At 55.4% G+C, this 105,706-nt stretch carries 95 protein-coding genes, 5 tRNA genes and 3 pseudogenes; 73 read left to right on the top strand and 30 right to left on the bottom strand.

Going from position 1 to position 105,706, the window contains the following annotated elements:
* Positions 1 to 103 precede the first annotated feature (103 nt).
* Positions 104 to 179, top strand: a tRNA-Trp gene (locus ABLV11_RS08095).
* A gap of 82 nt (positions 180 to 261) precedes the next feature.
* Here the strand turns inward: ABLV11_RS08095 and hdfR are convergent.
* A complete protein-coding gene (gene hdfR / locus ABLV11_RS08090; RefSeq protein WP_004107593.1) occupies positions 262 to 1,083 on the bottom strand; it encodes an HTH-type transcriptional regulator HdfR in 822 nt (273 codons plus the stop codon).
* Between the two features lie 118 nt (positions 1,084 to 1,201).
* On the opposite strand from hdfR, the gene ABLV11_RS08085 reads away from it, so the two are divergent.
* Positions 1,202 to 1,540: a DUF413 domain-containing protein gene (locus tag ABLV11_RS08085; protein WP_004097464.1), complete on the top strand. Its 339-nt coding sequence runs from the start codon at positions 1,202 to 1,204 to the stop codon at positions 1,538 to 1,540.
* A 23-nt stretch (positions 1,541 to 1,563) separates the two neighbouring features.
* Here the strand turns inward: ABLV11_RS08085 and ABLV11_RS08080 are convergent, their stop codons facing one another.
* A complete protein-coding gene (locus ABLV11_RS08080) occupies positions 1,564 to 3,084 on the bottom strand; it encodes a YifB family Mg chelatase-like AAA ATPase (protein ID WP_126489636.1) in 1,521 nt (506 codons plus the stop codon).
* A 350-nt stretch (positions 3,085 to 3,434) separates the two neighbouring features.
* Here ABLV11_RS08080 and ilvL point away from each other — a divergent pair, with 350 nt between their 5' ends.
* The 6 genes from ilvL (at position 3,435) to ilvA (ending at position 9,978) form a co-directional block, all read left to right on the top strand.
* Positions 3,435 to 3,533, top strand: coding sequence for an ilv operon leader peptide (ilvL, locus tag ABLV11_RS08075; protein WP_001311244.1), 99 nt, complete (start codon positions 3,435 to 3,437; stop codon positions 3,531 to 3,533).
* Positions 3,534 to 3,672: 139 nt separating this feature from the next.
* The gene (gene ilvG / locus ABLV11_RS08070) at positions 3,673 to 5,319 is read left to right on the top strand and encodes an acetolactate synthase 2 catalytic subunit (RefSeq protein WP_126489635.1); all 1,647 of its coding nucleotides are present in this window, start codon (positions 3,673 to 3,675) and stop codon (positions 5,317 to 5,319) included.
* A complete protein-coding gene (ilvM, locus tag ABLV11_RS08065; protein WP_004107599.1) occupies positions 5,316 to 5,573 on the top strand; it encodes an acetolactate synthase 2 small subunit in 258 nt (85 codons plus the stop codon). Before ilvG ends, ilvM begins: the two co-directional genes overlap by 4 nt.
* Before the next feature lie 16 nt (positions 5,574 to 5,589).
* Complete coding sequence (ilvE, locus tag ABLV11_RS08060) at positions 5,590 to 6,519, top strand: branched-chain-amino-acid transaminase (protein WP_004107600.1); 930 nt, start codon at positions 5,590 to 5,592, stop codon at positions 6,517 to 6,519.
* Between the two features lie 61 nt (positions 6,520 to 6,580).
* Complete coding sequence (ilvD, locus tag ABLV11_RS08055; protein ID WP_016808198.1) at positions 6,581 to 8,431, top strand: dihydroxy-acid dehydratase; 1,851 nt, start codon at positions 6,581 to 6,583, stop codon at positions 8,429 to 8,431.
* Between the two features lie 2 nt (positions 8,432 to 8,433).
* On the top strand, positions 8,434 to 9,978 hold the full coding sequence (gene ilvA, locus ABLV11_RS08050) for a threonine ammonia-lyase, biosynthetic (protein ID WP_024274874.1): 1,545 nt from the start codon (positions 8,434 to 8,436) through the stop codon (positions 9,976 to 9,978).
* A 69-nt stretch (positions 9,979 to 10,047) separates the two neighbouring features.
* Here the strand turns inward: ilvA and ABLV11_RS08045 are convergent, their stop codons facing one another.
* A complete protein-coding gene (locus tag ABLV11_RS08045; RefSeq protein ID WP_004116942.1) occupies positions 10,048 to 10,437 on the bottom strand; it encodes a hypothetical protein in 390 nt (129 codons plus the stop codon).
* Positions 10,438 to 10,446: 9 nt separating this feature from the next.
* Complete coding sequence (gene ilvY, locus ABLV11_RS08040; protein WP_004107613.1) at positions 10,447 to 11,337, bottom strand: HTH-type transcriptional activator IlvY; 891 nt, start codon at positions 11,335 to 11,337, stop codon at positions 10,447 to 10,449.
* A 153-nt stretch (positions 11,338 to 11,490) separates the two neighbouring features.
* Between ilvY and ilvC the strand changes: the two genes are divergently transcribed.
* Complete coding sequence (gene ilvC, locus ABLV11_RS08035) at positions 11,491 to 12,966, top strand: ketol-acid reductoisomerase (RefSeq protein ID WP_003018001.1); 1,476 nt, start codon at positions 11,491 to 11,493, stop codon at positions 12,964 to 12,966.
* A gap of 168 nt (positions 12,967 to 13,134) precedes the next feature.
* Here ilvC and ppiC (ABLV11_RS08030) read toward each other — a convergent pair whose 3' ends face one another.
* Both ppiC (ABLV11_RS08030) and ppiC (ABLV11_RS08025) read right to left on the bottom strand, forming a co-directional pair.
* Positions 13,135 to 13,416 (bottom strand): peptidylprolyl isomerase PpiC, encoded by a 282-nt coding sequence (gene ppiC / locus ABLV11_RS08030; protein WP_004107616.1) that lies wholly within the window; start codon positions 13,414 to 13,416, stop codon positions 13,135 to 13,137.
* A 52-nt stretch (positions 13,417 to 13,468) separates the two neighbouring features.
* Positions 13,469 to 13,750, bottom strand: coding sequence for a peptidylprolyl isomerase PpiC (gene ppiC, locus ABLV11_RS08025; RefSeq protein ID WP_016808199.1), 282 nt, complete (start codon positions 13,748 to 13,750; stop codon positions 13,469 to 13,471).
* A 193-nt stretch (positions 13,751 to 13,943) separates the two neighbouring features.
* On the opposite strand from ppiC (ABLV11_RS08025), the gene ABLV11_RS08020 reads away from it, so the two are divergent.
* From ABLV11_RS08020 to rep, 4 genes are all read left to right on the top strand, one after another.
* Complete coding sequence (locus tag ABLV11_RS08020) at positions 13,944 to 14,648, top strand: Crp/Fnr family transcriptional regulator (RefSeq protein ID WP_126489747.1); 705 nt, start codon at positions 13,944 to 13,946, stop codon at positions 14,646 to 14,648.
* Positions 14,649 to 14,673: 25 nt separating this feature from the next.
* Positions 14,674 to 15,423, top strand: coding sequence for a nucleoside phosphorylase (locus ABLV11_RS08015; protein WP_172598526.1), 750 nt, complete (start codon positions 14,674 to 14,676; stop codon positions 15,421 to 15,423).
* Complete coding sequence (pnuC, locus tag ABLV11_RS08010; protein WP_017145186.1) at positions 15,423 to 16,151, top strand: nicotinamide riboside transporter PnuC; 729 nt, start codon at positions 15,423 to 15,425, stop codon at positions 16,149 to 16,151. Before ABLV11_RS08015 ends, pnuC begins: the two co-directional genes overlap by 1 nt.
* A 102-nt stretch (positions 16,152 to 16,253) precedes the next feature.
* Positions 16,254 to 18,272, top strand: coding sequence for a DNA helicase Rep (rep, locus tag ABLV11_RS08005; RefSeq protein WP_126489633.1), 2,019 nt, complete (start codon positions 16,254 to 16,256; stop codon positions 18,270 to 18,272).
* A gap of 3 nt (positions 18,273 to 18,275) precedes the next feature.
* On the opposite strand, the gene ABLV11_RS08000 is transcribed toward rep, so the two are convergent.
* From ABLV11_RS08000 to ABLV11_RS07990, 3 genes are read right to left on the bottom strand one after another with little or no spacing between them, the layout of a single operon-like run.
* Positions 18,276 to 19,238: a PfkB family carbohydrate kinase gene (locus ABLV11_RS08000; protein ID WP_023329096.1), complete on the bottom strand. Its 963-nt coding sequence runs from the start codon at positions 19,236 to 19,238 to the stop codon at positions 18,276 to 18,278.
* Positions 19,222 to 20,637 (bottom strand): cytosine permease, encoded by a 1,416-nt coding sequence (locus tag ABLV11_RS07995; RefSeq protein ID WP_016808202.1) that lies wholly within the window; start codon positions 20,635 to 20,637, stop codon positions 19,222 to 19,224. The genes ABLV11_RS08000 and ABLV11_RS07995 overlap by 17 nt, the downstream gene beginning before the upstream one ends.
* Before the next feature lie 18 nt (positions 20,638 to 20,655).
* Positions 20,656 to 21,672, bottom strand: coding sequence for an ADP-ribosylglycohydrolase family protein (locus ABLV11_RS07990; RefSeq protein WP_126489632.1), 1,017 nt, complete (start codon positions 21,670 to 21,672; stop codon positions 20,656 to 20,658).
* Positions 21,673 to 21,892: 220 nt separating this feature from the next.
* Between ABLV11_RS07990 and ABLV11_RS07985 the strand changes: the two genes are divergently transcribed.
* Entirely contained in the window at positions 21,893 to 22,678 is a 786-nt protein-coding gene (locus ABLV11_RS07985) for a GntR family transcriptional regulator (protein ID WP_004107628.1), read from the top strand.
* Between the two features lie 34 nt (positions 22,679 to 22,712).
* Here ABLV11_RS07985 and ABLV11_RS07980 read toward each other — a convergent pair whose 3' ends face one another.
* From ABLV11_RS07980 to rhlB, 5 genes and pseudogenes are all read right to left on the bottom strand, one after another.
* Positions 22,713 to 23,435: a DUF554 domain-containing protein gene (locus tag ABLV11_RS07980; protein ID WP_126489631.1), complete on the bottom strand. Its 723-nt coding sequence runs from the start codon at positions 23,433 to 23,435 to the stop codon at positions 22,713 to 22,715.
* 61 nt (positions 23,436 to 23,496) lie between these two features.
* Positions 23,497 to 24,495 carry an amidohydrolase family protein gene (locus ABLV11_RS07975; RefSeq protein WP_004116967.1) on the bottom strand — a complete coding sequence of 333 codons (999 nt, stop codon included), beginning with the start codon at positions 24,493 to 24,495 and terminating at the stop codon, positions 23,497 to 23,499.
* Between the two features lie 136 nt (positions 24,496 to 24,631).
* Positions 24,632 to 25,551: pseudogene (locus tag ABLV11_RS07970) on the bottom strand (LysR family transcriptional regulator).
* Between the two features lie 18 nt (positions 25,552 to 25,569).
* Positions 25,570 to 27,078 carry a guanosine-5'-triphosphate,3'-diphosphate diphosphatase gene (gene gppA, locus ABLV11_RS07965; RefSeq protein WP_163470876.1) on the bottom strand — a complete coding sequence of 503 codons (1,509 nt, stop codon included), beginning with the start codon at positions 27,076 to 27,078 and terminating at the stop codon, positions 25,570 to 25,572.
* A 126-nt stretch (positions 27,079 to 27,204) separates the two neighbouring features.
* A complete protein-coding gene (gene rhlB, locus ABLV11_RS07960) occupies positions 27,205 to 28,470 on the bottom strand; it encodes an ATP-dependent RNA helicase RhlB (RefSeq protein ID WP_126489630.1) in 1,266 nt (421 codons plus the stop codon).
* A 343-nt stretch (positions 28,471 to 28,813) separates the two neighbouring features.
* On the opposite strand from rhlB, the gene trxA reads away from it, so the two are divergent.
* The 19 genes from trxA (at position 28,814) to ABLV11_RS07865 (ending at position 45,914) form a co-directional block, all read left to right on the top strand.
* On the top strand, positions 28,814 to 29,143 hold the full coding sequence (trxA, locus tag ABLV11_RS07955) for a thioredoxin TrxA (protein WP_004097507.1): 330 nt from the start codon (positions 28,814 to 28,816) through the stop codon (positions 29,141 to 29,143).
* 329 nt (positions 29,144 to 29,472) lie between these two features.
* A complete protein-coding gene (gene rho / locus ABLV11_RS07950; RefSeq protein WP_002883293.1) occupies positions 29,473 to 30,732 on the top strand; it encodes a transcription termination factor Rho in 1,260 nt (419 codons plus the stop codon).
* Between the two features lie 242 nt (positions 30,733 to 30,974).
* A complete protein-coding gene (wecA, locus tag ABLV11_RS07945; RefSeq protein WP_004107647.1) occupies positions 30,975 to 32,069 on the top strand; it encodes a UDP-N-acetylglucosamine--undecaprenyl-phosphate N-acetylglucosaminephosphotransferase in 1,095 nt (364 codons plus the stop codon).
* Positions 32,070 to 32,090: 21 nt separating this feature from the next.
* Positions 32,091 to 33,137, top strand: coding sequence for an ECA polysaccharide chain length modulation protein (gene wzzE / locus ABLV11_RS07940; protein WP_024274881.1), 1,047 nt, complete (start codon positions 32,091 to 32,093; stop codon positions 33,135 to 33,137).
* Positions 33,138 to 33,193: 56 nt separating this feature from the next.
* Positions 33,194 to 34,324: a UDP-N-acetylglucosamine 2-epimerase (non-hydrolyzing) gene (wecB, locus tag ABLV11_RS07935; RefSeq protein ID WP_004107651.1), complete on the top strand. Its 1,131-nt coding sequence runs from the start codon at positions 33,194 to 33,196 to the stop codon at positions 34,322 to 34,324.
* On the top strand, positions 34,321 to 35,583 hold the full coding sequence (gene wecC / locus ABLV11_RS07930; RefSeq protein WP_126489629.1) for a UDP-N-acetyl-D-mannosamine dehydrogenase: 1,263 nt from the start codon (positions 34,321 to 34,323) through the stop codon (positions 35,581 to 35,583). Before wecB ends, wecC begins: the two co-directional genes overlap by 4 nt.
* On the top strand, positions 35,580 to 36,647 hold the full coding sequence (rffG, locus tag ABLV11_RS07925) for a dTDP-glucose 4,6-dehydratase (protein ID WP_004116976.1): 1,068 nt from the start codon (positions 35,580 to 35,582) through the stop codon (positions 36,645 to 36,647). The genes wecC and rffG overlap by 4 nt, the downstream gene beginning before the upstream one ends.
* Positions 36,648 to 36,664: 17 nt before the next feature.
* The gene (rfbA, locus tag ABLV11_RS07920; protein ID WP_016808208.1) at positions 36,665 to 37,546 is read left to right on the top strand and encodes a glucose-1-phosphate thymidylyltransferase RfbA; all 882 of its coding nucleotides are present in this window, start codon (positions 36,665 to 36,667) and stop codon (positions 37,544 to 37,546) included.
* Positions 37,524 to 38,198 (top strand): dTDP-4-amino-4,6-dideoxy-D-galactose acyltransferase, encoded by a 675-nt coding sequence (rffC, locus tag ABLV11_RS07915; RefSeq protein WP_004116978.1) that lies wholly within the window; start codon positions 37,524 to 37,526, stop codon positions 38,196 to 38,198. The genes rfbA and rffC overlap by 23 nt, the downstream gene beginning before the upstream one ends.
* Before the next feature lie 4 nt (positions 38,199 to 38,202).
* Positions 38,203 to 39,333 carry a dTDP-4-amino-4,6-dideoxygalactose transaminase gene (gene rffA, locus ABLV11_RS07910; RefSeq protein WP_004116980.1) on the top strand — a complete coding sequence of 377 codons (1,131 nt, stop codon included), beginning with the start codon at positions 38,203 to 38,205 and terminating at the stop codon, positions 39,331 to 39,333.
* Position 39,334: 1 nt separating this feature from the next.
* A complete protein-coding gene (gene wzxE, locus ABLV11_RS07905) occupies positions 39,335 to 40,585 on the top strand; it encodes a lipid III flippase WzxE (RefSeq protein WP_126489628.1) in 1,251 nt (416 codons plus the stop codon).
* Positions 40,582 to 41,661 carry a TDP-N-acetylfucosamine:lipid II N-acetylfucosaminyltransferase gene (locus ABLV11_RS07900; RefSeq protein WP_126489627.1) on the top strand — a complete coding sequence of 360 codons (1,080 nt, stop codon included), beginning with the start codon at positions 40,582 to 40,584 and terminating at the stop codon, positions 41,659 to 41,661. Before wzxE ends, ABLV11_RS07900 begins: the two co-directional genes overlap by 4 nt.
* Positions 41,658 to 43,004, top strand: a complete 1,347-nt coding sequence (wzyE, locus tag ABLV11_RS07895; protein ID WP_004116984.1) for an ECA oligosaccharide polymerase — start codon at positions 41,658 to 41,660, stop codon at positions 43,002 to 43,004. The genes ABLV11_RS07900 and wzyE overlap by 4 nt, the downstream gene beginning before the upstream one ends.
* An 11-nt stretch (positions 43,005 to 43,015) precedes the next feature.
* Positions 43,016 to 43,756, top strand: a complete 741-nt coding sequence (wecG, locus tag ABLV11_RS07890) for a lipopolysaccharide N-acetylmannosaminouronosyltransferase (RefSeq protein WP_004107669.1) — start codon at positions 43,016 to 43,018, stop codon at positions 43,754 to 43,756.
* 231 nt (positions 43,757 to 43,987) lie between these two features.
* Positions 43,988 to 45,370 carry an amino acid permease gene (locus ABLV11_RS07885; RefSeq protein WP_126489626.1) on the top strand — a complete coding sequence of 461 codons (1,383 nt, stop codon included), beginning with the start codon at positions 43,988 to 43,990 and terminating at the stop codon, positions 45,368 to 45,370.
* A 105-nt stretch (positions 45,371 to 45,475) separates the two neighbouring features.
* Positions 45,476 to 45,552 (top strand) — tRNA-Arg (locus ABLV11_RS07880).
* A gap of 55 nt (positions 45,553 to 45,607) precedes the next feature.
* Positions 45,608 to 45,683: transfer RNA gene (locus ABLV11_RS07875), tRNA-His, on the top strand.
* 22 nt (positions 45,684 to 45,705) lie between these two features.
* A tRNA-Leu gene (locus tag ABLV11_RS07870) sits at positions 45,706 to 45,792 on the top strand.
* Between the two features lie 45 nt (positions 45,793 to 45,837).
* Positions 45,838 to 45,914 (top strand) — tRNA-Pro (locus tag ABLV11_RS07865).
* Positions 45,915 to 46,496: 582 nt separating this feature from the next.
* Here the strand turns inward: ABLV11_RS07865 and hemY are convergent.
* From hemY to hemC, 4 genes are read right to left on the bottom strand one after another with little or no spacing between them, the layout of a single operon-like run.
* The gene (hemY, locus tag ABLV11_RS07860; protein ID WP_004107671.1) at positions 46,497 to 47,693 is read right to left on the bottom strand and encodes a protoheme IX biogenesis protein HemY; all 1,197 of its coding nucleotides are present in this window, start codon (positions 47,691 to 47,693) and stop codon (positions 46,497 to 46,499) included.
* A gap of 3 nt (positions 47,694 to 47,696) precedes the next feature.
* Complete coding sequence (hemX, locus tag ABLV11_RS07855) at positions 47,697 to 48,887, bottom strand: uroporphyrinogen-III C-methyltransferase (RefSeq protein ID WP_004107672.1); 1,191 nt, start codon at positions 48,885 to 48,887, stop codon at positions 47,697 to 47,699.
* 21 nt (positions 48,888 to 48,908) lie between these two features.
* A complete protein-coding gene (hemD, locus tag ABLV11_RS07850; RefSeq protein WP_004107673.1) occupies positions 48,909 to 49,649 on the bottom strand; it encodes a uroporphyrinogen-III synthase in 741 nt (246 codons plus the stop codon).
* Entirely contained in the window at positions 49,646 to 50,587 is a 942-nt protein-coding gene (gene hemC / locus ABLV11_RS07845) for a hydroxymethylbilane synthase (protein ID WP_016808212.1), read from the bottom strand. The genes hemD and hemC overlap by 4 nt, the downstream gene beginning before the upstream one ends.
* Positions 50,588 to 50,933: 346 nt before the next feature.
* Between hemC and cyaA the strand changes: the two genes are divergently transcribed.
* Entirely contained in the window at positions 50,934 to 53,480 is a 2,547-nt protein-coding gene (gene cyaA / locus ABLV11_RS07840; protein ID WP_126489625.1) for a class I adenylate cyclase, read from the top strand.
* Positions 53,481 to 53,636: 156 nt separating this feature from the next.
* Here cyaA and cyaY read toward each other — a convergent pair whose 3' ends face one another.
* The gene (gene cyaY, locus ABLV11_RS07835) at positions 53,637 to 53,957 is read right to left on the bottom strand and encodes an iron donor protein CyaY (protein WP_004107678.1); all 321 of its coding nucleotides are present in this window, start codon (positions 53,955 to 53,957) and stop codon (positions 53,637 to 53,639) included.
* Between the two features lie 138 nt (positions 53,958 to 54,095).
* Between cyaY and ABLV11_RS07830 the strand changes: the two genes are divergently transcribed.
* The 7 genes from ABLV11_RS07830 (at position 54,096) to corA (ending at position 61,013) form a co-directional block, all read left to right on the top strand.
* A complete protein-coding gene (locus ABLV11_RS07830) occupies positions 54,096 to 54,299 on the top strand; it encodes a lipoprotein (RefSeq protein WP_016808214.1) in 204 nt (67 codons plus the stop codon).
* A 25-nt stretch (positions 54,300 to 54,324) separates the two neighbouring features.
* The gene (gene dapF, locus ABLV11_RS07825) at positions 54,325 to 55,149 is read left to right on the top strand and encodes a diaminopimelate epimerase (protein WP_004107680.1); all 825 of its coding nucleotides are present in this window, start codon (positions 54,325 to 54,327) and stop codon (positions 55,147 to 55,149) included.
* The gene (locus tag ABLV11_RS07820; RefSeq protein ID WP_004107681.1) at positions 55,146 to 55,853 is read left to right on the top strand and encodes a DUF484 domain-containing protein; all 708 of its coding nucleotides are present in this window, start codon (positions 55,146 to 55,148) and stop codon (positions 55,851 to 55,853) included. Before dapF ends, ABLV11_RS07820 begins: the two co-directional genes overlap by 4 nt.
* Positions 55,850 to 56,752, top strand: a complete 903-nt coding sequence (gene xerC, locus ABLV11_RS07815) for a tyrosine recombinase XerC (protein WP_004107682.1) — start codon at positions 55,850 to 55,852, stop codon at positions 56,750 to 56,752. The genes ABLV11_RS07820 and xerC overlap by 4 nt, the downstream gene beginning before the upstream one ends.
* Positions 56,752 to 57,468, top strand: a complete 717-nt coding sequence (gene yigB, locus ABLV11_RS07810; RefSeq protein ID WP_016808215.1) for a 5-amino-6-(5-phospho-D-ribitylamino)uracil phosphatase YigB — start codon at positions 56,752 to 56,754, stop codon at positions 57,466 to 57,468. Before xerC ends, yigB begins: the two co-directional genes overlap by 1 nt.
* Positions 57,469 to 57,545: 77 nt before the next feature.
* Positions 57,546 to 59,708: a DNA helicase II gene (gene uvrD / locus ABLV11_RS07805; RefSeq protein WP_049127671.1), complete on the top strand. Its 2,163-nt coding sequence runs from the start codon at positions 57,546 to 57,548 to the stop codon at positions 59,706 to 59,708.
* Positions 59,709 to 60,062: 354 nt separating this feature from the next.
* On the top strand, positions 60,063 to 61,013 hold the full coding sequence (corA, locus tag ABLV11_RS07800) for a magnesium/cobalt transporter CorA (protein ID WP_004107687.1): 951 nt from the start codon (positions 60,063 to 60,065) through the stop codon (positions 61,011 to 61,013).
* Positions 61,014 to 61,205: 192 nt separating this feature from the next.
* Here the strand turns inward: corA and ABLV11_RS07795 are convergent.
* Positions 61,206 to 61,301, bottom strand: a pseudogene (locus ABLV11_RS07795) (EamA family transporter); the annotation flags it as partial.
* A 435-nt stretch (positions 61,302 to 61,736) separates the two neighbouring features.
* Between ABLV11_RS07795 and ABLV11_RS07790 the strand changes: the two are divergent.
* The 5 genes from ABLV11_RS07790 (at position 61,737) to ABLV11_RS07770 (ending at position 66,865) form a co-directional block, all read left to right on the top strand.
* On the top strand, positions 61,737 to 62,471 hold the full coding sequence (locus ABLV11_RS07790; protein WP_126489624.1) for a DUF1120 domain-containing protein: 735 nt from the start codon (positions 61,737 to 61,739) through the stop codon (positions 62,469 to 62,471).
* Positions 62,472 to 62,562: 91 nt separating this feature from the next.
* Positions 62,563 to 63,243: a fimbria/pilus chaperone family protein gene (locus ABLV11_RS07785; protein ID WP_224250556.1), complete on the top strand. Its 681-nt coding sequence runs from the start codon at positions 62,563 to 62,565 to the stop codon at positions 63,241 to 63,243.
* A gap of 24 nt (positions 63,244 to 63,267) precedes the next feature.
* The gene (locus tag ABLV11_RS07780) at positions 63,268 to 65,646 is read left to right on the top strand and encodes a fimbrial biogenesis usher protein (protein WP_348855270.1); all 2,379 of its coding nucleotides are present in this window, start codon (positions 63,268 to 63,270) and stop codon (positions 65,644 to 65,646) included.
* Entirely contained in the window at positions 65,643 to 66,170 is a 528-nt protein-coding gene (locus ABLV11_RS07775; RefSeq protein WP_126489621.1) for a hypothetical protein, read from the top strand. Before ABLV11_RS07780 ends, ABLV11_RS07775 begins: the two co-directional genes overlap by 4 nt.
* Positions 66,167 to 66,865 carry a DUF1120 domain-containing protein gene (locus tag ABLV11_RS07770; RefSeq protein ID WP_126489620.1) on the top strand — a complete coding sequence of 233 codons (699 nt, stop codon included), beginning with the start codon at positions 66,167 to 66,169 and terminating at the stop codon, positions 66,863 to 66,865. Before ABLV11_RS07775 ends, ABLV11_RS07770 begins: the two co-directional genes overlap by 4 nt.
* A gap of 51 nt (positions 66,866 to 66,916) precedes the next feature.
* On the opposite strand, the gene rarD is transcribed toward ABLV11_RS07770, so the two are convergent.
* Together rarD and yigI are read right to left on the bottom strand one after the other, a co-directional pair.
* The gene (gene rarD / locus ABLV11_RS07765) at positions 66,917 to 67,810 is read right to left on the bottom strand and encodes an EamA family transporter RarD (protein WP_126489619.1); all 894 of its coding nucleotides are present in this window, start codon (positions 67,808 to 67,810) and stop codon (positions 66,917 to 66,919) included.
* A 49-nt stretch (positions 67,811 to 67,859) separates the two neighbouring features.
* The gene (yigI, locus tag ABLV11_RS07760; RefSeq protein ID WP_004097567.1) at positions 67,860 to 68,324 is read right to left on the bottom strand and encodes an acyl-CoA thioesterase YigI; all 465 of its coding nucleotides are present in this window, start codon (positions 68,322 to 68,324) and stop codon (positions 67,860 to 67,862) included.
* Positions 68,325 to 68,479: 155 nt separating this feature from the next.
* On the opposite strand from yigI, the gene pldA reads away from it, so the two are divergent.
* The 3 genes from pldA to rhtC all read left to right on the top strand — a co-directional run bounded on the left by pldA (position 68,480) and on the right by rhtC (position 71,931).
* Positions 68,480 to 69,352: a phospholipase A gene (gene pldA / locus ABLV11_RS07755; protein WP_023321873.1), complete on the top strand. Its 873-nt coding sequence runs from the start codon at positions 68,480 to 68,482 to the stop codon at positions 69,350 to 69,352.
* 67 nt (positions 69,353 to 69,419) lie between these two features.
* Positions 69,420 to 71,246 (top strand): ATP-dependent DNA helicase RecQ, encoded by a 1,827-nt coding sequence (gene recQ, locus ABLV11_RS07750; RefSeq protein WP_004107693.1) that lies wholly within the window; start codon positions 69,420 to 69,422, stop codon positions 71,244 to 71,246.
* 61 nt (positions 71,247 to 71,307) lie between these two features.
* On the top strand, positions 71,308 to 71,931 hold the full coding sequence (rhtC, locus tag ABLV11_RS07745) for a threonine export protein RhtC (protein WP_126489618.1): 624 nt from the start codon (positions 71,308 to 71,310) through the stop codon (positions 71,929 to 71,931).
* A gap of 42 nt (positions 71,932 to 71,973) precedes the next feature.
* Here rhtC and ABLV11_RS07740 read toward each other — a convergent pair.
* Both ABLV11_RS07740 and rhtB read right to left on the bottom strand, forming a co-directional pair.
* Positions 71,974 to 72,279 (bottom strand): annotated as a pseudogene (locus ABLV11_RS07740) (Rpn family recombination-promoting nuclease/putative transposase); the annotation flags it as partial.
* Positions 72,280 to 72,282: 3 nt separating this feature from the next.
* Complete coding sequence (rhtB, locus tag ABLV11_RS07735; RefSeq protein WP_348855269.1) at positions 72,283 to 72,903, bottom strand: homoserine/homoserine lactone efflux protein; 621 nt, start codon at positions 72,901 to 72,903, stop codon at positions 72,283 to 72,285.
* Between the two features lie 109 nt (positions 72,904 to 73,012).
* Here rhtB and pldB point away from each other — a divergent pair, with 109 nt between their 5' ends.
* The 3 genes from pldB to ABLV11_RS07720 all read left to right on the top strand — a co-directional run bounded on the left by pldB (position 73,013) and on the right by ABLV11_RS07720 (position 75,837).
* Positions 73,013 to 74,005 carry a lysophospholipase L2 gene (pldB, locus tag ABLV11_RS07730; protein WP_004107700.1) on the top strand — a complete coding sequence of 331 codons (993 nt, stop codon included), beginning with the start codon at positions 73,013 to 73,015 and terminating at the stop codon, positions 74,003 to 74,005.
* A 43-nt stretch (positions 74,006 to 74,048) separates the two neighbouring features.
* Positions 74,049 to 74,849 carry a sugar/pyridoxal phosphate phosphatase YigL gene (yigL, locus tag ABLV11_RS07725; protein WP_126489617.1) on the top strand — a complete coding sequence of 267 codons (801 nt, stop codon included), beginning with the start codon at positions 74,049 to 74,051 and terminating at the stop codon, positions 74,847 to 74,849.
* An 88-nt stretch (positions 74,850 to 74,937) separates the two neighbouring features.
* Positions 74,938 to 75,837 (top strand): carboxylate/amino acid/amine transporter, encoded by a 900-nt coding sequence (locus ABLV11_RS07720; RefSeq protein WP_004107702.1) that lies wholly within the window; start codon positions 74,938 to 74,940, stop codon positions 75,835 to 75,837.
* Here the strand turns inward: ABLV11_RS07720 and metR are convergent.
* Positions 75,725 to 76,678 (bottom strand): HTH-type transcriptional regulator MetR, encoded by a 954-nt coding sequence (gene metR, locus ABLV11_RS07715; protein WP_004107703.1) that lies wholly within the window; start codon positions 76,676 to 76,678, stop codon positions 75,725 to 75,727. The genes ABLV11_RS07720 and metR overlap by 113 nt on opposite strands.
* A 231-nt stretch (positions 76,679 to 76,909) precedes the next feature.
* Here metR and metE point away from each other — a divergent pair, with 231 nt between their 5' ends.
* The 6 genes from metE (at position 76,910) to ABLV11_RS07685 (ending at position 85,539) form a co-directional block, all read left to right on the top strand.
* Positions 76,910 to 79,171 carry a 5-methyltetrahydropteroyltriglutamate--homocysteine S-methyltransferase gene (metE, locus tag ABLV11_RS07710; protein ID WP_105889467.1) on the top strand — a complete coding sequence of 754 codons (2,262 nt, stop codon included), beginning with the start codon at positions 76,910 to 76,912 and terminating at the stop codon, positions 79,169 to 79,171.
* 300 nt (positions 79,172 to 79,471) lie between these two features.
* On the top strand, positions 79,472 to 80,887 hold the full coding sequence (locus ABLV11_RS07705; RefSeq protein ID WP_126489616.1) for a PTS transporter subunit EIIC: 1,416 nt from the start codon (positions 79,472 to 79,474) through the stop codon (positions 80,885 to 80,887).
* Between the two features lie 22 nt (positions 80,888 to 80,909).
* Positions 80,910 to 82,655 (top strand): sulfatase, encoded by a 1,746-nt coding sequence (locus ABLV11_RS07700; RefSeq protein ID WP_004107708.1) that lies wholly within the window; start codon positions 80,910 to 80,912, stop codon positions 82,653 to 82,655.
* Positions 82,656 to 82,698: 43 nt separating this feature from the next.
* Complete coding sequence (locus tag ABLV11_RS07695) at positions 82,699 to 83,421, top strand: GntR family transcriptional regulator (protein ID WP_004107711.1); 723 nt, start codon at positions 82,699 to 82,701, stop codon at positions 83,419 to 83,421.
* 40 nt (positions 83,422 to 83,461) lie between these two features.
* Positions 83,462 to 84,754 carry an anaerobic sulfatase maturase gene (locus ABLV11_RS07690; protein WP_126489615.1) on the top strand — a complete coding sequence of 431 codons (1,293 nt, stop codon included), beginning with the start codon at positions 83,462 to 83,464 and terminating at the stop codon, positions 84,752 to 84,754.
* A gap of 95 nt (positions 84,755 to 84,849) precedes the next feature.
* Positions 84,850 to 85,539: a transporter substrate-binding domain-containing protein gene (locus ABLV11_RS07685; protein ID WP_023321881.1), complete on the top strand. Its 690-nt coding sequence runs from the start codon at positions 84,850 to 84,852 to the stop codon at positions 85,537 to 85,539.
* Between the two features lie 3 nt (positions 85,540 to 85,542).
* Here ABLV11_RS07685 and ABLV11_RS07680 read toward each other — a convergent pair whose 3' ends face one another.
* The gene (locus ABLV11_RS07680) at positions 85,543 to 86,355 is read right to left on the bottom strand and encodes a dienelactone hydrolase family protein (protein WP_004117059.1); all 813 of its coding nucleotides are present in this window, start codon (positions 86,353 to 86,355) and stop codon (positions 85,543 to 85,545) included.
* 266 nt (positions 86,356 to 86,621) lie between these two features.
* Here ABLV11_RS07680 and udp point away from each other — a divergent pair, with 266 nt between their 5' ends.
* The 9 genes from udp (at position 86,622) to tatD (ending at position 94,525) form a co-directional block, all read left to right on the top strand.
* Positions 86,622 to 87,383: a uridine phosphorylase gene (gene udp / locus ABLV11_RS07675; RefSeq protein ID WP_126489614.1), complete on the top strand. Its 762-nt coding sequence runs from the start codon at positions 86,622 to 86,624 to the stop codon at positions 87,381 to 87,383.
* Between the two features lie 138 nt (positions 87,384 to 87,521).
* Complete coding sequence (rmuC, locus tag ABLV11_RS07670; protein WP_023329105.1) at positions 87,522 to 88,970, top strand: DNA recombination protein RmuC; 1,449 nt, start codon at positions 87,522 to 87,524, stop codon at positions 88,968 to 88,970.
* A gap of 70 nt (positions 88,971 to 89,040) precedes the next feature.
* Complete coding sequence (ubiE, locus tag ABLV11_RS07665) at positions 89,041 to 89,796, top strand: bifunctional demethylmenaquinone methyltransferase/2-methoxy-6-polyprenyl-1,4-benzoquinol methylase UbiE (RefSeq protein ID WP_004107776.1); 756 nt, start codon at positions 89,041 to 89,043, stop codon at positions 89,794 to 89,796.
* A gap of 13 nt (positions 89,797 to 89,809) precedes the next feature.
* Positions 89,810 to 90,415 carry an SCP2 domain-containing protein gene (locus ABLV11_RS07660; RefSeq protein ID WP_016808229.1) on the top strand — a complete coding sequence of 202 codons (606 nt, stop codon included), beginning with the start codon at positions 89,810 to 89,812 and terminating at the stop codon, positions 90,413 to 90,415.
* The gene (ubiB, locus tag ABLV11_RS07655) at positions 90,412 to 92,052 is read left to right on the top strand and encodes a ubiquinone biosynthesis regulatory protein kinase UbiB (RefSeq protein ID WP_004107780.1); all 1,641 of its coding nucleotides are present in this window, start codon (positions 90,412 to 90,414) and stop codon (positions 92,050 to 92,052) included. Before ABLV11_RS07660 ends, ubiB begins: the two co-directional genes overlap by 4 nt.
* 77 nt (positions 92,053 to 92,129) lie before the next feature.
* Positions 92,130 to 92,381, top strand: a complete 252-nt coding sequence (gene tatA, locus ABLV11_RS07650; protein WP_004107782.1) for a Sec-independent protein translocase subunit TatA — start codon at positions 92,130 to 92,132, stop codon at positions 92,379 to 92,381.
* A 3-nt stretch (positions 92,382 to 92,384) separates the two neighbouring features.
* A complete protein-coding gene (gene tatB, locus ABLV11_RS07645) occupies positions 92,385 to 92,924 on the top strand; it encodes a Sec-independent protein translocase protein TatB (protein WP_004107785.1) in 540 nt (179 codons plus the stop codon).
* A gap of 2 nt (positions 92,925 to 92,926) precedes the next feature.
* On the top strand, positions 92,927 to 93,700 hold the full coding sequence (tatC, locus tag ABLV11_RS07640; RefSeq protein WP_004107787.1) for a Sec-independent protein translocase subunit TatC: 774 nt from the start codon (positions 92,927 to 92,929) through the stop codon (positions 93,698 to 93,700).
* Between the two features lie 30 nt (positions 93,701 to 93,730).
* The gene (tatD, locus tag ABLV11_RS07635) at positions 93,731 to 94,525 is read left to right on the top strand and encodes a 3'-5' ssDNA/RNA exonuclease TatD (RefSeq protein ID WP_162556106.1); all 795 of its coding nucleotides are present in this window, start codon (positions 93,731 to 93,733) and stop codon (positions 94,523 to 94,525) included.
* Positions 94,526 to 94,531: 6 nt separating this feature from the next.
* On the opposite strand, the gene rfaH is transcribed toward tatD, so the two are convergent.
* Complete coding sequence (rfaH, locus tag ABLV11_RS07630; protein ID WP_004097595.1) at positions 94,532 to 95,020, bottom strand: transcription/translation regulatory transformer protein RfaH; 489 nt, start codon at positions 95,018 to 95,020, stop codon at positions 94,532 to 94,534.
* Positions 95,021 to 95,196: 176 nt separating this feature from the next.
* Between rfaH and ubiD the strand changes: the two genes are divergently transcribed.
* Positions 95,197 to 96,666, top strand: coding sequence for a 4-hydroxy-3-polyprenylbenzoate decarboxylase (gene ubiD, locus ABLV11_RS07625; protein ID WP_004107790.1), 1,470 nt, complete (start codon positions 95,197 to 95,199; stop codon positions 96,664 to 96,666).
* 54 nt (positions 96,667 to 96,720) lie between these two features.
* Positions 96,721 to 97,422 (top strand): NAD(P)H-flavin reductase, encoded by a 702-nt coding sequence (gene fre / locus ABLV11_RS07620; protein ID WP_004107791.1) that lies wholly within the window; start codon positions 96,721 to 96,723, stop codon positions 97,420 to 97,422.
* A gap of 42 nt (positions 97,423 to 97,464) precedes the next feature.
* On the opposite strand, the gene ABLV11_RS07615 is transcribed toward fre, so the two are convergent.
* The 3 genes from ABLV11_RS07615 to fadB all read right to left on the bottom strand — a co-directional run bounded on the left by ABLV11_RS07615 (position 97,465) and on the right by fadB (position 101,381).
* Positions 97,465 to 97,776, bottom strand: a complete 312-nt coding sequence (locus tag ABLV11_RS07615) for a hypothetical protein (RefSeq protein WP_017145174.1) — start codon at positions 97,774 to 97,776, stop codon at positions 97,465 to 97,467.
* Between the two features lie 242 nt (positions 97,777 to 98,018).
* Positions 98,019 to 99,182 (bottom strand): acetyl-CoA C-acyltransferase FadA, encoded by a 1,164-nt coding sequence (gene fadA, locus ABLV11_RS07610; protein WP_017145173.1) that lies wholly within the window; start codon positions 99,180 to 99,182, stop codon positions 98,019 to 98,021.
* 9 nt (positions 99,183 to 99,191) lie between these two features.
* On the bottom strand, positions 99,192 to 101,381 hold the full coding sequence (gene fadB / locus ABLV11_RS07605) for a fatty acid oxidation complex subunit alpha FadB (protein WP_126489613.1): 2,190 nt from the start codon (positions 101,379 to 101,381) through the stop codon (positions 99,192 to 99,194).
* A 191-nt stretch (positions 101,382 to 101,572) separates the two neighbouring features.
* Here fadB and pepQ point away from each other — a divergent pair, with 191 nt between their 5' ends.
* The 4 genes from pepQ to hemG are packed head-to-tail and all read left to right on the top strand — an operon-like array spanning position 101,573 to position 105,556.
* Positions 101,573 to 102,904, top strand: a complete 1,332-nt coding sequence (gene pepQ, locus ABLV11_RS07600; RefSeq protein ID WP_049095275.1) for a Xaa-Pro dipeptidase — start codon at positions 101,573 to 101,575, stop codon at positions 102,902 to 102,904.
* On the top strand, positions 102,904 to 103,518 hold the full coding sequence (locus tag ABLV11_RS07595; protein ID WP_004107800.1) for an IMPACT family protein: 615 nt from the start codon (positions 102,904 to 102,906) through the stop codon (positions 103,516 to 103,518). Before pepQ ends, ABLV11_RS07595 begins: the two co-directional genes overlap by 1 nt.
* 41 nt (positions 103,519 to 103,559) lie before the next feature.
* The gene (trkH, locus tag ABLV11_RS07590) at positions 103,560 to 105,011 is read left to right on the top strand and encodes a Trk system potassium transporter TrkH (RefSeq protein ID WP_004107802.1); all 1,452 of its coding nucleotides are present in this window, start codon (positions 103,560 to 103,562) and stop codon (positions 105,009 to 105,011) included.
* An 11-nt stretch (positions 105,012 to 105,022) separates the two neighbouring features.
* On the top strand, positions 105,023 to 105,556 hold the full coding sequence (gene hemG, locus ABLV11_RS07585) for a menaquinone-dependent protoporphyrinogen IX dehydrogenase (protein WP_023329109.1): 534 nt from the start codon (positions 105,023 to 105,025) through the stop codon (positions 105,554 to 105,556).
* Positions 105,557 to 105,706: the final 150 nt, after the last annotated feature.

Genomic DNA, 105,706 nt, shown 5'->3' with positions numbered 1-105,706 from the left:
CCTGCCTGTCACGCAGGGGGTCGCGGGTTCGAGTCCCGTCCGTTCCGCCACTTATTAAAAAAATTAAGCCTGCTGATTAGCAGGCTTAATGATAAGAAACTTTAGGGGCGTAGCTCAGTTGGTAGAGCACCGGTCTCCAAAACCGGGTGTCGCGAGTTCGAGTCTCTCCGCCCCTGCCATATAATAATCCTTTGCTCAGGCAAAGGATTTTTTTTGCTTTAAATTTCCCTTCGTTCATCCTCCGTCCCTGGAGGAGTCATCCTATCCTAATATGCTGTGCTTCAGGATCTCACGGATTTGCGCTTGCTTATCGCTGTTCTGTAGCCAAATCGCATAAAGAGGCCTTGAAAGCGTCACGCTGTCAGTGACAGTATGCAGGTTATTTTTTTCCTGCGCCCAGAGTACAGGCAACCACGTGCAGCCGTTAAGCGCGCTGAGCTGCTGATACGCTAATTCGGCAGAACTGGTGGTCAGGAGAGGAATATCATCATTTCCGATCAATCCCGCTTCATTTTGTTGAAAGTCAGGACCCCATTCCAGGCGCAAATAATTCAATTCATTTGTATTTTTAGCCGGCGAGGCGCAATAAAGCGCTAAGGTAAAATTACCCAGCAACTGGCTGCTTAGTTCATCCATCTTCGGCGATTCGGTCGTGATCAGTAAATCAAGCTGACGTTCGTGCAGCTGTTTGACCAACGATTGCCTCTGCGCGATTCGCGCCTCAAATTGTAGGTTATAGGGCTCTGTATAGAGCTTTCCTAACCACTCGTTAAGCAGGCATTCCCATAGCGAAGCGCTGGCTCCGATCGAAAATTCGTTATGCCGGGAGGCATTTGCGACCTCCTTGCGCGCAGCTTGCCAGGTGTTCATCAGGGTTTCGGCATAGGGCAGCAGTTTCTCTCCGGCTGACGTCAGGCGGATATTATTGCGATGGCGGGTAAAAAGATTCACCCCCAGCTGGTTCTCCAGCTGACGAATACGAAAGCTAACTGCTGACTGCGTCAGATAAAGCGCCTCTGCGGCTCGGCCAAAGTGGCGAGTTCTGCTCACCTCGAGGAAAGTCTTGAGCAATTCCGTATCCACACTCTTCTCCGCAAAATTATTTGTCGTGATGATTTAAATGTTTTGTTTGACGCTCTGTCAAGCGTAACTAATACTCCGCGCCATAAATAGCTCGGCCAAAGAATCAGGAGCGTGTAGGATGGCGGAAAGCTTTACGACAACTAATCGTTTTTTCGACAATAAAAATTATCCGCGCGGGTTTTCCCGTCATGGAGATTTCACCATCAAAGAGGCGCAACTGCTGGAACGTCATGGTTATGCCTTTAATGAACTCGAACTAGGTAAACGCGAGCCTGTCACCGACGATGAAAAACAGTTTGTTTCGGTCTGCCGTGGTGAACGTGAGCCCGCAACGGAAGCAGAACGCGTCTGGATCAAGTACATGGCGCGCATTAAGCGTCCGAAGCGTTTCCATACTCTTTCCGGCGGCAAGCCGCAGGTGGAAGGTACGGAAGATTACACGGAAAGCGATGATTAAGAAAAAGGGCGTAAGCCCTTTTTTTACGTCATCATTTTTTGCAGATGGCTCAACATTCTGTCTATTGCCCGATAGCCAAGAGCCTCCTGCAAATGACGGCGTTCAATACGATCGACCTTCTCAATATCGGCAATCGTGCGTGAAACTTTAAGCAGGCGCTGCCAGGCCCGGATTGAGAGCCCCAGTTGCGTAAGCGTCTGCTCCAGCCAGATTGCGTCATCTTGATGAAGCTGGCACCAGATTTTCATCTCATTATTCCCCAGATTTGCATTGAGTTTTTTCTGTCGTGACAGTTGCCTTTCGTGCGCAGCCAAAACGCGTTGGCGAACGCAGGCGCTGCTCTCTTCTTCGTTTGTTCCCCGGCTAAGCACCCCCGGCGGCGGCAGAGGAATTTCCAGTGAGAGATCGAAACGGTCAAGAAATGGGCCAGATAAACGGGCCAGGTAGCGTAGCGTCTGTTCTGGAGATGCACGATTATGCTGACCCTGATAATGGCCCGTGGGGCTGGGATTCATTGCTGCAATAAGCTGAAAACGGGCGGGATAATCGATTTTCGCGCGCGTGCGGGAGATATGGATTACCCCGGATTCAATCGGTTCTCTTAATGCATCCAGAACCCTGCGTTCAAATTCGGGCAGCTCATCAAGGAACAGCACGCCATTATGAGCGAGAGAGATCTCTCCCGGTGTTGGAATAGAGCCGCCACCCACCATCGCAGCCAGGGAAGCGCTATGATGCGGAGCTCGAAATGGCCTGCGGCGCCAGTTTTTCATCGCATAACTGGAATTGACCAGGCTAAGTATTGCCGCGCTTTCCAGCGCTTCCTGGTTACTCAGCGGCGGTAGTAGCCCAGGCAGCCGACTCGCGAGCATCGTTTTCCCTGTGCCGGGTGGGCCTATCATCAGCAGGTTATGTCCGCCTGCAGCGATAATTTCCAGCGCTCGCTTTCCTTGCTGCTGACCAATAACCTCGCGCAGGTCTAATGAAGACTCATCTGAGGACTCCGCTTCCGGAATGGGATGATTTAGCGGGTTTTTCCCGTCCAGAAAGGCGCAGACCTCCTGAAGATGGGCGGCGATAAGACAGTCACTGCCGCCGATTAAACCCACCTCAGGAGAATTCTCATGAGAGACAATAATCTTTCTGCCCGCTCTTATCGCCTCCATCGCGCTGGATATAGCCCCAGGAACACCACGTAGAGCGCCTGTAAGCGCCAGCTCGCCGACAAACTCGTATTGATTTAGCCTGGGAGCATTTAGCTGCTCAGAGGCCACCAGAAGCGCGAGAGCGATAGGTAAATCATATCTTCCCCCTTCTTTTGGCAAATCGGCTGGCGCCAGATTGATGGTGATTTTTTTCGCCGGCCAGGCGTAGCCGCTGTTGATAATCGCACTACGTACCCGGTCACGCGCTTCTCTGACCGTTGTTTCAGGCAACCCTACCATCGTCAGGCCAGGGAGTCCGTTGCTGATATGAACTTCAACTGTGATAAGGGGGGCGCCGATCCCAAGAGCGGCGCGGGTGTAAACAATGGCGAGTGACATAAAACCTCCTGAGAGCTGGCATTATGTCGGGGATTTTTTGTCGGGTAATTCAGCAATTTTAAATTCCAGGCGTTCGCTTCCAGCCAATTTTCCGTGAATTGCCGCTTTGCACTCGTTGCGGATACTGACTCGCAAAACATTGTTATCAGCCAGCGATGCGAGAAAAAGCTGTGGCGCTCGCCACAAATTGAAATATTTTCATTTCCTGTTTTTCCTATTAAAAACAATTGTTTTTTCGTAAATGGTTAGCAAGGTAAGAAATAGGGTCATAAAAAAATCTTGTATTTAACGCGATGTCTGTGGTACCTCTTTAGGTATTCCTTCGAACATGAAGCCAGAAAGAACATAAAATGACAGCCCTTCTACGAGTGATTAGCCTGGTCGTGATTAGCGTGGTGGTGATTATTATCCCACCGTGCGGGGCTGCACTTGGACGAGGAAAGGCTTAAAAAACAAGCCTTAACGAACTAAGACCCCCGCACCGAAAGGTCCGGGGGTTTTTTTATAACTTAAAAACAGAAAAGAGGAGCAGATGATGGTTGGCAGCATAAAATTCTGTTTCTCTCGATCTACGACGGGGAAGTAACTATGAATGGGGCGCGGTGGGTGGTACATGCTTTGCGAGCACAGGGTGTCGATACTGTTTTTGGCTATCCGGGTGGCGCAATTATGCCGGTTTACGATGCATTGTATGACGGCGGCGTGGAACACTTACTGTGCCGGCATGAACAAGGCGCAGCTATGGCGGCTATCGGCTATGCCCGGGCTACTGGCAAAACCGGCGTATGTATTGCGACGTCAGGACCGGGCGCAACTAACCTGATCACCGGCCTCGCCGACGCGCTGTTGGACTCCGTTCCCGTCGTTGCCATCACCGGCCAGGTTGCCGCTCCGTTCATTGGTACTGATGCATTCCAGGAAGTGGATGTTCTCGGATTATCGCTGGCATGCACTAAGCATAGTTTTCTGGTGCAGTCGCTGGAAGAGCTGCCGCGCGTCATTGCCGAAGCATTCCATGTGGCAAACTCAGGGCGCCCCGGCCCGGTACTGGTCGATATCCCCAAAGACATTCAGCTGGCTCAGGGCGATCTCGATCCGCATTTCTCCATGGTAGCCGATGACGTTGACTTACCATATGCGGATATCGAATACGCTTTGCAGATGTTGACTCAGGCGCAGAAGCCGATGCTCTACGTTGGCGGTGGCGTAGGTATGGCGCAGGCGGTACCGGCGCTGCGTGAATTTCTTGCCGTCACGCAGATGCCGGCAACGTCTACCCTGAAAGGGCTGGGCGTGGTGGCAGCTGATTATCCATACTATCTGGGCATGCTGGGGATGCATGGAACTAAAGCGGCCAATCTGGCGGTGCAGGAGTGCGATCTGTTGATTGCCGTAGGCGCTCGCTTTGACGATCGCGTTACCGGCAAGCTGAATACGTTCGCCCCGCACGCCAAAGTTATCCATATGGATATCGATCCGGCAGAACTGAACAAGCTCCGTCAGGCGCATATTGGCCTGACTGGCGACTTGAACGTGATGCTGCCGGCGTTGCAACAGCCGCTGTCCATCGATGCCTGGCGTCAACGTAATGCTCAGCTGCGCGCCGAGCACGCATGGCGCTACGATCATCCGGGCGAGGCCATCTATGCTCCATTGCTGCTGAAGCAGCTTTCCGAGCGCAAACCAGCAGATTGCGTCGTGACCACCGATGTGGGCCAGCATCAGATGTGGTCAGCGCAGCATATGACCTATACGCGTCCGGAGAATTTCATCACTTCCAGTGGATTAGGGACCATGGGCTTTGGCCTGCCGGCAGCAGTGGGCGCGCAGGTGGCCCGTCCTGATGATACGGTAATCTGTATCTCCGGTGACGGCTCCTTCATGATGAACGTGCAGGAGCTGGGCACCGTAAAACGCAAGCAGTTGCCGCTGAAGATAGTGTTACTGGATAACCAGCGTTTAGGAATGGTTCGACAATGGCAGCAGCTGTTTTTCCAGGAACGTTATAGCGAAACCACCCTTACCGATAATCCCGATTTTCTTACTCTGGCCAGCGCCTTCGGCATTCCTGGTCAACACATCACCCGTAAAGACCAGGTTGAAGCGGCACTCGACACCATGCTTTCGAGCCAGGGGCCTTACCTGCTTCATGTCTCAATCGACGAACTTGAGAACGTCTGGCCGTTGGTGCCGCCCGGTGCCAGTAATGCAGAAATGCTGGAGAAATTATCATGATGCAACATCAGGTCGCCTTGCAGGCTCGCTTTAATCCAGAAACCTTAGAACGCGTGCTGCGCGTCGTGCGTCATCGCGGGTTCCAGATTTGCGCGATGAATATGGAAACCGCCGCCGATGCCCGGAATATTAATATCGAACTGACCGTTGCCAGCCAGCGGCCCGTCGAATTACTGTTTAGTCAATTAAGCAAACTGGTGGACGTCGCCTGCGTCGAGATCCAGCAACCTACATCACAACAAATTCGCGCCTGAGCGCAAAGGAAGAATAATGACGACGAAAAAAGCTGATTACATTTGGTTCAATGGCGAGATGGTTCCGTGGGGAGAGGCGAAAGTTCACGTGATGTCCCATGCGCTGCACTACGGGACTTCCGTATTTGAAGGCATCCGTTGCTACGACTCTCACAAGGGGCCGGTTGTGTTCCGTCACCGTGAACATATGCAGCGTCTGCATGACTCAGCCAAAATTTATCGTTTCCCGGTTTCGCAAAGCGTTGATGAGCTGATGGAAGCCTGCCGTGAAGTCATTCGTAAAAACAATCTGACCAGCGCCTATATTCGCCCGTTAGTTTTTGTCGGCGACGTGGGCATGGGCGTCAACCCGCCTCCGGGCTATAACACTGACGTGATCATCGCGGCGTTCCCGTGGGGCGCCTACCTGGGTGCCGAAGCTCTGGATCAGGGGATCGATGCGATGGTTTCTTCCTGGAATCGCGCAGCGCCGAACACCATTCCGACCGCGGCCAAAGCCGGCGGTAACTATCTCTCTTCGCTGCTGGTCGGCAGCGAAGCGCGTCGTCATGGCTATCAGGAAGGTATCGCGCTGGACGTGAACGGCTATATCTCTGAAGGCGCCGGTGAAAACCTGTTTGAAGTGAAGGATGGCGTGCTGTTTACCCCGCCGTTCACCTCCTCCGCGCTGCCGGGCATCACCCGCGACGCGATCATCAAACTGGCGAAAGAGCTGGGTCTGGAAGTGCGCGAACAGGTATTGTCTCGTGAGTCGCTGTATCTGGCCGACGAAGTATTTATGTCCGGCACGGCTGCAGAGATTACGCCGGTGCGCAGCGTTGATGGTATTCAGGTGGGCGAAGGTCGCTGCGGCCCGGTCACCAAACGCATTCAGCAAGCATTCTTTGGCCTCTTCACCGGTGAAACCGAGGATAAATGGGGCTGGTTGGATCAGGTTAATAACTAAGTATAAAAAGATGGGGCGGCACGCAACGCCCCATTTAACAGACACTGGGAGTAACTAAAGCATGCCTAAGTACCGTTCCGCCACAACCACTCACGGCCGTAATATGGCGGGTGCCCGCGCGCTGTGGCGCGCCACTGGAATGACCGACGATGATTTCGGTAAGCCGATTATCGCCGTGGTGAACTCTTTCACCCAGTTCGTGCCGGGGCACGTTCACCTGCGCGATCTCGGCAAGCTGGTTGCTGAGCAAATTGAAGCCGCTGGCGGCGTCGCTAAAGAATTCAACACCATTGCGGTGGATGACGGGATCGCGATGGGGCACGGGGGTATGCTTTATTCACTGCCATCCCGCGAACTGATCGCTGACTCGGTGGAGTACATGGTTAACGCCCACTGTGCTGATGCGATGGTCTGTATCTCCAACTGCGATAAAATCACTCCCGGGATGTTAATGGCGTCTCTGCGCCTGAATATTCCGGTAATTTTTGTTTCCGGCGGCCCTATGGAAGCCGGGAAAACCAAACTGTCCGATCAAATCATTAAACTTGACCTGGTCGATGCGATGATTCAGGGCGCTGACCCGAAAGTCTCTGACGATCAGAGTAATCAGGTTGAACGTTCCGCTTGCCCGACCTGCGGTTCCTGTTCCGGGATGTTCACCGCCAACTCCATGAACTGTCTGACCGAAGCGCTGGGCCTGTCGCAGCCGGGTAACGGCTCGCTGCTGGCGACTCACGCCGATCGTAAACAGCTGTTCCTCAATGCGGGTTCGCGTATCGTCGAGCTGACTAAGCGTTACTACGAGCAGGACGACGCTTCTGCGCTGCCGCGTAATATCGCCAGCAAAGCGGCGTTTGAAAACGCCATGACGCTGGATATCGCCATGGGCGGTTCCACCAATACCGTCCTGCATCTGCTGGCGGCAGCGCAGGAGGCGGAAATCGACTTCACCATGAGCGATATCGATAAGCTTTCACGCAAAGTACCGCAGCTGTGTAAGGTGGCGCCAAGTACGCAGAAATATCATATGGAAGACGTGCACCGCGCGGGCGGCGTATTGGGGATTTTAGGCGAGCTGGATCGTGCCGGACTGCTGAACCGCAACGTGAAGAACGTGCTCGGTTTGACCCTGCCGCAGACGCTGGAGCAGTACGATATCACCGTCACGCAGGATGAAGCGGTTAAAAAGATGTTCCGCGCCGGGCCTGCGGGTATCCGCACGACGCAGGCGTTCTCTCAGGATTGCCGCTGGGACAGCCTGGATGACGATCGCGCAGAAGGCTGTATCCGCTCGCTGGAACACGCTTATAGCAAGGACGGCGGTCTGGCCGTTCTGTACGGCAACTTTGCCGAAAATGGCTGCATCGTGAAAACTGCCGGCGTAGACGATAGTATCCTGAAATTCACCGGCCCGGCTAAGGTTTACGAAAGCCAGGACGCGGCCGTGGATGCCATCCTCGGCGGTAAAGTGGTTGCGGGTGATGTGGTAGTTATTCGCTATGAAGGTCCGAAAGGCGGACCGGGGATGCAGGAAATGCTCTATCCGACCACCTTCCTGAAATCCATGGGGCTGGGTAAAGCCTGCGCGCTGATTACCGACGGTCGTTTCTCCGGCGGCACTTCAGGCCTCTCCATCGGTCACGTTTCTCCGGAAGCCGCCAGCGGCGGCAATATCGCGATCATTGAAGATGGCGATATGATCGCCATTGATATCCCAAATCGCGGTATTCAGCTGCAGCTGAGCGATGCTGAGATCGCGGCGCGCCGTGAAGCTCAGGAAGCACGCGGTGATAAAGCCTGGACGCCGAAAGATCGCGAGCGTCAGGTTTCCTTTGCCCTTCGCGCCTACGCCAGCCTGGCAACCAGCGCCGACAAAGGCGCGGTACGCGATAAATCGAAACTTGGGGGTTAATGATGGCCGAGTCGCAACCCCTGTCCGCCGCCCCTGAGGGGGCGGAATACCTCAGAGCCGTACTGCGCGCGCCGGTATACGAAGCCGCGCAGATTACGCCGCTGCAAAAAATGGAAAAGCTCTCGTCGCGCCTCGATAACGTTGTGCTGGTGAAGCGTGAAGATCGTCAGCCGGTGCACAGCTTTAAGCTGCGCGGGGCGTACGCGATGATGGCCGGGCTGACGGAAGAGCAAAAATCGCACGGCGTGATCACCGCTTCGGCGGGTAATCATGCGCAGGGCGTGGCTTTCTCCGCCTCTCGCCTGGGCGTGAAGGCGCTGATCGTCATGCCAACCGCCACCGCGGATATCAAGGTCGATGCGGTTCGCGGCTTCGGTGGTGAAGTGCTGCTGCACGGCGCGAACTTCGATGAAGCCAAAGCCAAAGCTATTGAGCTGGCGCAGCAGCAGGGATTCACCTGGGTACCGCCTTTCGACCATCCGATGGTGATTGCCGGGCAGGGGACGCTGGCGCTGGAGCTGCTGCAGCAGGATGCCCATATCGACCGCGTATTCGTACCGGTTGGCGGCGGAGGTCTCGCGGCGGGCGTGGCGGTGCTGATCAAACAGCTCATGCCGCAGATTAAGGTCATTGCGGTTGAAGCTGAGGATTCTGCCTGTCTGAAAGCCGCCCTGGATGCGGGCCATCCGGTTGATTTACCCCGCGTGGGGCTGTTTGCCGAAGGCGTGGCGGTTAAACGTATCGGTGATGAGACTTTCCGTCTCTGTCAGGAGTATCTCGACGACATTGTCACCGTTGATAGCGATGCCATCTGCGCGGCGATGAAAGACCTGTTTGAAGACGTGCGTGCGGTAGCAGAACCTTCCGGCGCGCTGGCGCTGGCGGGAATGAAAAAATATATCGCTCAGCATAATATTCGCGGCGAACGCCTGGCGCACGTGCTTTCCGGTGCGAACGTCAACTTCCACGGTCTGCGCTACGTTTCCGAACGCTGCGAACTGGGAGAACAGCGTGAAGCGCTGCTGGCGGTCACCATTCCTGAAGAGAAGGGCAGCTTCCTCAAGTTCTGCCAGCTGCTGGGTGGCCGGTCGGTGACCGAGTTTAACTACCGCTTCGCCGATGCAAAGAATGCCTGCATTTTTGTCGGTGTGCGCCTGAGTCGCGGTCTGGAAGAGCGGAAAGAGATCCTCAATCTGCTGCATGAAGGGGGCTACAGCGTGGTGGATCTCTCCGACGACGAAATGGCCAAGCTACACGTACGCTACATGGTCGGCGGGCGACCTTCGCAGCCGTTGCAGGAACGTTTGTTCAGCTTCGAGTTCCCGGAATCGCCCGGCGCCCTGCTGAAGTTCCTGCATACGTTGGGTACCCACTGGAACATTTCACTGTTCCACTACCGCAGTCACGGTACCGATTATGGCCGCGTGCTGGCGGCATTCGAACTGGGCGATCACGAGCCTGATTTTGAAACCCGCCTGCATGAGCTGGGCTACGACTGCCACGATGAAACCCATAACCCGGCGTTCCGGTTCTTCCTGGCGGGGTAGTTATTATGATGACCGGAAGAAACCGCCTCTTCCGGTCATCTGTCAGAATGATATAAATGGCAGCATGGGTTACTTCATCACCGTCCCACGTACATACTTATCCAGCTTGTCCGATTCATAAAAGTTCATGCATTGCGCCAGCACGTTATTGGCAGTCTGAGCATGGTCAGGGTGTAATGACATCGTTAGCCGATCAAAATCTTTCGTCTCTTTGGCGACGAACGTCTGAAATGCCTTCCACACGCCGGCATTATCCAGGGCGTATCTCTCAATCATAAATGACGCATCCTGCGACGGGGCCGATCGCGCGCCTTCAGGCGTTCGGGCTTTGTAATTCGCCACCAGGCATTGCTGAAGCGCCAGATGTTTGATATCCAGCACGGTAATGCCCTTCGGTTTTGCCTGGACGGTACAACATAACAGCATGGCAATGGTTAATAGCAACGTCCCTGAACGCATGTTATCTCCTTATTTTGTTTGAACGATTTCCCAGAACGCATTAATCAGCGGTTCATGCAGTCGCTTTTTGGGCGCGCAGACGCCCAGCTCAAAAGGGGTTTTTTCGTCGCTACGCTCCAGAATCATTACGCGATTGCGCACCGGCTCCGGGCTATTTTCCAGCACCACTTCCGGCAGCAGCGCGACGCCGCAGCCGAGCGCCACCATGGATACCATGGCTTCATGTCCGCCCACCGTCGCGTAAATTGATGGATTACTGATTTTATGGCGACGAAACCACAGCTCAATGCGGCGGCGCACGGGGCCCTGGTCGGCCATGATAAAGGGTACCGTTGCCCAGTCAGGCTTCTCCACCGAGACCTGGTTGCGGACCGGACAAGGCAGCGCCGGGGCGATTAGCACCACCGCCAGATTTTCCAGCATTGCGAAGGCCACCGCGCCGGGAAGCGTTTCTGGCTTACCGGCTATTGCCAGATCGGCTTCACCCGTCACCACTTTCTCCATCGCATCGGCGGCATCGCCGGTGGTGAGCTTAATTTCCACCGAAGGGTGCTCGGCGCGAAAGCGATCGAGTATGGGAGGCAGGTGGCTGTAGGCGGCGGTTACCGAGCAGAAGATATGTAGCTCGCCCGACAGCGACGGCCCTTGCTGATCGATAGTGTGGCGCAGCTGCTGATACTGCAGCAGCGTCTGCTGGGCAAACGTTCGTAGCTCTTCTCCCGCTTCGGTAAGCGTCACCGTGCGGTTATCGCGGACAAACAGCGGCTGCCCGAGGTCTTCTTCCAGGCGCTGAATTTGCCGGGACAGTGTGGAAGGGCTGACGTGCATTGCCCGCGCGCTGCGGCCAAAATGGCGGCTTTCCGCCAGATGCAGGAAGGTTTTTAGATCGCGTAAATCCACCGGCGGCACTCCACGATTTTACATTGCAGAAATTGCAACGTGACGTTGTGAATATATCAATTTCCGCAATAAATTTCCTGTTGTAATGTGGGTACATTCTCGCTGAACCGCGAACCGAACAAAATAAGACACACAACATCACGAGGTATCACCATGGCTAACTACTTTAATACACTGAACCTGCGCCAGCAGCTGGCGCAGCTGGGCAAATGTCGCTTTATGGGTCGCGACGAATTCGCCGATGGCGCAAGCTACCTTCAGGGTAAAAAAGTGGTCATCGTCGGCTGTGGCGCTCAGGGTCTGAACCAGGGCCTGAACATGCGCGACTCCGGTCTCGATATCTCCTACGCGCTGCGTAAAGAAGCGATCGCCGAGAAGCGCGCATCGTGGCGTAAAGCGACCGAAAACGGCTTCAAAGTGGGTACCTACGAAGAGCTGATCCCGCAGGCTGACCTGGTGGTTAACCTGACGCCGGATAAGCAGCACTCTGACGTTGTGCGTTCCGTTCAGCCGCTGATGAAAGACGGCGCGGCGCTGGGCTACTCTCACGGTTTCAACATCGTGGAAGTGGGTGAGCAGATCCGTAAGGATATCACCGTTGTGATGGTAGCGCCGAAGTGTCCGGGTACCGAAGTGCGCGAAGAGTACAAACGTGGTTTTGGCGTACCGACTCTGATCGCGGTTCACCCGGAAAACGATCCGAAAGGCGAAGGCATGGCCATCGCTAAAGCCTGGGCTGCGGCCACCGGCGGTCACCGTGCGGGCGTTCTGGAGTCTTCCTTCGTGGCGGAAGTGAAATCCGACCTGATGGGCGAGCAGACCATTCTGTGCGGTATGCTGCAGGCTGGCTCTCTGCTGTGCTTCGACAAGCTGGTGGAAGAAGGTACCGACCCGGCATACGCTGAGAAACTGATTCAGTTCGGCTGGGAAACCATCACCGAAGCGCTGAAGCAGGGCGGTATCACCCTGATGATGGATCGCCTGTCTAACCCGGCTAAGCTGCGTGCTTATGCGCTGTCCGAACAGCTGAAAGAGATTATGGCGCCGCTGTTCCAGAAACATATGGATGACATCATCTCCGGTGAATTCTCCTCCGGTATGATGGCTGACTGGGCCAACGACGATAAAAAACTGCTGACCTGGCGTGAAGAGACCGGTAAAACCGCGTTCGAAACCGCGCCGCAGTTTGAAGGTAAAATCGGCGAGCAGGAGTACTTCGATAAAGGCGTTCTGATGATCGCGATGGTGAAAGCAGGCGTTGAGCTGGCGTTCGAAACCATGGTCGATTCCGGCATCATCGAAGAGTCCGCTTACTATGAATCGCTGCACGAGCTGCCGCTGATCGCCAACACCATCGCCCGTAAGCGCCTGTACGAAATGAACGTGGTTATCTCCGATACCGCAGAATACGGTAACTACCTGTTCTCTTACGCTTGCGTACCGCTGCTGAAAGAGTTCATGACTACCCTGCAGACCGGCGACCTGGGCAAAGCGATTGCCGAAGGCGCGGTAGATAACGCTCAGCTGCGCGACGTGAATGAAGCTATTCGCAGCCACGCTATCGAGCAGGTTGGTAAGAAACTGCGCGGCTATATGACCGATATGAAACGTATTGCGGTAGCGGGCTAATTCCCCGTCGCCTTTCAACTTGCAGATGCGTTGGCTGCGTTCGTACACCCCAGTCACATAGTTATCTATGCTCCTGGGGCTGTACTCACTTGCCGCCTTCCTGCAAGCTGAAATCCTTAGGGGAAAGCTGTGAGATAAAAAACCGGTGCAAATAAGACACCGGTTTTTTTATTTGCGGTACAGCACCTTGATGATGTGATAACCAAACTGAGTGTGCAGCGGGCCGGTTGGCTCCAGCTCCGGGCAGGAGAAGACGACTTTATCAAACGCCGGCACCATCTGACCCTGGCGGAATTCACCTAAATCGCCGCCGCGTTTGCCTGACGGGCAGATCGAGTGCTTCTTCGCCAGTTTGCCGAAATCGGCGCCGTTTTTAATTTGCTCCAGAAGATCCAGTGCCAGCTTCTCTTCTTTAACCAGGATATGCAGTGCTGCTGCCGTTTTTGCCATGATCGTACCTTGAGTGAATGGGGGATAAATCAGGGCGCAATAGTAGCATGGGCTAGCGGCGATAGAGCACCTTAATGATGTGGTAGCCGAACTTGGTTTTGACCGGTCCATATGGCTTGAGCAGCGGGCAGCTGAAGACCGCTTTATCAAACGGCCCGACCATAACGCCTTGATTAAACTCCCCAAGATCGCCGCCGTTGCGTCCTGATGGACATTTCGAATAGCGCTTTGCCAGGTGATCGAAGCTGACGCCACGTTCCAGTTTGGCGAGGATCTCGTGCGCCAGTTTCTCTTCTTTAACCAGGATGTGCAGGGCTGCTGCGCTTTTTGCCATTATGGTGTTCTCAGTCGCAAAGATATCCCGTTACTTTACCACCCGCTTTGGCCGTGGACCTATACTCTTCGCCATCGCGGGACAGATGTCTCGCCTGATAAACGGAAGCGGGAGATGAGCAACACTTTTATCCGGCGTATTCCCTCTGGTCGGGGACAGCCGTCCTGTCCTTATAGTCCTGGAGCGAGATAACATGGATACAATGAAAAAAACTGAATTTTCAGTTGGCTGGCTTTCGGGGCTGAGTGAGATCGTGAGCGATCCACAGCTCTATGAATTACTAAAATATTGTCCCCTCGAGATCATGCAGCGCTGGCGCTTCGAAGAGATCCCGCGCGGCGATTTTATCTGTCGACAGGGGGAGGTGTGTCAGCGCTTTTCGCTGATTATCGCCGGTGAGGTGGATGTTTTCTACGAGGCTGAAGATGGGCGCCGCTATCGCCAGGCCCGCTACCGAAAAGGCGATATGGTGGGCGAGCTCGAGATATTTGAGTCGCGTCAGTATATCTGCTCGGTGGCGGCGGTGGGGCATGTGCAGCTTCTCAGCCTGTCACAGGAATATTTCTGCCGCTGGCTGGCGTTAGATAACCATTTTAACCAGCGGATGCTGCGCTTCTTTAGCCAGCAATATTACCAGCTGTCGAAAAAGGCCAGCAGCGACAATCTTTATTCGTTGCATCAGCGGGTGTGCCAGGCCCTATGGCTGCGTTATCAGCAGGATGGCGCCAATGAAATCTTGCTGGATAAGCAGAATCTCAGCCAGGAATTTGCGGCGACGACCCGCAGTATTAACCGTATTTTGCATGACCTGAAAGCGCTACAAATTATTGATACCGATGGTGAACGCATTGTGTTGTTAGCCCCTGAAAAACTTAAACAGGAGGCTGATATCGGATAACCGCAAGAGTGAAGGAGGCGGGAGTATGTCGCTGCAACCCCATATCCAGTTAAGCAAAGAGATGACCGGCGCGCGGTACGCGCTGCTGCCGGGCGACCCCCAGAGGGTCGACCGTATCGTCAGTTTTCTTGATAATCCCGAGCCGCTCGGTCAGAACCGGGAGTTTCGCGCCGCACGCGGCTGGTACCAGGGCGTGGAAATTTTGGTGCTCTCTACCGGAATTGGCGGCCCCTCCACTGCGATCGCCATTGAAGAGCTGCGCCAGATCGGCGTTACGACCCTGATTCGTATCGGCAGCTGCGGCGCCCTGCAGGATAATCTTGCGCTCGGCGACGTAATTATCGCCCACGGCGCGGTTATGGATGACGGCACCAGCCGAACCTATGCGCCGGCAGGCTATCCGGCCTGCGCCGACCCGCAGCTGACCTGGGAGCTGATGGCGCAGGCGCGGCAAATGAATATCCCCGCCGCGTGCGGACTGGTGCGCAGCCATGACAGTTTTTATACCGATCGCGAGGCGGAGCTGGATGCACAGTGGTCGGCGCTTGGTATTCTGGGTGCAGATATGGAAAGCGCCGCCCTGATGACCATCGGCGCGCTGCGCGGGTTACGTACAGCCTCATTGCTCAACGTAGTAGTTGCCCACAACGGTTGCCTGGATAGCAGCATCAATGATTATGTCCAGCAGGAGGCTCTGTGCCAGCAGGGCGAAGAACGGCAAATTACCCTGGCGCTGCGCGCCATTTATTCCGCTAGCCAGCAAGGAGGTTTATGATGGACTTTTTTAGCATTAACAATGTGATGGTCAATATTCCTCTCGGCGAAGGCGGCTATGCGCTATCGTGGATTGAAGCCATCGGTACCGTATTCGGTCTGCTGTGCATCTGGTGCGCCAGCCGGGAAAAAATCATCAATTATCTGTTTGGCCTGATTAACGTCACGCTGTTTGCGGCCATTTTCTTCCAGATTCAGCTCTATGCCAGCCTGCTGCTGCAGGTATTTTTCTTCGCCGCCAACATTTACGGCTGGTACGCATGGAGCCGGCAAAACGAGGCGCAGGAAGCTACGCTCAAGGTTCGCTGGCTTTCCCGTCAGCAAACGCTGGCGCTGGGCGCCGTTTGCGCGGTGGCGATCGTGCTGATGACGCTGTTTATCGATCCGGTGTTTGCGATGCTGACCCGCATCATGATTGCCCTGCTGCAAACGTTCGGCATGCAGGTGGCGATGCCCGACCTCCAGCCCGACGCCTTCCCGTTCTGGGATTCCACCATGCTGGTGTTGTCAATTGCCGCCATGGTACTGATGACGCGTAAGTTTGTCGAAAACTGGCTGCTGTGGGTCGTTATCGACGTGATTAGCGTGGTTATCTACGCGGTACAGGGCGTTTACGCAATGTCGCTTGAGTATGTTCTGCTGACGGCTATCGCGGTCATGGGCTCATACAGCTGGATCAAGAGCGCGCAGCGTAATGGCTATGCGCCGCTTGCCGCCGCCGGATCCTGATTTAGCGATTTACAGGCTGCCTGAAAGGGCAGCCTGTTGCTCTCTGTGCCCCTCTTTCTGCTACAATCCCCACCCCGTTCGAAGATTGAGCAAAAGACTCCCATGCGTTTAAACCCTGGCCAACAACAAGCCGTCGAATTCGTTACCGGACCGTGCCTGGTGCTGGCGGGTGCCGGTTCCGGTAAGACCCGCGTTATTACCAATAAAATCGCCCACCTGATCCGCGGCTGCGGCTATCAGGCGCGCCATATTGCGGCTGTCACCTTTACCAATAAGGCGGCGCGCGAAATGAAAGAGCGCGTCGGGCAAACGCTGGGACGCAAAGAGGCGCGCGGGCTGATGATTTCCACCTTCCATACGCTGGGGCTGGACATTATCAAGCGCGAATACGCCGCGTTAGGGATGAAATCAAACTTCTCGCTGTTCGACGATACTGACCAGGTCGCGCTGTTAAAAGAGCTCACCGAGGGGCTGATCGAAGACGATAAAGTGGTGCTTCAGCAGCTGATCTCCACGATCTCCAACTGGAAAAACGATCTGAAAACACCTTCTCAGGCCGCCGCCGGCGCGAAAGGGGAGCGGGATCGGATCTTCGCTCACTGCTACGGCCTGTACGATGCGCATATGAAAGCCTGCAACGTACTCGATTTCGACGATCTGATCCTCCTGCCAACGCTGCTGCTGCAGCGTAACGAAGAGGTGCGGGAACGCTGGCAGAATAAGATCCGTTATCTGCTGGTGGATGAATACCAGGACACCAATACCAGCCAGTACGAGCTGGTAAAACTGCTGGTGGGACAGCGGGCGCGCTTTACCGTGGTCGGCGATGACGATCAGTCGATCTACTCCTGGCGCGGCGCGCGGCCGCAGAATCTGGTACTGCTAAGCCAGGATTTCCCGGCGCTGCAGGTGATCAAGCTGGAGCAAAACTATCGCTCATCAGGGCGCATCCTGAAGGCGGCGAACATCCTGATCGCCAATAATCCGCACGTTTTCGAGAAGCGCCTGTTTTCCGAACTGGGCTATGGCATAGAGCTGAAGGTGCTCTCCGCCAATAACGAAGACCATGAGGCGGAGCGCGTTGCCGGTGAACTCATCGCTCATCACTTTATTAATAAAACCGCCTATAAGGACTACGCGATCCTGTATCGCGGCAACCATCAGTCGCGGGTTTTTGAAAAGATGCTGATGCAGAACCGCATCCCGTACAAAATTTCCGGCGGCACGTCGTTCTTTTCCCGCCCGGAAATTAAAGACCTGCTGGCCTATCTGCGCGTGCTGACTAACCCTGATGATGACAGCGCCTTCATGCGCATCGTCAATACGCCAAAGCGCGAGATCGGTTCGGCGACCCTGAAAAAGTTGGGCGAATGGGCGATGGGACGCAATAAAAGCATGTTTACCGCCAGCTTCGATATGGGGTTGACCCAGACGCTGAGCGGACGCGGCTACGAGTCTTTGACCCGCTTCACCCACTGGCTGCGTGAGATTCAACAGCTTTCCGAGCGCGAGCCGATTGCGGCTGTCCGCGATCTGATCCGCGGCGTGGATTATGAATCCTGGCTTTATGAGACCTCGCCCAGCCCGAAAGCCGCCGAGATGCGGATGAAAAACGTCAATACGCTGTTCACGTGGATGACCGAAATGCTCGAAGGCAGCGAGATCGATGAACCGATGACGCTTACCCAGGTCGTTACCCGCTTTACCCTCCGCGACATGATGGAGCGCGGCGAGTCGGATGAGGAGACGGATCAGGTGCAGCTAATGACGCTTCACGCATCAAAGGGGCTGGAGTTTCCCTACGTCTATCTGGTTGGTATGGAAGAGGGGCTGCTGCCGCACCAGAGCAGCATTGATGAAGACAACGTCGATGAAGAGCGTCGCCTTGCCTACGTTGGTATCACCCGCGCGCAGAAAGAGCTGACTTTTACCCTGTGCAAAGAGCGCCGTCAGTACGGCGAACTGGTGCGGCCAGAGCCGAGCCGTTTTCTGCTGGAACTGCCGCAGGATGATCTGATTTGGGAGCAGGAGCGCAAAGTTATTTCGCCGGAAGAGCGCATGCATAAAGGGCAAGCGAACGTCGCCAACATCCGGGCGATGCTGGCGAAAGCGCGTAAATAGCGGCTAGCGGCCGTTGCCCTCTCGACGCTGGAACTGGCGTAGCTCTTCGCGATTCGGAGCGCCGTCTGAACCAGGTTTGCTGACAACAATGGCCGCCACTTGATTGCCCAGCCGCGTTGCCTGCTGCAGATCCATCCCGCAGGCCAGCCCGGCGATAGTACCGGCACAGTGGCTGTCTCCTGCGGCAATCGTGTCGTGAACCTGTACACGGTAGGCCGGAATATGCTGCGGTTGCGCGTCAGGTTCAACCACCCACGCGCCATCCTTATCAAACCGACAAATTGCTCGTAGCTGCCAGTCGCTGGCGAGCCGAGTGGCGTCGTCAAGCGTGGCGCCATCCCGATCGTATAAACGCGCGCATAGCACCCTAAGTTCATCGCGATTAAGGGTGAGAACGGGGCGTTTGCGCAGCAGCGCCTGAATAAAGCGAATATCCAGATCGCCCAGGCGTGGGCCAAAATCGACAAACAGCGTTTTATCTTCTGCCTGGGCAAGGAGCCACTGGCGCAGCGCTTCGCTGGCCAGTTCGTAGCCCGAGACGTAAATAATCGCGTCATTCGGCAGCGGTATTTGCGCTAATAGTTCATCAGTCCAGTGCTGTTCGCAGCCCTCAATGGTGATAAACGTCCGCTCTTTGTCGGCTTCAACAAGAGCCAGACACCAGCCGTTATCGTGGGTGGGATGACGTAAGAGGACGGGCAAGTTTTCCAGCGCCATTTTTTGCGCAACGGCCTGCCCCCAGTCGCCATTGCCTACCGGTATGGCGTTAACGGGAAACAGCTCGAGGCGCGAGAGCGCACGGGCGACGTTAAACGCGCAGCCGCCAATCTGCCGTCCGCCGTCGCGGGCGGGGACATCGCTACCGCTTTGCGGCAGCGCATCGAGATGGAGAATTATGTCGCCAAAAGCGGCGCCGATCACCACGATCGGCCGCCGCGGCGATAGCTGGTCAGCGCTGATTGTCACGGCTGTCCCCCTTTTTCGGTCCGAAGACAAGATAGAGCACCAGGCTCAGAATAAAAGAGACGAATAACCCGAGGCTGGAGTCCGCGAAAATGCCGACCGCGAAAGGTCCGTCGATAAACCCGGTTTTAGAGACCATCAACCCCGCCAGCGCGCCGACAATCCAGCAGCCCAGCGCGGTACGGTTGGCACCGCTTTCTCTGAACAAATCAGCTTCAGAATAGCCGACACGGCGGCGCATCCGATAAAAATCGACCATAAAGATGGCGGCCCAGGCGGCAAGAAATACGCCGCAGAAAATCAGAAACGCGATGAACGGCCCGAGAAAATCTTTCGAGACAAACAGCACGTAGAGGGCGATCCCCAGAACCAGCACGGCATCAATGGCTACGGCGGAACGCTGCTGCAGTTTAATTCCCATGCTTAACAGGTTAAGGCTGGCGGAATAGAGACTCAGCACGGCGATAGTCACAACCCCGGCGGTAGCTGCAGCCAGATAGGGGATTGCCATCCATGAAGGCAGCAGTTTACCGATCGCTGAAATGGGGTTTTCGCTGGAGGCCAGATCGGGGATTTGGGCGGTGAGCAGTATTCCGGTCAGCATTAGCAGCAGCAGGGGAAGGGCTGCGCCGCTTACAACGGCGAGGAAAATCCCCTTTTCGCCGGAGTCAGGGCGCTGATCGCGGCTATAGTCGGCGCCGGCGATCGCCCAGCTGATGCCGGTTCCCGCGGCAATAATAGAGACCGCCGGCAAAAAGCCCGTCAGCCAGCTACCTGACGGCAGCGCGAGGATGGCCTGCCAGTCCGCGGTGAAGAGCAGATAAATGACGACCAGCAGCGTCATGGCGCCAAAGATACGGGTGATCCACTTTTGCATCATCAGCACGGCATTTTGGCCGAGCACGCTAACCAGCACGGTCAGGCCGCCAAACAGAAAAAGCGACAGCGCGGTGGTAGTCAGGCTCTCTTCAAAACCCATGGCGGCAAACAGCGCAACGAGGGTGAGCGTACCGGTAATGATATTGACCGACTCCCAGCCCATCAGGTTTACCCAGCAGAAGCTGGTAGGTGCGATGTTGCCGCGCTTGCCAAAAATGACGCGTGAAAGCGTCAGCGTCGTGGTGCGGCCGATTTTTCCGGCGATACTGGTGACGCCGACCAGCGCAAAGGAGGCGACGCCCGCCACGGCGGCAAGAATCGACTGCCAGAAGGAGAGGCCGAACGATACAATGACTGCGCCGTAAACGACGCCAAGAATGCCGATGTTTGCGGCGCACCAGACGAAAAATAGCTGGATCGGTTTTTGTGTCTGGTGGACCGGGGGGACCAGATCAATCCCCAACTCCGCCATTCCGGGATCTGCTGTCTGGATATTTCCATCGTATGAAGCTTTGCTGTCCATATTGATGCCCTCTGTCAATTAAGCGAAGCGGTATCCTGCAAGCCGCTGTGCGTAAGGCGCGAAGTCTATGCTATTGGCCCGATTAATCTGTTGGATATGTTCCTCAGGAAACGCCTCTATGCCATGAAGCGCGCCGCAGATGGCGGTTGCCATCGCGCCTATCGTGTCGGTGTCGCCGCCTAAATTGGCCGCCAGCATAGCGCATTTCATAGGCTGCGTTTTTGCCAGCTCGACCAGCGCAATCGCCGCGGGGACAGACTCGATAATATCCATTCCGGCGCCGATATCCTCATAAATACGTTCAATTCCTGTCAGATGGTCGGTTTCGCTGGCGATCGTGGTCAGCGCGAGATTAATTCGGTTACCGAGAAGTGGACTAAAAGTGGACTCATACTGGCGCTGGGTTTCATTGGCGAGCGATGCCAGCTCCGTTTTAATTAACAGCCATCCGGCTCCTTCAATGGCGCGACTGATCGCCCAGGCGATAACTACCGCGCCGGCGATGGCGATATCTGATTTGTGCGTCGGCAGGCAGGAGAGGCGAACTTGCTCAATGAAAAATGGCTTATTCCGGGTCGGCAGCAGACAGCCCATAGGCGCCACGCGCATTGCCGCACCGTTGGTCACGCCGTTGGCCGCGATCTTATCGAGCGCTTGCCCCTGTTCAAGCGCCAGCAGGGAGGCCTTCGAGGTTGGGCCGAGAATATTTTTTTCAAAAGCCTGGCAGCGTCTGGCCCATAGCAGAATATGCCTGGCAATAGCCAGTGGATCGGTCACGCCGTTGGTTTCATTCAGGGCATCCATTAGTGCGATGCACTGATGGGTGTCATCGGTAAACTCTGCGGCGCGAAATTCGCAGGCCGCAATATTCTCTTTCGGTCCAGGAAGGAAGCGTTCAATCCAACCAAAGTGGTTGATAATGCGGCGTTTAGGCCACAGTTCGGAAGGCATGCCCATCGCATCACCGATGGCTTGCCCGTAAAGACAGCCAAGGATGCGGCTTTCGGCGGTATTAGTAGGGCGAATATCAGACATCGTCGACTCCCGGAAACAAGTGAATAAAAGTTATCCTAAAAATAGATCCAGATTAAGTCCAGTTAAAGTCCTTTATGGTCATGCTGTGATCGCAGGCGCATTCTGCAAGAAAAATGCGGCGCTCAAAAGGGTGGGGAGACGTTATGATGGGGCTACTAATTCCAGTATGGATCCACTAGGATAAATCCACTGCTACTAAATTCCGGAAGGCCACGAAACGATGTCGCAACCGTTGCTTGAGTATATAAAAGGGCGTCTGAATGCAGAGGCCCCCGCGCCGCTTTATATTCAACTTAAACAAGCCATTGAAGCGGCAATGACGGAGCGGCTGCTGACGCACGGCAGTATTTTGCCCTCCGAACGTAAAATGTCGCAGACGCTTGAGCTCTCGCGCGTGACGGTGGTGAAGGCGCTGGATGCCCTGCTGGAAGCCGGGCTGGTGATTAAGCGTCACGGAAAGGGTACCGAGGTCAATTTGCCGGTAAGCTATAACCTTGCCAGCGGGGGATTTTCTGCCCAGCTGCAAAATTCGGGGACGGTATCTAACCGATGGCTGGTGAGGGAAAAACTGGCGGCGGATGATTTTTTGGCTCGTGAACTGGAGATCGCCGTCGGCGATCGGGTGGCGAAAATAAAACGCGTGCGTTTAGTCGATGCGCTTCCGGTCTCCATCGAAACCATGTTTATTCCCGAGCGTTTTTTACCCCGTCCGGATCTGCTTGAAGGGTCGCTGTACGCGCACTGGGCGGAAAATAATATTTTTCCCGATCTCCAGGACTACTCACTCACGGTACATATCCCTTCCGGCGAAGAACTGAATTTGCTCGACCTGCCGCAAGGCGTGCCATTGATGAAAATTACGCTGAAAAGTCGTAATGCTCAGGGAGAGGTGCTTGAGTACGGTACTGCATTTTGCCTGAGCAATTACTTTAACTTTGATTTCCGGGTGAAACTCCAGTCTGCGTCTGGCGGTAAACCGGGCAGCGCTCACAAAAAAGACGCGTAACACCAGCATCCGGGCGATGCTGGTAGCATAGCGTTCAGGCGATCAACTGTTGCCAGGCGGCGGAGAAGGGCATCACCAGCAGTAGCGATGGCAGCATGTTCGCCGTCGGAAAAGCGCGAATCCCGCAGAGTCGAAAGCCCGTTGCCAGCATGATGATGCCGCCGCAGGCAGTAAAATCCGCGATCATTGAAGGGGTGATTAACGCCATAATAACGCTGGCGGCGAAGAAAAGGATCGCGAATACAATAAGCTGGGGCACAAAGATAACGGCGATGATGTACCCCAGCGCGGAGGCAAAAATAGCGGCGGTGAAAAAGTCGAGAATGGATTTGGTGAGCAGTATGGTCGCATCTCCTGTCATACCTTCGGTTAATGTGCCAAAAATACCGGTTCCGCTGGCGCAAAACAGGATCAGTACGGCGATAAACTGATTAGTGAAATCCTGGGGATCAATATCGGCACTGCCTTTGCCGGGAAATACTTTCTCAACGGGGCCCCGAAGCTTTATTCCGGCATTTTCGATAACTTTTTCGATATGCAGCAGGCTACCGATAATGGTGCCGACGATGACAGCCAGGGCAATGGGCGGCAGATTCATCAGCTTATTGAGAAAAAACACGCCCATGCTAATAGAAATTAACCCGGCGATTAAAGGTAAGGTCTTTTTTAAATGTTCGGGAATAAATCGATTGAGCGATGCGCCAAAAATTGCGCCGACAAGTAGCGAGCCACTGCAAACAAAGATTCCTACCGGCATGATATATTCTCCATAAATGAAAGGGCCTGATATCAGGCCCTTTCATTAATACTGGATGGAATTATTTAATATTAAATACGCGGCTGGCATTACCCCAGGCGATTTTATTCTTCAGTTCACTATCCATTTCCAGAGGATCGAACCAATCACAGGCCTGATGAATATCTTCATACGGATAATCGACGGAGAACATCACGCGATCCGGACCCATAATAGCTAGCGCATTTTGCAGAGAGTAGGTATTAAAATGGCCGCTGGTGGTGACGATAAAGTTATTCTGCAAATAGTGCATTAACGGTTTTTCTGCTTTGCCCAGGCCGCAGCCGAAACGCTGACGATAGAGACGGTGTTGGGTGCGTGGCAGCATATGAACCAGGCCTTCGCCTAAGTGACCCAACACCAGATTCAGGTTGGGATAGCGATCGAACAACCCGCTCATCATCAGGCGAATCGCATGAACCGCGGTTTCCTGGGCAAAGCCCCAGGCGGATCCGATCAGGCTTTCATAACCGGTGTAGATGCCGCGCGCCGGGCCTTCTAAGGGCTCACGCGGATGCAGATAAACGGGAACGTTCAGTTCGTTGACTTTATCCCAGAATACCAGCATTGATTCATCATCCAGGTACAGACCGTGCTCGTTATCCTTGACGTTGGTGTAACCGTTAATCAGCGCGCCTTTCATGCCCAATTTTTTTACCGCACGCTCCAGTTCTTCGGCCGCAGCTTCGGGGTTTTGTAATGCCAGAGTAGCGAATGCGCTAAATTTATCCGGATTAGGTTTAACATAATTCTCGATGATGTAGTCGTTGGTTTCGCGCGCAAAAGATACGGCTGTGGCTTTATCCAAAATAGATTGAGCGCCAGGGGAAGTTAGAGAAAGAATAACATGGTCGATATTTCTCTGGGCCATTTCATCCAGTTGATAGCTACGATCTAATAAGCGGCGCTCAACGTCCATCATATATTCAGAACCGTTTCTTGAGGCTTCACCCGTAGAGTCCCAAAGGCTGTTGTTTTTAGGTGTTGAAACGTGTTCTTCTAACGCGATTTTTCCACGCATATTCTATTCCTCTATTTGGTTTTAATATGACCTGATGCGAGGAGAATAGGATTTTTTACGTACTGGCAGCAATAAACAGAATGCAATACAGGGTATCAGAAAAGCTAATACAGCATGACCTCCGGGAGCCGGAAAATTAATAGGGAATTTTGCTACTGCCGGTTGTGGGTAAGTTTACGATCAGCGACCGCAACCAGATGTGCCCGGGATCGCGGTGCAGACGCTGATGCCAGACCTGGCGAATAGCAATTTCCGGCAGCGAAAATGGCAGCGGCCAGCTGCAGCAGGGATAGCGAGTAATAATATGATTTGCCAGCTGCTCGGGGACGACGGCAATCAATTCACTGCCCGCAACCAGCTCGCCTGCGCCTAAAAAGCTGGGAAGAGTGAGGGCGATGCGTCGCGGCATACCGTACTCGTTAAGTAATCTATCGATATCGCCATGCCCGGTCCCGTTGACGTGAACGGCCAGATGCTTTTCCTGGCGCCAGTTCTCGGCGGTAAACGCGGCTCGGATCCGCGGATGGTTTTCTGCTGTCAGGCATACGTAGGATTGATCAAACAGGCGCTGCTGGTAAATGTTATCCGGTAGCTGCCTAAGATAGCCTATAGCTAAATCGCACTTCCCAGACTCAAGCGCACCCAGCGTTTGATCATCGATATTCAGCACCGAAATAGTAATGCCTTCGGCGTTAAGCTGCTGTAGCTGTGCTTGCAACGGCGGCAACAACGTCATCTGGCTGATATCAGTCATGCCGATAGTGAAATTACGTGTGCTGGTTTGGGGGTTAAATTCAGGGTTGCCAGGGAGCTGGTTATCGACCAGTTGAAGAATAGTAAAAACGGTCTGAGCAATATCATCTGCGCGCGGCGTGGGCACCATACGCTGTCCGATTCGCACAAACAGGGGATCGTCGAAATGCTCGCGAAGTTTTTTCAACAATAAGCTGCCGGTCGGCTGGCTGATATTAAGCGCTTCGGCGGCGGGAGAGACATTGCCCAGACGGAAGAGGGCGGAAAAAAACGCAGCGATTTGAAGTCCAGTTCTTCTCGCATGGTATCCCCCTGATTGGGCTATATTGCTGCGCTATCCTCGATAATCTGCAGCGGCCAGTGAACGTAGCTCTGCCACTGGCACTCCTGCTCGACCATTTCCCGACCCAGAGGATGGTTTTCCAGCCATCCCTGCGGCAGGGTCAGCGTCAGGCACTCATCTTCAGCGGCCAGCGTCATCATCGGCAGCAGATCGTCGCGTCGGCGGTTGGCAAATAAAATAGCCAGGCGCAGCAGACGGCACATATGCTCAGCGACTCTCGGCGGCACCGCGTTCTGTTGATGAATGGAAGATAGATCGACGGCGTTGGTTTGGTTTAACAGCAACGTTGCCAGCAGCTTCTTTTGCGCGGGGGTAAAGCCGGGCAGGTCCAGGTTGCGCACCAGCCAGGCGGCGTGCAGCGGCGCCTGTTTGTACTCCACGCTCAAACCGATTTCATGCAACTGGCAGGCGCTTTGCAGCAAATCAAAGCATAACGGCTCAATTTCCCAGCTCTTTTCTACCTGATGAGCGAAATGGGCGGCTAACTGAGCAACGCGCTGTGCCTGCTCGGTATCTACCAAAAACCGGCGCTGAATATTGCGTAACGTACGGCTGCGAATATCCTGATCGACCGACAGATGCAGCATGCCGTAAACGAGGCCTTCGCGCAGCGCCCCGCCCGCGAGAGTCATGCACTGAATATTGAGCTCGCTGAAAATGGCAATCAGAATCGCCAGGCCGCTAGGAAAGACGAGCGCGCGTTCAAGCGTCAGGCCTTCAATTTCGAGCTCTTCCAGACGTCCGCACTGAATCGCGCGCTGTTTGAGCTGCTGTAGCTTGGCTAAGGTGATGCGTTCATCCATCCCCTGCGCCATCATGATTTCCTGTAACGCCTGCACGGTGCCGGATGCGCCGACGCACACTTTCCAACCGTGGTAGCGCAGAACATCGGCGACGGGGCGCAGCACTTCACGCGCAGCGGTTTCGGCCTGGCTAAAGTTCTCTTTGGTCAGGCTGCGATCGGCAAAGTAGCGTTCCAGCCAGGTCACACAGCCCATCGACAGGCTGAAAAGCGAGGTCGTTTGCGCACCGGTGCCGGTAACCAGTTCGGTACTGGCGCCGCCAATATCCACAACCAGACGCTGATCTGCACCGCCGGTTGTATGGGCCACGCCCTGATAAATCAGGCGTGCTTCCTCTTCACCGCTGATAACCTGCACCGGGCAGCCGAGAATGTCCCGCGCTTTCTCCAGAAACTCGCCGGCGTTCACCGCCAGCCGCAGCGTCGCGGTAGCCACCACGCGGGTTTGCGCCGGAGGAATATCCTGCAAACGCTCGGCAAACAGGCGTAAACATTGCCAGCCGCGTTCCATAGCTTCCGCAGAGAGCGTGTTGTCGCTGTTCAGGCCTGCGGCCAGACGTACTTTGCGTTTGATGCGACTCAGGGTCTGGATGCTTCCGGCCACCTCGCGTACAACCAGCATATGAAAGCTATTAGATCCCAGATCGATAGCGGCATAGAGCGAGGTGGAACTCATACACTTCATCTTTCAAACTGCCTCTGTGTTGGCTGCGTTCTCTGTACCCGAATCGCTGACCAGCGTCAGCTTGTTGCGATTCGCTTTCTTGCGGCCTTGATGCTGCTTGAACGATTTTGTGTATGGCATATTTCTTTAACCTGAACGACGACGATTACGTGGCGGACCGTTGCGGCGCGGGCCGTTGCCCGGACGCGGGCGCGTGAGGCGCAGCGGCTTAGGCAGGTCAGTCATGAGCGCGTCCGAATTGTATTTGCTCACCGGAATCGAATGACCAATATAGGTTTCAATCGCCGGAAGGTTCAGCGCGTACTCTTCACAGGCCAGGCTGATGGAGTGACCGCTGGCGCCAGCGCGGCCGGTACGGCCAATACGGTGAACGTAGTCTTCGCAATCGTCCGGCAGATCGTAGTTAAAGACGTGCGTCACGGCTGGAATATGCAGACCGCGAGCAGCTACGTCGGTTGCGACCAGAATATCGATATCGCCGCGGGTAAATTCGTCAAGAATACGCAGACGTTTTTTCTGCGCGACGTCGCCGGTTAACAGGCCAACGCGATGGCCGTCCGCTGCCAGGTGACCCCAGATATCTTCACAGCGATGCTTGGTATTGGCGAAAATAATCGCGCGATCGGGCCACTCTTCTTCCAGCAGCGTCTGCAGCAGGCGCATTTTTTCTTCATTGGAAGGGTAGAACAGTTCTTCTTTAATACGGTGGCCGGTTTTCTGCTCTGGCTCAACTTCAACGTACTCGGCGTTGTTCATTTGTTCGAACGCCAGTTCACGTACGCGATAAGAAAGGGTGGCGGAGAAAAGCATGTTCAGGCGCTGATTCGCGGGCGGCATACGGCGGAACAGCCAACGAATATCTTTAATAAAGCCGAGATCGTACATGCGATCGGCTTCGTCGAGCACGACAACCTGAATAGCGCCGAGGTTAATATGGTTCTGTTTAGCGTAATCGATAAGGCGACCGGTGGTACCGATCAGAATATCCACGCCGCTTTCCAGCACTTTCAGCTGCTTATCGTAGCCGTCGCCGCCGTACGCGAGTCCCAGCTTCAGACCGGTCGCCTGCGCCAGTGGTTCAGCGTCGGCATGGATCTGTACCGCCAGTTCACGCGTCGGCGCCATGATTAGCGCCCGCGGCTGATTGACCTGACGGTCAACGATAGCCGGGTGTGTGAGAAGATAATGAAACGTTGACGTCAGAAACGCCATCGTTTTACCGGTACCGGTTTGCGCCTGCCCGGCGACATCGCGACCTTCCAGCGTTAGCGGGAGGGCGAGGGCCTGAATGGGTGTGCAATTATGAAACCCTTTCTTTTCAAGGGCTTCAATCACTGCCGGGTGCAGGGCGAAGTCGGAAAACTTCTGTTCTGTTAAATGTGTTTTGCTCATAGTGTGGTAGAATATCAGCTAACTATTGCATTAAGAAAGCGTATCCGGTGAAATAACGTCAACCTTTCGTTGGCTATGTATGAAATTATTCAAGGTGCGTCTGCGGCAACTGAACGAATCTTCGAAAGCTTAGACTACTAAGCAAGGCGAGGGTGACAAATCTGCGATAAGCCGGTTTGAACGCTGGTTGCTTTAACTTCTGTGGGACAAAGTTCATGATGGACATTGTGACGCAGAGCGTTATAAAAGAGGCATTCTGAAGAACAGCGTGCATAACGTAGCATTGACACGTCGTTGATGACTGCGACACCAACACACCAGGCTTATTCCTGTGGAGTTAAATATGAGCGATAAAATTATTCACCTGACTGACGACAGTTTTGACACGGACGTACTCAAGGCTGACGGGCTAACCCTCGTCGATTTCTGGGCAGAGTGGTGTGGTCCGTGCAAAATGATCGCCCCGATTCTGGATGAGATCGCTGAAGAGTATCAGGGCAAACTGACCATTGCGAAGCTGAACATCGATCAGAACCCGGGTACTGCGCCGAAATACGGCATTCGCGGCATCCCGACCCTGCTGCTGTTCAAAAATGGTGAAGTTGCAGCGACTAAAGTCGGCGCGCTGTCTAAAGGCCAGCTGAAAGAGTTCCTTGACGCCAACCTGGCGTAAGCGGCTTGCTGTTCCGGCGTCCAGGCTCCTATTTTTTGCGGATCTCTGGACGCCCGGCGAGAGTCGTGCTAAGTTAATCTCAGACTTCGTTTTAAACATACCTTTGTTTGAATCTTGTTTTACCCAAAGCGTCCCGCAAAAATGCGCGTGAGGCTTATAATCCGGGCTTATCACTCATTCCGTTTAGTCGTTTCAGTTCTGCGTTCTTTCCTGTGACCAGGCAACGTACAGACACGAGATGAAGGCCGTTAACAGGCATGGATGTTCCTGCCATACCATTCACAACATTAAGTTCGAGAATTACCCCGAGTTTAAGAACCCACACCATTATGAATCTTACCGAATTAAAGAATACGCCGGTTTCTGAGCTGATTACTCTCGGCGAAAATATGGGGCTGGAAAACCTGGCCCGTATGCGTAAGCAGGATATTATTTTTGCCATCCTCAAGCAGCATTCGAAGAGTGGCGAAGATATCTTTGGCGATGGCGTACTGGAGATACTGCAGGATGGATTTGGTTTCCTCCGTTCAGCAGACAGCTCCTACCTCGCCGGTCCCGACGACATCTACGTATCTCCCAGCCAAATCCGCCGCTTCAACCTCCGCACTGGTGACACCATTTCCGGTAAGATTCGTCCTCCTAAAGAGGGTGAGCGTTACTTTGCGTTGTTGAAAGTTAACGAAGTTAACTACGATAAGCCGGAAAACGCCCGTAACAAGATTCTGTTTGAGAACTTAACCCCGCTGCACGCAAATTCACGTCTGCGTATGGAACGCGGTAATGGCTCAACGGAAGACTTAACCGCTCGCGTGCTGGATCTGGCATCGCCGATCGGCCGCGGTCAGCGTGGTCTGATTGTTGCGCCGCCGAAGGCGGGTAAAACCATGCTGCTGCAGAATATTGCGCAGAGCATTGCGTACAACCATCCTGATTGCGTGCTGATGGTACTGCTGATCGACGAACGTCCGGAAGAAGTGACCGAGATGCAGCGTCTGGTTAAAGGCGAAGTGGTTGCTTCTACCTTTGACGAACCGGCCTCTCGCCACGTTCAGGTTGCCGAAATGGTTATCGAGAAGGCGAAGCGTCTGGTTGAACACAAGAAAGACGTTATCATCCTCCTCGACTCGATTACCCGTCTGGCGCGCGCCTACAACACCGTAGTTCCGGCTTCCGGTAAAGTGTTGACCGGTGGTGTGGACGCCAACGCCCTGCATCGTCCGAAGCGTTTCTTCGGCGCCGCGCGTAACGTGGAAGAGGGCGGTAGCCTGACCATCATCGCAACAGCGCTGATCGATACCGGTTCTAAAATGGACGAAGTTATCTACGAAGAGTTTAAAGGCACCGGTAACATGGAGCTTCACCTCTCACGTAAGATCGCTGAGAAACGCGTCTTCCCGGCTATCGACTACAACCGTTCCGGTACCCGTAAAGAAGAGCTGCTTACCACTCAGGAAGAGCTGCAGAAGATGTGGATCCTGCGTAAAATCATTCACCCGATGGGTGAAATCGACGCGATGGAATTCCTCATCAATAAACTGGCGATGACCAAAACTAACGACGACTTCTTCGATATGATGAAGCGCTCGTAAGTTAAAAAAGCCAGAGAACGCCACGCTATTGCGTGGCGTTTTGTTTTCCGGGTTTGTATGATCCAGGAAGGGAAAACAAAATGGGCGTTAACGTATGATGTGCGCAGCAGGATGGCAGGCAGAGACAGCTTTAACAGTCTAAAATTTCTACAATAAATTTGTAATGTTCTGCTTTGCCCCTTCTGGAGTTGAGGCATCGTCGTTATACTTCCCGGATTAACTATGCTGAGAGCACATGCGTTGTGAATTTACTCACTGCTATTACTGAATTAATCAGTATTTTCTTATTCACCACCCTGTTTATATTTGTCGCCCGCAAGGCGGCAAAAAGAGTTGGGCTCGTGGATAAACCTAACTATCGTAAACGGCATCAGGGTTTGATTCCGTTAGTCGGTGGTATTTCAGTTTTCGCAGGTATTTGTTTTACGTTTGCCATCGCCGATTATTACATTCCCCACGCAAAGTTATACCTGGGGTGTGCCGGGGTGCTTGTGCTGGTCGGCGCGTTAGACGACCGCTTTGATATCAGCGTAAAAATTCGCGCGGTAATTCAGGCCGCCATCGCCGTCATTATGATGATGGTGGGAAATCTTCATCTAAGTAGCCTCGGCTTTATATTTGGCTCATGGGAGCTGGTGCTCGGCCCCTTTGGCTTCTTCCTCACGCTTTTCGCCGTTTGGGCCGCGATCAACGCCTTCAATATGGTTGATGGCATCGATGGCCTGCTGGGCGGCCTCTCCTCCGTCTCTTTTGCGGCAACCGGTATCATTCTGTGGTTTGATGGCCAGTACAGCCTGGCAATGTGGTGTTTTGCGATGATTGCCGCCATTTTGCCCTATATTTTACTTAACCTCGGGGCGCTTGGCCGTCGCTATAAAGTCTTTATGGGTGACGCCGGCAGCACCATGATTGGCTTCACTATCATCTGGATCCTGCTGGAGACCACGCAGGGAAAGACGCATCCCATTAGCCCTGTCACTGCGCTATGGATTATTGCGATCCCGTTGATGGATATGGTGGCGATTATGTACCGCCGCCTGCGTAAAGGAATGAGTCCGTTCTCCCCGGACCGTCAGCATATTCATCACTTGATCATGCGCGCCGGGTTTACTTCCCGCCAGGCATTCGTGCTGATCACCCTGGCCGCCGCGCTGCTGGCGCTGGTTGGGGTGGCAGCGGAATACACCCGTATTGTTCCTGAATGGGTGATGTTAATACTCTTTTTGGTGGCCTTCTTTCTTTATGGCTACTGTATTAAACGCGCCTGGAAAGTGGCGCGCATGGTTAAGCGCATTAGACGCAGAATACGGCGACACAGCGGCAATAATCCAAATTAACCAAGTCAATCTGGGGACGTGATGACTCAACCATTACCGGGAGCACAAACAGTGAACGTTGAGAATGAGCTGGATATTCGCGGGCTGTTTCGCGCCCTGTGGGCAGGAAAAAGCTGGATAGCAGGTTTCGCGGTGCTCTTTGCACTGATTGTTCTGGTCTATACCTTCTTTGCTCGCCAGGAGTGGAGCGCGACGGCAATTACCGACCGGCCGACGGTGAACATGCTGGGCGGGTACTATTCGCAACAGCAGTTTTTACGCAATCTCGATATCAAGGCCAATCTCGTCTCGGTCGATCAACCTTCGGTAATGGATGAAGCGTATAAAGAGTTCATTATGCAGCAGGCGTCATGGGATACCCGCCGCGATTTCTGGCTGCAAACGGACTACTACAAGCAGCGCCAGTCGGGTAACGCCCGCGCCGATGCCGCTTTGCTGGACGATCTGATTAACGACATTCAGTTTATGCCTGGCGATGCGCTCAAAAGCGTTAACGACAGCGTGAAGCTGACGGCGGAAACCGCCCCGGATGCCAATAATCTGCTGCGTCAGTATGTCGCCTTCGCCAGCCAGCGCGCGGCGGGTCACCTGAATGACGAGCTTAAGGGCGCCTGGGCCGCGCGAACCGTGCAGATGAAAGCGCAGGTTAAGCGCCAGGAAGAGGTGGCGCGCGAAATTTTCAATCGCCGCATGCATAGCGTGGAGCAGGCGCTGAAAGTCGCCCAGCAACACAATATTTCCCGCAGCGAAACCGACATTCCACCAGACCAGCTGCCGGATTCCGAACTGTTTTTACTGGGCCGGCCGATGCTGCAGGCCCGTCTGGAAAATCTGCAGGCGGTCGGGCCGCAGTACGATCTTGATTATGACCAAAGCCGCGCCATGTTAACGACGTTAAACGTGGGACCGACCCTGGACCCGCGTTTTCAGACTTACAGGTATTTGCGAACGCCTGAAGAACCGGTAAAACGCGATAGCCCGCGCCGCGCGTTTCTGATGGTGATGTGGGGGATTGTGGGCGCGCTCATCGGCGCAGGCGTTGCGTTAACGCGTCGCCGTGTCCAGTGAATGCGACCTGTGGTGAAGGACATCCAGCCTTCATCGCCTAATCGAAGAGAATCGATGTGAAAGTACTAACGGTATTTGGCACGAGACCAGAAGCCATCAAAATGGCGCCTCTGGTTCATGCGCTGGCAAGGGATCCTCATTTTGAGGCGAAAGTTTGCGTGACCGCGCAGCATCGGGAGATGCTCGATCAGGTGTTGAAACTTTTTTCTATTGTTCCGGACTACGACCTTAACATCATGCAGCCGGGTCAGGGGTTGACGGAGATTACCTGCCGCATCCTTGAGGGCTTAAAGCCGGTGCTGGAGTCGTTTAAGCCAGATGTGGTGCTGGTGCATGGCGATACCACCACGACGATGGCGGCAAGCCTTGCCGCTTTCTATCAGCGCATTCCGGTGGGGCACGTGGAAGCCGGACTGCGCACGGGCGATCTGAGCTCGCCGTGGCCGGAAGAGGGGAACCGCACGTTGACCGGGCATCTGGCAACGTACCATTTTGCGCCGACGGAAACCTCGCGGCAGAACCTGCTGCGGGAAAATATTGCCGATAATCGGATCACGATAACCGGCAATACGGTTATTGATGCGCTGTTTTGGGTGCGCGATCGGGTACTGAGCGATGAAGCGCTGCGTAACGAGCTGACTCAGCGTTATCCTTTTCTCGCCAACGGTAAGAAGATGATTCTGGTCACCGGGCATCGTCGGGAAAGCTTTGGCCGCGGTTTTGAGCAAATCTGCCACGCGCTGGCAGAGATCGCTGCCAATAACCCGGACGTACAGATTGTTTATCCGGTGCATCTGAACCCGAACGTCAGCGAACCGGTTAACCGTATTCTCGGCCACGTTGAGAACGTCATGCTTATTGAGCCGCAGGATTATCTGCCGTTCGTCTGGCTGATGAATCGCGCGTGGTTGATTCTGACCGATTCCGGCGGTATCCAGGAAGAGGCGCCATCGCTCGGCAAACCGGTGCTGGTAATGCGCGAAATGACCGAGCGTCCGGAAGCGGTCAGCGCGGGAACCGTATGCCTGGTGGGTACCGACAGCCAGCGCATCGTCAATGAAGTCACGCGCTTGCTGCATGATGAGTCCGCCTGGCAGGCCATGAGCCGGGCGCATAACCCGTACGGCGATGGACAAGCGTGTCATCGTATTTTGTCTGCACTTAAAAATAATCAGGTAACGCTATGAATTTTTCTACCATTTCAGTGATTGGCCTTGGATATATTGGCCTGCCAACCGCTGCCGCGTTCGCCTCCCGGCAAAAGCGGGTGGTCGGCGTTGATGTCAATCAACACGCCGTGGAGACCATTAACCGTGGTGAAATTCATATCGTGGAGCCGGATCTGGCGAGCGTCGTTAAAACGGCGGTCGAGCAGGGCTATCTGAGCGCCACCACCGCGCCAGTAGAAGCTGACGCCTATCTGATTGCGGTGCCGACGCCGTTTAAAGACCTGCACGAACCGGATATGGTTTTCGTCGAGTCGGCGGCTAAATCTATCGCGCCGACGCTGAAGAAAGGTTCGCTGGTTATCCTCGAGTCCACTTCGCCGGTAGGTTCAACCGAACAGATGGCGGAATGGCTGGCGGAAATGCGCCCCGATTTGAGCTTCCCACAGCAGGCTGGCGAAGCGGCGGACGTGAATATCGCCTACTGCCCGGAGCGCGTTTTGCCGGGTCAGGTCATGGTTGAGCTGATCAAAAACGATCGCGTGATCGGGGGGATGTCGCCGGTTTGCTCAGCCCGCGCCAGCGAGCTGTATAAAATTTTCCTCGAAGGCGAATGTGTGGTGACTAACTCTCGCACCGCCGAAATGTGCAAGCTGACAGAAAACAGCTTCCGCGACGTTAATATCGCTTTTGCCAATGAACTTTCGCTGATTTGCGCCGATCAGGGGATTAACGTCTGGGAACTGATTCGCCTGGCGAATCGCCATCCGCGCGTGAACATTCTCCAGCCCGGTCCGGGCGTTGGCGGTCACTGCATCGCGGTCGACCCGTGGTTTATCGTGGCGCAAAACCCGCAGCAGGCGCGGCTTATCCGTACCGCGCGTGAAGTTAACGACCATAAACCAGAGTGGGTGATCGATGAAGTTAAAGCGCGGGTCGCCGACTGTCTTGCCGCCAGCAACAAACGCGCCAGCGAGATAAAAATCGCCTGCTTTGGCCTGGCGTTTAAGCCGAATATTGATGATCTGCGCGAAAGCCCGGCCATGGCCATTGCCGCACAAATCGCCCGCTGGCACGGCGGCGAAACCCTGGTTGTTGAGCCGAATATCCACCAGTTGCCGAAGAAGCTTGATGGCTTGTGCGCACTGGCATCGCTCGACGAAGCGCTGGCGAGCGCCGATGTGCTGGTGATGCTGGTCGATCATAAAGAATTTAAAGCGATTAGCGGGGATAGCGTCAGCCAGCAGTTTATCGTCGATACCAAAGGGGTCTGGCGGTGAGAACGATTCTGGTCACCGGCGGCGCCGGTTTTATCGGTTCTGCGGTGGTGCGTGAAATCATCACTGCAACCAGCGATAACGTGGTGGTGGTTGATAAGCTGACCTACGCGGGGAATCTGATGTCGCTGGCGCCTGTCGCCGGGGATCCGCGTTTTGCTTTTGAACAGGTGGATATCTGCGATCGCGCTGAACTGGACCGGGTATTTCGCCACTATCAGCCCGATACGGTGATGCATCTGGCCGCTGAAAGCCACGTTGACCGCTCAATTGACGGCCCGGCGGCGTTTATCGAAACCAACATTGTCGGTACCTGGACGCTGCTGGAAGCGGCCAGGGCCTGGTGGAATACGCTGGCGAACGATAAAAAATCCGCCTTTCGTTTCCACCACATCTCAACGGATGAGGTCTATGGCGATCTGCACGATAGCGGCGCGTTTTTTACCGAAACCACGCCCTATGCGCCCAGCAGCCCCTATTCGGCGTCGAAAGCCAGCAGCGATCATCTGGTGCGCGCCTGGAAGAGAACCTATGGCCTGCCGACGCTGGTCACCAACTGCTCGAATAACTACGGACCGTATCATTTTCCGGAAAAACTGATCCCGCTGACTATCCTGAACGCGCTGGCGGGTAAACCGCTGCCGGTTTATGGCAACGGGCAGCAGATCCGCGACTGGCTGTACGTTGAAGATCACGCCAGGGCGCTCTATCGGGTGGCAACGAGCGGTGAGCCGGGCGAAACTTACAATATCGGCGGCCATAACGAGCGGAAAAATATTGAGGTAGTGGAAACCATTTGCGATCTGCTGGAAGAGCTGGCGCCGCGCAAACCGGAAGGCCTTGCGCGCTATCGCGATCTCATCACCTTTGTTGCCGATCGTCCCGGCCACGACCTGCGCTACGCTATTGATGCGGCGAAAATAGCGCGTGAACTGGGCTGGACGCCGGCCGAAACGTTCACCAGCGGGATGCGCAAAACCGTTGCGTGGTACCTGGCTAATGAAGCCTGGTGGCAGCAGGTGCTGGACGGCAGCTATCAGGGTGAACGCCTGGGGCTGCAAGCCTGAGCGCTTGAGGGGGTAAAATGAAAGGTATTATTCTGGCAGGCGGATCGGGTACCCGCCTGCATCCGATCACGCGCGGCGTTTCAAAACAGCTGCTACCCATCTACGATAAGCCGATGATCTACTATCCGCTCTCGGTGCTGATGCTGGCCGGGATTCGCGAAGTGCTGATCATTACCACCCCGGACGACCAGCGCGATTTCCAGCGCCTGCTTGGCGATGGTTCGGAGTTCGGCGTTCAGCTCAGCTACGCCGCGCAGCCAAGCCCGGACGGGCTGGCGCAGGCCTTTATCATCGGCGAGGCGTTCCTCAAGGGTGAGCCCTCATGCCTGGTGCTCGGCGATAATATCTTTTTCGGCCAGGGCTTTAGCCCGAAGCTCCGTAGCGTCGCGTCCCGCACTTCCGGGGCGACGGTGTTTGGTTATCAAGTGATGGACCCGGAACGCTTTGGCGTGGTGGAATTTGATGACGATTTCCGCGCGATTTCGCTGGAGGAGAAGCCAAAGCAGCCCAAATCCAACTGGGCGGTAACCGGCCTCTATTTCTACGACGGTAAAGTCGCGGAATACGCAAAACGGGTTAAACCCTCGGCGCGCGGCGAACTGGAGATCACCTCCATCAATCAAATGTATCTCGACGATGGCGCGCTAACGGTTGAGCTGCTGGGCCGCGGTTTTGCCTGGCTCGATACCGGCACGCACGATAGCCTGATCGAAGCCAGCATGTTTGTGCAAACGGTGGAAAAGCGTCAGGGTTTCAAGATTGCCTGCCTGGAAGAGATCGCCTGGCGAAACGGCTGGCTGGACGACGACGGCGTGAAGCGCGCGGCGAAACGGCTGGAAAAAACCGGCTACGGTCAATACTTACTGGATTTACTCCGTGCCCGCCCGCGCCAGTATTGAGTCCCTGGAGTGGGAGAACCGCTTCTTCGGCGTCAATAGCGCTATCCTGCGCTTTGGCGATGATGCGCCGCCGCTGACGGTGGACGCGCTGGCGAACTGGTCGCGGGTACAGGCGAAAGTTGCGGCGGATGATACCGCACGCCTGGATGCGCTGCAGGCATTTGGCTTCCGACTGGTGGAGGGCGAGGTCGATCTCGCGCTTTCGCCAGCCGCTTATGGTGATAGTGGCGCCGAGCCGGCGACCGAGGCGGATATTCCCCGGCTGCGTGAACTGGCAGCGCTGGCCTTTGCGCAGAGCCGTTTTCGCGCGCCCTGGTACGCAGCCGATGCCAGCGGCCGTTTCTATGCCCAGTGGATTGAAAATGCGGTGCGCGGCACCTTCGATCATCAGTGTCTGGTGTTTCGCGCCCCTGGCGGCGATATCCGCGCGTTTGTCTCCCTGCGCCAGCTCAGCGCGCACGAGGCAAGGATTGGCCTGCTGGCCGGACGCGGAGCCGGAGCGGAATTAATGCAGGCAGCTCAGGGCTGGACCGCGCTGCGCGGGCTGAAGACACTGCGGGTGGCGACCCAGATGGGCAACACCGCCGCGCTTAAACGTTACATTCTTAGCGGTGCGAATGTCGAAAGCACCGCGTACTGGTTATACAGGTGACATGATGATTCCATTTAACGCGCCGCCGGTGGTGGGAACCGAGCTTGATTATATGCAGTCCGCGATGGGAAGCGGCAAGCTGTGCGGCGATGGCGGTTTTACCCGCCGCTGCCAGCAGTGGATGGAGCAGCGCTTCGGTACTGCCAAAGCCCTGCTGACGCCTTCCTGCACCGCTTCGCTGGAAATGGCGGCGCTGCTGCTGGATATCCAGCCGGGCGATGAAGTGATTATGCCGAGCTATACCTTCGTCTCCACCGCCAACGCCTTTGTGCTGCGTGGCGCAAAAATCGTCTTCGTTGATATTCGTCGCGATACCATGAATATTGATGAAACGCTGATTGAAGCGGCGATCACCGACAAAACCCGCGCGATTGTGCCGGTCCACTACGCCGGCGTGGCCTGCGAAATGGACACCATTATGGCTATCGCCAGCAAACATAATCTGTTTGTCGTGGAAGATGCCGCTCAGGGCGTGATGTCGACCTATAAAGGCCGGGCGCTCGGTACTATCGGCCATATTGGCTGCTTCAGCTTCCATGAAACCAAAAACTACACCGCGGGCGGTGAAGGCGGCGCGACGCTGATTAACGATCGCAAGCTGGTAGAGCGCGCGGAGATCATTCGAGAAAAAGGCACCAACCGCAGCCAGTTTTTCCGTGGTCTGGTGGATAAATACACCTGGCGCGATATCGGCTCCAGCTACCTGATGTCCGATTTACAGGCGGCCTACCTGTGGGCGCAGCTGGAAGCGGCGGAGCGAATTAACCAGCAGCGCCTGGCGCTGTGGCAGAACTACTACGAGGCCCTGCTGCCGCTGGCGCGCGCCGGGCGTATCGATCTGCCGATCGTGCCTGCCGACTGCGGGCACAATGCGCATATGTTCTACATCAAGCTGCGCGATATTGACGATCGCAGTAAGCTGATTGCCTGGCTGAAAGAGGCGGAGATTCTGGCCGTGTTCCACTATATTCCGCTGCATAGCTGCCCGGCCGGGGAGAACTTCGGCGTGTTCCACGGGACGGATCGCTTCACGACTCAGGAGAGCGAACGCCTGCTGCGTTTGCCGTTATTCTACAACCTGTCGAGCGTAAACCAGCGCACGGTGATTAACTCGCTGCTGAGCTATTTCTCCTGATATGTCGCTGGCTAAAGCTTCTCTGTGGACCGCAGCGTCCACGCTGGTCAAAATCGGCGCCGGTCTGCTGGTAGTTAAACTGCTGGCGGTGTCGTTCGGCCCGGCAGGCGTGGGGCAAGCGGGCAACTTCCGCCAGCTGGTGACCGTGCTTGGCGTGCTGGCGGGGGCCGGAATCTTTAACGGCGTCACGAAGCTGGTAGCCCAGCATCATGACGATCGCCGGCAGTTGCACAACGTCGTCGGCACCGCTTCAGCGATGGTGCTGGGGTTCTCCACCCTGCTGGCGCTGATATTCCTGCTGACGGCGGCGCCGATAAGCCAGGGTCTGTTCGGTCATCAGCATTATCAGAATCTGGTACGGCTGGTAGCGCTGGTACAGACGGGCATTGCCTGGGCGAACTTCCTGTTAGCGCTGATGAAGGGGTTTCGCGATGCGGCGGGCAATGCGCTGTCGCTTATCGCCGGGAGCCTGATTGGCGTGGCGGCGTACTATGCCTGCTACCGTTTCGGCGGCTATCAGGGCGCATTGCTGGGACTGGCGCTGGTACCTGCGCTGGTGGTCGTGCCGGCGGCTATCGTACTGTGGCGACGCGGCAATATACCGCTGAGCGCGCTGCGTCCGCGCTGGGACAACGGCCTCGCAGGGCAGCTGTCGAAATTTACCCTGATGGCGCTGATTACTTCGGTGACGCTGCCGGTAGCCTACGTGATGATGCGTAACCTGCTGGCGGCCCACTATGGCTGGGACGCGGTGGGGATCTGGCAGGGGGTAAGCAGCATCTCCGACGCCTATTTACAGTTTATTACCGCATCATTTAGCGTTTATCTGTTACCGACATTGTCCCGCTTGACGGCGAAAGCGGATATCACCCGTGAGATTGGCAAATCGTTAAAATTTGTTCTCCCGGCGGTAGCTGCAGCCAGCCTGACCGTATGGCTGCTGCGCGATTTCGCTATCTGGCTGCTGTTTTCCGACCGCTTTACGGCAATGCGCGATCTGTTTGCCTGGCAGTTGGTGGGCGATGTGTTGAAGGTCGGGGCATATGTTTATGGCTATCTGGTGATCGCCAAAGCCTCGCTGCGTTTTTATATTCTGACGGAAATCAGCCAGTTCACGCTGTTGACCGCATTCTCGCACTGGCTTATACCGGCGCACGGCGCTATCGGCGCGGCGCAGGCGTATATGGCTACTTATATTGTTTATTTCGCCCTCTGTAGCGGCGTGTTTTTACTTTGGCGTAAACGGGCATGACAGCACTGATACATGTACTGGGATCGGATATCCCGCACCACAACCAGACCGTTCTGCGGTTCTTTAATGATGAGCTGGCCGTCAATGACGAGCAGGCTCGCCTGTTTATGGTCGTCGGTGATGCGACAGGAATTCGCGAAGCGTACCCCGCGCTCTCCATCAGCTGCTATCCGGGGAAGAAGTCGCTGGCAAAGGCGGTTATCGCGCTGGCAAAGGCGAACCGGCAGCAGCGCTTTTTCTTTCACGGCCAGTTTAATACCGGCCTGTGGCTGGCGCTGCTCAGCGGGGGGATCCGCCCGGCGCAGTTTAACTGGCACATCTGGGGCGCGGATCTGTATGAGAATTCCGCCAGCCTGAAGTTTCGCTTGTTTTATCCGCTGCGGCGCCTGGCGCAGGGGCGGGTAGGGCGCGTCTTTGCGACCCGCGGCGATCTCAGTTGGTTCGCCGCCCGGCATTCGGGCGTGCCGGGCGAACTGCTCTATTTCCCGACCCGCATGGATCCGGCGCTGAACTCGCTTGCTGAAAGCGCGCCGCGCGGCGAGACGCTGACTATCCTGGTGGGGAATTCCGGCGACCGCAGCAACGAGCATATCGCCGCGCTGCGCGCGATTCATCAGCAGTTTGGCGATACGGTCAACGTTGTCGTGCCGATGGGTTATCCGGCCAATAATAGCGACTACATAAATGAAGTTCGCGCGGCCGGCGAGGCGCTGTTCAGCCCGCCGCATCTTCAGGTACTGGGCGATAAGCTGGCGTTTGATGACTATCTGGCCCTGCTGCGCCGCTGCGATCTTGGCTACTTCCTGTTTGCCCGCCAGCAGGGGATCGGCACGCTGTGTCTGCTGATTCAGGCGGGGATCCCCTGCGTACTGAACCGGGAGAATCCCTTCTGGCAGGATATGTCGGAGCAGCATATTCCGGTACTCTTTACCAGCGATACGCTGGACGCGGCCGTGGTGCGTGAAGCGCAGCGCCAGCTGGCCGGCGTGGATAAGAATCAGATTGCCTTTTTCCGTCCTAATTACCTGACGGGCTGGCGACGGGCGTTGCGGATTGCCGCGGGGGTGGATGCATGACATTAATGCAATTTAGCGGACTGCTGCTGGTTTGGCTGCTGTCGACGCTTTTTATCGCCACCGCCACCTGGTTTGAATTTCGTCGGGTGCGCTTCAACTTCAACGTCTTTTTCTCGCTGCTGTTTCTGCTGACCTTTTTCTTTGGCTTTCCGCTGACCAGTATTCTGGTGTTTCGCTTCGACGTGGCGGTCGCCCCGCCGGAAATTCTGTTGCAAACTCTGCTGGTTTCCGTCTGTTTTTATGCGGTTTACTACGTGACTTATAAAACGCGGCTACGCTCGGCGGCGCAGAGCCATCAGCATCGTCCGCTGTTTACGATGAACCGCGTGGAGACCCATCTGGCCTGGGGGATTTTGCTGGGACTGGCGCTGCTCTGCGTCGGGATCTTCTTTGCGCATAACGGCTTTCTGTTATTCAAGCTCAACTCCTATAGCCAGATCTTCTCCAGCGAAGTTTCCGGCGTGGCGCTAAAGCGTTTCTTCTACTTTTTCATTCCGGCAATGCTGGTGGTCTATTTTCTGCGTCAGGATTATAAAGCGTGGATATTCTTCCTCGTCAGCACCGTCGCATTTGGTCTGCTGACTTACGCCATCGTTGGCGGGACCCGGGCGAATATCATCATTGCGTTTGCCATCTTCCTGTTTATTGGCATCATTCGCGGCTGGATAAGCCTGTGGATGCTGGCGGCGGCGGGCGTACTGGGCATCGTCGGCATGTTCTGGCTGGCGCTCAAACGCTACGGAATGAACGTCAGCGGCGATGAAGCGTTTTATACTTTCCTCTATCTGACCCGCGATACCTTCTCGCCGTGGGAGAACCTGGCTCTGCTGCTGCAAAATTACGACAAGATTGAGTTTCAGGGCCTGGCGCCAATCGTCCGCGATTTCTATGTTTTTATCCCCAGCTGGTTGTGGCACGGTCGACCGACAATGGTGCTCAATACCGCGAACTATTTCACCTGGGAAGTGCTGAATAACCATTCTGGCCTGGCGATTTCGCCAACCCTGATTGGCTCGCTGGTGGTGATGGGGGGCGTCTGGTTCGTGCCGCTGGGCGCGGTAGCGGTTGGGCTGATTATTAAATGGTTTGACTGGCTGTACGAGCTTGGCAACCGGGAAACGAACCGCTATAAAGCGGCGATCCTGCACAGTTTCTGTTTTGGCGCTATCTTCAACATGATCGTGCTGGCGCGTGAAGGGCTGGATTCCTTTGGCTCTCGCGTGGTTTTTTTCCTCGTTATCTTTGGGATCTGCCTACTGGCGGCGAAACTGCTGTACTGGTTCCTCGATAGCGTCGGGCTGATTCATAAGCGGGCTAAACCGCTGACGCAACCTCAAGTCTGATAAGGGTGTACATGACTGAGACTACATCCGCGCCGTTGTACCTGCTGAGAGGGTTGCAACTCATTGGTTGGCGCGATATGCAACATGCTCTGGACTATCTGTATGCCGATGGCGAGATCCGTACGGGTACGCTGGTGGCGATTAATGCAGAGAAGATGCTGGCGGTAGAGGATAACCCCGAAGTTCGGGCGCTGATCGAAGCCGCAGAGTTTAAATATGCTGACGGCATCAGCGTGGTGCGCTCATTACGTAAAAAATATCCTCAGGCGCAGGTATCGCGCGTCGCCGGGGCTGATTTATGGGAAGCACTGATGGCGCGCGCTGGCGCTCAGGGAACGCCGGTATTTCTGATCGGCGGTAAGCCCGAAGTGCTGGCGCAGACGGAACAGCAGCTTCGCCAGCGCTGGAACGTAAACATCGTCGGCAGCCAGGACGGCTATTTCGCTGCTGACCAGCGTCAGGCGCTGTTTGAACGTATTCGCGATAGCGGGGCGAAGATCGTCACCGTGGCGATGGGGTCGCCGCGTCAGGAGATCCTGATGCGCGATTGCCGGGAAGTTTATCCGCAGGCGCTTTATATGGGCGTAGGCGGAACCTATGATGTCTTTACCGGCCATGTTCAGCGAGCGCCGAAGTTCTGGCAGGACCTGGGGCTGGAGTGGTTTTATCGCCTGGTTTCGCAGCCGAGCCGAATAAAAAGGCAGGCGCGTCTGCTGCGCTATTTACGCTGGTATTATACCGATAAGCTTTGATATTCCACTGCGAGCGGGCGGGTTTACCTGGATATTCTGTGTAATGTCTTCACTCGCCTGATACTTTATTTGCCATTTCCCTCAAATTCATTAACCATTCGCATGCTTAAAACGCGACGGTCAGGTTTACCGTCGCGCAGGCAGGGCTATTCGTTCATAAAAATAACCGGCATAAGCCCATCTCGCCTGGGATGCGCTTAAATCCGGAGCAGGGCAAACACAAGAGGCTATATGACTGAGAAAAAAGCGGAACTTCAGCGGGGACTGGAGGCGCGGCACATTGAGCTAATCGCCCTTGGCGGCACGATTGGCGTGGGACTATTTATGGGGGCGGCAAGTACGCTGAAGTGGGCCGGACCTTCGGTTCTGCTGGCGTATATTATCGCGGGGCTCTTCGTCTTCTTTATTATGCGTTCGATGGGCGAAATGCTGTACCTCGAACCGGTTACCGGCTCGTTCGCTGTTTATGCGCACCGCTATATGAGCCCGTTTTTTGGCTATCTGACCGCCTGGTCCTACTGGTTTATGTGGATGGCGGTCGGGATATCGGAGATTACGGCGATCGGGGTCTATGTCCAGTTCTGGTTCCCGGAGATGGCGCAGTGGATACCGGCGCTTATCGCGGTTGGGCTGGTCGCGCTGGCGAATCTGGCGGCGGTACGTCTGTACGGCGAAATTGAATTCTGGTTTGCCATGATTAAAGTGACCACCATTATTGTCATGATCGTGGTGGGGCTGGGCGTCATCTTCTTTGGCTTTGGCAACGGCGGACACTCCATTGGCTTTAGCAATCTGACCGAGCACGGCGGTTTCTTTGCCGGCGGCTGGAAGGGCTTTCTGACGGCGCTATGCATCGTGGTCGCTTCCTATCAGGGCGTCGAGCTTATCGGGATCACCGCCGGTGAAGCGAAAAATCCGCAGGTCACTCTGCGTAGCGCGGTCGGCAAAGTGCTGTGGCGAATCCTGATTTTCTATGTCGGGGCGATTTTTGTGATCGTCACTATTTTCCCGTGGGATCAGATAGGCTCCAACGGCAGTCCGTTCGTGCTGACCTTTGCCAAAATCGGTATCACCGCAGCGGCAGGGATTATCAACTTTGTGGTGCTGACGGCGGCGCTTTCCGGTTGTAACAGCGGAATGTATAGCTGTGGACGGATGCTCTACGCGCTGGCAAAAAATCGCCAGCTGCCTGCGGCCATCGCCAGAGTTTCGCGCAACGGCGTGCCGTCGGCGGGCGTGGCGCTGTCGATCCTGATTCTGCTGGTCGGTTCGTGCCTGAACTACATTATTCCTAATCCACAGCGGGTATTTGTTTACGTCTACAGCGCCAGCGTGCTGCCGGGAATGGTGCCATGGTTCGTAATTCTGATTAGCCAGCTACGTTTTCGTCTGGTACATAAAGAAGCGATGGCCAGCCATCCTTTCCGCTCGCTGCTATTCCCGTGGGCAAACTATTTAACCATGGCGTTCCTGGTTTGCGTGCTGATAGGGATGGGATTTAACGACGATACGCGTATGTCGCTCTTTGTCGGAATTATTTTCCTCGCCGCCGTGACGCTTATTTATAAGGTATTTGGCCTTGGTCGACGCGGAAATGTTGATAATGTGGCGTAATAAGCGACAAAACGCACAAAGCATGAGCAAACGATAATTTTCTTTTAAAAGGCACTAGACAGCGGGGTAGGAAGTCCGTATTATCCGACCCCGCAACGGCGCTAAGCGCCCGTAGCTCAGCTGGATAGAGCGCTGCCCTCCGGAGGCAGAGGTCTCAGGTTCGAATCCTGTCGGGCGCACCATTTACCCGGTGCTGGAGCTGCGGTGGTTTCAATACCGCGTAAAAGATTTGCAGTGGTGGCTATAGCTCAGTTGGTAGAGCCCTGGATTGTGATTCCAGTTGTCGTGGGTTCGAATCCCATTAGCCACCCCATTATTTAGAAAGTTGTGAAATTGCGAAGGTGGCGGAATTGGTAGACGCGCTAGCTTCAGGTGTTAGTGTTCTTACGGACGTGGGGGTTCAAGTCCCCCCCCTCGCACCACGACTTTATAAAGAATTGAACTAAAAATTCAAAAAAGCAGTACATCGGCGAGTAGCGCAGCTTGGTAGCGCAACTGGTTTGGGACCAGTGGGTCGGAGGTTCGAATCCTCTCTCGCCGACCAATTTTGAACCCCGCTTCGGCGGGGTTTTTTGTTTTCTGATTCTGCAAAAAAACGTTTATCTCCCTGATATCGCAAACAATACTTCGTTAACCCTGACGTCATTTATTGTCCAGAATAGTCCCAATTCTTTGTTCAGATAGATGCATCTTCTCCAGATCCTGTGCGATAATAATCGGGTAGATGCTCATTCCATCTCTTATGTTCGCCTTAGTGCCTCATAAACTCAGGAATGATGCAGAGCCGTTTTACGGTGCTTATCGTCCACTGACAGATGTCGCATTTTATATGCTAAATCATTCATGATGTGTCGAGACGGCCAGCATGGGAATCCCCAGGAGCTTACAAAGGTATGTGACTGGAGTGAGCGTGTGCAGCTAACGAAGAGACAGCGTGAAGGATGAAGCATATAGCCTCATCAAACACCATGGACACTACGTTGAGTGAAGCACCCAATTTGTTGTCAAACAGACCTGTTTTAACGCCTGCCCTGGTTTCAGAGCAGGCGTTTTTTTCTTTTCGGAGCGGGAAACGTTCAGGCGGGAGAGGAAGTGATTCTCGCCCCCGGCGGAGGCGAGAGTGACATTACTGCTGCGGATTGTTTTGCAGGGTTAACAGCAGGCCGTCGCGACGCATCGTCGCCGCTTCTTCCGGCTGATGCAGGCGGTCAAGAGTATCCGCAAGCCATGCGTAGTCAAACGCATCCGGGCGCTGCTTGAGGGCTGCGCGGAACGCGATGCTGGCCTCCTGCCACTCACCGTGGCGCATCAGCGATTGCCCCAGCGTACTCCACAGCAGCGGACGATCGCCGACCGTTTTAAGCTGCTGACGCAGCACTTTTTCCAGCTGCTCAGGGTTATTGGTTTTCAGCCGCGGAATCGGCATAACCAGACGGTCGTCATAGTGCTTTTTCAGACCTTCGATAATAATCTGCTGCGCGGTATCATGATCGTCGCTTTCGATAAGACGATTCGCCATCGCCACCTGTAGCGCCACCTGGCTGCGGGTTTTACGGCTCTGGCTTTTCCACCAGTCGCGCAAACCTTCGCTACCGCCGTCGGCCAGCGTTTTATCCATCAGACCAATCCACGCCAGCTGTTCCAGCTCAGCGCGATGCTCTTCATCGCTGACGTTGGCTTTCGCCATTGACGGAATGATATCCAGCAGCGAATTCCAGGCGCCGGTACGGATGTAGGCCTGCTCGGCAAGGCGCAGAACCTCCGGATGACGCGGCGTGATCTCCAGCAGCCTGTCAATACCGTGGCGGGCGGCGTGGTTTTCATTACGCGCCAGCTGCAGACGTACGCGGGTTATTTCGACAGGGATCAGATCGTCACCGGCTAATTCAGCAGCGCGCTCCAGATGTTGGTTAGCGCGAGCTTCATCTCCACGCTGCTGGGCGGCTTCCGCTGCCAGCAGGTAGTTCACAACGGGCTGTTCAGCGTGATCGGCATTTTTCGCCATCAGCTTCTCAACCTGCTGGTAATCACCTTCCGCCAGCTTCAGCAGCGCCTGCTCGGTTTGCTTACGGGCGCGACGACGCTTACGGCCAACGAACCAGCCGCGGGTGTGCGCGCCGGTGCGGAAAATCCGCCGCAGTAGCCACTCAATGGCAAACAGTACCACCATGGTGAGGATCAGGATGATCGCAAGCCCGGTCACGCTGGTTTCAATATTGTAGTTATCGGTCTGGATTAGCACGTAGCCCTGATGACCCGCGATCATCGGCCCGACCACAATCCCGGCAAGCAGCAGCGCGAAGAGTAAGAGAATTTTCAACATGCGTTACTCTCCTTGTGGCGCAGGCGTTGGCGCGTGGGCTGCAGGTGCAGGGGCAGGTGCCGGCGCGCTGGTCTGGGGTTCAGCCGGCTGCGCCATCAGATTACGCACTCGCGTCTGCATTAGTTTCTCAAGCAGCGCCTGGCTTTGCAGGTTTTCCGGTACGTTCATGGTGATGCTTTGCTGGCTGAGCTTATCCACATCCTCAAGGAAGGCTTTGGTGGTGGCGTCTTCCGTGTCGTAGTAAGCGCGAACCCAGGTCGAGACGTTATCCAGAGCCTGTTTGTAGGTTTCTTCCTGATGACGAGGGACGGCCTGCGCTGCGACCAGCAGACGGGAGCGAATATTTTCGCGCAGGTAGACGTCCTGGTTCGGCGCCAGCAGCGGCACGGCGGTTTCATCACGGCGGCGAACGGTAATAAAGCTGTCCATAAAGTTCTGCCAGCTTTTTTGCAGGTTTACACGCCATTCGGTAATGGAGCTGGATAGCTCATCGCTATCGGAATCCATCGGCGTGTCGTCATCGTTGTTGTCCGCCAGACGGAGATTATCGATCTGGTTGGCGAGCTGGTTCACCTTCAGAATGATGCCGTCGTAGTCGACCTGACTCACGGCAGAAAGCGAGGCAATATCGTCGGTAATGGCGCGACGCGCGGCGATCAGGCTCGGATCGTTCATATCGGCGAGGCTGGCGTCGGCGCTTTTCAGCAGCGCGGCAGCGGTCGTTACGTCCTGATCGCTCCACAGCTTACGTCCGGCCAGTTTCACGAGGAAATCCGCCTGCGCGAGCAGCCAGGTTTTTGCGTCGCTGCCGGAAATAACCGCAACCTTCTCCTGAACTTCTTCCAGCTTCTTCGCCAGAGCCTCCTGCTGACGCTGCGCTTCCGTCAACTGGTCGGCCTGCTGCTTAATAATGCCTTCGAGTTCGCTTTTTTGGCTTTCCTGGGCTTTTTGCAGCGCGGCGATCTGGCTGGATAGCCCGGCGCTGGCTTCGCTCTGGCGGGTTGCCTGGGTCTTCGTCAGGCCATAAAGACCTATGCCAGCGGCGAGGGCGATAGCAATAGCTATTGCGCTCAGCGCGAGGCTGGTTTTACTGCCGCCGTTTTTCTTTTCTACGTTATTTTCTGGCTGTGACGTCGTGTCCACGGCCTCCCTGGTCTCTTCAACCACGGCGGATTGATTCTGTTGTTCCGTCATTATGGCTTCCAATGTTGAGAGTTATTGTAATGCGCGTAGCAGCGCATCGTTGTCGGCGCTATCGGCAACCTGGATATCCTGCCAGCCCAATTCTCTGGCCTGCTCGGCCAGACGTTCACTGACAACTAAAATGCGACAGCTCAGGAGCCAACGTTCGCGATACCACTGTGGTATCAGCGTCCAGAGCTGCTGCAGCATCTCGCCGCTGGTAATGACCAGCGTTGAAATACCGCGAGACTGCCAGCGCATTGCTTCTTCTGCGCCATCATAGTGCCTTGCACTACGTTGATAACATTCACAAAAAGTGACATCAGCACCGCGTTCTCGAAGCGTATCACCGAGTAATTCCCGCCCGCCGTTACCGCGCAGGATGAGCGCTCTTTTCCCCGCAATGTTTTGTAATTCAGGTAATTGTAGCAAGACTTCGCTGATTTCCCGATCTAACGGATAGCGAACATGACGATTGCTGACTTTATGCAGGGCCAGCGCGGTGGTGCGGCCAATGGCAAAATAGTCAGGCGCCGAAGGCCAGCGCAGCCTTTGCTGCTGGAGGCGAGAGTGGGCAAACTCAACGGCGTGCTGGGACAGTGCGAAGAGCAAATCGCCAGCCGCGAGGTTTTCCAGCTGGCCGCCCAGCTCAGGAAGCTGACGTCCAGGGGTAAATTCAATGAGCGGAAAGCTCCAGGCCACGCGCCCCAGCGCGCGCAGGCGGCTGACTAACTCTTCGCCTTGCGGCAGCGGACGGGTGACCAGGATACTCATTGTGGACCTTCTCCTGCATAGACGACGGCAAGTATGTCGCGAGCGCCGTTATTCAGAAGCTCTTCGGCAAGAGAGACGCCGAGCGTTTCTGCCTCTTCCGCACGGCCGCGCCGCTCGCCGCGCACCATTTGTGAGCCATCCGGCGCGCCAACCAGCGCGCGCAGCCATAGCTCACCGTCGATCAGTTCGGCATAGCTGCCGATTGGCACCTGACAGCCGCCTTCCAGCCGGGTGTTCATCGCCCGTTCAGCGCGTACGCGTATGGCCGTTTCCGTATGATTCAACGGGGCCAGTAGCGCTTTGGTCCATTCGTCGTCAAGGCGGCACTCGATGCCGACCGCGCCCTGGCCAACGGCGGGCAGCGATTGCTCCGGCGATAGCGGTTGACGAATACGCGCCTCCAGGTTCAGGCGTTTAAGCCCTGCGGCGGCAAGAATAATGGCGTCATACTCGCCGCTATCAAGCTTGCCCAGACGCGTGCCTACGTTGCCGCGCAGGGAGCGGATCGTGAGATCCGGCCGCGCTGCGGCCAACTGACACTGACGGCGTAAACTTGACGTGCCAACGATGCTGCCGTGCGGCAGTTCATCAATGGAAGCGTAGTGGTTTGAGACAAACGCATCGCGCGGATCTTCACGCTCGCAGATGGTCACCAGCCCAAGCCCTGCGGGAAACTCCACCGGTACGTCTTTCATCGAATGGACGGCGATGTCGGCGCGGCCTTCCAGCATCGCCAGCTCTAACTCTTTCACAAACAGACCCTTACCGCCCACTTTTGCAAGGGGCGTATCAAGGATCACGTCGCCGCGGGTGACCATAGGCACCAGTTCAACGGAAAGCCCCGGGTGGCAGGACTCCAGACGCTCTTTCACATAATGTGCCTGCCATAGCGCAAGCGGGCTTTGCCGTGTGGCAATTCTCAAAACTTTGTCTAACATGCTTGTTACCGTCATTGTCGACCACTAACCATCCTAACATTGTTGTCTTAGGGATGTTAGTTTTGTGGGGTTAAGGGTCGCGGCCATCTTTTTAGCCTTTCATGCGTTTGCGGGTTGCCGCAAACGTAGTGAAGAATTTACACGTAGTAAAGGGTGCTACACTTGTATGTAGCGCATCTTTCTTTACGGTCAATCAGCAAGGTGTTAGATTGATCACGTTTTAAACCATTTGTCAGTCAGCAGTTCACCACAACCACACCGACGACGAATGGTGACGGTTTTTGTTGAAATACTGAAACTCTCCGTACTATTGTACGTCGGGTTTTTGAACATCAGGCGATATGTCTTGTACCTCTATATTGAGACACTGAAACAGAGACTGGATGCCATCAACCAATTGCGCGTGGATCGCGCCCTTGCTGCCATGGGACCCGCTTTCCAGCAGGTTTACAGTCTACTGCCGACATTACTACATTATCATCATCCGCTGATGCCGGGTTACCTTGACGGTAACGTTCCCCGTGGCATTTGCCTCTACACGCCTGATGAAACCCAACGTCACTATCTTGATGAGCTCGAGCTCAACCGTGGCATGCTGGCCAAGGAGCCGCCGAAAGGCGAGCTGCCGATCACTGGCCTTTACTCTATGGGCAGCACATCTTCCGTCGGCCAAAGCTGTTCGTCTGACCTGGATATCTGGGTTTGCCACCAGTCCTGGCTGGACACTGAAGAGCGTCAGCTGCTGCAGCGTAAATGTAGCCTGCTGGAGAGCTGGGCGGCATCGCTGGGCGTCGAGGTCAGCTTCTTCCTGATCGACGAAAACCGCTTCCGCCATAACGAAAGCGGTAGCCTGGGCGGCGAAGACTGCGGCTCCACCCAGCATATCCTGCTGCTGGATGAGTTTTACCGTACCGCGGTGCGCCTTGCCGGCAAACGTATTCTGTGGAATATGGTGCCGTGCGATGAAGAAGAGCATTACGACGATTACGTCATGAGCCTCTACGCGCAGGGCGTACTGACGCCGAATGAATGGCTGGATCTCGGCGGCCTGAGCTCTCTGTCGGCCGAAGAGTACTTCGGCGCCAGCCTCTGGCAACTGTATAAAAGCATCGACTCGCCCTATAAGGCCGTGCTGAAAACGCTGCTGCTGGAAGCGTACTCCTGGGAGTACCCCAATAACCGCCTGCTGGCGAAAGATATCAAACAGCGTCTGCATGACGGTGAAATCGTTTCGTTTGGCCTCGATCCTTACTGCATGATGCTGGAGCGCGTGACGCTCTATCTGCAGGCCATCGAAGATGAAACGCGCCTCGATCTGGTGCGTCGATGTTTCTATTTAAAAGTCTGCGAGAAGCTGAGCCGCGAGCGCGCCTGCGTCGGCTGGCGTCGCGAAGTCGTCAGTCACCTGGTGAAAGAGTGGGGCTGGGATGAAAAGCGTCTGATGATGCTCGACAACCGGGCCAACTGGAAGATCGACGAAGTCCGTAAAGCGCACAACGAACTGCTTGATGCGATGATGCAGAGCTATCGTAACCTGATTCGTTTTGCGCGCCGCAATAACCTGAGCGTTTCCGCCAGCCCGCAGGATATTGGCGTGCTGACGCGTAAGCTGTACGCCGCCTTTGAAGCGCTGCCGGGGAAAGTCACCCTGGTAAACCCGCAAATTTCACCGGATCTGTCTGAGCCGAATCTGACCTTTATCCACGTGCCGCCGGGCCGCGCCAACCGCACCGGTTGGTATGTCTATAACCGGGCGCCGGACATGGAATCGATCATCAGCCATCAGCCGCTGGAATATAACCGTTATCTTAATAAGCTGGTGGCCTGGGCCTGGTTTAACGGCCTGTTGACGTCACGTACGCGCCTGTTTATTAAGGGCAACGGCATTGTCGATCTGGCGAAGCTGCAGGAGATGGTGGCCGATGTGGCGCATCACTTCCCGCTGCGCCTGCCTTCTCCGACGCCGAAAGCGCTGTACAGTCCGTGCGAAATCCGCCATCTGGCGATTATCGTCAACCTGGAATATGACCCGACGGCGGCCTTCCGCAATCAGGTGGTGCATTTTGACTTCCGCAAGCTGGATGTTTTCAGCTTCGGCGAAGAGCAAAAGTGCCTGATTGGCAGCATCGACCTGCTGTACCGCAACTCGTGGAACGAGGTGCGTACGCTGCACTTTAACGGCGAGCAGGCGATGATCGAAGCGCTGAAAACCATTCTTGGCAAGATGCACCAGGACGCCGCACCGCCGGATAGCGTGGAGGTTTTCTGCTATAGCCAGCATCTGCGCGGTCTGATCCGCACTCGCGTACAGCAGCTGGTGTCTGAATGCGTTGAGCTGCGTCTTTCCAGCACCCGTCAGGATACCGGCCGCTTTAAAGCGCTACGCGTTTCCGGGCAGACCTGGGGGCTGTTCTTCGAGCGTCTTAACGTTTCGGTTCAGAAACTGGAAAACGCCATCGAATTCTATGGCGCGATTTCGCATAACAAATTGCACGGGCTGTCGGTGCAGGTGGAAACTAACCACGTCAGGCTGCCGCAGGTAGTGGACGGCTTTGCCAGCGAAGGGATTATTCAGTTCTTCTTCGAAGATGCGGATAACGATAACGGTTTTAACATCTATATCCTCGATGAGAGCAACCGCGCCGAGGTGTATCACCACTGCGAAGGTAGCAAAGAGGAGCTGGTGCGCGACGTCAGCCGCTTCTACTCTTCATCCCATGACCGCTTTACCTACGGTTCCAGCTTTATCAACTTTAACCTGCCGCAGTTTTATCAAATCGTCGACGTTGACGGTCGTGAGCAGGTGATTCCGTTCCGCAGCCAGGTGATTGCCGCCGCCGCTTCAGCCGGTCAGGATGCTGCCTCATCGCCGATGCTACAGCACTACTCCTGAGCCTGAACTGCGGGCCTTGAGGGTGTGATGGGTTTGAAATCTTCTACGAGTGGACTTGCCGGGGGCGCTGCGCTTGCCCGGGCTACAGGGCGATAGGGATTTTTGTAGCCCGGATAAGGCGTTAGCCGCAATCCGGGGAAATCGAATCACGCTCTCTTAGCGAAAACTCACCGCTTCACCGGCCTGCATGGTCGCCGCCTGTTCCAGCAGATCCCAGAAGGTTTCGCCGCTGCGGTCGCATACCCACTCGTCGCCTTTTAAGTCGAAATGGTAGCCGCCTTGTTTCGTTGCCAGCCACACCTGGTGTAGCGGTTCCTGACGGTTGATAATAATCTTGCTGCCGTTTTCAAAACTAATAGTCAGCACGCCGCCGTTGATTTCACAGTCGATATCGCTGTCGCCGTCCCAGTCGTCAAGGCGTTCTTCGATGGTCATCCACAGGGTATCGGCCAGGCGATGGAATTCACTGTCGTTCATGGTTCTTTCCCGCTTTTTTGATAGTGGCGGCAGTATAGCGCGAAACAAAAGCGCGCGCAGTGGGATGCTAAACGCTTGCTTTTACGTCTTCTCCTGCGATGATAGAAAGCAGTAAGAATGAATCACGGGCAACTATCCATGAAAAACGTTTTCCCAGCGCTTGCCGTTTTATTAGCGGTTCTCAGCCTTAGCGGCTGTGGTCTGAAAGGGCCGCTTTACTTCCCGCCGGCGGATAAAACGGCGCCTCCGCCGACTAAGCCGGTTGATAGCGGTATCCAGAGCTCTACGCCGGATCGTAACGATCGCGGCGATAGCGGTGGCCCGACCCAGGTGAATTACTGACAGTTCCGCGCAGCTGGAGTAGAAAATGCAGTTCTCTAAAATGCATGGCCTGGGTAACGACTTTATGGTCGTTGACGCAGTAACGCAGAATGTTTTTTTCTCACCTGAACTGATCCGTCGTCTGGCGGATCGGCATCTTGGCGTGGGTTTCGATCAGCTGCTGGTGGTGGAGCCGCCTTACGATCCGGAGCTCGACTTCCACTATCGTATCTTCAATGCCGACGGTAGCGAAGTGGCGCAATGCGGCAACGGCGCGCGCTGTTTCGCCCGCTTTGTGCGTCTGAAAGGCCTGACCAATAAACGTGATATCCGCGTCAGTACCTCGAATGGCCGTATGGTATTAAGCGTCACGGAAGACGATCTGGTGCGCGTCAATATGGGTGAGCCAAACTTCGAACCGTCCCAGGTGCCGTTCCGCGCCAACAAAGCGGAAAAGACCTATATTATGCGCGCCGCTGAACAGACAGTATTGTGCGGCGTGGTGTCGATGGGTAACCCGCACTGCGTTATCCAGGTTGATGATGTGGAAACCGCGACGGTGGAAACGCTCGGCCCGGTGATGGAAAACCACGAGCGCTTCCCGGAGCGGGCGAACATCGGCTTTATGCAGGTGATCAGCCGCTCTCATATTCGCCTGCGCGTGTATGAACGCGGTGCGGGGGAAACTCAGGCCTGCGGCAGCGGCGCCTGTGCGGCGGCGGCAGTCGGTATCCAGCAGGGATTACTGGGCGAGGAGGTCCGCGTGGAATTACCCGGCGGGCGTCTGGATATCGCCTGGAAAGGTCCGGGCCAACCGTTGTATATGACTGGCCCGGCGGCACATGTCTATGACGGATTTATTCATTTATGAAACAAGTCGGGGAAGAACAACAGGAACTTGCCAGCGAGCTAAACGATCGCGCAGTGGTGGACTATCTGTTGCAACATCCTGAATTCTTTATTCGTAATGCGGCGCTGGTGGAACACATGTCAGTGCCGCATCCGGTGCGTGGTTCGGTCTCGCTGGTGGAGTGGCACATGGCGCGGGCGCGGAACCATATCAACGTGCTGGAAGAAAATATGACGCTGCTGATGGAGCAGGCGACGGCTAACGAAAGCCTGTTTCAGCGCCTGTTTCACCTGCAAACGCGGCTGGCGGCGGCCGATAGCCTTGACGAAATGCTGAACCGTTTTCATCGCTGGGCGCGCGAGCTGGGTCTGGCGGGCGCCACGGTGCGCCTGTTTCCCGACCGCTGGCGGCTCGGCGCGCCTTCCAAATTCACCCATCTGGCGATAAGCCGTCAGGCGTTTGAGCCTATTCGCATTCAGCGTCTTGGACAACAGCGCCATTATCTTGGCGCTTTAAACGGCCCCGAGCTGCTGGTCGTGCTGCCGGAAGCTAAAGCCATCGGATCGGTGGCGATGTCGCTGCTGGGGGGAGACGACGCTCCCGGTGTGATGATATTCAGCAGTCGCGACCCCCAGCACTATCAGCAAGGGCAGGGAACGCAGCTATTGCAGGAAATCGCGTCGATGCTCCCGGGATTGCTGGAGCGCTGGATTGAACGCGCATGACCGACTCGCCTCTGTTTGCTCCCGTAGAACGCTTCTTACGCTATCTCGGCGTCGAGCGTCAGCTGAGCCCGATAACGCTGCTGAACTATCGCCGCCAGCTGGAAACGCTTATCGCGCTGGCGGATAGCGCCGGGCTGAAAAGCTGGCAGCAGTGTGATGCCGCCCAGGTCCGTAGCCTGGCGGTGCGCAGCCGTCGTCAGGGGCTGGGGCCTGCCAGCCTGGCCTTACGTCTCTCCGCCTTACGCAGCTTCTTTGACTGGCTGGTGAGCCAGGGTGAACTGGCCGCGAATCCGGCGAAGGGGATTTCGGCGCCGAAAATACCCCGCCATCTACCGAAAAATATCGACGTCGACGACGTTAATCGGCTGCTGGATATCGATCTCAACGATCCGCTGGCGGTACGCGACAGAGCGATGCTGGAAGTGATGTACGGCGCCGGGTTGCGTCTTTCGGAGCTGGTGAATCTCGATATTAAGCACCTCGATCTGGAATCCGGCGAGGTGTGGGTGATGGGCAAAGGCAGCAAAGAGCGCCGCCTGCCGATTGGCCGCAATGCGGTGGTGTGGATTGAGCACTGGCTCGATCTGCGCGGACTGTTCGGCGCCGATGAGGACGCCCTGTTCTTATCTAAACTGGGGAAGCGAATTTCCGCGCGTAACGTGCAAAAGCGCTTTGCCGAATGGGGCATAAAGCAGGGGCTCAACAGCCACGTGCACCCGCATAAGCTGCGCCACTCCTTCGCGACCCATATGCTGGAGTCGAGCGGCGATCTGCGCGGGGTGCAGGAGCTGCTGGGCCATGCTAACCTTTCCACCACTCAAATCTATACCCATCTCGATTTTCAACACCTTGCGTCGGTGTACGATGCGGCACATCCGCGCGCCAAACGGGGGAAATGATGCGTTTTTACCGACCTCTGGGCCAGATTTCAGCATTGACTTTTGACCTGGACGATACCCTTTATGACAACCGCCCGGTGATTGACCGGACGCTGCATGAGTCGCTGAGCTTTGTGCGCAGCTACCACCCTTCTCTGAGCCAATTTGACGCCAGCGAGCTTAACCGGCTGCGCCAGACGCTGCTGGCGTCAGAGCCGGAAATTTACCACGATGTGACCGAATGGCGCCGCCGCGCGCTGGAGCTGGGGATGATCAACGCCGGGCTTTCAGCGACGCTGGCGAAAACGGGGGCCGATGAAGCGATGGCGAATTTCGCTCATTGGCGCAGCCTGATTGACGTTCCGCAGGAGACGCACGATACGCTGGCGCAGCTGGCGGAAAAGTGGCCGCTGGTGGCCATTACCAACGGCAACGCCCAGCCGGAACTCTTTGGCCTGAGCGACTACTTCCGCTTCGTGCTGCGCGCGGGCCCTGACGGGCGCTCTAAGCCCTTTGCCGATATGTATCATCTCGCAGCGGAGCGGCTGGAGCTTCCTCTGGGGCAGATTCTGCACGTCGGGGACGATCTGACGACCGATGTCGCAGGCGCTATTCGCTGCGGCATGCAGGCCTGTTGGATCAAACCGCAGGGCGCAGACCTGATGCGCGCCGCCGATGGCCGCCTGCTGCCGCACATCGAAATTTCACGGTTGGCATCTCTGACCTCGCTGATATAATCGTCAGTAGTTCTGTATAAATTAACAGTAGCCCGGCGAGCCAAACGTTGCCGGGCGCCTCATTTCCGGCGGTGCCAATGGACGTTTCTTACCTGCTCGACAGCCTCAATGACAAACAGCGTGAAGCCGTTGCGGCATCACGTACTAATATGCTGGTTCTGGCAGGAGCGGGCAGCGGCAAGACGCGCGTTCTGGTACACCGCATCGCCTGGCTGCTGAGCGTTGAGAACTGTTCCCCTTACTCCATCATGGCGGTGACCTTTACCAACAAAGCGGCAGCGGAAATGCGTCATCGTATTGGTCAACTGATGGGCACCACTCAGGGCGGTATGTGGGTCGGCACTTTCCACGGTCTGGCGCATCGTCTGCTGCGCGCTCATCACCTTGACGCCGGGCTGCCGCAGGACTTCCAGATCCTCGACAGCGAAGATCAGCTGCGCCTGCTTAAGCGCCTGATTAAGGCGATGAATCTCGATGAGAAGCAGTGGCCGCCGCGGCAGGCGATGTGGTACATCAACGGCCAAAAAGATGAAGGGCTGCGCCCGCATCATATTCAGAGCTACGGTAATCCGGTTGAGCAGACCTGGCAGAAGGTTTACCAGGCCTATCAGGAAGCCTGCGATCGCGCGGGGCTGGTGGACTTCGCCGAGCTGCTGCTGCGCGCCCACGAGCTGTGGCTTAACAAGCCGCATATCCTTCAGCACTACCGCGAGCGCTTTACCAATATCCTGGTGGATGAATTCCAGGATACCAACAATATTCAGTACGCGTGGATCCGACTGCTGGCGGGCGATACCGGTAAGGTGATGATCGTTGGCGATGACGATCAGTCGATTTACGGCTGGCGCGGCGCGCAGGTAGAAAACATCCAGCGCTTCCTCAATGACTTCCCCGGCGCGGAAACTATCCGTCTGGAGCAGAACTATCGCTCGACCAGCAATATCCTCAGCGCGGCGAACGCCCTGATTGAGAACAACAGCGGACGGCTGGGGAAAAAGCTGTGGACCGATGGCGCCGACGGCGAGCCGATTTCGCTCTACTGCGCGTTTAACGATCTTGATGAGGCGCGTTTTGTCGTCAATCGTATCAAAACCTGGCAGGAAAACGGCGGGGCGCTGGAGCAGTGCGCGATCTTGTATCGCAGCAACGCCCAATCGCGCGTGCTGGAAGAGGCGCTGCTGCAGGCCAGCATGCCTTATCGTATTTATGGCGGCATGCGCTTCTTCGAACGTCAGGAGATCAAAGATGCGCTCTCCTATCTGCGCCTGATTGCCAACCGTAACGACGATGCGGCGTTTGAGCGCGTGGTCAATACCCCGACGCGCGGCATTGGCGATCGCACGCTGGACGTGGTGCGCCAGACCTCGCGCGACCGGCAGCTGACGCTGTGGCAGGCCTGTCGCGAGCTGTTAAAAGAGAAAGTTCTCGCCGGGCGCGCTGCCAGCGCTCTGCAGCGTTTTATGGAGCTTATTGACGCCATGGCGCAGGAGACAGCCGACATGCCGCTGCACGTGCAGACCGACCGGGTCATTAAAGATTCCGGCCTGCGCATGATGTACGAGCAGGAGAAAGGCGAGAAGGGCCAGACGCGTATCGAAAACTTAGAGGAGCTGGTGACGGCGACGCGCCAGTTTAGCTACAACGAAGAAGATGAAGATTTAATGCCGCTGCAGGCGTTCCTCTCGCATGCGGCGCTGGAAGCGGGAGAAGGGCAGGCGGACACCTGGCAGGATGCGGTACAGCTGATGACCCTGCACTCGGCGAAAGGGCTGGAGTTTCCGCAGGTATTTATCGTTGGCGTGGAAGAAGGGATGTTCCCGAGCCAGATGGCGCTTGATGAGGGCGGCCGCCTGGAGGAAGAACGCCGCCTGGCCTACGTCGGCGTGACTCGTGCCATGCAAAAACTCACGCTGACCTACGCGGAAACCCGTCGCCTGTACGGTAAAGAGGTTTATCATCGCCCCTCGCGCTTTATCGGCGAGCTGCCGGAGTCGTGCGTGGAAGAGGTGCGGCTGCGCGCCACGGTGAGCCGGCCGGTCAGCCATCAGCGCATGGGGACGCCGATGGCGGAAAACGACACCGGCTATAAGCTGGGCCAGCGCGTCCGCCACGCCAAATTCGGTGAAGGCACCATTGTGAACCTCGAAGGCAGCGGCGAACACAGTCGCCTGCAGGTTGCCTTTCAGGGGCAGGGGATCAAATGGCTGGTCGCGGCGTACGCCCGGCTGGAAACAGTGTAACAGTAAGAAAAATATCATTATTTTGTAATATTCTGCTACCTTTATACGTTAAGGAGCTTGATTTGCTCTTTAGCGTTCCGTTGCGTGTTGACGCCGTTTTTGCGCTGGCGTAACATGCGCGCACGATTACGCTAAGAGGACATTCGCCTTGGACACACCCAGTAGATGCTGGCTCAATTTCCTGCCCATCAGGAACAACTCCTAAGGCTATCCTCTTATGCTGATAGCCTTAGCGGTTGTCGGCGACCCGTTCTATTCCCGTCGCTCTGAGTCAGGCTTAATGGTCTGAAACCCAAATTGTTTCTGTGTGCCCACCGAACTGTCCGATAATTTTTTGCATTGGGAGTCCCGGTCATGCTGAGCGCATTTCAACTGGAAAACAATCGTTTAACGCGTCTGGAAGCCGACGAGATCAAGCACCTCGCCAGTTCGGTGTGGGTCGATCTGGTCGAGCCTGACGACGATGAACGAAGCCGTGTGCAAACGGAATTGGGCCAGAACCTGGCGACGCGCCCGGAGCTGGAAGACATCGAAGCGTCAGCGCGTTTCTTTGAGGATGAAGACGGTCTGCATATCCACTCATTTTTCTTTTTTGAAGATGCTGAGGATCACGCCGGTAACTCTACCGTGGCGTTTACTATCCGCGAAGGCCGTCTGTTCACCCTGCGCGAGCGGGAGCTGCCCGCTTTCCGCCTGTATCGCATGCGCGCCCGCAACCAGTCGATGGTGGACGGCAACGCCTACGAGCTACTGCTGGACCTGTTCGAAACCAAAATCGAGCAGTTGGCGGATGAAATCGAAAACATCTACAGCGACCTGGAAAAGCTTAGCCGGGTGATTATGGAAGGTCGTCAGGGCGATGATTACGACGAGGCGCTCTCTACGCTGGCGGAACAGGAAGATATCGGCTGGAAAGTCCGCCTGTGTCTGATGGATACCCAGCGCGCGCTGAACTTCCTCGTACGCAAGGCCCGTCTGCCGGCAGGGCAGCTGGAGCAGGCGCGCGAAATCCTGCGAGATATCGAATCCCTGCTGCCGCACAATGAATCGCTGTTCCAGAAGGTCAACTTCCTGATGCAGGCGGCGATGGGCTTTATCAACATTGAGCAGAACCGCATCATCAAGATCTTCTCGGTCGTCTCCGTCGTCTTCCTGCCGCCGACCCTGGTGGCTTCCAGCTATGGCATGAACTTTGAGTTTATGCCTGAGCTGCACTGGAGCTTTGGCTATCCCGGCGCGATTGTCTTTATGATGCTCGCTGGCCTGGCGCCGTATCTGTACTTTAAGCGTAAAAACTGGCTGTAAAAAAGTCTTTTTGACGCGAGGACAGGTGTTTAACATCTCTGCCGGGGAGCGCTTTGCCCGGCCTGGGCGATCCGAGATATCACCAGGAATGCATTGCCAGCATGCCCGAGCAGGCGAAGCGACAACGGGCATGCTGGCAGGTCGTACCCTGCCAGTCACCAGGAAAGGCGATTCGGTTCTTTTTTGTGATGCCTTACGCGTCCCGCGTATTGTGTAAATCGCATCCATCATGCAAATCGCCAGCGCCACCAGGATAAAGGCGAAGGCGACCATTTTATCCACGCCCGGCTGTAAACATTACGCCACATACAGTATTCTTGGTTTCGCTAACACGACACAGATTATAGAAGGCGAAGCGAGATGTCAGATATTTTGATAATGTTTGTGAACCTGACTCGGTATTTTTAATTTTAACGATAAACTGGCGCTAGTATGAGAATTGGCAGGTATATATTTTTCTCGTTGGTGATAGAGCCAATATCAAAAAGGAATATACATTTCACGAATGTAATTTATCAAGTGAATGTCGCCAGTCTGTATTTATTTAAAATATAATATTTCGTATTTGCTAAAAATACGCTGGGGAGACATTAGTTTTTGTGATTACATAATGTAATATTTTTAAATATATTTTCTTGCGATTTCTGAGATAGCATTCTCAGTGCTATTTATCGTCCCGTCGAGCATTTCGGGATTGTTGTTTTATATGTTAAGGATGAACAAATGAAAAAGTTACTTATCGCCGCTTCACTGAGCGCGGCGCTATTTTCCTCGTTTAATGCCAGCGCCGGCAACGATGTCACGCTAAAAGTGACCGGTAGTATTGTGCCGGGCGCCTGTGTCCCGACGCTGCCTGACGGCGGTATTGTGGATTACGGCACTATCCGTAACGGGCAGATTGCGCCCACCGGCACATCCAACGCGCTGGTACAGCTGGGACAGAAATCCATTAATTTAACGGTAACCTGTGATACTGAAATTGCCGTCGGGATCACCTCCACGGATAACCGCCATGACAGTCGTGTAGACCTGAGTTCAAAACGTTATATTGAAGATTTGGTAGGAGGAGGAAACACAACTTCAACGAGTAATGGTTTTGGCTTAGGCAAAGCGCCTGACGATATCACCAATATTGGCTCATATACTATTTTAGCTGATCCAGCTTCAGCGACAGCAGATGGAACTGCGGTGGATGTGATACGCACAAATGATATAACTGCCGAAACATTAACATGGGAAACAACTCCATCGGGTGCTTTTTGCCCGCTGAATGGTGGTTGTAATTCTGCTAAGTTAGCGATTTCCGTTGCGAAAACAGGCACCCTCGTACCGCAGCCTTTTAAAGTGCTGAATATGCCGTTGCTGGTGACCGCGGCGGTAGAAGATAACACCGTGCTGGGCACCAAAGATACGATCACTCTGGATGGTAACGCGACCATCAGCCTGGTTTATCTCTGATAGTGATAATATTTTCTTATATATGGGCGCGGTAATATTTACCGCGTCGGTTGTAAGCGCGATATTTAAAGGAATGGATACCTTGAAAAAGATAAACGGATACAGTAAATTTACTTTTCTCGTGGCTCTGTTTTATTCCGTAAATGGTTTTGCCACTGGCATGGTCCCGGAAACGTCCGTATTGCTGGTTGATGCTAAAAATGGCGAAGCCAGCATGAATGTCACTAATACCGATTCCCTGCCTTCTTTGCTGTATACCAATATTGTCGATCTACCGGACAGCGATAAATCCGTGCGTTTAATTGTCTCCCAGCCGGTAGTCCGTGTGGAAGGCGGCCAGGTGCAACGTATGCGTTTTCTCCTACAAACGTCAGCACCGTTGAAATATGAGCAGCTAAAGCGCGTTACCTTTGAAGGTATTCCGCCCAAAGAGAAAGGGAAAGATCGCGTGTCCGTGACGGTGCGTCAGGATTTGCCGGTTATTATTCATCCGGCCGGACTGGTCGAAGAAACCCAGCCGTGGAAATTCCTCGAATGGAAAAAAGAGGGTGACCGTTTAATACTCAGCAACCCCAGCGACTATGTCGTGCGTATGACTCAGGTTATTAAAACCTTACCCTCGAATAAAACCGGCGCGTTGAACAAAACGTATATGTTGCCGCATACCAGCACGACGGTGAAGCTTCCCACCGCTACGGATACACAGATCGAGTTTTATCCGGCCAGCCGTTATGGCTATAAAGGCGAGAGCCAGATTGCACAATTAAAATAACCCACGGCAAGGACGGGTGTGGTAATGCATAATAAAACGCTGCTGGCCTGCCTGGTAAGCCTGCTATTAATCCATCAGGTCAGGGCTGCAGGAATGGATCTGGCGGCCGTTGACTTCGACGAGGGTACGCTCAAAACTCTCGGCATCAACCCAAACGTAGCCCACTATTTTTCGCGTGAAGCGCGTTATCTACCGGGTAGTACGTCTGTTTCTCTTAATATTAATGGCGTCAATAAAGGCAGTGTGATAGCCCGCTTTAATGACGATGGCGAACTCTGCTTTGATAAAGACTTTCTGCAACAGGCCGGATTGAAAATACCCTCGGACTATCAGGACGGCTGCTATCCTTACGCTCGGGCGTTTCCGGGTACGGTAGTGAACGCTTCTCCCGCCCAGGAAACGCTGACTGTTGTTGTTCCCGCTGAAGCGGTCGCACGCGTCGATGCAGACATGTCGGGTTATACCTCGGGCGGCACGGCAGCGCTGCTCAACTACTCCCTGATTTCATCGCGCAATGAATTTGCCGGCGGTAGTTCTGACTATTCGCAGGCGCAGCTGGACGGCGGACTAAATTTTAACGACTGGCTACTGCGCAGCCATCAATTGCTGAGCCGCTCGGATGGTCGCTTTAACAGTGATAATTCATCAACCTATTTACAACATACCTTCAGCGGTTTGAAGAGTACCGCCCGTTTTGGTGAAGTGAACCTGAATAATATTCTGTTGCAGGGGTCAGGGATCTATGGCGCGGAGTTTGCGCCGGAAAGCGCGCTTACGAAAGGAGGTAACAATGTACGGATTCAGGGGATCGCCAACACTCCGCAGGCGCGCGTGGAGGTGCGTCAACAAAACGTATTGATTTACTCTACGCTGGTTCCGGCGGGGGCATTTACGCTTACCGATATTCCCATGCGCAACCTCAACAGCGACCTTAACGTGACGGTAGTGGAGACCGATGGTAGCCAGCACGGTTATGTGGTGCCTGCCAGCCTATATAATCAGACCGTTGGCAGTACTGGCGGCTTATATGTTTCATTCGGGCGGGTCAATGATGATTACGATCGTACGCCGTGGGTGATGAGCGCAGCGGACGGCTGGCAGATTAATAATCGCCTGAATGCAAATGCTGGCTTGCTGCTGGCGGAAGATTATCAGGCGATTGCCGGAAGTATGGATACGCTACCACTCCCGGATCTTAGTCTGCGTATGCAGGCGAACCAGTCAAATGATTCCAGACAGTCGCTGCAAGGGCAGAAATATACGCTTTCGTCGAATTATGCCTCTCCGTTCGGACTCAATTTAACCACCATGTCTTCCTGGCAGACCCGGAATTACCGTGAGTTTAGCGATTTCCTTGACGATGATTTTAATCAGACGACGAAAAATGAATATTCGGTCGGGATCGGCTGGTCGCATCCGTTAATCGGCGGGCTGAATGCTAGTCTGTACGAAACGAAGGGCTATGATAGCGTGGATGATTCACGCTATGTCTCCGCCGGGTGGAGTAAGTCGTTTCGCTATTTTTCGACTTCTGTAAACTGGCAGCATCAGCTGTCATCAGGTAATGACAATGAAGATGATGGCGATCTGCTCTATGTGAATATCAGTATTCCGTTCGGTAACCACAGCGTGAACGCATATAGTCGTCGGGACGATCATAAAACCCGCTATGGCGCATCTGCGATGGGAATGGTGAGTGATAATACCTCTTATTCTGTCGGTGCTGAGCGCGACCAGGATCTGGGACAGAACAACTTCAACGCCGGAATCAGCAGCAATCTTCACTATACCCAGTTAGGCCTTAATGTCAGCGTCGGTAGCGAAAATAATCGAAGTTATTCCGGGACGTTACAGGGTGGTATTGCCGCCCATAGCCAGGGCGTGACGTTATCACCGTGGGCAATCCGCGACACCTTCGCTATCGCCGCACTGGATAAGCCCGTATCGGGAGTCAAGATCGATACCCCGCAGGGACCGGTATGGATCGATTATCGCGGTATGGCGGTGATCCCATCCGTTGGTGCCTGGCGAACCTCGCGCGTAGAAGTCAACACCGAAACGTTGCCGAAAAATATGGATATCGGCAACGGAACGCGAATGCTGAAACAGGGACGCGGCGCGGTAGGTAAAGTGGGTTTCAGCGCCGTCACTCAGCGCCGTGCTTTGCTGACGATTACAATGGCCGACGGGCGAAAACTACCGAAAGGGATGGCGATCTCCGACAACGATGGCAACTATTTAACCACCTCAGTTGATGACGGTATTGTGTTCCTCAATGAGGTCAAGGCGCAGCAGACGCTGACGGCGCAACTAGATAACGGTACCTGTCAGTTCACGTTAGACCTGCCCGAGGAAGCTAACCCGGATATCTTCTACGAAACCGCTAATGGGGTATGCAAATGAAGCGCCTATTTCTTAGTATTCCGCTGCTGCTGTACGTTTCCCTGACGTCAGCGGAGTGCCGGCTCTTACAGAGTCAGCAGAATCTGAGCTATGGCCACTTAAGCGCCGCTGAGCGCCAGGCCCAAGGGGAAATTATTGCGCTCCCGGAGAAACAGGTAGTGCTTAATATTACCTGCGACGAACCGCAACAAATCCGTCTGTTTACCGGAACGGCGACGCCTGAAGGTTCGCAGTTCGCTTTTGGTGAGCACGGGAGGATGTTAATTACTGCTTCTCAGGCGGTGGTTGATGATAATCCTGTTCGTCTGGCGGCGGTACATGCTGGTGACGCCTCGCTGATGACCAATGGTGCAGACCGGATAACAGCACAGGTCAATCAGGGAATTGCTTTTGTGAATGGTCAGGAGCTGAAAGGAAAAACGGCTTCGGTGACTTTAACGATTAAACCCAGCTTTAAAAGCGGTTCCATCACCGATAAAAAAACCTGGCGCGGCAACCTGCGCGTAAGGATGGTGACGCAATGAAAAAGCACTATCTGTTGTTAATGTTGTTGATTTCCGGGCTGGCAGGCGCAAATGATGTCGTTGATATTAACGTTGAGGTGACTGCCGATGCCGCCGCCTGTACGCCCGTTCTGAGCAATAATGGGGTGGCGGATTTTGGCACTCGCTATGCGGGAAGTTTATCTAAGGGAGCGTTTACCCCGCTGGGCCTTCGCGATCTAACTTTAACCATCACCTGTGAATCGGCGACAGGTGTAGCAATTACTGCCCGCGATTCGCGCGTAGATTCCATGACCAGCGGAAAAGACAGTAGCGGAAAGGCGGGTGTTAAATTTCAGGTTAACGGTGGCGGCTACATCAGTGATGCCTCACGACTGTTTGGATTGGGCATGACGCCGGAAGGGAAAAAGATCGGCAGCTATGCGGTACAAATTAACGCGGGTTCGGTTGTGGTAGCGGATGCCGATGCTGAAGTTAAGGTAGACATGGCCGGGTCGAGCGATAAGAATGGCCCCTGGTCAGCCGTCAACATGCTACCCCTTCCGACCAATCAGGATTATTTTTATACCTTTGTACAAAAAGGAACCATGACGCCTCAGCCGATTATGACGGCCAGCGTGCCGCTACAGGTGAGCGCCGCCGTCGCGCCGAATATCAGCAGCAACCAGAAGGTGAAGCTGGACGGAGAAGCCGTGATTACGCTGGTATATCTTTGAGGCATAAGGCTATACCGGAGGTGTTAACCACCATCCGGTATAGCATCGCGATCACCTCGCGCGAGTACGGCGTATTGTGTAAACCGCATCCATCACGAAAATCGCCAGCGCCACCCAGATAAAAGCAAAGGTCACCATCTTATCCGCGCCCGGCACCTCGCCGTAGAAGGTCACCGCCAGCAGGAACATCAGCGTTGGGCCGATATACTGGAAGAAGCCCAGCGTAGAAAGGCGCAGACGGGTCGCCGCGCCGGTAAAGCACAGCAGCGGAATAGTGGTGACCACGCCCGCCGCCATCAGCAGCAGGTTCAGCGACCACGGGTTCTGCCCCATATGGCTGGTCTGGCTATCGGCTATACCAAACAGATAAATCGCGGCGACCGGCAGCAGCCAGAGCGTTTCAAACAGCATGCCGGTTTGCGCATCCACGGCGATCTTTTTACGTAGCAGACCATAAAAAGCGAAGCTGAACGCCAGGCCCAGCGCGATAATCGGCAACGAGCCAAAAGTCCAGAGCTGCACCAGAACGCCACAGGCGGCCAGCAGCACTGCCAGCCACTGCATCCGACGAAAACGCTCCCCGAGGAAGATCATCCCCAGCAGAATATTCACCAGCGGGTTGATAAAGTAGCCCAGGCTGGCTTCCAGCATATGATGGTTATTGACCGCCCAGATAAATAGCAGCCAGTTACCGCCCACCAGCACGGCAGACAGCGCCAGCAGAAACACCTTTTTCGGCGTTTTCAGTAGCCTTTTGACCTGCGGCCACTGACGACTGATGCTGATTAGCGCGACCATAAAGAAGAAGGACCAGATCACGCGGTGAGTCAGAATTTCATCGGCGGGAACATAGTAGATAAGCTTGAAGTACGCTGGCGCGATACCCCAGATAAAATAGGCGGCCAGGGCCAGGAGAACCCCCACCCGCGTTTGTTTAGCGTCCATCGGTACAAATCCATTGCCAAAGAGAATGATGTTACTCGATTTAAGCCGATCAACCCACCATATACGTCGCCGTAGCGCTGGCGATATACACCTGCTCTTCGTTATGCAGTTCGACGCGGGCCACCGCCACCTTGTTACCGGCGCGCAGCAGGCTGCTGGTGGCGGTAAAGCGCTCCCCACGACCCGGGCGCAGGTAGTCGACGCGCAGATCGATGGTGCCCATCCGCGACAGGCGCTGGCGCAGCTCTTCTTCATTGATGGTGTCGTGGCGAGTCAGAGTGCTGCCGACGCATACCAGCCCCGCCGCGACGTCCAGCGCTGAGGCAATCACTCCGCCATGTAAAATACTCTGCGCCCAGTTGCCGACCATCATTGGTTGGTTGTTGAAACTCAGCTGGGCGAACTCTTTTTCATAGCGCTCCAGCTCCAGCCCTAAGGCGCGATTAAAGGGCATGTGGTAGACGAAGATTTCTCCCACCAGCTTCAGGGCGGCGGCGGCGGTCAGTTCAGACATAACAACATTTCCATAGGTTAATGAAATGTTGATTTTATGCTTCTAAAATATTGATTTCTACTTTAAGAACGGATAACAGGTCAGAAGACGTATAAATAGGTAGAATGCTGCCTGGGTTAAACAGAAATAATAAATATCCATCCAGGAGAACAGCAATGCGTATCTCTTTGGCCTGCCTGCTGGCGCTTGTTGCGCTTCCGGCCGGCGTTCTGGCGCAGGACGCGCCGGTGAATAAACAGGTCCACGACACTCCGGCCGTTCGCGGGAGTATTATCGCCAACCTGTTACAGGACCATGATAATCCCTTCCTGCTCTATCCCTACGAGAGCAACTATCTGCTCTATACGTGGACCAGCGATCTCAATAAAGAAGCGATTCGCAGCTACGACTGGGCTGAAAACGCGCGTAAAGACGAAGTGAAGTTCCAGCTTAGCCTGGCGTTTCCATTATGGCGCGGGATTTTGGGCGAGAATTCGCTGCTGGGCGCTTCTTATACGCAAAAATCCTGGTGGCAGCTCTCCAACAGCAAAGAGTCCGCGCCGTTTCGCGAAACCAACTACGAGCCGCAGCTGTTCCTCGGGTTTGCGACCGATTACTCATTTGCCGGCTGGACGCTGCGCGACGTTGAAATGGGTTATAACCACGACTCTAACGGCCGTTCCGATCCCACTTCCCGCAGCTGGAATCGCCTCTATACCCGACTGATGGCGCAAAATGGCAACTGGCTGGTCGAGGTGAAGCCTTGGTACGTTATTGGCAGCACCGACGATAACCCGGATATCACCAAATATATGGGTTATTACCGGCTGAAAGTGGGCTACCAGCTGGGCGACGCTATTCTCAGCGCTCAGGGGCAATATAACTGGAATACCGGCTACGGCGGCGCCGAGCTTGGGGTAAGCTATCCGATCACCAAACACGTGCGCGTCTATACTCAGGTCTATAGCGGTTATGGCGAGTCGCTTATCGATTATAACTTTAATCAAACCCGCGTCGGCGTCGGGCTGATGCTCAACGATCTGTTTTAATCGTTGCACTCTGGCTCTCAGGCGCTGAAAATAGCGCCTGTTTTCTTTTCAGGCATATGGGGTCAACGTGGCGCAGGCGGAAGTATTGAATCAGGAATCGCTGGCTAAGCAGGTTTTACAAGAGACCTTCGGCTACCAGCAGTTTCGCCCTGGCCAGGAAACCATTATCGATACGGCACTGGCCGGGCGCGATTGCCTGGTGGTGATGCCGACCGGCGGCGGCAAGTCGCTGTGTTATCAGGTGCCGGCGCTGGTGCTGGGCGGTCTGACCGTCGTGGTCTCGCCGCTCATCTCCTTGATGAAGGATCAGGTCGATCAGCTGCTGGCTAACGGCGTGGCGGCGGCGTGCCTGAATTCAACCCAGAGCCGGGAGCAGCAGCAGGAGGTGATGGCCGGCTGCCGCAGCGGGCAGATTCGCCTGCTGTATATCGCCCCGGAGCGCCTGATGCTGGATAACTTCCTCGAGCATCTTACGCACTGGAATCTGTCGATGGTGGCGGTGGATGAGGCGCACTGTATTTCCCAGTGGGGCCATGATTTTCGTCCGGAATACGCTGCGTTAGGGCAGCTGCGCCAGCGGATACCGCAAATCCCGTTTATGGCGCTGACCGCCACCGCCGATGACACCACGCGTCGCGACATTGTTCGCCTGCTGGGCCTGAGCGACCCGCTTATCCAGGTCAGCAGCTTCGACCGACCCAATATCCGGTACATGCTGATGGAGAAGTTTAAGCCGCTGGATCAGCTGATGCGCTACGTACAGGATCAGCGCGGCAAATCAGGCATTATCTACTGCAATAGCCGGTCGAAAGTGGAGGATACCGCCGCACGCCTGCAAAGTCGCGGCATCAGCGCGGCGGCCTATCACGCCGGCCTGGAAAATCATATCCGCGCCGACGTACAGGAGAAATTCCAGCGCGACGACCTGCAAATCGTGGTGGCCACGGTGGCCTTCGGGATGGGGATCAACAAACCGAACGTCCGTTTTGTGGTGCATTTCGATATCCCCCGCAATATTGAATCCTATTACCAGGAGACCGGCCGCGCCGGGCGCGATGGGCTGCCTGCCGAGGCGATGCTGTTTTACGATCCGGCGGATATGGCGTGGCTCAGGCGCTGCCTTGAGGAGAAACCCGCCGGGCCGCTGCAGGACATCGAACGCCATAAGCTCAACGCGATGGGGGCTTTTGCCGAAGCGCAAACCTGCCGCCGCCTGGTGTTGCTCAACTACTTTGGCGAGGGGCGCCAGGAGCCGTGCGGCAACTGCGATATCTGCCTCGACCCGCCGAAACAGTACGACGGTTTAATGGACGCGCGGAAGGCGCTGTCGACGATTTACCGCGTCAACCAGCGCTTTGGTATGGGCTATGTGGTGGAAGTGCTGCGCGGCGCCAATAACCAGCGTATTCGCGATATGGGGCATGATAAGCTGCCGGTATACGGCATTGGGCGCGAGCAGAGCCATGAGCATTGGGTTAGCGTGATCCGCCAGCTTATCCATTTAGGCCTGGTCACGCAGAATATTGCCCAGCACTCTGCGCTACAGCTTACCGAGGCCGCGCGTCCGGTTCTGCGCGGCGACGTGACGCTACAGCTTGCCGTGCCGCGTATTGTGGCGCTGAAGCCAAAAGCGATGCAGAAATCCTTTGGCGGCAATTACGATCGTAAGCTTTTTGCCAAGCTGCGCAAACTGCGTAAGGCGATTGCCGACGAAGAGAATATCCCACCCTACGTCGTGTTTAACGATGCAACACTGATTGAAATGGCTGAGCAAACGCCGCTGACGGCCGGTGAGATGCTCAGCGTCAACGGCGTCGGCACGCGTAAGCTCGAGCGTTTTGGTAAAGAGTTTATGGCCCTGATCCGCGCGCACGTGGATGGCGATGATGAGTAGTCAGCCGGACGAAAAAGTGCAAATATAGTTTTCGTCCTGACTATTTTCCTGCGAGTTAATTATGTTGACGCTTTTCTTCACCGTCGCGCTGGTGCATATCATTGCGCTGATGAGTCCTGGCCCGGACTTTTTCTTTGTTTCGCAAACCGCCGTTAGCCGCTCTCGTAAGGAGGCGATGATGGGCGTGCTGGGGATCACCTGCGGGGTAATGGTATGGGCGGGCGTAGCGCTGCTCGGCCTGAACCTGATTATCGAGAAGATGGCCTGGCTGCATACCATTATTATGGTCGGCGGCGGCCTGTATCTGTGCTGGATGGGCTTCCAGATGCTGCGTGGCGCGCTGAAACAAGGCGAAGCGGCGGCAGCGGTAGAGCCTCAGGTTGAGCTGGCGCGCAGCGGCCGGAGCTTTCTGAAAGGGCTGCTGACTAATCTGGCGAACCCAAAAGCGATTATCTATTTCGGCTCCGTGTTCTCGCTGTTCGTCGGCGATAGCGTCAGTTCTGGCGCGCGCTGGGGGATTTTTCTGCTGATCGTACTGGAGACGCTGGCCTGGTTCACGGTGGTTGCCAGCCTGTTCGCCCTGCCGGGCATGCGCCGTGGCTATCAGCGGATGGCGAAGTGGATCGACGGCATCGCCGGTACGCTATTCGCCGGCTTCGGTATTCATCTGATTATTTCACGCTAACCCTTCTGCGTCCCGCCCAGGAGGTTATGGGCGGGCCGGGTATTAATGATGGAGCTGCTGCAAATCGTCGGACGTGAGACCGGTCATTTCCATCACCGCAGTAGTATCAATGCCCCGCTCGAGCATGGCCTTTGCGACGTTAAGTAGCGCAGCGCGTTTGCCCTCTTTTATGCCTTCCTTAATGCCCTTTTGCATACCTTCCTCAAGCCACTTTTCTGCCAGAGTCATCAGTACACCTCCATGTTGCGGCACCCGCTGTGCCAGCTCATATGATAGCGGCCGAACATCCTGCTCTTCTCCCGCCTGGGCCATATATTTTATCAGTACGGTAATTTGTTGTTTATCTATACATCACGCGTGGCGGGCGGAGGCCTGCAGGGCGCCGACCAGCATAAACAGCGAACCAAATACCTTATTCAGCGCCTTCATCTGTTTTGGCCCCTTGATCCATGCAGCGATACGCTGGGCCAGCGTGGCGTAGCCAATCATGACGATAATATCGACCACAATAGTGGTAACGCCGAGTACCAGATACTGCATTACCTGAGGCTGGTGCGGCACGATAAACTGCGGGAAGAGCGCGGCGAGAAATACGATGCTTTTCGGATTGGTCAGATTCACGAATACCGCGCGCTTAAAGAGTTTGCCGCGGGTCTGCGCTTTCGCAAGGGTATTCAGATCGAGAGAGCCTGCGGCTCGCCACTGCTGAATGCCGAGCCAGATAAGATAAGCGGCGCCCGCCCATTTCAGGATTTCAAAAGCTAACAGCGATCGAGAGAAGAGCGTCCCCAGGCCGACGCCGACCAGCACGATGTGAATGCCGAGCCCGGTCTGTAGCCCGGCAATAGAGGCCGCCGCGCCGCGATAGCCGTGGTTAATAGAGGTGGTCATGGTATTTATTGCCCCGGAGCCCGGCGACAGGCTGAGAATAATAGATGTTAGCAGATAGGCAAACCACCACTCGAACGTCATGAGAAACTCCCTGATTGTCTGTTTTTATGCCACAATACGCTATTGTGTAAGCATTGTGTGATGCACGACAAAAAAACGATTTTCAGCGGTTATCAGGGGTGTAAGCCCGATGTTTTTGCAGCAAAAGGACTGGGAAACACGAGAAAACGCGTTTGCGGCTTTTACCATGGGGCCACTAACCGATTTCTGGCGTCAGCGGGAAGAGGCTGAATTTACGGGCGTGGATGACGTTCCGGTGCGCTTTGTGCGCTTCTGCGCCAAAAGTCACGACCGGGTCGTGGTGATCTGTCCGGGTCGTATTGAAAGCTACGTTAAGTACGCCGAACTGGCTTACGATCTTTTCCGCAGCGGCTTTGACGTGATGATTATCGATCATCGCGGCCAGGGGCGTTCCGGGCGCATGCTTTCCGATACCCACCGCGGGCACGTCGTAAATTTCAGCGATTACGTTGACGATCTCGCCGCTTTCTGGCAACAACATGTCGTGCCGGGGCACTGGCGGAAACGGTTTATTCTTGCCCATTCCATGGGTGGCGCTATTGCGACGCTATTTTTGCAGCGCCACCACCAGCATTGCGACGCGATGGCGCTCTGCGCGCCGATGTTCGGCATTGTTATGCGCCTGCCTGACTGGATGGTGCGCCACATTCTCGATTGGGCTGAGGGCCATCAGCGCATTCGTGAAGAGTATGCCCTCGGTACCGGCCGCTGGCGGGCGCTGCCCTTTGCGGTCAACGTACTGACGCACAGCCGTCAACGCTATCGTCGCAACCTGCGTTTTTACGCCGATGAGCCGCAGCTGCGGGTCGGCGGGCCAACGTTCCATTGGGTGCGCGAGGGGATCCTTGCGGGCGAAGAGGTGCTGGCCGGCGCGGAAAAAGACGTTACGCCAACATTATTGCTCCAGGCGGAAGAAGAGCGTGTAGTCGATAACCGTATGCACGATCGCTACTGTGAACTTCGCGCCGCAGGCGGCCATCCCTGCGAAGGGAATAAGCCGTTTGTCATAGAAGGGGCATACCATGAGATCCTTTTTGAAAAGGACGCCATGCGCTCGGTCGCGCTAAACGCTATCGTCGATTTTTTTGCTCGACATACTTAATCCGGCGAAACGCTCGTCGCCCTGTTTAGAGGTTAAAATTTTTATGTACCAGGTTGTTGCGTCTGACTTAGATGGCACGCTGCTTTCTCCCGATCACTGCTTAACCCCCTACGCCAAAGAGACGCTGAAACTGCTTACCGCACGCGGTATCAATTTCGTGTTCGCGACCGGCCGCCACTACATCGATGTTGGGCAAATTCGCGATAATCTCGGCATTAAATCCTATATGATCACCTCTAACGGCGCCCGCGTACATGATAGCGACGGGAAGCAGATCTTCGCTCATAACCTTGATCGCGATATCGCCTCTGACCTGTTTGAGATGATGCGAAACGATCCGGCGATCGTAACCAACGTTTATCGTGAAGATGAGTGGTATATGAACCGCCACCGTCCGGAAGAGATGCGCTTCTTCAAAGAGGCAGTGTTTAACTACAAGCTGTACGAGCCGGGCGAGCTGGACCCGGAAGGGATCAGCAAAGTCTTTTTCACCTGCGATAAGCATGAGCATCTGCTGCCGCTGGAGCAGGCGATCAACGCCCGCTGGGGCGATCGGGTGAACGTGAGCTTCTCTACCGTCACCTGCCTCGAAGTGATGGCGGGCGGCGTGTCGAAAGGCCATGCGCTGGAGGCCGTGGCGAAAATGCTCGGCTATAGCCTGAAAGAGTGTATCGCCTTCGGCGACGGTATGAACGATGCGGAAATGCTGTCGATGGCGGGCAAGGGCTGCATTATGGCCAACGCGCACCAGCGGCTGAAAGACCTGCATCCTGAGCTGGAAGTGATTGGCAGCAACGTCGACGACGCCGTTCCCCACTACCTGCGTAAACTCTATCTTGACTAAAAAAGATTGACGATTGTTTAATTAATGAGCAGTCGTCAACCTGTCACTTCGCTACAATGCGTGTTCTTTACTCTATGAGACATTCATTGTGGCGCTACTGATTATCACCACCATTCTGTGGGCCTTCTCTTTTAGCCTCTATGGCGAATACCTTGCAGGTCACGTCGACAGTTATTTCGCGGTGCTGGCGCGCGTTGGTCTGGCGGCGCTGGTCTTTTTACCTTTCCTGCGCACCCGCGGGCAAAGCCTGTCAACCATCGGCCTGTATATGCTGGTGGGGGCGATGCAGCTCGGCATTATGTATATGCTGAGTTTCCAGGCCTATCTGTACCTGACGGTATCTGAACTCCTGCTGTTTACCGTCCTGACGCCGCTCTATATCACGCTGATTTATGATGTAATGAGCCGCCGCCGCCTGCGCTGGGGCTACGCCTGCAGCGCGCTGCTGGCGGTGATCGGCGCGGGTATTATTCGCTACGACCAGGTGACAAATCATTTCTGGACCGGTTTGATCCTGGTGCAGCTCTCCAATATCAGCTTCGCGATTGGCATGGTGGGCTACAAGCGCCTGATGGAAACGCGTCCGATGCCGCAGCATAATGCCTTCGCCTGGTTCTATGTCGGGGCGTTTCTGGTGGCGGCGGTTGCCTGGTCGATACTGGGCAATGCGCAGAAAATGCCGGAAACTTCTCTACAGTGGGGCATTCTGGTGTTCCTTGGCGTGGCGGCATCGGGGATCGGCTACTTCATGTGGAACTACGGCGCCACCCAGGTGGATGCCGGTACGCTCGGCATCATGAACAATATGCATGTACCTGCCGGGCTGCTGGTGAATCTTGCTATCTGGCAGGAGCAGCCCCGTTGGCCAAGTTTTATTACGGGAGCTCTGGTGATCCTGGCCTCGCTGTGGGTCCATCGACGCTGGGTCGCTCCGCACTCCGCACAAACGGTAAATGGTCGCAAGCGTGGTTCCGCGCTGAGCGAATAAACGCCTCGGTCACCGGCTGGCGCTGTTCGCCGTCGCGTACCGCGGCGTATAGCCGGCTCCACAGTCCCTCGCCCAGGGTTTTGGTCACCACCAGACCCTGGCGCTCAAAGCTCTCCACAACCCAGTGCGGCAGGGCGGCGATGCCCATCCGCGCCGCCACCATCTGAATTAACAGCAGCGTATTGTCGACGCTCTTCAGCTGCGGGCTGATCCCCGCAGGCTGCAGGAAGTGACGCCAGATATCCAGACGAGCGCGCTGGACCGGGTAAATCAGCAGCATCTCGGTTGCTAAATCCTCAGGCGCAATGCGCGTTTTTGTCGCCAGCGGATGATCCGGCGCCATCACCAGACGCACTTCGAAATCAAACATTGGCGAATAGTGCAGACCGCTGCGCGGCAGGATATCGGAGGTCATGACCAGATCCAGCTCACCCTGCTGCAGGCCCGGCTGCGGGTCGAAGATCACGCCGGACTGAAAGTCCACTTCCACATGCGGCCAGCGGGCGCGGAAGCTCTCCAGCGCCGGCGTGAGCCATTGAATACAGCTATGGCATTCGATGGCGATACGCAGACGAGTTTGCTGCGGCTCATTGCAATCCTGCAGGGCGCGGCTGATTTGCGGCAGCACCTGGTTGGCCAACTGGAGCAGGATTTCACCCTGCGGCGTAAAGCGCAGCGGCTGACTTTTACGCACAAACAGACGGAAGCCAAGGCGCTGTTCCAGATCGCTGAACTGGTGGGACAAGGCGGATTGAGTCTGGTGCAGGGCCGCTGCCGCGCCTGCCAGCGAACCGCTGTTCCGCAACGCCTGGAGCGTTTTCAGGTGTTTAATTTCGATCATGAAAGTCCTTCACTTCGCCATGAATAATTTGCGCTTGAGGAATATACAGTAACTGCCAATTATGGATGTGTAAACATCTGGACGGCTAAATCCTTTATCTTTCGAATTTATGGTGCGTTGGCTGCACTTCCTCACCCCAGTCACTTACTTCAGTAAGCTCCTGGGGATGAGCAAGTTTGCCGCCTTCCCTAAATCCGAAATCTTTCGGATTGCAATTATGAGGCTCAAAAAATGACAATTATTAACCACACCCTCGGTTTCCCTCGCGTTGGCCTGCGTCGCGAGCTGAAGAAAGCGCAAGAAAGCTATTGGGCGGGCAATATCAGCCGCGAAGAACTGCTGGCCGTTGGCCGGGAACTGCGCGCTCGCCACTGGGAACAGCAAAAGCAGGCGGGCGTTGATCTGCTGCCGGTTGGCGATTTCGCCTGGTACGACCATGTTCTGACCACCAGCCTGTGGCTTGGCAACGTGCCGGCTCGTCATCAGAACAAAGACGGCTCCGTTGATATCGATACTCTGTTTCGCATGGGTCGCGGCCGCGCGCCGACCGGCGAACCGGCCGCGGCGGCGGAAATGACCAAATGGTTTAACACCAACTACCACTACATGGTGCCGGAATTCGTGAAGGGCCAGCAGTTCAAACTGAGCTGGAACCAGCTGTTGGATGAGGTGGACGAAGCGCTGGCGCTGGGCCACAAAGTGAAGCCCGTCCTGCTTGGGCCAGTCACCTATCTGTGGCTTGGGAAGGTGAAAGGCGAGTCGTTCGATCGTCTGAACCTGCTGCACGATATTCTGCCGGTTTACCAGCAGGTGCTGGCGGAGCTGGCAAAACGCGGCATTGAGTGGGTGCAGATTGATGAACCGGCGCTGGTGCTCGAGCTGCCGCAGACGTGGCTGGACGCTTTCAAACCGGCTTATGAGGCGCTTAATGGCCAGGTTAAGCTACTGTTGACCACCTACTTTGAAGGCATTACCGATAACCTCGACACCATTACCGCGCTGCCGGTGCAGGGTTTGCATGTGGATCTGGTCCATGGCCAGGATGATGTCGCCGAACTGCATAAGCGGCTGCCTGCCGACTGGCTGCTCTCCGCGGGCCTGATCAACGGTCGCAACGTCTGGCGCGCCGATCTGAGCGAAAAATACGCGCAGGTTAAAGGGATTGTCGGCAAACGCGAGCTGTGGGTTGCCTCTTCCTGCTCCCTGCTGCACAGCCCGATCGATTTGAGCGTGGAAACGCGGCTTGATGCCGAAGTGAAGAGCTGGTTTGCCTTCGCCCTGCAAAAATGCCAGGAACTGGCGCTGCTGCGCGATGCGCTGAACAGCGGCGACACCGCTGCGATTGCTGACTGGAGCGCGCCGATCCGGGCCCGTCGCTATTCAACCCGCGTGCATAACGCGGCGGTAGAGAAGCGTCTGGCAGCTATAACCGCTCAGGACAGTCAGCGTCAAAGCGGCTACGAAGTTCGCGCCGAAGCGCAGCGCGCCCGCTTTAAGCTGCCGGCCTGGCCGACCACCACCATCGGTTCTTTCCCGCAGACTCCCGAGATCCGCGGCCTGCGTCTGGACTTCAAAAAAGGCCATCTCGACGCTAACCGCTACCGCACCGGCATCGCTGAACACATCAAGCAGGCGATCGTCGAGCAGGAGCGGCTGGGGCTGGACGTGCTGGTACACGGTGAGGCCGAACGTAACGACATGGTGGAATATTTTGGCGAACATCTGGACGGCTTTATCTTCACCCAGAACGGCTGGGTACAGAGCTACGGTTCCCGCTGCGTTAAGCCGCCGGTGGTGATTGGCGACGTCAGCCGTCCGGAGGCGATCACCGTCGAGTGGGCAAAATACGCACAGTCGCTGACCGACAAACCGGTAAAAGGCATGCTGACCGGTCCTGTGACCATTCTTTGCTGGTCCTTCCCGCGCGAGGACGTCAGCCGTGAAACGATTGCGAAACAGATTGCCCTGGCGCTGCGCGACGAAGTGGCGGATCTGGAAGCCGCCGGTATCGGCATCATCCAGATTGACGAACCGGCGCTGCGCGAAGGGCTACCGCTGAAACGTAGCGACTGGGAGGACTATCTGGCGTGGGGTGTGGAAGCTTTTCGCATCAATGCCGCGGTGGCGAAAGATGACACCCAGATCCATACCCATATGTGCTATTGCGAGTTCAACGACATCATGGACTCTATCGCCGCGCTGGATGCGGACGTGATTACCATCGAAACCTCGCGCTCTGATATGGAGCTGCTGGAGTCGTTTGAAGAGTTCGACTATCCGAATGAGATCGGGCCGGGGGTGTACGATATTCACTCGCCGAACGTCCCAGGCGTGGAGTGGATCGAGGCGCTGCTGAAGAAAGCCGCGCAGCGCATCCCGGCAGAGCGCCTGTGGGTAAACCCGGACTGCGGCCTGAAAACCCGCGGCTGGGCGGAAACCCGTGCTGCGCTGGCCAACATGGTTAAAGCCGCGCAGAACCTGCGTCAGGCATAGTATAACCACGCTTTCCGGTGTCCGGATGACAGCATAATAACCCCTGAGCCACTCAGTGCTCTTTCCCCCGGTGGGGGCTACGGATCGCCGCCGCCTGCGGGCCGGTAGCCCGAGTAAGCACAGCGCAACCCGGCGAATGTGCTTATCCTGACCACTCTCTGCTCAAGGAGGCTTCGGCCTCCTTTTTTGTTCTTCCCTGCCAAAAATCGATCGCTGGTGCGCCTTTATGACGATCCTCACAAACATAATAACATTATATTGTTATAACAATTGCCAGTAAAATAATAAAGGAACCTCTGTATGGACTACAACCAGGTGGCAAACGCGATTGTGGGGCACTGTGGCGGCTTAGCTAATTTTCTGCATGTGACCAACTGTATGACGCGCGTACGAATGACGATAAGCGATCAAACACGAGTCAATATCGCCGCGCTTAAAAGCATTGAAGGCGTACTCGGGGTCGTTGAGGACGATACCCTGCAGGTTATTGTCGGGCCGGGAAAATCGTCGAAGGTCGCAAATGTGATTAACGATCTGCTTAAGGGCCAGCCTGCGGACGCTACTCCGTTAAGCAACGTTGAGCAAAAAGCTCAGCTGGCGCGGGAAAAGGCGAAAAAACAGACCCGCACCAAAGTTATTCTTAAGCATATTGCCAATATTTTTGTGCCGATCCTGCCATCGTTGATTGCCGCCGGTATTCTGATGGGAATTAATAACGTGCTGGTGAACTCGGCCGCTTCCTGGGCGCTGGTGCATCATGTGGCGGCGCCGGGAGACCTGTCGCCTACCCAGGTGGTGCTCGATCAACGGCATATGCTCGGCATCAGCCAGTTCCTTGATATCGTCTCTAAAGCGCTGTTCGGCTTCCTCGCCATTTATACCGGCGTGACGGCGGCGAAGGAGTTTGACGGAAACGCGGTGATGGGCGGCCTGCTGGGGGCGATCACCATCGTGCCGCAGATTACCGCGCTGGGGCTGATCCCGGGGCAGGGCGGGCTGATTGGCGTCATTCTTTGCGCCTGGCTAATGTGCCTGCTGGAAAAACGGGTGCGGCGCTTTGTCCCGGATATTGTTGATGTTGTGGTCACGCCAACTATCGTGTTGGTGGTGATGGCAGCGGCGCTGCTGCTGGTGATTATGCCTGTGGCGGGCGTCATTTCTAACGGTATTCTGCACGGGCTAAACGGCCTGCTCTCTACCGGCGGCATTGCGGCTGGGTTTGTCCTCTCCGCGCTTTTCCCCTTCCTGATTTCGCTTGGTCTGCATCACGGCCTGTTCCCTATTCATCTGGAGATGATTAACGCGACCGGCCACGCGCCGCTTTTTGCCATCCAGATTATGTCCAACGCCGGGATGGTGGGTGCCGCGACGGCGGTGCTGCTGCTGACGCGCGACCCGATGATGAAGAAAATCGCTAAAGGGGCGATCCCGACCTCTATTCTGGCGGTGGGTGAACCGACCATTTTCGGCGTCAATATTCCGGCAGGATTTGCCTTTATAACCGGCTCCATCGGCGCTGGTTTCGGCGGAATGATGGTGGTGCTGCTGGGCGTCTCAACCAACGGTGTTGGCGCCGCCGGGCTGTCCGCGCTGCCGCTCATCGCCGACGGCAAATATTTGCAGTACATCATCTCATGGTTAACCGGCTGCGCTGCAGCCTTCGTGCTGACCTATATCGTCGGCAAAGTACGCGGTTACGATAAAGAAACGGCGTGAAGGAAGAGTGAAGGAGTAAAGCATGAAAGCGATAATGTTGATGTTTGATTCGCTGAATAAGCGCCTGCTGTCGGCCTACGGCAGCGACAGGGCGATCACGCCGAATTTCCAGCGGCTGAGGGAGCGTACGGTTCGTTTTGACAACTGCTATGTCGGCAGCATGCCCTGCATGCCCGCACGCCGGGAGCTGCATACCGGACGCTATAACTTTTTACATCGCGGCTGGTCGCCAATCGAGCCGTTCGATGATTCGGTTCCCGAGCTGCTGAAGAAGAACGGTATTCACACCCACCTGGTGACGGATCACAAACACTACTGGCGCGACGGCGGAGCGACCTATCACTCTCGCTACAGCACCTACGAGTTTGTGCGCGGCCAGGAGGGCGATGCATGGAAAGGGGTGGTGGATAAGCCGCAATATCGCTACGAATCCGGCGAGCCGGAGGAGATCAAACAGCGGCGGATCGCCAGCCGGATTCAGCATCAGATCAACGTGCAGTTTATGCAGAACGAAGAGGATCATCATCTGGCAAAGACGATCGGCAAAGGGCTGGGGTTTATCGACGCCAACCATGCCAGCGACAACTGGTTTCTGCAGCTGGAATGTTTCGACCCGCATGAGCCGTTTTTCGTGCCGGAAAAATATCTCAAGATGTACGGCATTGACGATCCTGCGCAGTTCGACGGCTGGCCGCCTTACTACTTCGTCACCGAAAGCGACGAACGCAAGAGCATGATCCAGAAATACTATATGGCGCTGCTGACGATGGTGGATGCGTACGTCGGTAAGGTGCTGGACTATATGGATCGTTACGATCTCTGGCGCGACACGATGCTGATCGTCAACACCGACCACGGTTTTTTGCTCGGCGAGCACGAGTGGTGGGGGAAAAATATTATGCCGCTGTATAACGAAGTGGCAAATATTCCGCTGTTTATCTGGCATCCGCAGTATGGCGGCGCGGGCGAGTCTCGTCAGGCGCTGGCGCAGACCATCGATATCGCCGCGACGCTGCTGGATTGTTTTGGCCTGAATAAACCGGCGGATATGCAGGGCGTGTCGCTGCTGCCCGCGCTGCGCGACGATACCCCGGTCCGCGACTATGCCCTGTTTGGCTACCACGGCTGCCATATTAATATTACCGATGGTCGCTACGTCTATATGCGCTCGCCCGTTGAGCAAGGCGTCGATGGCCTGTTTGAATACACCCTGATGCCGACTCGTATCAATCGTCGCTTCACGCCACAGGAGCTGCGCGAAACGACGCTGCATCCGCCGTTTCGCTTTACCAAGGGCTGTCCGGTAATGAAAATTCCCGCTGAGTCGGTGATGACCCGCGGCGCCGATCGCTTCGGTCATCGACTATATGATTTACACACCGATCCGACGCAGCAAACCCAGTGCCGGGATGAACACGCGGCGCGGCGGCTGCGGGAGCAGATGATCTGCATGATGAAGGAGAACGATGCGCCCGCTGAGCTGTACGCGCGCTATGGCCTGGATGATGCGCAAAGCCCGCTGCTGGGGCTGGATCCGCATCTGCTACCGGAGCTGGCCGCCTTTACGCCGCAGGTGCGCTACGGCCTGTTTGCGCTACTGCAGCATCTGGAGGGCAGCGGGCAGCATGTTCTGGCTGACAAACTGAGGGCCGCCTGTCAGCCGGACTGGGCGCGGCAAAATTTGTGGGCTTTCGTGCAGAACGAGGTTCCGGAGGAGCAGCATCAGAGCGTGTACTATAAGATGGCGTTAGAAATGCGACTTGATTAAGGGGTACCCCCGGCTGCGGCCGGGGAACAGGAGTGCGAAGTTAATGAAAGAAGAACTGGACTATTCTCGCGGCGCGAAACCATTGTACGCCCAGCTTCACGATATCCTGCTGGAAAAGCTGAGAACCGGGGCCTACAAAAAGAATGATGTCCTGCCGACCGAAGCCGAGTTTGAAGAACTGTTCGGCGTCAGCCGCATCACCGCCCGGCGCGCGCTGGCCGAGCTGGCCGCGAAAGGGCTGGTAAAACGCCAGGCTGGAATCGGCACTATGGTTATCAGCACCTCAGAGAAACAGGGCGTCAAAACCCGTATCCGGCTGGTTGATGGCCAGCAGCAGCACTCTATTTCGCGACATAATCTGACACTCGAGCAGCTGTTGCCGCCGGCGGAAGTGGCGCAGGCCTTCGCTCTCCCGGCGGGGCAGAAAATTCAGCGTCTCACCCGCACGATATATCGACAAAACGAACTGCCCGCGCAGGTAAACTATATCTGGCTGACGCCGCGTCTGGGCGAGCTGACTTTAGACGCGTTTAAAGAAGGTTTGTATAGTGCGCTGGAACAGCGCGGCGAGAATATTGACAGCTATAAAGACACCATTACCGCCGAGCTGCCGACGGCCCAGGACTGCGACATTCTGCAGGTTGCCGCAGGCGAGCCGCTGCTGGTGAAGACTCGCCAGGGATTTAACGATCGCGGCGAGCTGGTGGAATATACCATCGCCCGCCATATCGCCAGCTGCTATCAGTACATTGTAGAGAACAGTTAATGGCAGCATTTACCGGGCCATCAAATCTGGGGAAATTAGCATGATTCATGGCTGCCACGTGATGGCAAAGCCGAGCGGCTCGGTGTGTAACATCGATTGCACCTACTGCTTTTATCTGGAAAAAGAAGCGCTTTATCCGGAACGGAATAAAAACTGGCGCATGTCCGATGAGACGCTGGAAAACTATATTCGCCAGCATATTGCCGCCCAGTCCGGCGATGCGGTGACCTTTGCCTGGCAGGGCGGCGAGCCGACCATGATGGGGCTGCCGTTCTTTCGCCGGGTCGTTGAGCTGTGCGGCCAGTACGCCAACGGTAAGAAGATAGAACATGCGCTGCAAACTAACGGCGTCCTGGTGGACGAAGAGTGGGCGCGTTTTTTTGCCGAACAGGGTTTTCTGGTGGGTTTGTCGATAGACGGCCCGGCGCATCTGCATAACCAGTACCGCGTTAACCGCGCCGGAAAGGGTACCCACGAAAAGGTTGTTGCGGCGATGGCGCTGCTGAAGGCGCATAACGTCGAGTTCAATACCCTGACCGTCGTCGGCAAGCATAACGTCGATCATGCCCGTGAAGTGTATGATTTCCTGCTGGCGGCCGGTTCGCGCTATATGCAGTTTATCCCGCTGGTCGAACGGATGAGCAGCGACGCCTCGGCGCCGCTCCAGCTGGTGCTCCCGGGTGAGAGCGCGGCGCGGCTGGCGCCCTGGACGGTACCCTCCTGGCAGTTCGGCGAGTTTCTTAACCAAATTTTCGATATCTGGGTGCGTCGCGACGTCGATCGCGTCTACGTGCAGATGTTTGACGTTGCCCTGGCTGCATGGACCGGTCAGCCGCCGGTACTTTGCGTACATTCGCCAACCTGCGGGCACGCTTTTGCGCTGGAATCGAACGGCGATCTGTATAACTGCGATCACTTTGTTTATCCGGAGCATAAGCTGGGTAATATTCATCAGCAGAGCATCCGCGAGCTGAATAATAGCGAGCAGGCCATCGCCTTTGGTCAGGCAAAACAAGAGACGCTAACGGCGGATTGCCGCAGCTGCGAGTTTCGCTTTGCCTGCCACGGCGGTTGTCCGAAACATCGCTTCGCCGTTTCCCCAAGCGGTCGCCCCGGCCATAGCTACCTGTGCGCAGGCTACCAGCACTTTTTCAAACACGTGACGCCGTATATGAACGTCTGGCGGCAGCTTCTGGAAAACGGCTATCCGCTCCCGGCCATGATGCAGTGGCTGGCGCAAGAAGAGAAGCAGCCGAAAACGGCTTCCCGCAACGACCCTTGCCCCTGCGGCAGCGGACGAAAATATAAAAAATGCTGCGGCGCGCAGCATTGATATGCTTAAAGTAATACGTCAAAGCCCTGGTGCTGGAGATGGCCAGAGTTAATCATTTACTGAATGGGTCTACTGTCACTCTTCGGAGATGAATGATGATTGAACGCCACGAGCAAAAGAAGTATTTACGTTTTGCCATTAATCTGGGCAACCCGGTTCTTACGATACTGTCGCCAGATGGATCGCCGGGGGGGATAACCGTTGAACTGGCAAAGAAACTGGCGACTGAGAGCCAGCGTGAAGCGCGGTTGGTGACCTGGCCAACGGCCGGGCAGGTCGTGGATGCGGCGCTGATGGATCAATGGGATATCGCTTTTCTGGCTATCGACCCGGCGAGGGAAGATAAGCTTCGCTTTACGCCCTCCTACATCACGATCGAGAGTTCGCTGATGGTTAAAAAAGAGAGCAAGATTCAATCGGTTCAGGAGATGGACCGCGAAGGTTCAGTAATCAACGTGGGCAAAGGTGCGGCCTACGAGCTGTATCTGATTCGCACGCTAAAACATGCGACGCTGCGCCAATATGCCACTTCGCAGGATGCTATACAGGCGTTCATCAACGGCGAAGGTGATATGGTGGCCGGTATTCGTCAGCCTCTGGAGAAAGCCGCGCGGGATAATCCACAGTTTCGCGTTTTACCCGATAGTTTTAGCCAGATACATCAGGCGATATGCGTGCCGCGCAATGCGACACAGCACTATGAATTTATTTGCCGCTGCCTTTCTTCATGGATAGCGGACGGGACTATTGCCGGGATGGTGAGTCACCATATCGGCAATAGTTGATTTTTACCCCCGCTTACCGCCGTACTGCGCAAACCACGCCAGCATTCGCTGCCAGCCGTCTTTCGCCGACTCTTCATGATAGCTGGCGCGATAGTCGGCATTAAAAGCGTGGCCGGCCTGCGGATAAACCACAATTTCCGCCGTGGCGTTGGCCGCCCGTAGCGCCTGGCGCATGGTTTCTACCGTATCCTGTGGGATGCTGTCATCTTTTGCGCCATACAGCCCTAAAACCGGCGCATTCAGATCGACGGCGACATCGACCGGATGCTTCGGCGAATTAAGCGTTTTTTCGCCGACCAGCTTGCCGTACCAGGCGACGGCGGCTTTTAGCTGCGGGTTATGCGCAGCGTACAGCCATGTGATGCGCCCGCCCCAGCAGAAACCGGTAATGAGCAGACGGTGGGCGTCGCCGCCGTGGCGGTAGGCCCAGCTGGCCACGTGATCGAGGTCGGCCAGCACCTGAGAATCCGGCACCTTTGTGACCAGTCCCTGGAACAGAGAAGGAATGTCGCTGTAATCGTTAGGATCGCCCTGGCGGAAATACAGCTCCGGTGCGATAGCCAGATACCCCTCCTTCGCCAGGCGGCGGCAGATATCGCGGATATGTTCATGCACGCCGAAAATTTCCTGAACCACGATAACCACCGGCAGCGAACCGTCGACGCTGCGCGGGCGGGCATGGAATGCCGGCATGTTATCTCCCTGCGAAGGGATGGATGTCTCCCCGGAGACGATGTTCTCATCTGATGTGTGAACGGCAGTTGAGGCGTGCGGCGTGGCTGCAGGTGCAAAGCCGGTTGGCTTGATTGTCGTCATGGTATTCTCCGTACCCTCAATGATTAGCGCATCAATAACTATAGCTGCTCTGGACAGGACGTTAACCAAACACAGTGCCCGAAACCGGCTATCTTTTGTTCAGGGTTCTGAGATTTAGCTTGTTAATGTGATGTTTATCACTATTTTATGGAAAGTTATTGCAATGAATTTCATTCATGGTGATTGGTATCACAAAACTGAACCAGCAGCTTCTGTAAAGTACCGTTTTGCTTCTGCTGATAATTCGACCCACAGAGGAGTTTTTTATGTCCAAGTCTGATGTTTTTCATCTCGGCCTCACCAAAAACGATTTACAAGGGGCTACGCTGGCTATCGTCCCTGGCGATCCGGAGCGTGTGGAAAAGATCGCCGCGCTGATGGATAAGCCGGTTAAGCTGGCATCTCACCGTGAATTCACCACCTGGCGCGCCGAGCTGGATGGTAAAGCAGTGATTGTCTGCTCTACCGGTATCGGCGGCCCATCGACCTCTATCGCCGTGGAAGAACTGGCCCAGCTCGGCATCCGTACCTTCCTGCGTATTGGTACCACCGGCGCCATTCAGCCGCACATTAACGTAGGTGATGTTCTGGTGACCACCGCTTCTGTCCGCCTGGACGGTGCAAGCCTGCACTTTGCGCCGATGGAGTTCCCGGCGGTGGCTAATTTTGAATGTACTACCGCGCTGGTTGAAGCGGCGAAGTCTATTGGCGCAACCACCCATATCGGCGTGACCGCCTCTTCCGACACCTTCTATCCGGGCCAGGAACGTTACGATACCTTCTCCGGCCGCGTCGTTAGCCGCTTTAAAGGCTCGATGGAAGAGTGGCAGGCGATGGGCGTAATGAACTATGAAATGGAATCCGCCACTCTGCTGACCATGTGCGCCAGCCAGGGCCTGCGCGCCGGAATGGTTGCCGGGGTTATCGTCAACCGTACCCAGCAGGAGATTCCGAACGCGGAAACCATGAAGCAAACCGAAAGCCACGCGGTGAAAATTGTCGTGGAAGCGGCGCGCCGCCTGCTGTAATTATTCTCTCTTCGTATAAGGGTCGGATTCTTCGGCCCTTCTTTTTTGCGTAGCGCCTCGCAGGAAAACCCTTTCAAACTGGACGTTTGTACAGCACAATTCTATTTTGTGCCGTAAGTCGTTGCCGCAGGGGGCGTTGTGGATATCTCAATTATTATTAGTGCCGTCGTGGCGCTGGCCGTGGGGCTGATTGTCGGCTGGCTGGCGACCAAAGCGCACGCCGATCAAATTCGCGCCGATCTCATCGAAGAGCGGCGCGAGCTGGATATTGAGCTGAGCGCCACCCGCCAACGGCTGGTACAGGAGTCTCACTGGCGAGAAGAGTGTGAACTGCTGAATAACGAGCTGCGCAGCCTGCGCGAAATCAACGCCTCGCTGGAAGCTGACCTCCGCGAAGTGACCACTCGTCTTGAATCCACTCAGCTGCATGCGGAAGACAAAATCCGCCAGATGGTTAACAGCGAGCAGCGGCTTAGCGAGCAGTTTGAGAATCTGGCGAACCGTATTTTTGAGCACAGTAATCGCCGGGTAGATGAGCAGAACCGCCAGAGCCTGCATGGTCTGCTGACGCCGCTGCGCGAACAGCTGGATGGCTTTCGTCGGCAGGTGCAGGATAGCTTTGGCCAGGAAGCGCGGGAGCGTCACACCCTGGCCCATGAAATCCGCAATCTTCAGCAGCTAAATGCGCAGATGGCCCAGGAAGCGCTAAATCTGACCCGCGCGCTAAAAGGCGATAACAAAACCCAGGGCAACTGGGGCGAGGTGGTGTTGACCCGCGTACTGGAAGCATCGGGGCTGCGGGAAGGCCATGAATATCAAACTCAGGTGAGCATCGAAACGGAAAACCGCGCGCGGATGCAGCCTGATGTGATCGTCCGTTTGCCGCAGGGAAAGGACGTGGTCATCGATGCCAAAATGACCCTGGTGGCCTATGAGCGCTACTTCAACGCTGACGATGATTACACCCGAGAAGCGGCGCTGCAGGAGCATATTGCTTCCGTACGCAACCATATGCGCCTGCTGGGACGCAAAGATTATCAGCAGCTGCCTGGGCTGCGCTCGCTTGACTATGTTCTGATGTTTATCCCGGTGGAACCGGCCTTCCTGCTGGCAATCGATCGCCAGCCGGAACTCATTAGCGAAGCGCTGAAAAACAACATCATGCTGGTGAGCCCGACCACGCTGCTGGTGGCGCTACGGACCATCGCCAATCTCTGGCGCTATGAACATCAGAGCCGTAACGCGCAGAAAATTGCCGAAAGAGCGGGGCGTCTGTATGACAAGATGCGTCTGTTTGTTGACGATATGTCGGCCATTGGCCAGAGCCTGGATAAAGCCCAGGATAACTACCGTCAGGCGATGAAAAAGCTCGCCTCCGGGCGCGGTAACCTGCTGGTGCAGGCGGAGTCATTTCGCGGGCTGGGGGTGGAGGTTAAACGTGGGATTAATCCTGACTTAGTCGAACAGGCAGCCGCGCAGGATGAAGAATACTTCCTTACAGATGACGGTAACGCGCAGGAAGATAAAGACTTTTCTGCCGATAAGGCCGTTGCCGCTGCGTATGAGAACCGTCCTCAGCCGCGTTGAAGCGTATGGGAAGTGCGCTAAACCTGTTACACTCAACGAACATTTTCTTGATAAGTAAGCAGGCATAGAGATGGTTGAGGATTCACAAGAAACGACGCATTTTGGCTTTCAGACTGTCGCCAAAGAGCAGAAAGCTGACATGGTGGCGCATGTATTTCATTCTGTGGCCGCAAAATATGACGTAATGAACGATCTGATGTCGTTCGGTATTCATCGTTTGTGGAAGCGTTTCACCATCGACTGCAGCGGCGTCCGCCGTGGGCAAACCGTGTTGGATCTGGCCGGAGGAACCGGCGATCTGACGGCGAAATTTTCTCGCCTGGTCGGCGAAACCGGCCGCGTGATGCTGGCGGATATCAACGACTCTATGCTGAAAATGGGCCGTGAAAAGCTGCGCAATATCGGCATTGTCGGCAACGTGGAATACGTCCAGGCGAACGCCGAAGCGCTACCTTTTGCGGACAACACCTTTGACTGCATTACGATTTCTTTCGGTCTGCGTAACGTGACGGATAAAGAAAAAGCGCTGCGCTCTATGTACCGCGTATTAAAGCCGGGTGGCCGTCTGCTGGTGCTGGAATTCTCAAAACCGATTATTGAGCCGCTTAGCAAAGCCTACGACGCCTATTCCTTCCATATCCTGCCGCGCGTAGGCGAGCTGGTTGCGAAAGACGCCGAAAGCTATCGTTATCTTGCTGAATCTATTCGAATGCATCCCGATCAGGACACGCTGAAAGGCATGATGCAGGATGCAGGATTTGAAAACGTCGACTACTACAACCTCACGGCAGGCATCGTTGCGCTACACCGCGGTTATAAGTTCTGACAGGAGGGACGCTATGCCTTTCAAACCACTGGTTACCGCCGGTCTTGAGACGGTTCTGAATACCTTCCTCTGGCGCGATCGGGCGTTGAAACCTGCCCGTCAGCGTCTGCTGGGGAAAGTGCTGCGTGTCGAACTGCAGGAGCTCTCCGAACCCGTGGTGCTGGTTTTTAGCGAGCGCCAGGTCGATGTGCTGGGGGCGTGGGAAGGCGAGGCAGACTGCACCGTGCGTACTCGCCTGAGCGTGCTTCCGCAGCTACGTAATCGCCAGCAGCTTACCGCGCTGATTCGCAGCGGCGATCTTGAAGTGCAGGGCGATCTGCAGGTGGTACAAAATACCGTTACGCTGTGCGATCTCGCGGAGTTCGATCCGGCTGAACTGCTCGCCCCGTATACCGGGGATGTGGTTGCGGAAGGCTTTAGTAAAGTATTCCGCGGCGGTGCTCGTTTTCTTCTGCGTGGTGCTCAGCGCCAGCAGCGCTATGTTGCGGAAGCGATTACCGAAGAGTGGCGCCTGGCGCCGGGTCCGCTGGAGCTGGCCTGGTTTGCTGAAGAAACCGCAGCCGTTGAGCGAGCGCTGGCCGCGCTGGAAAAACGGCTGGAAACGCTGGAGGGCAAATGACGCCAGGAGAATTACGGCGCCTGTATTTCATCGTCCACACCTTTTTGAGCTACGGGCTTGATGAGCTCATTCCTAAAATGCGTATCACGCTGCCGCTGCGAATCTGGCGGCGGATGCTGTTCTGGATGCCAAACCGCCATAAAGAACGTCCTCTTGGCGAGCGCCTGCGCCTTGCGCTGCAGGAGCTGGGTCCGGTGTGGATCAAGTTTGGCCAGATGCTCTCGACCCGTCGCGACCTGTTCCCTCCCCACATTGCCGATCAGCTGGCCATGCTGCAGGATCGCGTTGCGCCTTTTGATGGTCTGCAGGCCAAAAAGCAAATTGAGCAAGCCATGGGCGGCTTGCCGGTAGAAGCCTGGTTTGATGATTTCTCTGTTGAACCGCTTGCTTCCGCTTCTATTGCTCAGGTGCATACCGCGCGCTTGAAAGAGAACGGCAAAGAAGTGGTCATTAAAGTGATCCGCCCGGATATCGTGCCGGTTATCAAAGCGGATATGAAGCTCATCTACCGCCTTGCCCGCTGGGTGCCTCGTCTGTTACCGGACGGTCGTCGCCTGCGCCCGCAGGAAGTGGTGCGTGAATACGAAAAAACGCTGCTGGATGAGCTCAACCTGCTGCGTGAATCGGCTAACGCTATTCAGCTGCGGCGCAACTTTGAAGATAGCCCGATGCTTTATGTCCCGGAAGTTTACTCGGACTACTGCAGTGAAGGCATGATGGTGATGGAGCGGATTTACGGGATCCCGGTTTCCGACGTCGCCGCGCTGGAAGCGCAGGGGACCAACATGCAGCTGCTGGCTGAGCGCGGCGTGCAGGTCTTCTTTACTCAGGTTTTCCGCGACAGCTTCTTCCATGCCGACATGCATCCGGGCAACATTTTCGTCAGTCGTAACCACCCGGAAGACCCGCAGTATATTGGTATAGACTGCGGTATCGTCGGCTCGCTGAACAAAGAAGATAAACGCTATCTGGCGGAAAACTTTATTGCCTTCTTCAATCGCGACTACCGTAAGGTTGCGGAACTGCACGTTGATTCCGGCTGGGTTCCGGCAGATACCAACGTCGAAGAGTTCGAATTTGCCATTCGTACCGTCTGCGAGCCTATTTTTGAAAAACCGCTGGCGGAAATCTCGTTTGGCCATGTGTTGTTGAACCTGTTTAACACGGCGCGACGTTTCAATATGGAAGTGCAGCCGCAGCTGGTTCTGCTGCAGAAGACATTACTTTACGTAGAAGGAGTAGGTCGCCAGCTCTATCCTCAGTTAGACTTGTGGAAAACGGCGAAACCGTTCCTTGAGTCGTGGATTAAAGATCAGGTGGGCATTCCGGCTCTGGTGCGGGCTTTTAAAGAGAAGGCGCCGTTCTGGATTGAGAGAATGCCGGAAATACCTGAGCTGGTGTATCAGAGCCTGCAGCAAAGCAAGCAGTTACAGAATAGCGTCGATACCATCGTGCGCGACATCCAGGTGCGGCACGTGCGCCAGGGGCAGTCCCGTTATCTGTTTGGTATAGGCGCGGTTTTATTACTGAGTGGTACGCTGCTGTTCATCCACCGCCCTGAGTGGGGCATGATGCCCGGCTGGCTGATGGCCGCTGGCGTCGTAACCTGGCTTATCGGCTGGCGTAAGACGAACTGACGGCAGTCGCCTTTATCACTGCGCATAACGTGTATAATGCGTCCTATTAATTCATCATCTGTCATAGGGGAATGTGTATGGGTGGTATCAGTATTTGGCAGTTACTCATTGTTGTCGTCATTGTGGTTCTGCTTTTTGGGACAAAAAAGCTGAGCTCGCTCGGTTCCGATTTGGGGGCGTCGATCAAAGGTTTTAAAAAGGCCATGAGCGACGACGATAAACCGGAAAAATCCGCGCCGGATGCAGATTTCGCGGCAAAAACCCTTGCTGATAAGCCGGATGACGCAAAAAAAGACGAGACTAAACGCCACGACAAAGAGCAGGTGTAATTCGTGTTCGATATCGGTTTTAGTGAACTTCTGCTGGTATTCGTGATTGGCCTCATCGTTTTGGGGCCACAACGACTACCGGTAGCGGTAAAAACGGTAGTCAGCTGGATCCGTACGCTGCGGTCGCTGGCGGCTACCGTACAAAATGAAATAACCCAGGAATTAAAACTGCAGGAGTTTCAGGAAAGCCTTAAGAAGGTGGAAAAGGCCAGTCTGGATAACCTGACGCCTGAGCTAAAAGCATCTATGGATGAGCTGCGAGAAGCGGCTGAATCTATGAAGCGATCCTATTCCGCCCACGATCCTGAAAAAGCCAGCGACGAAGCCAACACGATTCATAACCCGGTCGTAAAAGGGAGTGAAGAGCAGCGCAAGGACGTGACGCCAGCAACGGCTGAACATCAGGCCAGCGCGCCTGAGCACGTACCTGAACCCGTGTCTGAAGAGCTCCCCGTTTCGCAGAGTGAAATCCCGGCAGAGAAAGTAAAAGTTGCCGTGGCGGCTTCCGATTCCTCCTCCCCCGTATCGAGTGATAAACAGTAAAAATGGGCGTAGACGATACTCAACCGCTAATTACGCATCTGATTGAGCTGCGCAAGCGCTTAATCAACAGCATTCTTGCGATTCTGGTCATTTTCCTGGCGTTGGTTTATTTCGCCAATGACATCTATCAGCTGGTTTCTGCGCCGCTTATTCGGCAGATGCCGGTTGGCGCGACCATGATCGCAACGGATGTGGCCTCGCCTTTCTTCACGCCGATCAAGCTGACCTTCATGGTATCGATAATTTTGTCGGTGCCGGTCATTTTGTATCAGGTTTGGGCCTTTGTGGCGCCAGCGCTGTATAAGCACGAACGTCGATTGGTTATGCCGCTGCTGGTCTCCAGTACGTTGCTGTTCTATATCGGCATGGCTTTTGCCTACTTTGTTGTTTTCCCGCTGGCGTTTGGTTTTCTGACCCATGCGGCGCCGGAAGGCGTACAGGTCTCGACCGATATTCGCAGTTACCTCGACTTTGTGATGGCGCTGTTTATCGCCTTTGGCGTCTCATTTGAGGTTCCCGTGGCCATCGTCCTGCTGTGCTGGATGGGCGTCACCACGCCGGAAGACCTGCGTAAGAAACGCCCCTATGTTCTGGTTGGCGCATTTGTCGTTGGGATGCTGCTGACGCCGCCGGATGTGTTCTCGCAAACGCTGCTGGCGATTCCGATGTACTGCCTGTTTGAAGTCGGGGTCTTCTTCGCGCGGTTCTATACCGGTAAGCGCCTGACGCGTGACGAGGATGCCGCAGCCGAAGAGGCGCAGGGCAAAGAAGAATAAAGCGCAACCGCCCGTCAGGGCGGTTGCCGTATGGGGGTGATGATGTTTGATATCGGCGTGAATCTGACCAGCTCGCAGTTTTCCCGCGATCGGGACGAGGTTATTGCCCGAGCCCGGGCGGCGGGAGTCACAGGAATGCTGTTGACGGGGACCAACCTTCATGAAAGCGCGCAGGCGCAGCAGCTGGCGCATGGTTATTCCGGATGCTGGTCAACGGCCGGTGTTCATCCCCACGACAGCCGCAGCTGGACGGAATCGGCCGCGGCAGCGGTCTACGAGCTGGCCCGCGAGTCAGAGGTCGTTGCGATTGGCGAATGCGGGCTGGATTTCAACCGCAACTTTTCAACGCCTCAGGAGCAAGAGGCGGCGTTTAGCGCCCAGCTGGCGCTGGCTGCGGAACTGTCGATGCCGGTATTTTTGCACTGCCGCGATGCGCACGACCGTTTCCTGGCCCTGCTAACCCCGTGGCTTGATAAGCTTCCGGGGGCCGTGGTGCATTGCTTTACCGGTAGCCGCGAAGAGATGCGCGAATGCGTGGAGCTGGGATTATTTATTGGCATTACCGGCTGGGTATGCGATGAGCGTCGGGGGCTGGAGCTGCGGACTCTCCTGGCCGATATCCCGGCCGATCGCCTGCTGATTGAGACCGATGCGCCGTATCTGCTGCCGCGGGATATGCAGCCAAAACCCGCTTCCCGCCGCAACGAGCCTGCATATCTGCCGCATATTCTGTCTCGTATCGCGGAGTGGCGCGGAGAAGAAGCGCCGTGGCTGGAAGAGATTACCGATGCTAACGTCAGAAGGCTCTTTGGCGTGCGTTTTTAGGCGCCGTCAGATTTTATAAAAGTCAGTATTTTTGACGCTTTGTAATACCTGCTTGTTAAGCAGATTCAGCAGCAGCATAGAGCGGGCTTCGCCGTCCGGTTCGGTAAAGATAGCCTGGAGACCCTCAAAGGCGCCATCGGTGATCAGCACGCTGTCGCCTTCATGCGGCGTTTCCGGGTCGGTAATACCTTCCGGTTTGTAGATGGAGAGCTGATGAATAACCGCAGACGGCACGATCGCGGGCAGCGCGCCGAAACGCACAAAGCTGTTCACGCCGCGCGTTGCGCTGATGGTGGTGGTATGAATCACTTCCGGGTCAAACTCGATAAACAGATAGTTTGGGAACAGGGGTTCGCTGACCGTCGTGCGTTTACCGCGGACGATTTTTTCCAGTTCGATCGTTGGCATCAGGCAATTGACGGCCTGCCGCTCGAGATGTTCCTGGGCGCGCTCAAGCTGCCCACGTTTGCAATAAAGTAAATACCAGGCTTGCATAATGACTCTTTCCACTCTACTAGCAGCAAGCATAACAAAAGGCCGGGGCGATCGCGAAATCATTGCAGTTGAAAGCTAAATTTCAGCGTTCTTTCACGCTAATTTAACAAAAATACAGCATAGCTCCGGCGAACGCCGTATAATCAGCCGCCTGTATAGAGGTCAATAACAACTCCATGAAATACCACGATCTACGCGAATTTCTGACATTACTGGAGCAGCAGGGGGAATTGAAACGGATTTCCCTGCCGGTCGATCCTCATCTGGAAATTACCGAAATTGCCGATCGCACCTTGCGTGCTGGCGGTCCGGCCCTGCTATTTGAAAATCCTAAAGGCTACGCGATGCCGGTGCTGTGTAATCTTTTCGGCACGCCGCGGCGAGTTGCGCTGGGGATGGGGCAGGAGGATGTCAGTTCTCTGCGCGAAGTGGGTAAGCTCCTGGCATTCCTGAAAGAGCCGGAACCACCAAAAGGTTTCCGCGATCTGTTTGATAAGCTGCCGCAGTTCAAGCAGGTGCTGAATATGCCGACTAAGCGTCTGCGCGGGGCGCCATGCCAGCAAAAAATTATTCAGGGCGATGATGTCGATCTGGGCCGCATCCCGATCATGACCTGCTGGCCGGAAGATGCCGCACCGCTGATCACCTGGGGCCTGACGGTGACGCGCGGCCCGCATAAAGAGCGGCAAAATCTGGGCATTTATCGCCAGCAGCTGATTGGCAAGAACAAGCTGATTATGCGCTGGCTATCGCACCGCGGCGGCGCGCTGGATTTCCAGGAGTGGTGCGCAGCGCGTCCTGGCGAGCGTTTCCCGGTCTCCGTTGCGCTGGGTGCCGATCCGGCAACCATTCTCGGGGCGGTGACTCCGGTTCCCGACACCCTCTCCGAGTATGCATTTGCCGGGCTGCTGCGCGGTACGAAAACCGAAGTCGTGAAGTGCATCTCTAACGATCTGGAGGTGCCCGCCAGCGCAGAGATTGTGCTGGAAGGGTATATTGAAGTCGGTGAAATGGCGCCGGAAGGGCCGTATGGCGATCATACGGGCTACTACAATGAAGTGGATAATTTCCCGGTCTTTACCGTTACCCATATTACTCAGCGTGAAGACGCTATCTACCATTCGACCTACACCGGACGTCCGCCGGACGAACCCGCGGTACTGGGCGTTGCGCTGAACGAAGTCTTCGTCCCTATTCTGCAAAAGCAGTTTCCTGAGATTGTGGATTTCTATTTACCACCTGAAGGCTGCTCCTATCGCCTGGCGGTGGTCACGATGAAGAAGCAGTACGCCGGTCACGCGAAACGCGTCATGATGGGAGTCTGGTCCTTCCTCCGTCAGTTCATGTATACCAAGTTTGTTATCGTCTGCGATGATGATGTCAACGCGCGTGACTGGAATGATGTGATTTGGGCGATTACTACCCGTATGGACCCGGCGCGTGATACGGTAATGGTAGAAAATACGCCAATTGATTATCTGGATTTTGCCTCACCGGTTTCCGGTTTGGGTTCAAAAATGGGGCTGGATGCCACAAATAAATGGCCCGGTGAGACCCAGCGCGAGTGGGGTCGTCCGATTAAGAAAGATCCTGAGGTGACGGCGCGCGTTGACGCCATCTGGGATGAACTGGCCATCTTCAAATAACAGTAAGCGGGGCTACGCCGCTGTTTTGCACAATAGACCCGACAGAGGGGACGCATGACAACCTTAAGCTGTAAAGTGACCTCGGTGGAGGCGATTACCGATACTGTGTATCGCGTTCGATTAGTGCCGGAAGCGGCGTTTTCTTTCCGGGCTGGTCAGTATCTGATGGTCGTGATGGACGAACGCGATAAGCGCCCATTCTCCATGGCTTCTACGCCGTCGGAACAGGAGTTTATCGAACTGCATATCGGTGCATCTGAACTTAATCTGTATGCGATGGCAGTGATGGATCGGATCCTGAAAGAGCGTGAAATCGAGGTCGATCTGCCGCATGGCGAAGCCTGGCTGCGCGATGATGAAGAACGCCCGCTGATTTTAATCGCTGGGGGAACGGGCTTCTCTTACGTGCGTTCGATTTTGCTTACCGCGCTGGCGCGCAATCCGAACCGCGATATCGCTATCTATTGGGGCGGACGCGAAGCGAAGCATCTCTATGATCTGGCGGAACTGGAAGCATTAAGCGTGCAGCATCCGGGCTTACGCATCGAGCCCGTGGTTGAGCAGCCTGACGCTGAGTGGCGTGGCCGTACCGGAACCGTACTCACCGCGGTCCTGCAGGATTACGGTACGCTGGGCGATCATGATATCTATATTGCAGGTCGCTTCGAGATGGCTAAAATTGCCCGCGATCTGTTCTGCAACGAGCGCGGCGCCCGCGAAGAGCGTCTGTTTGGCGACGCGTTTGCCTTTATCTGATTGCCGCTGTGAAGGCATCCGGGCGTTGGTCCGGATGCTGTTCTAGCGCGCATCGCTAAAGTAAACGTACAGCGGTCGATCGTTTTCCAGCAAACAGAGCATTTTCCCTACGGGGTTCCCTTCTTTTTCCAGCGTGGCGGCTAACTGCGTCGCGATATGTTGGCTGCCTATCTTCTCATCATAGCGTTCGGTATTAATATTGGTGATGGTCAGGTCCTTGAGCCGCTCGCTTTCCGGATTCTGCGCCATTTTATTGATTCCCCATAAGAGGCATGCCTGAGCGTTATCCTGTTCGCTGGCAAGAGCAGCGCCAGAGAATGCGGTGAGCAGAAGTATGAAAGGGAGTGTTTTCATAAGTCGTTATTATCCTTAGTCAACGTGACGTATCCGGTGATAATAGCTGAATAGCGGAAATAAAAAACCCGCCCCTGACAGGCGGGAAGAACGGCAACTAAACCTTCTCCCCGTTATCATTCACGCTGCCTTTTTGTTGGCTGCGCTCGCTCGCCCCGGTCACAGAGTTATCTATGCTCCCGGGGATTTGCTCGGTTGCCGCCGCGATGCCGCGCGAATGATTCAGGGAATTAACTCTTTGCTTAAACCCGCTCGAATACCGTCGCGATCCCCTGACCTAAACCAATACACATCGTCGCCAGGCCGAACTGCGCGTCTTTGCGCTCCATCTGGTTGATGAGCGTGGTGCTGATGCGTGCGCCTGAACAGCCGAGCGGATGGCCCAGGGCGATCGCGCCACCGTTGAGATTGATCTTCTCGTCGATCTGTTCCATCAGTCCCAGATCTTTAATGCACGGCAGGATCTGCGCGGCAAAAGCTTCGTTCATCTCGAACACATCGATATCGCTGGTGGTGAGCCCGGCTTTTTTCAGCGCCAGTTTTGACGCGGGAACCGGGCCGTAGCCCATTATTGACGGGTCGCAGCCGACGACGGCCATCGAACGCACGCGAGCGCGAGGCTTCAGGCCCAGCTCGCGGGCGCGACTTTCGCTCATTAACAGCATGGCTGCGGCACCATCGGAGAGGGCAGAAGAGGTACCCGCCGTTACGGTACCGGTGACGGGATCGAACGCGGGCCTCAGCGCAGCCAGCGCTTCTACCGTCGTCTCCGGGCGAATCACTTCATCATAGCTGTATGACTTCAGTACGCCGTCGGCGTCGTGACCGCCGGTCGGAACAATCTCCGTTTTGAATGCGCCAGATTGCGTCGCGGCCCAGGCGCGGGCATGGGAGCGGGCTGCAAACTGATCCTGCATTTCCCGGCTGATGCCGTGCAGGCGCGCCAGCATTTCTGCGGTCAGCCCCATCATCCCGGCGGCTTTAGCGACGTTCCGGCTCAGGCCCGGGTGAAAATCCACACCGTGGCTCATCGGGACGTGGCCCATATGTTCTACACCGCCAATCAGGCATACGCTGGCATCGCCGGTCATGATCATGCGGGCCGCGTCGTGAAGCGCCTGCATGGAAGAACCGCACAGTCGATTGACCGTGTTGGCGGGCACGGAATGCGGGATTTCTGCCAGCAGCGCCGCGTTGCGGGCAATATTGAAACCCTGTTCAAGGGTTTGCTGAACGCAGCCCCAGTAAATATCATCAATGGCGCTTGCTTCAAGGGATGGATTACGTGAAAGCAGGCTACGCATCAGGTGCGCGGAGAGATCTTCCGCGCGCACATGACGAAAGGCGCCGCCCTTCGAACGGCCCATCGGGGTACGAACTGCATCGACAATGACAACCTGTTCCATTGTGACTCCTTAAGCCGTTTTCAGCTCGCCTGGCGCACGGGCAGGCTCAACCGGGGGATAGTACGGTTCGTTATGACGCGCTTTGCTGCGCAATCCTTCCGGCACGTCATACAGCGGACCGAGGTGCTGATACTGCTGCGCCATATCGAGATATTTTGCGCTACCGAGGGTATCCAGCCAGCGGAACGCGCCGCCGTGGAACGGAGGGAAGCCGAGACCATAGACCAGCGCCATATCGGCTTCCGCCGGGCTGGCGATAATGCCCTCTTCAAGACAACGCACCACTTCGTTGACCATCGGGATCATCATGCGGGCGATAATCTCTTCATCGCTGAAATCACGCTTCGGCTGGCTGACTTCCGCCAGCAGGCTATCGACTGCGGCATCCTCTTCCTTCTTCGGCTTACCTTTGCTGTCTTCTTTGTAGCGCCAGAAGCCGAGGCCATTTTTCTGGCCGAAACGGTTAGCGTCGAACAGCGCATCGATCGCATCGCGATAATCTTTCTGCATCCGCTGCGGGAAGCCCGCCGCCATGACTGCCTGCGCGTGATGCGCGGTATCAATGCCAACGACGTCCAGCAGATAGGCCGGGCCCATCGGCCAGCCAAACTGCTTTTCCATCACTTTGTCGACTTTGCGGAAGTCTGCGCCGTCGCGCAGCAGCTGGCTGAAACCGGCGAAGTAGGGGAACAGCACGCGGTTAACAAAGAAACCGGGGCAGTCGTTGACCACAATTGGCGTTTTACCCATTTTGCTGGCCCAGGCGACCACTTTCGCAATGGTTTCGTCCGAGCTTTTTTCACCGCGAATAATCTCGACCAGCGGCATCCGGTGCACCGGATTAAAGAAGTGCATTCCGCAGAAGTTTTCCGGGCGCTTCAGTACGCTGGCCAACTCGCTGATGGGAATGGTGGAGGTATTCGATGCCAGCACGGTATCCGGACGGACTTTGTCTTCCGTTTCCGCCAGCACCGCTTTTTTCACTTTCGGATTCTCAACAACGGCTTCGACCACGACGTCCACGCGCTCAAAGCCGGCGTAATCCAGGGTTGGCTGAATAGTGGAAATAACGCCAGCCATTTTGAGACCATCGATTTTGCCGCGCTCAAGCTGTTTATTCAGCAATTTGGCCGCTTCGGTCATGCCGAGCGTCAGCGATTTGTCGTTGATATCTTTCATGACTACCGGCACGCCTTTCCATGCCGATTGGTATGCAATGCCGCCGCCCATAATCCCCGCGCCCAGTACGGCCGCGTGTTTTGGCGTGTCGATATCTTTAGTCAGCTTCTTCGCTTTCGCTTTAACGTATTGATCGTTAAGGAAGATACCTACCAGCGCCCGCGCCTCGTTGGTATGCGCCAGCGGGACAAAACTTTTGTTTTCCAGATTCAAGGCTTCTTCGCGGCCAAAGCGGGCGGCGGCTTCAATGGTTTTAACGGCAGTAATGGGCGCAGGGTAGTGTTTCCCGGCGGTTTGCGCCACCATGCCTTTGGCGATGGTAAAACTCATCGCGGCTTCAATTTTACTCAGGTGAAGAGGCTCCAGCTTCGGCTGGCGCTTCGCCTTCCAGTCCAGGTCACCTTTAATGGCCTGACGCAGAATTGCTATCGCGCCATCGAGCAGTTTTTCATGTTTAACCACGCCATCGACGAGGCCGATTTTTAAGGCCTGTTCGGCGCCAACGTCTTTACCTGCGGCAATGATTTCCAGCGCGCTGTCCGCGCCAAGCATCCGCGGCATCCGCACCGAGCCGCCAAAGCCCGGCATGATACCCAGTTTCGTTTCCGGCAGGCCAATGCGCAAATCCGGCGTCGCCAGGCGATAATCGGTCGCCAGCACGCATTCGCAGCCGCCGCCCAGCGCATAGCCGTTGACGGCGGAAATAGTGGGAACCGGTAAATCTTCCAGGCGATTAAATACGCTATTGGCGAAATGCAGCCACTGGCTTAACTGTTCTTGCGGAACCAGGAACAGGGAAAGAAATTCAGTGATATCCGCACCGACGATAAAGGCTGCTTTCTCAGAGCGCAGCAGTAGCCCTTGCAGATCTTTTTGTTTTTCGAGCACGTCCAGCGCTTCACCGAGGCTGGCTACGGTTGCGGTATCAAGCTTATTGACCGAGCCGGGGGCATCGAATACCAGTTCGGCAATGCCGTCTTCCCGCCAGTCGAGGTACAGGGTGTCGCCTTTGTAGAGCATGTCAGTCTCCTGAATCCAGCAATATGATCTGGTCGTACCAGATGCAACGGAGTGTGGAATTTATGTTAAGAAAATGCAAATAAGTCTTTAAATAAATGCTGGTCGGATCACACCCGCTAGAGATCACCCCGTCTGGAGCCAATGTGCTAAGATGCGAAGATTCACGATCCAATAAAATCAAAGGATAAAAGATGGAATCCCTGGCCGGTCTCTATAAAAATCATATCGTTACCTTACAAGAACGCACCCGCGATGTTCTGGCCCGCTTTAAGCTGGATGCCCTGTTGATTCACTCAGGTGAACTGGTCAACGTCTTTCTTGACGATCATCCGTATCCATTTAAGGTCAACCCACAGTTCAAAGCCTGGGTACCGGTTACGCAGGTTCCGAACTGCTGGCTGCTGGTGGACGGCGTCAACAAACCAAAGCTGTGGTTCTATCTGCCGGTTGATTACTGGCATAACGTAGAACCGTTGCCGACGTCATTCTGGACCGAAGAGGTGGAGGTGATCGCCCTGCCGAAAGCGGATGGTATCGGCAGCCAGCTGCCTGCCGCGCGTGGCAATATCGCTTATATCGGACCGGTACCGGAACGTGCGCTGGGGCTGGATATTGCGGCGGATAAAATCAACCCGAAAGGGGCGATCGATTATCTGCACTACTATCGCTCTTATAAAACTGACTATGAGCTGGCCTGTATGCGTGAAGCGCAGAAGTCGGCGGTTAACGGTCATCAGGCTGCTCATGAAGCTTTCCTCTCCGGGATGAGCGAGTTTGATATCAACCAGGCCTATCTGACCGCGACCGGCCATCGCGACACTGATGTGCCGTACAGCAATATTGTGGCGCTGAACGAGCATGCCTCCGTACTGCATTACACAAAGCTTGATCATCGTGCGCCTGCAGAGATGCGTAGCTTCCTGCTGGATGCGGGCGCGGAATACAACGGCTATGCAGCCGACCTGACCCGTACCTGGGCGGCGCATGGCGATAATGACTATGCTCAGTTGATTAAAGACGTTAATGATGAACAGCTGGCGCTGATTAGCACCATGAAGGCGGGCGTGAGCTACGTGGATTATCATGTCCAGTTTCATCAGCGCATCGCCAAACTGCTGCGTAAACATCAGATAGTCAAAGACATGAGCGAAGAAGCGATGGTGGAAAATGACCTGACCGGACCATTTATGCCGCACGGTATTGGCCACCCCTTAGGTCTGCAGGTTCATGACGTTGCCGGTTTTATGCAGGATGATACCGGTACCCACCAGGCCGCGCCGGCAAAATATCCTTACCTGCGCTGCACGCGCGTTTTGCAGCCGCGCATGGTGTTGACGATCGAGCCGGGTATCTACTTTATCGAATCGCTGCTGGCGCCGTGGCGCGAAGGACAGTTCAGCAAACACTTTAACTGGCAGAAAATTGACGCGCTGAAACCCTTTGGCGGTATCCGTATCGAAGACAACGTCGTGATCCACGAAAACAGCATCGAAAATATGACGCGCGATCTGAAACTGGCGTAATGGAAAGCTGGTTGATACCGGCCGAGCCGGTCACCGTCGTTGAAGAGATCAAAAAGAGCCGCTTTATTACGCTGTTGGCCCATACCGATGGCGTAGCGGCGGCAAAGGCGTTTGTCGAGTCAGTCAGGGCGGATCACCCGGATGCGCGTCATCACTGCGTGGCGTGGGTTGCAGGGCCGCCAAATGATTCTCAGCAGCTGGGTTTTTCCGACGATGGCGAACCGGCGGGAACGGCGGGGAAACCAATGCTGGCGCAGCTGATGGGCAGCGGCGTCGGCGAGATAACCGCTGTCGTCGTGCGCTACTACGGTGGTATTCTGCTGGGCACCGGCGGCCTGGTGAAAGCGTATGGCGGCGGTGTACATCAGGCGCTAGCGCAGCTCACAACACAGCGCAAGACGCCGCTCACCGCATATACTTTGCAGTGTGAATACGGGCAGTTGGCCGGGATTGAAACGCTGTTGGCTCAGTTCTCAGGAAAAATTGTCGAAAGCGAATATCAGGCGTCTGTTCAGCTGCGCGTGGCGCTTCCCCAGGCTGAAGTGGCGCTATTTTCAGCAAAGCTGGCTGATTTTAGTCGCGGTTCGTTGCAATTACTGAAGATTGACGAATAATCCCCACCTGATTTTTTTGCATATCAAAGGAAGCGCCAGAGATGCATTTTCGCGCGATAACCCGAATCGTTGGACTGTTGGTCATTTTGTTTTCGGGGACGATGATCCTTCCGGGATTAATAGCTCTGATATATCGCGATGGTGCGGGGCGAGCGTTTACCCAGACCTTTTTCGTTGCCCTGGCCATCGGTTCGCTGCTGTGGTGGCCTAATCGTCGTGAGAAGGGAGAACTGAAATCCCGGGAAGGATTTCTGATTGTGGTTCTCTTCTGGACCGTGCTGGGTAGCGTGGGGGCATTGCCGTTTATCTTTGCGGAGCAGCCGAACCTGACGGTGACGGATGCATTCTTTGAATCTTTCTCCGGTCTGACAACGACGGGGGCAACCACGCTGGTGGGGCTCGATTCGTTACCCCATGCTATTCTTTTCTACCGGCAGATGCTGCAGTGGTTTGGCGGGATGGGGATCATCGTTCTGGCGGTAGCGATACTGCCGATACTGGGCGTCGGGGGGATGCAGCTGTATCGGGCCGAAATGCCCGGACCGCTGAAAGATAACAAAATGCGGCCGCGGATTGCAGAGACGGCAAAAACGCTGTGGCTTATTTATGTCCTGCTGACAGTGGCCTGCGCGTTGGCGCTGTGGTTTGCCGGGATGCCGGCATTTGACGCCATCGGCCATAGCTTCTCTACTATTGCGATTGGCGGGTTCTCCACCCATGATGCCAGCGTGGGTTACTTTAATAGCCCAACAATTAACTCCATTATTGCGGTTTTCCTGCTGATTTCTGGCTGTAACTACGGCCTGCACTTTTCATTACTTAGCGGGCGCAGCCTGAAAGTGTACTGGCGAGACCCTGAATTCCGTATGTTTATCGGCGTGCAGTTTACGCTGGTGGTGGTATGCACCCTTGTACTGTGGCTGCATGACGTCTATAGCTCGGCGTTAATGACGGTCAACCAGGCGTTTTTCCAGGTGGTGTCGATGGCGACAACGGCGGGCTTCACGACCGACAGTATTGCGCGCTGGCCGCTATTTTTGCCGGTGCTCCTCCTCTGTTCGGCTTTCATCGGCGGCTGCGCCGGGTCCACCGGCGGTGGACTAAAGGTTATCCGTATCCTGCTGCTTTTTAAGCAAGGCAACCGCGAGCTTAAACGTCTGGTACACCCTAATGCGGTCTACAGTATTAAACTGGGAAACCGTGCACTGCCGGAGCGTATCCTCGAAGCCGTATGGGGATTCTTCTCCGCGTATGCGCTGGTGTTTATCATCAGTATGCTGGCGATAATTGCTACCGGCGTGGATGATTTCTCGGCCTTTGCTTCAGTCGTCGCCACGCTGAACAACCTTGGACCGGGACTGGGCGTAGTGGCGGATAACTTTGCCACGATGAACCCTGTCGCGAAATGGATCTTGATTGCTAATATGCTGTTTGGTCGTCTGGAAGTGTTCACCTTACTGGTGCTATTTACTCCGACTTTCTGGCGCGAATAACAGGAGTGCCTGTGAAAACTTTGATTCTCTTTTCCACCCGCGACGGACAGACGCGCGAGATCGCCTCGTTTTTGGCCTCTGAACTAAAAGAGCAGGGGATCGATTCGGACACGGTTGATCTCAACCGCACTAACGAGGTGGAGTGGCCTTTATACGATCGCGTTGTGATAGGCGCATCAATCCGCTACGGTCATTTTCATCCAGCGCTGGAACGGTTTGTAAAAACGCATCTTCAATCGCTACAGGCGCTGCCGGGGGCTTTTTTCTCGGTCAACCTCGTGGCGCGTAAGCCAGAAAAACGAACGCCGCAAACTAATAGCTACACGCGCAAGTTTCTGCTCAACTCGCCCTGGCAGCCCCAGCATTGCGCGGTGTTTGCCGGTGCACTCCGCTATCCACGCTATCGCTGGTACGATCGCTTTATGATTCGTCTTATTATGAAGATGACCGGCGGCGAGACCGATGTCAGTAAAGAAGTGGTCTATACCGACTGGCAGCAGGTAGGCAGATTTGCGCGGGAAATTGCGCAAATGACCAGCAAATAGCGCGTTAAATCACCCCGGTGATGGAAAGTTGAGCGAATGAAAAGTTTTTTGAAATTTCCCCTTGTCACTTCGTAATTACTCCCTATAATGCGCTCCCACTGACACGGAACAACGGCTTACAGCCCGCCGGGTCAGCGGGATTCAGCGATG

It is taken from the genome of Klebsiella sp. GW_Kp181 (assembly GCF_040062315.1).
Classification (GTDB): domain Bacteria; phylum Pseudomonadota; class Gammaproteobacteria; order Enterobacterales; family Enterobacteriaceae; genus Klebsiella; species Klebsiella oxytoca.
Note: the sequence above shows the minus strand (reverse complement) of the source record. Positions and strands in the feature narration are given on the sequence as shown.

Coding starts and splice junctions, on each gene's coding strand:
- ABLV11_RS08085 (WP_004097464.1), top strand. CDS start 1,202: ATGGCGGAAAGCTTTACGACAACTAATCGTTTTTTCGACAATAAAAAT.
- ABLV11_RS08080 (WP_126489636.1), bottom strand. CDS start 3,084: ATGTCACTCGCCATTGTTTACACCCGCGCCGCTCTTGGGATCGGCGCC.
- ilvL (WP_001311244.1), top strand. CDS start 3,435: ATGACAGCCCTTCTACGAGTGATTAGCCTGGTCGTGATTAGCGTGGTG.
- ilvG (WP_126489635.1), top strand. CDS start 3,673: ATGAATGGGGCGCGGTGGGTGGTACATGCTTTGCGAGCACAGGGTGTC.
- ilvM (WP_004107599.1), top strand. CDS start 5,316: ATGATGCAACATCAGGTCGCCTTGCAGGCTCGCTTTAATCCAGAAACC.
- ilvE (WP_004107600.1), top strand. CDS start 5,590: ATGACGACGAAAAAAGCTGATTACATTTGGTTCAATGGCGAGATGGTT.
- ilvD (WP_016808198.1), top strand. CDS start 6,581: ATGCCTAAGTACCGTTCCGCCACAACCACTCACGGCCGTAATATGGCG.
- ilvA (WP_024274874.1), top strand. CDS start 8,434: ATGGCCGAGTCGCAACCCCTGTCCGCCGCCCCTGAGGGGGCGGAATAC.
- ABLV11_RS08045 (WP_004116942.1), bottom strand. CDS start 10,437: ATGCGTTCAGGGACGTTGCTATTAACCATTGCCATGCTGTTATGTTGT.
- ilvC (WP_003018001.1), top strand. CDS start 11,491: ATGGCTAACTACTTTAATACACTGAACCTGCGCCAGCAGCTGGCGCAG.
- ppiC (WP_004107616.1), bottom strand. CDS start 13,416: ATGGCAAAAACGGCAGCAGCACTGCATATCCTGGTTAAAGAAGAGAAG.
- ppiC (WP_016808199.1), bottom strand. CDS start 13,750: ATGGCAAAAAGCGCAGCAGCCCTGCACATCCTGGTTAAAGAAGAGAAA.
- ABLV11_RS08020 (WP_126489747.1), top strand. CDS start 13,944: ATGGATACAATGAAAAAAACTGAATTTTCAGTTGGCTGGCTTTCGGGG.
- ABLV11_RS08015 (WP_172598526.1), top strand. CDS start 14,674: ATGTCGCTGCAACCCCATATCCAGTTAAGCAAAGAGATGACCGGCGCG.
- pnuC (WP_017145186.1), top strand. CDS start 15,423: ATGGACTTTTTTAGCATTAACAATGTGATGGTCAATATTCCTCTCGGC.
- rep (WP_126489633.1), top strand. CDS start 16,254: ATGCGTTTAAACCCTGGCCAACAACAAGCCGTCGAATTCGTTACCGGA.
- ABLV11_RS07995 (WP_016808202.1), bottom strand. CDS start 20,637: ATGGACAGCAAAGCTTCATACGATGGAAATATCCAGACAGCAGATCCC.
- ABLV11_RS07990 (WP_126489632.1), bottom strand. CDS start 21,672: ATGTCTGATATTCGCCCTACTAATACCGCCGAAAGCCGCATCCTTGGC.
- ABLV11_RS07985 (WP_004107628.1), top strand. CDS start 21,893: ATGTCGCAACCGTTGCTTGAGTATATAAAAGGGCGTCTGAATGCAGAG.
- ABLV11_RS07980 (WP_126489631.1), bottom strand. CDS start 23,435: ATGCCGGTAGGAATCTTTGTTTGCAGTGGCTCGCTACTTGTCGGCGCA.
- ABLV11_RS07975 (WP_004116967.1), bottom strand. CDS start 24,495: ATGCGTGGAAAAATCGCGTTAGAAGAACACGTTTCAACACCTAAAAAC.
- gppA (WP_163470876.1), bottom strand. CDS start 27,078: ATGAAGTGTATGAGTTCCACCTCGCTCTATGCCGCTATCGATCTGGGA.
- rhlB (WP_126489630.1), bottom strand. CDS start 28,470: ATGAGCAAAACACATTTAACAGAACAGAAGTTTTCCGACTTCGCCCTG.
- trxA (WP_004097507.1), top strand. CDS start 28,814: ATGAGCGATAAAATTATTCACCTGACTGACGACAGTTTTGACACGGAC.
- rho (WP_002883293.1), top strand. CDS start 29,473: ATGAATCTTACCGAATTAAAGAATACGCCGGTTTCTGAGCTGATTACT.
- wzzE (WP_024274881.1), top strand. CDS start 32,091: ATGACTCAACCATTACCGGGAGCACAAACAGTGAACGTTGAGAATGAG.
- wecC (WP_126489629.1), top strand. CDS start 34,321: ATGAATTTTTCTACCATTTCAGTGATTGGCCTTGGATATATTGGCCTG.
- rfbA (WP_016808208.1), top strand. CDS start 36,665: ATGAAAGGTATTATTCTGGCAGGCGGATCGGGTACCCGCCTGCATCCG.
- rffA (WP_004116980.1), top strand. CDS start 38,203: ATGATTCCATTTAACGCGCCGCCGGTGGTGGGAACCGAGCTTGATTAT.
- wzxE (WP_126489628.1), top strand. CDS start 39,335: ATGTCGCTGGCTAAAGCTTCTCTGTGGACCGCAGCGTCCACGCTGGTC.
- ABLV11_RS07900 (WP_126489627.1), top strand. CDS start 40,582: ATGACAGCACTGATACATGTACTGGGATCGGATATCCCGCACCACAAC.
- wzyE (WP_004116984.1), top strand. CDS start 41,658: ATGACATTAATGCAATTTAGCGGACTGCTGCTGGTTTGGCTGCTGTCG.
- wecG (WP_004107669.1), top strand. CDS start 43,016: ATGACTGAGACTACATCCGCGCCGTTGTACCTGCTGAGAGGGTTGCAA.
- ABLV11_RS07885 (WP_126489626.1), top strand. CDS start 43,988: ATGACTGAGAAAAAAGCGGAACTTCAGCGGGGACTGGAGGCGCGGCAC.
- hemY (WP_004107671.1), bottom strand. CDS start 47,693: ATGTTGAAAATTCTCTTACTCTTCGCGCTGCTGCTTGCCGGGATTGTG.
- hemX (WP_004107672.1), bottom strand. CDS start 48,887: ATGACGGAACAACAGAATCAATCCGCCGTGGTTGAAGAGACCAGGGAG.
- hemD (WP_004107673.1), bottom strand. CDS start 49,649: ATGAGTATCCTGGTCACCCGTCCGCTGCCGCAAGGCGAAGAGTTAGTC.
- hemC (WP_016808212.1), bottom strand. CDS start 50,587: ATGTTAGACAAAGTTTTGAGAATTGCCACACGGCAAAGCCCGCTTGCG.
- cyaY (WP_004107678.1), bottom strand. CDS start 53,957: ATGAACGACAGTGAATTCCATCGCCTGGCCGATACCCTGTGGATGACC.
- ABLV11_RS07830 (WP_016808214.1), top strand. CDS start 54,096: ATGAAAAACGTTTTCCCAGCGCTTGCCGTTTTATTAGCGGTTCTCAGC.
- dapF (WP_004107680.1), top strand. CDS start 54,325: ATGCAGTTCTCTAAAATGCATGGCCTGGGTAACGACTTTATGGTCGTT.
- ABLV11_RS07820 (WP_004107681.1), top strand. CDS start 55,146: ATGAAACAAGTCGGGGAAGAACAACAGGAACTTGCCAGCGAGCTAAAC.
- xerC (WP_004107682.1), top strand. CDS start 55,850: ATGACCGACTCGCCTCTGTTTGCTCCCGTAGAACGCTTCTTACGCTAT.
- yigB (WP_016808215.1), top strand. CDS start 56,752: ATGCGTTTTTACCGACCTCTGGGCCAGATTTCAGCATTGACTTTTGAC.
- uvrD (WP_049127671.1), top strand. CDS start 57,546: ATGGACGTTTCTTACCTGCTCGACAGCCTCAATGACAAACAGCGTGAA.
- corA (WP_004107687.1), top strand. CDS start 60,063: ATGCTGAGCGCATTTCAACTGGAAAACAATCGTTTAACGCGTCTGGAA.
- ABLV11_RS07790 (WP_126489624.1), top strand. CDS start 61,737: ATGAAAAAGTTACTTATCGCCGCTTCACTGAGCGCGGCGCTATTTTCC.
- ABLV11_RS07780 (WP_348855270.1), top strand. CDS start 63,268: ATGCATAATAAAACGCTGCTGGCCTGCCTGGTAAGCCTGCTATTAATC.
- ABLV11_RS07775 (WP_126489621.1), top strand. CDS start 65,643: ATGAAGCGCCTATTTCTTAGTATTCCGCTGCTGCTGTACGTTTCCCTG.
- ABLV11_RS07770 (WP_126489620.1), top strand. CDS start 66,167: ATGAAAAAGCACTATCTGTTGTTAATGTTGTTGATTTCCGGGCTGGCA.
- rarD (WP_126489619.1), bottom strand. CDS start 67,810: ATGGACGCTAAACAAACGCGGGTGGGGGTTCTCCTGGCCCTGGCCGCC.
- yigI (WP_004097567.1), bottom strand. CDS start 68,324: ATGTCTGAACTGACCGCCGCCGCCGCCCTGAAGCTGGTGGGAGAAATC.
- pldA (WP_023321873.1), top strand. CDS start 68,480: ATGCGTATCTCTTTGGCCTGCCTGCTGGCGCTTGTTGCGCTTCCGGCC.
- rhtC (WP_126489618.1), top strand. CDS start 71,308: ATGTTGACGCTTTTCTTCACCGTCGCGCTGGTGCATATCATTGCGCTG.
- rhtB (WP_348855269.1), bottom strand. CDS start 72,903: ATGACGTTCGAGTGGTGGTTTGCCTATCTGCTAACATCTATTATTCTC.
- pldB (WP_004107700.1), top strand. CDS start 73,013: ATGTTTTTGCAGCAAAAGGACTGGGAAACACGAGAAAACGCGTTTGCG.
- yigL (WP_126489617.1), top strand. CDS start 74,049: ATGTACCAGGTTGTTGCGTCTGACTTAGATGGCACGCTGCTTTCTCCC.
- metR (WP_004107703.1), bottom strand. CDS start 76,678: ATGATCGAAATTAAACACCTGAAAACGCTCCAGGCGTTGCGGAACAGC.
- metE (WP_105889467.1), top strand. CDS start 76,910: ATGACAATTATTAACCACACCCTCGGTTTCCCTCGCGTTGGCCTGCGT.
- ABLV11_RS07705 (WP_126489616.1), top strand. CDS start 79,472: ATGGACTACAACCAGGTGGCAAACGCGATTGTGGGGCACTGTGGCGGC.
- ABLV11_RS07700 (WP_004107708.1), top strand. CDS start 80,910: ATGAAAGCGATAATGTTGATGTTTGATTCGCTGAATAAGCGCCTGCTG.
- ABLV11_RS07695 (WP_004107711.1), top strand. CDS start 82,699: ATGAAAGAAGAACTGGACTATTCTCGCGGCGCGAAACCATTGTACGCC.
- ABLV11_RS07690 (WP_126489615.1), top strand. CDS start 83,462: ATGATTCATGGCTGCCACGTGATGGCAAAGCCGAGCGGCTCGGTGTGT.
- ABLV11_RS07685 (WP_023321881.1), top strand. CDS start 84,850: ATGATTGAACGCCACGAGCAAAAGAAGTATTTACGTTTTGCCATTAAT.
- ABLV11_RS07680 (WP_004117059.1), bottom strand. CDS start 86,355: ATGACGACAATCAAGCCAACCGGCTTTGCACCTGCAGCCACGCCGCAC.
- udp (WP_126489614.1), top strand. CDS start 86,622: ATGTCCAAGTCTGATGTTTTTCATCTCGGCCTCACCAAAAACGATTTA.
- ubiE (WP_004107776.1), top strand. CDS start 89,041: ATGGTTGAGGATTCACAAGAAACGACGCATTTTGGCTTTCAGACTGTC.
- ABLV11_RS07660 (WP_016808229.1), top strand. CDS start 89,810: ATGCCTTTCAAACCACTGGTTACCGCCGGTCTTGAGACGGTTCTGAAT.
- ubiB (WP_004107780.1), top strand. CDS start 90,412: ATGACGCCAGGAGAATTACGGCGCCTGTATTTCATCGTCCACACCTTT.
- tatA (WP_004107782.1), top strand. CDS start 92,130: ATGGGTGGTATCAGTATTTGGCAGTTACTCATTGTTGTCGTCATTGTG.
- tatC (WP_004107787.1), top strand. CDS start 92,927: ATGGGCGTAGACGATACTCAACCGCTAATTACGCATCTGATTGAGCTG.
- tatD (WP_162556106.1), top strand. CDS start 93,731: ATGGGGGTGATGATGTTTGATATCGGCGTGAATCTGACCAGCTCGCAG.
- rfaH (WP_004097595.1), bottom strand. CDS start 95,020: ATGCAAGCCTGGTATTTACTTTATTGCAAACGTGGGCAGCTTGAGCGC.
- ubiD (WP_004107790.1), top strand. CDS start 95,197: ATGAAATACCACGATCTACGCGAATTTCTGACATTACTGGAGCAGCAG.
- fre (WP_004107791.1), top strand. CDS start 96,721: ATGACAACCTTAAGCTGTAAAGTGACCTCGGTGGAGGCGATTACCGAT.
- ABLV11_RS07615 (WP_017145174.1), bottom strand. CDS start 97,776: ATGAAAACACTCCCTTTCATACTTCTGCTCACCGCATTCTCTGGCGCT.
- fadA (WP_017145173.1), bottom strand. CDS start 99,182: ATGGAACAGGTTGTCATTGTCGATGCAGTTCGTACCCCGATGGGCCGT.
- fadB (WP_126489613.1), bottom strand. CDS start 101,381: ATGCTCTACAAAGGCGACACCCTGTACCTCGACTGGCGGGAAGACGGC.
- pepQ (WP_049095275.1), top strand. CDS start 101,573: ATGGAATCCCTGGCCGGTCTCTATAAAAATCATATCGTTACCTTACAA.
- ABLV11_RS07595 (WP_004107800.1), top strand. CDS start 102,904: ATGGAAAGCTGGTTGATACCGGCCGAGCCGGTCACCGTCGTTGAAGAG.
- trkH (WP_004107802.1), top strand. CDS start 103,560: ATGCATTTTCGCGCGATAACCCGAATCGTTGGACTGTTGGTCATTTTG.